Source organism: Thauera sp., from assembly GCF_047601425.1.
GTDB lineage: Bacteria > Pseudomonadota > Gammaproteobacteria > Burkholderiales > Rhodocyclaceae > Thauera.
Map to the genome: position 1 here is coordinate 1,407,784 of NZ_JASGJL010000001.1, position 114,924 is coordinate 1,522,707.

Here is a 114,924-nt window from a genome sequence, read left to right on the forward strand (position 1 = left end):
CGGGCGCACCAAGGCGATCTACTGCGAATCGGTCGGCAATCCGCTGGGCAACATCACCGACATCGGCCGCCTGGCCGAGATCGCGCACAAGGCCGGCGTGCCGCTGATCGTGGACAACACCGTGCCCTCGCCCTACCTGTGCCGCCCCTTCGAGCACGGCGCCGACATCGTCGTGCATGCGCTGACCAAGTACCTGGGCGGCCATGGCAACTCGCTCGGCGGCGTGATCGTCGATTCCGGCAAGTTCCCGTGGGCCGAGCACAAGGCCCGCTTCCGCCGCCTGAACGAGCCGGAAGTGTCCTACCACGGCGTGGTGTATACCGAGGCGCTCGGCCCGGCGGCCTTCATCGGCCGTGCGCGCACCGTGCCGCTGCGCAACACCGGCGCGGCGCTGTCGCCGTTCAACACCTTCCTGATCCTGCAGGGCATCGAGACCCTGGCGCTGCGCATGGACCGCATCTGCGACAACGCCGTGAAGGTGGCGCAGTACCTGAAAGGCCACGCCAAGGTGGAATGGGTGAACTACGCCGGCCTGCCCGACCACCCCGACCACGCCCTGGTGCAGAAGTACATGGGCGGCCGCGCCTCGGGCATCCTGTCCTTCGGCGTCAAGGGCGGCATCGAAGGCGGCACCCGCTTCCAGGATGCGCTGAAGCTGTTCACCCGCCTGGTCAACATCGGCGACGCCAAGTCGCTCGCCTGCCACCCGGCCTCGACCACCCACCGCCAGCTGTCGCCGGAAGAACTGGCCAAGGCCGGCGTGACGACCGACATGGTGCGGCTGTCGATCGGCATCGAGCACATCGACGACCTGATCGCCGACCTGGAACAGGCGCTCGCCGCCGTGTGACCATCGTGCCGCCGTCCAACGGGATGGCGGCGCATTCGCCCCCGGCGCTCTGCGGAGCGCCGGCCTGAAGGATTCTCCCCGCGATGCTCGCAGTCGTTCAACGCGTCTCCGAAGCGCGCGTCGTCGTCGATGGCGACACCGTCGGCGAAATCGGCCCCGGCCTGCTCGCGCTGGTCTGCGCCGAACGCGGCGACACGCCGGCCGAAGCCGACAAGCTGCTGACCAAGCTCCTGAAGCTGCGCATCTTTGCCGACGACGCAGGAAAAATGAACCGTTCGCTGCAGGACGTCGGCGGCGGCCTGCTGGTGGTCAGCCAGTTCACGCTGGCGGCCGACACCAGCGGCGGCAATCGCCCCAGTTTCACCAATGCCGCCGATCCCCGGACCGGCGAGGCGCTTTACGAACATTTCGTCGCCAGGGCACGCGCCAGCCATGCCGGGGTGCAGACCGGCCGTTTCGGCGCCGACATGAAGGTCCGGCTGATCAATGACGGGCCGGTGACGATTCCATTGCGGATTGCGCCCCCCGCCTGAGCATCCGGTCAAAGCGCGACGTGTGAACTCACCCACAGGATCTTGGCGTCATCCGGGCCAGCGGACACGATGACATGGCCCATGGTGCTGTCGAAGTAGCAGGAATCGCCTTCCACCAGTTGCAGCGGCGCATAACAGTCCGTATGCACCATCACCGTGCCGCTCAGCACGTAGATGAACTCCTCGCCGTCATGGCGCAGCAGTTCCGGGAAATCGGCCGTGTCGTGCGCCTTGATCGTGGTCACCAGCGGGATGAAGCGCTTGTCCACGAGATCGCTGTGCAGGACCTCGTACTCGTACTGCCGGGTCCGGTGGAACACCCCCTGGTCACGCAGCGTGACGCTGCGCCGCGCATGCACCGCCGGCCGCTCCGGCCCGCGAAACAGCTCGCCGACCTCCACCTGCAAGCCCGAAGCCAGCGCGGCGATCTTCTCGTAGGTGGGCGACAACTGCCCGTTCTCGATCTTCGACAGCGTCGATACCGAAATCCCGGTGCGCTTGCTGAGCTGCTGCAAGGTCAGCCTTGCCGTTCCCCGCAGAACCCGTAATTTGTTGCCCAGCACGCTGACTTCGGTGCCGGGGGAAAGCGCCTTTGTGTTCACGTTTGTTGATCCGCTTGGGGGGCGCCCTGAAGACTAGGGTTATCCCTAATGTAAAGCCCTCAAGAACGCGAATAAATTCTCGTATAAGAAAATTATTTAAGAATACGAAGTTTTTTGATGATCCATCAAAACGCCCCCGAAGGGTACATGGTTATCCTCGATCAAGCCCAGACCCTCGAGCATCTTCCTTTCGATCGGCTCATTCCCGCGCTGGAACAGATGTTCGTCGAAGGCTGCAGCGTTCCGCTGCGCCACAACCATCCGATCGCCAATACCGCGGGCGAGCAGATCGGCACCCTGCTGCTGATGCCAGCATGGCAGCCGGGCAAGCGGCTGGGCGTCAAGACGGTATCGATTTTCCCCACCAACCAGGAACAGGGCCTGCCCGGCCTGCATTCGGTCTTCATCCTGTACGACGCCGGCACCGGCAAGCCGCTGGCCCTGCTGGACGGCGATGTCATCACCTCGCGCCGTACCGCCGCAGCCTCGGCGCTGGCCGCGCGCCGGCTCAGCCGGCCGGAATCGAGCACCCTGCTGGTGGTCGGCGCCGGCCGCGTCGCCAGCCTGCTGGCGGAAGCCTATCGTGCGGTGCGGCCGATCACGACGGTGCATGTCTGGGACATCCACCCTGCAAACAGCACAAGGCTGGTGCAAACGCTGCGCGAAGCCGGCTTCGACGCGCATTGCGCCGACGGTCTGGAACAGGCCGCACGCCAGGCCGACATCATCAGTTGCGCGACGCTGGCCACCGAACCGCTGATCCGCGGGCAATGGCTGCGGCCCGGCACACACCTCGACCTGATCGGCAGCTTCACCCCGGCGATGCGCGAGAGCGATGCCGAGTGCTTTCGCATCGGCACGGTCTTCGTCGATACCGAAGAGGCGCAGATGAAGTCCGGCGACATCCTCGAAGCCCTCAAGGAAGGCGGCTTTGCCACCGACCGCATCGCCGCCACGCTGCAGGATCTGTGCCGCGGCCAGCATCCGGGCAGGACGGCTGCCGATGAGATCACCGTTTATAAGGCGGTCGGCACGGCGCTGGAAGATATCGCGGCCGCCTCGCTGGCCTACGACAGCCATTGCATGGCGGCGTCCGCATGATTCCGCCCGTCCCGAAGATCCTCACCTGGCGAGTGCTTTACGAGGCCCACGCGCAGGCGCAGACTTGGATCGACGGGGCATATGCGGCCAGAAACCCTATTTATGCTGCATCGCGGCGCGCAAATGTCATGGCCTGACTCTTGCTTTCATCCCCCTTCTGTCCGAACCGCAGCGCTTCTTGCGCTGGCATGCCAGCGGGTTCGGGCAGACAAGACTTCCGTCGGCCGGACATGCCTGCAGACCGACGCGGAGCGCTTCCACAGCCCCCCACTCCAGCCCAGACACTCCAGGAGGATCACCACGATGTCCGGCAATCTCTATACATACACCGCATTGGCGCTGTACTTCGGCGCCATGCTGCTGATCGGCTACCTGGCCTATCTCAAGACCAGCGATCACGAGAGCTACATGCTGGCCGGTCGCGGCCTGCCGCCCTGGGTGGCGGCGCTCAGCGCCGGCGCTTCGGACATGTCGGGCTGGCTGATCATGGGCCTGCCGGGCGCGATCTACACCACCGGCCTGATCGAAGGCTGGATCGCGGTGGGCCTGTTCATCGGCTCCTACCTGAACTGGCGCCTGGTTGCCCCCCGGCTGCGCGCCTACACCGAGATCTCGCGCAACTCGATCACGCTGCCGAGCTTTTTCGAGAACCGCCTGCGTGACAACTCGCGCCTGCTGCGCAGCATCTCCAGCATCGTCATCCTGGTGTTCTTCACGCTGTATGCCTCGTCGGGCATGGTTGCCGGCGGCAAGTTCTTCGAGAGCGCCTTCGGCGGCAGCTACATGACCGGCATGATCCTGGTGACGGCCGTGACGCTGGCCTACACCCTGTTCGGCGGCTTCCTCGGCGCCTCGATGACCGACGTGGTGCAGGGCCTGATGATGGTGGTGGCACTGATCGTGGTGCCGGCGGTGGCGATCATGGCCGTCGGCGGCATGGGCGAAACCGCCGACCTGGTGACGACCGTCGGCGCCGGCAACCTGTCGCTGATCGGCGCGGGCCAGCATACGGCCGGTGCAGCCACGCTGATCATCATCTCAGGCCTGGCCTGGGGGCTGGGCTATTTCGGCCAGCCGCACATCGTCGTGCGCTTCATGGCGCTGCGCACGCCGCAGGAAGCCCGCAGCGCGCGGATCATCGGCACGAGCTGGCAGTTCCTGTCGCTCGCCGGCGCAGTCTGCAGCGGCCTGATCGGCATCGCCTATTTCAGCAAGTTCGGCAATGCCCCGGCCGACGCCGAAACCGTGGTGCTGCTGCTGTCGCAGGTGCTGCTGCACCCGCTGATCGCCGGCTTCGTGCTGGCCGCGGTGCTGGCGGCGATCATGAGCACGCTGTCGAGCCAGCTCATCGTCTGCTCGTCGGCGCTGGTCGAGGACATCTACCGCGCCGTCAAGAAGCCCGCTCCCAGCCAGCAGACCCTGATCATGCTCGGCCGTGCCGGCGTGCTGGCGGTGTCGATCATCGCCGCAGTGCTGGCGGTCAACCCCAGCGACAACATCCTTGGCCTGGTGGGTTTCGCCTGGGCCGGCTTCGGTGCCGCCTTCGGCCCGCTGGTGCTGCTGAGCCTGTACTGGCGCAAGCTCACCAACATCGGCGCCATCGCCGGCATGGTGTCCGGCTCGATCATGGTGTTCGTGTGGAAATCGCTGGGCACCGGCCTCTACGAACTGCTGCCGGCCTTCGTCACCAGCATGGTGGTGACGGCGCTCGTCAGCCTCGCCACCTACAAGCGCAACGAGGAAATCGAGCAGGAATTCACCCAGAGCTGCCAGGCGGTCGCCGCCCCCGCCGGCAACCGCGCCTGACCCCGCATCGGCGCCTGCGATCTTCGCAGGCGCCACAATGCCGGTGATGGAAGTGCCGGGGCCATCCGCCCCCGCTTCCAGCTCCGGCCAGAAGTCAAAGCCCCCCGAACATCAAGCCTTGAACCGAGGTTTCGCCATGCAAGCCAACCCATCGCTCACCTGCGCCGCCCCCTTTGCCGACATCACCCCGCATCTCGAACCCTCCCCCTTGCGCGCGGCCATCACCGCCGCCTGGCGCAAGCCCGAGACGAGCGCCCTTCCCTGGCTGCTCGACCAGGCCCGCCTGCCGCCGGCATTGGCCAAGCGCAGCCACGACCTCGCGCTGCGCATCGCCGGCGCCTTGCGCAACCGCAAGTCCAGCGGCGGCAAGTCCGGCCTGGTGCAGGGGCTGCTGCAGGAGTTCTCGCTGTCCTCGCAGGAAGGCATCGCGCTGATGTGCCTGGCCGAAGCGCTGCTGCGCATCCCCGACGTCGGCACCCGCGATGCGCTGATCCGCGACAAGATCAGCCACGGCAACTGGAAGGGCCACGTCGGCCAGAGCCCGTCGATGTTCGTCAATGCCGCCGCCTGGGGCCTGATGCTGACCGGCAAGCTGGTCGCCACCCATAGCGAAAGCGGCATGTCCAACGCGCTGGGCAAGCTGATCGCGCGCGGCGGCGAGCCGCTGATCCGCAAGGGCGTGGACATGGCGATGCGGATGATGGGCGAGCAGTTCGTCACCGGCGAGACCATGGCCGAAGCGCTGGCCCATGCCCAGGCGCTCGAAGCCAAGGGCTTCCGCTACTCCTACGACATGCTGGGCGAAGCCGCGCTGACGGCTGAAGACGCCAGGCGCTACCTGAACGACTACGAGCAGGCCATCCACGCCATCGGCAAGGCCTCGAACGGCCGCGGCGTCTACGAAGGTCCTGGCATCTCGATCAAGCTGTCGGCACTGCATCCCCGCTACGCCCGCGCCCAGGTGGAACGGGTGATGGCCGAGCTGTATCCGGTGGTGCTGAAGCTGGCTCTGCTGGCAAAACAGTACGACATCGGCCTGAACATCGACGCCGAGGAAACCGACCGCCTGGAACTGTCGCTCGACATGCTCGAAAAGCTCTGCCACGAACCCGGTCTGCAGGGCTGGAAGGGCATCGGCTTCGTCATCCAGGCCTACCAGAAGCGCTGCCCCCACGTCATCGACTGGCTGATCGACCTCGCCCGCCGCAGCGGCCACCGGCTGATGATCCGCCTGGTCAAGGGCGCGTACTGGGACAGCGAGATCAAGCGCGCCCAGGAAGCGGGCATGGAAGATTTCCCGGTCTATACCCGCAAGCCCTACACCGACGTGTCCTACATCGCCTGCGCACGCAAGCTGCTGGCCGCACCCGATGCGATCTACCCGCAGTTCGCCACCCACAACGCGCAGACGCTGGCCACCGTCTATGAACTGGCCGAACCGACCACCTGGCAGCCCGGCCAGTACGAATTCCAGTGCCTGCACGGCATGGGCGAACCGCTCTACGAACAGGTCGTCGGCCCGGTGGCCGAGGGCAAGCTCGGCCGCCCCTGCCGCATCTATGCACCGGTCGGCACGCACGAGACGCTGCTCGCCTACCTGGTGCGCCGCCTGCTGGAAAACGGCGCCAACACTTCCTTCGTCAACCAGATTTCCGATGACGGCATCCCGCTCGAGGACCTGGTGAAGAACCCGATCGAACAGGTCGAGGCGATGGCCGTCAAGGAAGGTGCGCTCGGCCTGCCCCACCCTGGCATCGCCGCGCCGCGCAAACTCTACGGCCCGGCACGCACCAACTCCGCCGGCCTGGATCTCGCCAACGACCAGGTGTTGCTGAAACTGTCCGAAACCCTGCAGGCCACGGCTGCCGGCAGTCTGCGCGCCGAACCGCTGATTGCCGCTGACCTGGCTGCATCCGCAGCAGCCACTGTCGAACCGGTGCTCAACCCATCCTGCCACGCCGACCAGGTCGGCACGGTGCGCGAAGCCAGCTCGGCAGAAGTCGAAGCCGCCTTGCAGGGCGCACTCGAAGAGGCGCCGCGCTGGGCTGCGGTGCCCGCAACCGACCGTGCCGCCGCCCTGCAGCGTGCCGCCGACCTGATGGAAGCGCAACTGCAGCCGCTGATGGGCGTGCTGGTGCGCGAAGCGGGCAAAACTTACGCCAACGCCATCGCCGAAGTCCGCGAGGCGGTGGACTTCCTGCGCTACTACTCGGCCCAGGTGCAGGCCCAGTTCGACAATACCACCCACCGCCCGCTCGGCCCGGTGGTATGCATCAGCCCGTGGAACTTCCCGCTGGCGATCTTCACCGGCCAGGTCGCCGCCGCGCTGGCCGCGGGCAACACCGTGCTGGCCAAGCCGGCTGAACAGACGCCGCTGGTGGCGGCGCGCGCGGTGCAGCTGCTGCACGAAGCCGGCATTCCGCGCGCCGCGCTGCAGCTGCTGCCCGGCCGCGGCGAGACGGTGGGCGCCCAACTGACCGGCGATACCCGCGTGCAAGGCGTGATGTTCACCGGTTCGACCGAAGTCGCGCGCCTGCTGCAGCGCACGCTGTCCCAGCGCCTGTCGCCCGGCGGCCAGCCGATTCCGCTGATCGCCGAAACCGGCGGCCAGAACGCGATGATCGTGGACTCCTCGGCACTGACCGAGCAGGTCGTCATCGATGTGCTCTCCTCCGCCTTCGACAGCGCCGGCCAGCGCTGCTCGGCCCTGCGCGTGCTGTGCGTGCAGGAAGAAGCGGCCGAGCGCTTGCTGACCATGCTCAAGGGTGCGATGGCCGAGCTGCGCCTGGGCAACCCGGAACAGCTGTTCAATGACATCGGCCCCGTCATCGACGCCGAAGCGCAGCAAGGCATCCAGCGCCACATCGACGGCTTGCGGAGCAAGGGACGCCCAGTCCACCAGCTCTGCCAGCGCGATGCCAGCGCCGACGAAGGCACCTTCATCCCGCCGACGCTGATCGAGCTGCCCGACCTCGCCGATCTCACCCGCGAGGTGTTCGGGCCGGTGCTGCACGTGGTGCGCTACCGCCGCGAGGACCTGCCGAAGCTGCTGGACCGGCTCAATGGCCTGGGCTACGGCCTGACCATGGGCCTGCACACCCGCATCGACGAAACCATCGCCCAGGTCACGGCGACGGCCCACGTCGGCAACCTCTACGTCAATCGCAACATCGTCGGCGCCGTGGTCGGGGTCCAGCCTTTCGGCGGCGAAGGCCTGTCGGGCACCGGTCCCAAGGCGGGCGGCCCGCTTTATCTGTACCGGCTGCTGTCGGCACGCCCCGACCCGGCCCTGGCCGCGCCCTTCGGCACGGTGTCGGCCATCCAGGCTGCCGCGGCCACGCCGGCGCTGCAGGAACTGTCGGCATGGTGCCGCAGCCAGAACCTGCCCTTCACCGCGCCGATGCCCTTCTTCAGTGGCGCGCAGTACGAACTGCCCGGTCCCACCGGCGAGCGCAACGTTTACCGCGTGCTGCCGCGCGAAGCCGTGCTGTGCCTGGCCGACGACGAGGGCGAACTGCTGGCGCAACTTGCCGCGGTGCTGGCCGTCGGCAGCCGCGCGGTCTGGCTCAAGGGCAATGCCCGGGCCGCGGCCCTGCATCGCCGCCTGCCGGCCGCCGTGCAGCAGCAGGTCGTGCTGGCGGAATCGTCCGCCGCCGCCGAATTCGACGCGGTGCTGCATCACGGCGGCGAAGCGGACCTGCGCCGTGTGCTGGCCGAACTGGCGGTGCGTCCGGGTGCGATCATCAGCGTTACCGTCCGCCAGGCCGGCGACGACACGATAGCGCTGGAACGGCTCGTCATCGAGCGCGTGACCAGCGTCAACACCGCCGCAGCCGGCGGTAACGCATCGTTGATGACGATGCAGTGATTTTGCAGCACCCGAGGTCACCCATCCAAAGGAGGAGGAAGACATGACTGATTCAGCCACGCCCGACCATTCGCCCCACGCCGGCAAGCGCATCGCGCCCAAGCACGCCACCCATGCCCTGCCGTCCTACCTGGACCCCGAACATCTCGGCCCCTGGGGCATCTACCTGCAGCAGGTTGACCGCGTCACGCCCTACCTCGGCCATCTGGCCAAGTGGGTGGAAACGCTGAAGCGGCCCAAGCGCGCGCTGATCGTCGACATCCCGATCGAACTCGACGACGGCACCATCGCCCACTTCGAGGGCTACCGCGTCCAGCACAACCTCTCGCGCGGCCCCGGCAAGGGCGGCGTGCGCTTCCACCAGGACGTGACCCTGTCCGAGGTGATGGCGCTGTCGGCATGGATGTCGATCAAGAACGCCGCGGTCAACGTCCCCTATGGCGGCGCCAAGGGCGGCATCCGCATCGACCCGCGCCAGTACTCGCAGAACGAGCTGGAAAAGGTCGCGCGCCGCTACACCAGCGAGATCGGCCTGATCATCGGCCCGACCAAGGACATCCCGGCCCCGGACGTGAACACCAACGAGAAGGTCATGGCCTGGATGATGGATACCTACTCGATGAACACCGGCGCCACCGCCACCGGCGTGGTTACCGGCAAGCCGATCGAGCTGGGCGGCTCGCTGGGCCGGCGCGAGGCCACCGGGCGCGGCGTGTTCACCGTGGGCGTGGAAGCGGCCAGGCTGACCGGCCTGTCCATCGAAGGCGCGCGCGTGGCGGTGCAGGGCTTCGGCAACGTCGGCGGCATCGCCGGCAAGCTGTTCGCCGACGCGGGCGCCAAGGTGGTCGCGGTGCAGGATCACACCGGCACGGTGTACCGCGACAGCGGCCTGAACGTGGATGCGCTGCTCGCCCACGTGCGCCAGAGCGGCGGCGTCAAGGGCTTCGCCGAGGCCGACTCGATGGCCGACGACGAATTCTGGGGCGTCGATTGCGACATCCTGATCCCAGCCGCGCTCGAAGGCCAGATCAACAAGGACACCGCCCCGCGCATCCGCGCCAAGCTGGTGATCGAAGGCGCCAACGGCCCGACCACGCCGACCGCCGACGACATCCTGCGCGAGCGCGGCGTGCTGGTGCTGCCCGACGTGCTCGCCAACGCCGGCGGCGTGACGGTGAGCTACTTCGAATGGGTGCAGGACTTCTCCAGCTTCTTCTGGACCGAGGAGGAGATCAACCAGCGCCTGGTCAAGATCATGCAGGACGCCTTCCACAGCATCTGGGAAGTGGCCCAGCACCACAAGGTCACGCTGCGCACCGCGACCTTCATCGTCGCATGCTCGCGCATCCTGCAGGCGCGCGAACTGCGCGGGCTGTATCCGTGATGTCTTCCTGCGAGGCAGCCCGCGTGACATCGCTGGGCTGAGCAGGATTCGGGCGTGCTGCCGGTTTCCGGCATCACGCCCGATCTTATTTCCCCACTCAATGATTCGCCCGGCACCGCAGAAGATGCTCTTTGGGTTTACAGTAGCCGCCCTCAGCTTCTCCGCTTCAACCAGCTCATGCACCCCGCCCTCCCACGCTTCCCCCTCTTCGCCGGTGCCCTGCTCGCTGCGCTCGGCGTCGCGTTCGGTGCCTTCGGCGCACACGGCCTGCGCAGCCTGCTCGACGCCAATGCGCTGACCTGGTGGCAGACGGCGGTGCAATACCAGATGTGGCATGCGGTCGGCCTGATCGCGCTGGGGGCGGCCCGGCTGCCGCGCAGCCTGCTGCCTGCGGCATTGCTGACGGCGGGCACCGTGATCTTCGCCGGCACGCTGTACCTGATGGCGCTGGGCGGACCGCGCTGGCTGGGAGCGGTGACGCCGATCGGCGGCAGCCTGATGATCGTGGGCTGGATCGTGCTCGCCTGGCAGGCGCTGCGAGGAGCCGGCCGCCGCTCCTGAGCGCCCCGGCCCCCTGGATCAAGTGTCCTGCTTCGGCGGCGGACAGGTTCCGAAGCAGCGGTCCCAGAAATCAGTCAGCGTGCCGAAAGCCAGGCTTTCGTCCTTGAAGTGATGCCAGGCGTGATGCTCGCGCAGATACGGCAGCCAATGGCCGCTCAACTCATGTCCATGCAAGCGCTGGTGCACGCTCTCCTGCATGATGTCGCCGAGCAGCAGGCCAGCCGAGAAAGGGGCCGCCAGGCTGTCCGGCCCCAGGACGAGCAAGGGCAGGCCGAGCAAGGCCAGCACCAGCCCCAGGCTGAATGCGACAGGAACCCGCAGCGGCTCCAGCGGCTTGTGATGATGCTGCAGATGCCACGCGGTAAATGGTTCGACGCCGTGCATGAAGAAGCGGTGCAGCAGGTATTCGACCAGCGTCCAGGCCGCCAGCCCGGCAAGCACCGCCAGCACCAGCACCCCCGTGCCGGCCGCCTGCGGCCACGTCAGCCAGACGGCGCCCAGACCAAGCGCCGGCAGGACCAGCGAAGCAGGAAACGGCAGCGCGACACGAATCCACCACGGCTCAGCCATCGTTCTCTCCCTCCGGCAGCAATTCCCAGGCGTAGAGCACGCCCGACTCGTTGAAGCCGGTGCCGGTCTCGGTGTCGTGCCACCAGGCAACGCCGCGGCCATCCCGGCCGTCGAAGCGCCAGGCGCGGATTTCGCCACTGCACAGCCGCACCGGATAGACCCGGCCCACTTCCAATTCCATGAGTCTTCCTCCTGCCCATTCTTTTGCATCATAGGCCTGCCGACGCATCCATGCGCCATCCAGGCGGCAGTTCCCGTGCATTCTTCGACCGCTGGCCCGGCCTGTGGTGCCGTCTTGCAAATACAGGACTAATTTAGTACAGTTTAAGCACGCCAGACAGCAAGGCCACCCCGGAGGCCCTTCATCATGCTACGGATCAGCAAACTCACCGACTACGGAACCTTGATCGCCACCCACATGGCGGCGACGCCGGCGCAGGTCGTCAGCGCCACCGAACTGGCCGACGCCCTCGGCCTCGGCCTGGCCACCGTCAGCAAGGTCCTGAAGGCGCTGGGGCGGCACGGGCTGGTGGTCAGCCAGCGCGGCACGCGCGGCGGCTACCTGCTGTCGCGGCCGCCCGATCAGATCAGCATCGCCGACATCGTCGATGCGCTGGAGGACCAGCCTTTCGGGCTGACCGAATGCAGTGCCGGCAGCGGCACCTGCATGCTGGAAACGGGCTGTCGCATCCGCGACAGCTGGCTGCGCATCAACACCGTGGTGCGCGAGGCCCTGCAGGGCGTGAGCATCGCCGAGATGACGCCGCCGCCCAGGTTTACCGACACCTCTTCCCCCGCCGGCCAGCGTGTGCTCGGCCCCGGCCGCCTGGTACGCCACCCGGGCTGAACGACAGGAGAAACCGAGATGAACGCCCCAAGCTCTGCCACCCCCTCCCCAGTCACCGCCCCTCCGGCGACCGCCTCTGCCACCACGCGCGGCGACGCCCTCGGCGCCTTCCTCGAACAGGACTACACGGCTGGCTTCGAGACCCGGCTCGAAACCGACACCATTCCCAAGGGCTTGTCCGAGGACATCGTGCGCACGATCTCGGCGCGCAAGGGCGAGCCGGACTGGCTGCTCGACTGGCGCCTGGAAGCCTATCGCCGCTGGCTGACGATGAGACCGCCGACCTGGGCCGCGGTGAGCTTCCCGCCGGTCGATTTCCAGGACATCGTCTATTACTCGGCACCGAAGTCGAAGAAGGACGGGCCGAAGAGCCTGGACGAAGTCGATCCCGAACTGCTGCGCACTTTCGAGAAGCTCGGCGTGCCGCTGCACGAGCGCGCCCGGCTGGCGGGCGTGGCGGTGGATGCAGTGTTCGACTCGGTATCGGTCGCGACCACCTTCCAGAAGGAACTGGGCGAGCACGGCATCGTCTTCTGCTCCTTCTCCGAGGCGGTGAAGACACACCCCGAGCTGGTGCGCCAATACCTCGGCAGCGTGGTGCCGCCGGGCGACAACTTCTATGCCGCGCTCAATTCGGCGGTGTTCTCGGACGGCTCCTTCGTCTTCATCCCCAAGGGCGTCAAGTGCCCGATGGAGCTGTCCACCTACTTCCGCATCAATGCGCGCGACACCGGCCAGTTCGAGCGCACGCTGATCATCGCCGAGGAAGGCGCTTCGGTCAGCTATCTCGAAGGCTGTACCGCGCCGATGCGCGACGAGAACCAGCTCCATGCCGCGGTGGTGGAACTGATCGCGCTCGACGACGCCAAGATCAAGTATTCCACCGTGCAGAACTGGTACCCCGGCGACAAGGACGGCAAGGGCGGCATCTACAACTTCGTCACCAAGCGCGGCGACTGCCGCGGTGCGCGCTCGCACATTTCCTGGACGCAGGTAGAGACCGGCTCGGCGATCACCTGGAAGTACCCGAGCGTGATCCTGCGCGGCGACGACTCGGTGGGCGACTTCCATTCGGTGGCGCTGACCAACAACCTGCAGCAGGCCGACACCGGCACCAAGATGATCCACATGGGCCGCAACACCCGCAGCACCATCCTCTCGAAGGGGATCTCGGCCGGCCGCGGCAGCAACACTTTCCGCGGCCTGGTGCGGGTCACGCCGAGGGCCGAAGGCGCGCGCAACTACACCCAGTGCGATTCGCTGCTGATCGGCGACCGCTGCGCGGCGCACACCTTCCCGACCATCGAAGCGCGCAACCCGACCGCCCGCATCGAGCACGAGGCCACCACCTCGCGCATCGGCGAAGACCAGCTGTTCTACGCGATGCAGCGCGGCATCAGCGCCGAGGATGCGGTATCGATGATCGTCAATGGCTTCTGCCGCGAGGTGTTCAAGGAACTGCCGATGGAGTTCGCGGTGGAAGCGCAGAAATTGCTGGGCGTGAGCCTCGAAGGCAGCGTCGGCTGAGTGAAACAGGGAGAAATGACATGCTGAAGATCGACAAGCTGCACGCCGCAGTGGACGGCAAGGCCATCCTGAACGGCCTGGAGCTCGAAGTGAAGGACGGCGAGGTGCACGCCATCATGGGCCCCAACGGTTCGGGCAAGAGCACGCTGGCCCAGGTGCTGGCCGGGCGCGACACTTTCGAGGTCACCGCCGGCAGCGTCGATTGGGACGGTATCGACCTGCTCGCGCTGCCCGCCGAGGAGCGCGCCCGCGCCGGGCTGTTCCTCGCCTTCCAGTACCCGGTCGAGATTCCCGGCGTCTCCAACGCCTATTTCCTGAAGGCGGCGGTCAACGCCGTGCGCCGCCATCGCGGCCTGTCCGAATACGATGCGATGGACTTCCTCTCAAGGGTCAAGGCCGAGATGAAGGCCGTCGGCATGCGCGAGGAATTCCTCTACCGCTCGGTGAACGAAGGTTTTTCCGGCGGTGAGAAGAAGCGCAACGAAGTGCTGCAGATGGCGCTGCTGGAACCCAAGCTGGCAGTGCTGGACGAAACCGACTCGGGCCTGGACATCGACGCGCTGAAAGTGGTCGCCGAAGGCGTCAACCGCCTGCGCTCGCCTGAGCGCTCGATGATCGTCATCACCCACTACCAGCGCCTGCTCGACTACATCGTGCCCGACCGGGTGCATGTGCTGTCGAAAGGCCGCATCGTGCGCTCCGGCGGACGCGAGCTGGCGCTGGAGCTGGAACAGCACGGCTACGGCTGGATCGAAAGCGGTGCCGGCGCCGCGCAGGCCGCGGGCGCGGCGGGAGACTGAGCCATGAATACCATCGATACCTGGGTCGCACGCCAGCGCGAGCGCGCCGCCACGCTGCCGGGCGCCGCGCTGCCCTGGCTGACCGGCCGCCGCCGCGACGCGATCGACAGCTTCGCCGCCGCCGGCTGGCCGACGAGCCGGCTCGAAGCCTGGCGCCACACTTCGCTCGCCTTCCTCGACCAGCAGCCGCTGGCGGCGCCGGAGGACGCGCCGCATCCGGCCACCACACTGGCGGCACTGCGCGCCGATTTCGACGACGGCGGCCACTGGCTGGTGTTCGTCGACGGGCATTTCGAGCCGGCGCTGTCGGTGAGGCCGCCGCTGCCGGCGGGCATCACGGTCAGCGCCCTGTCCGAGGCCCTGGCCCGCCGGCCCGAGGCGGTCGAAGCCGCCTTCGGCAGCGCCGCAGGGGATGACGCCGCCGTCGCCAGTCCGTACGCGCTCAACCTGGCGCTGTGCAGCGACGGTGCCTTCGTCCATCTGGCACCCGGCACGGCGCTGGAGCAGCCGCTGCACCTGGTCTTCATCGGCGCCACCGGCGCGGCCGACAGCCACCTGCGCAACCTGATCGTGGCCGAAGCCAATGCCGAGGCCAGCATCGTCGAACATCACCTCGGCGGCGGCAGCACGCTGGCCACCGTGGTCACCCGCGTGCAGGCGGCGCAGGATGCGCGCATCAGCCACGTCAAGCTGCAGCAGCAGGACGAACAGAGCATCCACCTCGCCGGCATCGAGGCCGAGCAGGCGCGCGGTTCGCATTTCGCCACGCATTCGCTGTCCTTCGGCGCCAGGCTGGCGCGCAACGACATCCGCACCCGCTTCGACGGCGAAGGCTGCGAGACGCTGTTCAACGGCCTGTACCACGTCGATGGCCGGCGCCATGTCGACCACCACACGCTGATCGACCATGCCCGGCCGCTCGGCACCAGCCGCGAGCACTATCGCGGCCTGGTGGACGGCAACGCCCGCGGCGTGTTCGCCGGCCGCATCATCGTCGCCCAGGACGCCCAGCGCACCGACGCGGTGCAGCGCTGCGACAACCTGCTGCTGTCGAAGATGGCCGAAGCCGACGCCCGCCCCGAGCTGGAGATCTACGCCGACGACGTCAAATGCGCGCACGGCGCCACCGTGGGCCAGATCGACGACAGCGCGCTGTTCTATCTGCGCACCCGCGGCGTGGACGAAACCCATGCGCGCCAGTTGCTGACCTACGCCTTCGCCGCCGAAGTGATCGAGCGCATCGCCCAGGACGCCTTGCGCCGCCACGCCCGCGCCGCCCTGCTGACCCGCCTGCCGGGCGGCGCCCTGCTGGAGGAACTGCTGTGAATTCCCCTGCCGACATCCACCCGGCGCAGCTCGACGTCGCTGCCGATTTCCCGATCCTCGCCCGCAAGGTGCATGGCCGCCGGCTCGCCTATCTGGACAACGGCGCGACGACGCAGAAGCCGCTGGCCGTGATCGAGGCCGAACGGCGCTTCTATCTGGAATCCAACGCCAACATCCATCGCGGCGTGCATTGGCTGTCGCAGCATGCGACCGAGCTGTACGACGACGCGCGGATCACGGTGCAGCGTTTCATCAATGCCGCGAGCGCCGACGAGATCGTGTTCACCCGCGGCACCACCGAGGCCATCAACCTGGTCGCACAGAGCTGGGGCCGCGCCGAACTGCGCGCCGGCGACCAGATCCTGATCACGGCGATGGAGCACCACTCCAACATCGTGCCCTGGCAGCTGCTGTGCGAGCAGACCGGCGCGGTGCTCAAGGTCGCACCGGTCAGCGATGCCGGCGAGCTCGACCTCGACGCCTTCGACGCCCTGCTGGGCTCGGACACCCAGCTCGTCGCCATCACCCACGTGTCGAACGCGCTCGGCAGCATCAACCCGGTGGCCGAGCTCACCGCGCGTGCCCATGCCGCCGGTGCGCTGGTGCTGGTCGATGGCGCCCAGGCCGTGGCCCACCAGGCGGTGGATGTGCAGGCCATCGGCTGCGATTTCTACGCCTTCTCCGGCCACAAGCTGTACGGCCCGACCGGCATCGGCGTGCTCTACGCACGCAAGCCCATCCTGCAGGCGATGCCGCCCTGGCAAGGCGGCGGCGACATGATCCGCACCGTGTCCTTCGAGCGCAGCACCTGGGCCGACGCCCCGCAGCGCTTCGAGGCTGGCACGCCGAACATTGCCGGCGCCATCGGCCTGGCCACCGCGATCGACTACGTGCAGGGCATCGGCCTGGCACGCATCGCCGCGCACGAGCACGCCCTGCTCGACTACGCCACGGCGACGATCGGCACGCTGCCCGGCATCCGGCTGGTGGGTACGGCCAGGGAGAAGGCAGGCATCCTGTCCTTCCTGGTCGATGGCATCCACCCGCACGACCTCGGCACCATCCTGGATGCCGAAGGTGTCGCGATCCGCGCCGGCCACCATTGCGCGATGCCGCTGATGAACCGCTTCGGCATTCCCGGCACCGCGCGCGCCTCGCTGGCGATGTACAACACACAAGTCGATGTCGACGCCCTGGCGGCCGCCATCGGCAAGGCCCAGAAACTGTTCGGAACCTGAAGGACGCCCCATGAACGACAGCGCCCCCGACCTGCGCGAGCTGTACCAGGAGGTCATCTTCGACCACAACCGCCAGCCGCGTAACTTCCACGCCATGGCCGACGCCGACCACCAGGCCGACGGCCACAACCCGCTGTGCGGCGACCAGCTCACGGTCTATCTGCGCATCGAGGATGGTCTGGTCAAGGACGTCAGCTTCGTCGGCCACGGCTGCGCGATTTCCACCGCCTCGGCCTCGCTGATGACGGAGGCCGTCAAAGGCAAGCCGGTGGCCGAAGTCGAAGCCCTGTTCCACGACTTCCACGCCCTGCTCACCGACGTGCCGCCCGACCGCGACTTCGGCAAGCTGGCGGTACTGTCCGGCGTGCGCGAGTTTCCGGCGCGGGTGAAGTGCGCCACGCTGGCCTGGCACACCCTGCACAACGCGATCGTCGGCGCCCAGGAGCCGGCCCGCACCGAATGACGGAGACGACCATGGGTGAACGCTATGCCGAAACCGAATCCCGCGTGCTGGCGCGCGACTGCGACGCCGTCAGCGTGCCCTGGGGCCAGCCCGAGACGCTGCCCGAAGGCGCTTATGCGCTGGTGACGCAGCGCCTGGGCGGTTCGATCACGGTGATGTGCGGCGGCAATCTGTACCGCATCGCCGAACGCGACGCCGCTGCGCTGGGGCTGGAACCCCAGCTGCCGCCACCGATGCCCGCACACGCCGAAGGCGAAGCCGATGCCGCCTCGGTCGAGCAGAACGCCTGGAAAGTGCTGGGCACCTGCTACGACCCCGAGATTCCGATCGACATCGTCAATCTCGGCCTGGTCTATGGCTGCACCGCCGAGCCGCTGCCCGACGGCGGCTTCCGCCTGGAAGTGCGCATGACGCTGACCGCGCCCGGCTGCGGCATGGGCACGCTGATCGCCGACGAGGCGCGCGAAAAGCTGCTCGAGATCCCCGGCGTCAGGGAAGCAACGGTCGAACTCGCATGGGATCCGCCGTGGAGCCGCGAAATGATGAGCGAGGCAGCGCGGCTGGAGATGGGTTTGTTTTGAGGCTGGACGGCGTCTTGACCGCCAAGCGATGCACACGTCGCCGCAGGAGCGGCTTCAGCCGGGGGGCGCCTAGCCGTGAACAGGGGCCTGATACCGCTTTCGCAGCTGGGCGCCCCCGACCTAAACCGCTCCTACCGGGAAATCTTCTTCATGGATCGGGCCAAAGGCGAAACCCATCCCCCTCGCATCAGCGCAGCGAAAACTGCACCTGTCCGCTGTCGCCGGCCGCCTCGACCTTGGGCTCGAGCACGAAGATGCGCTCGCCCGGCACGCCGCCTTCGCCAGCCAGCCAGTCGCGTACGGCCTGGGCGCGCCGCTGCGCCAGGGCACGCAGTTCGTTGTCGCCGACCGTGGCGTTGGCCAGGATCAGCGCCTCCATGTCGGCCACCGGCACATCCTTGGTCATGCCGATGAAGTTCTTCGGCTTCTTGAAATCGCCTTCGCGATAGGCTTTTTTCAGCAGCTCGCCATACTCTTCCGCGCCCACTTCGATGTCGTCGAGCGATGGTGCCTCCTGCCCCTTCGCCACCATCGTCTTGAGCTTCTCCGCCTTGACCATGTTCTGCAGCGATGCCTGCTTCAGGCCGTCGGTATCGACTGCCGGATCGGCACGGCCGGTGACGTCGAGCCTGAGCGCAGGCCTGTCGAGCAGCGCCTTGGCCAGGGTCGCAAGCTTCTCGTGCTCGGCGTCGGCGGGTGCGGCCGCCCCGGGCGCCAGATCCAGGTGCGACAGTTCCTCTCCTCCGCCCAGCACCGAACCGAGCAGCGCGAACGGCGAGGTGACCGCCTTGCCGATCAGGTTGAACAGCATCTTCATCGCCAGCCCGAACACGCTGAACTCGGGGTCGTCCAGCGTACCGCTGACCGGCAGGTGCAGGTCGATTTCGCCACGGCTGTTCTTCAGCAGCGATACCGCGAGCTGCACCGGCAGGTTCAGCGCGTCCGGGCTGTCGACCTTGTCGCCGAAGGTGAGCTGATCGAGGAAGATCTGGTTGGTGGCGGTGAGCTTGCGATCCTCGATCTTGTAGTTGAGATCGGCCGACAGCTTGCCCTTGGCGATGCCGTAGCCGACGTATTTGCCGGCGTAGCTCGACAGTCCGGTCAGTTCGAAATCCTTGACCGAGGCGAGGATGTCGAGATGCGCATCATGGCGGAAGGGATTCAGCTCTCCAGCGACCTTGACCGGCGCCGCCTTGTTGACCTTGCCGGTCAAGTCCAGCCTGGCAAGCGTGCTCGGATCGGTCGACAAACCGGCCAGTTCCCCTGCCATGTCGGTCAGATTGACGTCGTAGTTCGGACGGACGAAACGGTCGCTGAAGGCAATGTTGCCGCGCTTGATCTCGATGCAGTCGATACGGATCGGCGGCGGCGGCGCACTGGGCTCCGGCAGCTCCGCACTGCGCTGCCCTTCGGTCTCGCGCCGGCCGGTGTTGGCGAGCGACGGATCGGCGAACGGGTCAAGCGCCGAGGGCGCCGACGAGGGCGGCTGCGTCGCCGCCGCCGCTCCGCCGCCCCCCGCTTGATCACCGCCCTGTATTTCCCGCAGGTTCAGGCGCCCCTGTTCATCGAGAATGAGCCTAGTGTAGAAATCATCCAGGGTGATGCGCTGCACCGCCAGCGAGAAGGGCTCGACGTCGACATTGATGCCGCCTACGCGCAAGCTGCGCCAGCGCAGGAAGTCGGTCGCGTTGAGCTTGTCCACCGAGGCGAAATTGCCGACGCTGACGTCGCCGCGAAAGTTCGTCCGCATCACGCCGCCGCGCCCGGTGTCGAGCTTGAGCCGTCCCTGGGTCGTGACATTGCCGCGCGAAATCGCGATCTTGGTCTGTTCCAGCACGTAGGGCTGGACAGGCAGCAGGTCGATGCTGCGCGCATCGATGCGCAGATCGGCCTTCAGCGGCTCCAGTCCGAGACTGCCGCTCACGCCGAGCCGGCCATTGCGGTTGATGCGCGAGTCGAGCTTGAGCTGGCTGAGCGCGTCCTTGGCCGTCGAAAAACCATCCACTTGCAGGCCGATGTTGTCGACGGCCAGCACCACCGGCTTGTTCACCGTGCGGTCCTCGAGCCGTACCGACGCAGCCTGCAATGCGAACCTGTCGACGGCGACGACCCACGGCGCTTCCGCGGCCGGCTTGCCGCCCCTGGACTTGCCGGCTTTCTGGGCGGCGGTTTTGTCGCCGGGTTTCGCGGCCGGGCCGGTGATGCCGAGCAGGTCGATGTCGCCGTTCTTGAGCCGCACCACCGCCACGCTCGCGCCCTTGATGTCGAGCGCGGCGAGCTTGACGCTTTGTCCATCGAGATCGAGCACCGCCTCGCGCGCATCCAGTTCGGGCACCTTGAGCGCAGCGTCCTTTGCTCCCTTCAGCGCCAGGGCGAAATCGCGCACTGCCAGCGTATCCGCCTTGAGATCGATACGTGGCTCGCCCTTGCCGTCCAGTACGACGTGGTAGCGCACTGCACCGCTGAGCGTGCCGCCGCGCAATTCGCCGCCCGGCAAGGCTTCGGCCAGATAGGGAGCGTAGCGCGACGCCTGGATGGCCTCGAAGTTCAGCAGGCCGTCGAACTCGAAGGGCTCGAGGCGCAGGCGGTCTTCATGCACCAGCTTCTCGCCGGCATCGGTGACGTAGTCGAGCCGGATCTCGGCCGGCATCTCGGCATCGGTGGCGAGGTCGCGCAGGTCGAGGTTGATCGCCTCGATGCGGGTCTTGAAGGCTTGCTTCAGGCTGCGATCCTCGAAGCGCACGATGCCGTCACGGATCCGCGCGTGCGCAAGCAGGAAGTCGGGCTTTCCGGCCGCATCGGCCGTGCCCGAAGCCTCCGCCGCAGGCGTCTCGGCCTCGCCCTTCTGCTGCCTTGCCTTCGGCTTCGCCTCGGGTGCCGGCTCTGCGGTCGCCGGCAGCAGCTTGAGCAGGTTGATGCCGCCGTCCTCCAGCCGCACCAGGTCGATCTCGGGCTGCGCCAGCCGCAGGCGGGTGAAGTGCCAGCGGTTGATCAGCGGCTGCACGTCGGCGAACTCGAGTTCGAACTCGGGAATGTTCGCGACCGCCGTGCCGTCCTTGTCCAGCAACTGGAAAGCCTCGAGCTTCAGCGGTCCGCTCAGCGCGAGTTCGGGCTTGCCGTCCTCGGCCTGCCTGAAAGTCAGCTCGATGTTGCTGCTGAGCTGGGCCGACGGCAGGCTGAACGCTGGATCGAAAGGCGCATAGACCAGCCAGGGCGTGAGGTCGAACTTGTCGAGCACCACGTCGAGAATGGTGTCCTGCGAATCCGCAAAGGGCTTCAGCCGCGCCTTCATGTGCAGCGGGTTGCCGTCGAGCGAGGCCGACAGGCTGGGTTCGACGAAGACATCGACCTTCACCGGCAGGTTCGAGATGAAGGGCAGGCCGACCTCCAGGTCCGCCACTTCGTGCACCAGCCCTCGCGGCTTGTCGTCCACCCGGACATGGCCGCCGCTGATGCGGATGTTGCCGATCGAGAACAAGGCGCCGGATTCGTCGGCCGGCTCTTCCTTGTCGGCGAGCATCGCTTCGATCCGCTCGGCGACGTCGCTCCAGCTGTGGCGCCCGCCCTCATCGATGCCGACCTCGAGCCGCGGCCCGCTCAGCGCCACTTCATGCAGCACCACGCCGCGCTGTATCAGCGACTGGATCGGTTCGGCATTGACCCGCAGCGCCTCGAAGGCGAATGCCTCGCTGCCGGCATCGGCTGTGAGGATCTTCAGTCCGCGCACTTCGACCGTGGCGCTGAAGGGATTGAGGGCGACGCCGTCGATAGACACCGGCCGGCCGAGCGTCTCGCCCAGAATTTTCACGGCGTAGTGCTTGGCAACCGGCGGTACGGCAAGGAAGCCGACCGCACCGATCACGATCACCACACCCGCGGTCCACAACGCCGGGCGAAGCAGGCTCCGTTTGCGGAGCGGTGCGTTCGGACCGGTGGTGGTATCAGTCATAAATCACCCCAGCAAGCTGACATTCTCGATCTGTTCGTTGCGCCATCCGGCCGGCGCGTTTGCCGCCCGATGGCGCAGCGCGTATTCTGCGCCGCTTTCGACATTGCAGGTACCCACGTGGCGCACCCAGCCTCCTCCGGCCGCCAGCCGGCCGACCGCAGCTACGACGTGATCGTCATCGGCGCCGGTGCGGCCGGCATGATGTGCGCAGCCACCGCCGGCCAGCGCGGCCGCCGCGTGCTGCTCGTCGATCACGCCGAGAAGCTGGCCGAGAAGATCCGCATTTCCGGCGGCGGGCGCTGCAACTTCACCAACCGCCGCGTCAGCGCCGACAACTACCTCAGCCGCAATCCGCATTTCGTGCGTTCCGCACTTTCGCGCTACACGGCGGCGGATTTTATCGGGCTTGTGCAGCGCCACGGCATCGATTTCCACGAAAGGGATTGGGGCCAACTTTTTTGTGACGATTCCGCTCAGCAGATCATCGACATGCTGCGCAGTGAATGCGAGGACGGCCGCGTCGATTGGGCCATGCCGGCAAAGGTGCTGGAAGTGGCCCGCGGCGGCAGCGGTGCCGAAGGCTATCTCATCGACACCAGCATCGGCCGCTTTGCCGCCCCAAGCCTGGTCGTCGCCACCGGCGGGCTGTCGATTCCGAAGATCGGCGCCAGCCCGCTGGGCTACAGGCTGGCCGAGCAGTTCGGTCTGCCGGTGATCGCGCCACTGCCGGCGCTGGTGCCGCTGACGCTGCCGCCCGAGGCCTTGTCGCGGCTCGCGCCGCTGGCCGGCATCTCGCTCGAGGTCGAGGCCCGCTGCCGCGGCCCGGTGTTCCGCGAAGCCGCACTGATCACGCACCGCGGCCTGTCCGGGCCGGCCATCCTGCAAGTGTCGAACTACTGGCAGACGCAGGCTTACGGCGACGACGAGCGCGAGCCGATCGCGCTCGACCTGTTGCCGGACCTCGATACCGAACCCTGGCTGCTCGAACACGCCGGCGAGCGTACCCTGCTCGCCAACCTGCTGTCGGAGCGCCTGCCGCGCCGCTTCGCCCATGCCTGGTGCGAGCTGCACGGCTGGACGAAGCCGCTGAACGCCTTCCGCCATGCCGAGCTGCGCACCATCGCCGCCACGCTGTCGGGCTGGAAGCTGGCGCCATCGGGCACGCAGGGCTACGCCAAGGCCGAAGTCACGCTCGGCGGCGTGGATACGCACGCGCTGTCGTCACGAACGATGGAGGCGCGCGCCTGCCCCGGCCTGTATTTCATCGGCGAGGTGATGGACGTCACCGGCCACCTGGGCGGCTACAACTTCCAGTGGGCCTGGTCCTCGGGCGTGGCCTGCGGGCTGGCAGCCTGACCCGGCCGCGCCAAGCTGTCATCATCCACGCATGACTTCCACCGCACACCCCCTTCCGCTACGGCAGGATGCCCGCACCATCGGCCTGATCGGCCTGGCGCACGGTTCGTCGCACTTCTTCCACATGCTGCTGCCGCCGCTGTTTCCGTTCCTGATCGCGGAATTCGGCTTCAGCTATTCCCAACTGGGACTGCTGGTCTCGGTGTTCTTCGTGATCTCGGGCGTCGGCCAGGCACTGTCGGGCTTCCTCGTGGACCGAGTGGGCGCACGACCGGTGCTGTTCTGCGCGCTGTCCTGCTTCGTGCTGGCAGGGCTGGTTGCGGGCTCATCCGCCAGCTACGCCGGCCTGCTGGTGGCGTCGGTGCTGGCGGGCCTGGGCAATGCGCCCTTCCATCCGGTGGATTTCACCATCCTCAACAAGCGCGTGTCGCCGCAGCGGCTGGGGCACGGTTTCTCGGTGCACGGCATCTCGGGCAACCTGGGCTGGGCGACGGCGCCGGTGTTCATGGCCGGCATTGCCACGGCCACCGGCTCATGGCGCATCGCCTGCCTGTCCGGCTCCATGATGGCGCTGGTGGTGCTGATCATCATGATCTGGAACCGCGACGCACTCGACGATCGCCAGGGAACATCGGCAGGCCCGGCCGCGAAAAACACCACCGCTGCGGCCGAAGAACATCCGCTCGCCTTCCTGAAGCTGCCTTCGGTGTGGCTGTGTTTTTCCTTCTTCTTCTGGAGCACCTGCTCGCTGACGGCCATCCAGAGCTTCGCCAGCCCCACGCTGCAGCAGCTCTACGGCCTGCCGCTGTCGCTGACGGCGATGGTGGTGACCGGCTACATGCTGTGCGGCGCCGCCGGCATGGTGGTCGGCGGCTTCCTCGCCGCGCGCGTGGAACGGCTGGAGAAGAGCATCAGCGTATGCCTGCTCGCCACGGCCATGCTGCTGGCGCTGGTGGGCTCGGGCCTGCTGTCCGGCACGGCGGCGCTGGCGACGACGGCCCTGGCAGGCATGGGGATCGGACTGGCGGGCCCTTCGCGCGACATGCTGATCAAGCGTGCCGCACCGCCCGGCGCGACCGGGCGCGTATACGGCACGGTGTATTCCGGGCTGGATCTGGGTTTCTGCATCGCAGCACCGGTATTCGGGGCCATGCTCGACGCCGGCATGAGCTCGGCCATCTTCTACGGTTCGGCGATGGCGCTGGTGCTCGGTGTCTGCTCGGCGGGACTGGCGGGCCTCGGCGTCGCCGCGCGCGCCGCCCGGCAGCAGCGTGCTGCAGCCCGAGAGGGCTGATCGAAAAGGCCGCCGGCCTGTGGCGGCTCAGGCCCTGCTCCCGCCTTTTCCCGCACGTTTGCCCAGCAGCGGCAGGTAGCCGAAAGCCTGCAACAGCAGCAGCACGGCAAAGGCGAACTGCAGCGCTTCGGGCATCGCCCAGCCCCAGTTGCGCAGCAGATCGAGCACCAGGCCGATACCCCACTGCACTAGGAAAGCGCCGAGGAAGACCATCAGATTGATCGAGGTGCTGACCCGGCCGAACATCTCGCGCGGGAAATTGTTCGCTGCCGCCAGGTAGGACTGTGAATTCACGGCGGACAGCACGCCGAACAGGAACCACACCACCACGACCGGACCGACCCTGAACAGGATCGCCGCCAATACCAGCAGCAGGCCCGCATAACCGACCTGCAGCATGCGCAGAGGCTGCACGCCGCGGCGCGCCAGACGCACGCCGAACATGCCGATGGACAGCTGCCCGGTCAGCATGCCGAGATTCAGCACCAGCAGCATGCGGGCCGTTTCCGCTAGGCTCAGCCCTTCGACGTGCATCAGCCAGGGCACCGCCCACAGGCTCTGCAGCGCCATGAAGCCGCCGACGAAGAACAGCGAGGAGCCGGCGAAACGCAGGAAGGCAGGCGCGGCGAAAATATCCGCCACGCCCCGGACGATGTTTGCCAGGCTGAGCTGGCCGCCAGGCGACTCCTCGCGCGGCAGGTTGTAGAAGAGGCTGGCCGACGCCGCCAACGCAACGGCCGCGATGCCCCAGAACACGCCCCGCCAGCCAAGCAGCGGAAGCAAGGCCTCGAGCGGCGCGCTGGCAGTCAGCGCCCCCAGCGCGCCGCTGGCCATCACGTAGCCCGTCATCGAACTCTGCCGATCGGGCGGATACCACAGCGCAAAACCCTTCAAGGCGCCCATCAGGCAGGCCGACACGCCCAGCCCGATCAATGCCCGGCCCAGAGCGAGGCTGCCGATCGAATCGCCCTGTGCGAACAGCATCGCCCCCAGCGCGGTCAGCAGCAGCAAGGCGCTCTCGACACGGCGCGGGCCATAGCGGTCGAGCGCGATCCCGACCGGAATCTGCGCCAGCCCGAAGGCGAAGAAGTACATGCTGGTCAGCAGTCCCAACTGAGCGGCCGACAGCTCGAGCTCGCCAGTCAGCGCCGGCGAAATCACCGCATTGACCGTACGCAGCAGGTAGGACAGGTAGTAGCCCAGCGCAAAGGGCAGGAAGATCCGGCTCCAGGCGCCCGGCACAGCAGCATTCGACATGCCGCCTCCGGCGGAACGAAAAGCGCGATTGTGCCTGCGTGGCGCACGATTCCTCAAACGAATCGCAAGCGATCGCCTCGCCAACCATCGGCGGCGCCTTACCCGACTTGACTCGCATCAATGCCGGCCGACGGTCACGGCGGAGAATGGCCTCCATCCCATCGGAGCAGACCATGAGCACGATAGCCGAACTGATGACCCACGATCACCGCGCCTGCGACCACGATTTCGCCCGCGCGGAAACACTCGCCGCCCGCCATGACTGGCAAGGCGCAGGCGAAGCCCTGGAAGCCTTCGCCCACGGCCTGAGCGCCCATTTCGAAGCCGAGGAGCAGCAGCTTTTTCCCGCCTTCGAAGCCGCCACCGGCATGACCCAGGGCCCGACCCAGGTCATGCGCGGCGAACACGCCGACATGCGCGCCGCACTCGCGCGCCTGCGGGAAGCGCTGCAGGCACGCGACGCCGACGATTTCGCCGGCGAGGCGGAAACCTTGCTGATCATGATGCAGCAGCACAACATGAAGGAAGAGAACATCCTCTATCCGATGTGCGACGCCCGCCTCGCTCACGCAAGGGACGAACTCTGTAGCCATCTTTCCCAGGCACTCGCCGTGGAGCACGCATCATGAACACGAGCATCGTTGACGCCCGCGGTCTGGAACCTCCGGAGCCTTTCGAACGCGCCATGGAAGCGCTGGCCGACCTGCAGCCCGGCCAGCAATTCACCCTGCTGCTCGATCGCATGCCGCATCCGCTGCTGCGCATGCTCGACCGCGATGGCTACCGCAACGAGGTGAACATCCGCGACGATGGCGCCGTGGAGATCCTGATCGGCCGTCCATGAGCACTGCCGCGAGCAAGCCATGAGCAGCGCCAATCCGGGACTCGCCTATGAAGACACGCCGCCGCTGTCGGCGCCGTTGCGCTTCTTTCTGACCGCACCGCTGTTCGGCATCTGCGCAGGGCTGGTGCTGCTGTTCGGCGACGGTGTGCTCGATTCGCGGTGGACGCCCGGCGCACTCGCCGCCGTCCACCTGTTCGCAGCCGGCTTCATGCTGCAGGTGATGGTCGGCGCACTGCAGCAGATCCTCCCCGTTGTCGCCGGCATTTCCATCCCTGCAGCACTTGGCGTCGCAAGCAGCAGCCATGCGCTGCTCACGCTCGGCGCCGCCGGCCTTGCCGGCGGCCTCGCCTTCGGCATCCCGGACGCCATCATCGGTGGCGCCTTGCTGCTGCTCACCGGCATCGGCATCTTCCTCTTTGCCGCGCTGGCAGGCCTGATCCGCTCGCCGTCGGTCAAGGTCACCAGCCACGCCCCTCGCGACCTGCGCCTGGCCATGATCGGCCTGGCAGTCACCGCAGTGCTCGGACTGGCACTCGCCTTCACCATCGGCCGTGGCAAGCCCCTGCCGATACCGCTGCCCGATGCCGTCGATCTGCATGCCGCATGGGGCTGGCTGGGCTGGGGCGGCATCCTGCTGGCTGCAACCAGCTGGGTCGTGGTACCGATGTTCCAGATCACGCCCGGCTACCCCATCCGGTTTACCCGCTGGTGGGCTCCTGCAGTGCTGGCCGGCCTGATCTTGTGGTTGACGGCCCGCTCGCTCGGTGCGGATGGCACGAGCATGATCCTCGGCATCACCCTGATGTTCGCCTTCTGTGCCTTCTCGCTGCTGACCCTGAGGCTGCAGTCGCGCACCCGCCGCAGCATGCCGGACACCTCCTTCCACGCCTTCCGCATGGCGATGATCGCGATGCTCGCCGGCATCGCCGCGCTGAGCCTCAACCTCGTCGACGATGCCGGCCACTGGTCGGTGCTCGCCGGCGTGCTCATCCTGCACGGCGGCTTCGCCGGCGCCATCAGCGCCATGCTGTACAAGATCGTCCCTTTCCTCGCCTGGCTGCACCTCACCCAGGCCGGCATCCGGGCCCCGAACATGAAAAAGCTGCTGCCCGACGCTCCTGTCAAACGACAGCTGAAACTCCATCTCGCGGTACTCGCCACTCTTTCCACCGGCGTGTTCGCGGCTGGTGCCGCGCGCCTTGCCGGGCTGTTGATGCTTATTGAATTCGGGTGGCTGATGCTCAACATGTTACGCGTTGTGCGTAACTGGCAGCACGCACGGGAAACATGAAAAATCCCGCAAAAGATGTTTGACGGCATGCCGGGACCTCTGTATAGTTCGCGGCTCTCGGGGTGTAGCGCAGTCCGGTAGCGCGCTTGCTTTGGGAGCAAGATGTCGGGGGTTCGAATCCCTCCACCCCGACCAGCTCACACCTCGATGCCCGCGGGAATCTGCCCGTAGCTCAACTGGATAGAGCACCAGCCTTCTAAGCTGGGGGTTGCAGGTTCGATCCCTGCCGGGCAGGCCAGGACAGGTTTTAGTGGCGGCATTAGCTCAGTTGGTAGAGCACTGGATTGTGGCTCCAGGTGTCACCGGTTCGATTCCGGTATGTCGCCCCATATACAGCAAGGGCTGTGGATACTGATCCACAGCCCTTTTTGTTTTGCATGTACATGGCTCTGCCGAGCCGGCCTGCGCTCGATTCACGAACATCCGGCGCATCCAACGATGACCTGCCTCGCCGGATGCGCCGATGGCCTTGATCAGCCCTCAGCCGGCCACACCTGACCGGCCATGCCTCAGCCGGCCGTACCTAACCGGCCGTACCCACCTTCATCTGGCTCTGCAGGTAGTTCGGCATGCCGACCATGTCGATCAGGCGCAGCTGCTGTTCGAGCCAGTGGATGTGGTCTTCCTCGGTATCGAGCAGCAGGAGCATCAGCTTCTCGCGCGTGACGAAATCCCTCTCCTGCTCGCACAGCGCGACGATCTCGCGCAGTTGCCGGATCACGGTGATCTCCATGTCCAGATCGTGCTTCAGCATCTGGGGCACGTCGCGGCTGGTGCTGGCCGGCAGGCGCTGGCCGAGATCGGGCGTGCCTTCGAGGAACAGGATCCGCTCGATCAGCACCTTCGCATGCGTGAGCTCTTCCTGATGCTCGTGGTAGATGCGATCGTAGAGATGCAGCAGGCCCATGTCGTGGTAGACGTGGGCATGGACGAAATACTGGTCCGAAGCCGTCATCTCGTAGGCGAGCATCTTGTTCAGTGCGTCGATGATCTTGGCGTTGCCTTTCATGGATTCTCCGTTTGGTCGTGTTACCAGGCAGTTCATCCCTGCCTTTCAGGAGGCCCCGCCTTAGAGGCCTGCCTCAAGGGGGCGGAGTCTGACTCAAGACAGGAGTTGGGTCAAAGAAAATTTTCCTTATCTGGCAATGCCTTAGAGAACGAGACGGCATCTCATTCACGGACTGCCCGGGAGGAACGCCTCTCATTGGCCATCCTCGCCGGCACCTGGCTCCTCATCGGCTGCTTTCGTTCTCCCACGAGGTGATTCACTGCATTGCAGGCAACAGACATCGACGGAACATTGGATTCTTCCCGGTGTCTGCCCGGTTCAGCATCGGTCACTGAGCACACCGGCCCCTCTGCATGGCATCTTTCATTCACGTCATTACCTGCCCCCGATGACAAACTCGCCCAAGCAGGCAAGCCTGACCGCGTTTTTCAATCTTCGGCGCGACGAAATCGTACCCGTGCTGCTGGCCGGCCTGTTCTTCTTCTGCGTACTGACGGCGCTGATGGTGCTGCGCCCGGCGCGCGACGCGCTGGGCATGCAGCGCGGCATCGAGACGGTGCGCTGGCTGTTCATGGGCACTGCGCTGGTGACCTTGCTTGCCAATCCGGTGTTCGGCTGGCTGGTCAGCCGCCTGCCGCGGCTGAAGTTCATCGCCGCGACCTATGTCTTCTTCGCGCTGAGCCTAGTCGGCTTCCATCTGTTGCTGGTGCTGGCGCCGGAAGCGGTCGGCATCACCAGCGGGCAGGTGTTCTACGTCTGGTTCAGCGTCTTCAACCTGTTCGCGACGATGCTGTTCTGGGCGCTGATGGCGGACCGCTTCACGCTGGAGCAGAGCAAGCGCTTTTTCGCGCTGATTTCGGTGGGCGGCACGCTGGGCGCGATCTTCGGCCCCTGGCTGGCTTCGGTGCTGGCGCGCCCGCTGGGCACGCCGGCGCTGCTGCTGGTGTCGGCCGGCTTCCTGATGCTGGCGCTGGGCGCGGCGTGGGCGGTGGCGCACAGCCAGCGAGCTGCCGGCGCAGGCGGCGCCGGGCAGGCGGAACGGCCGGAACATGCGGTCATCGGCGGCAGCGCATGGCAGGGCCTGAAAGCGGTGTTCGCCTCGCGCTACCTGCTCGGCATCGCGGTCTACGTGATCATCATGGCGGTGGTCGCCACCCTGCTCTACTTCACCCGCCTGCAGATGGTGGCCGCGCTCGGCGGCGACATGGACCAGCGCACGGCGCTGTTCGCCCGCATCGACCTGATCACCCAGGTCACGACCCTGGTGCTGCAGGCGCTGATCGCCGGCCGCATCATGGAACGCTTCGGCGTCCACCTGACGCTGATGCTGCTGCCGCTGACAGTGGTGCTGGGCTTCGTCGGCCTGGCCATCGTCGGCACGCTGGCGGCGCTGATCGTGTTCGAGGCCGCCTTCCGTGCCGTGCAGCGGGCGCTGACGCGGCCGGCGCGCGAGACGCTGTACACGGTCGTCAGCCGCGAGGACAAGTACAAGTCGAAAGCCTTCATCGACACTTTCGGCTACCGCGGCGGCGACGTGGCTGGCGCCCAGGTCGAGGGCCTGCTCGGGCGGCTGGGCATGGGCCTCGCCGGCCTGGCCAGCGTGGCGATTCCGCTGGCGCTGGCCTGGGCCGCGCTGGGGCTGTGGCTGGGGCGCGCCCAGCTGCGCCTGGCTGCGGAACGCGGAGCAAGCCTTCCTCCAGCCCCGGCCGCCGCGCCGGAAGAACCTTCCACGACAAGGAGTCCAACACCATGATCACACGACGAGACTGCCTCAAGCTTTCCGCCGCTGCGGGCCTGGCCCTGGCAGCCCATCCCCGGCTGCTGATGGCCGCCGAGGACAGCCGCAACCTGATCACGCGGACGATTCCCGGCACCAGCGAGCAGTTGCCGGCCGTCGGCCTGGGCAGCTCGGCATCCTTCTCCCGGATCGCCGGCGAAGGCAATGTCGAACGCGTGCGTGAAGTGCTGGAAGCCTTCGCGCGCGGGGGCGGCACGGTGTTCGATACCGCACCCGGCTACGGCGCAGCCGAGGAAGTGGCAGCCAGGATCGCGCAGGAAACCGGCCTCAATCGCAAGCTGTTCTGGGCCACCAAGGTGAACGTGGCCGGACGCGGCGGCGGCAAGGCGGATCCGGCCGCGGCCCGCGCCCAGATCGAGCAGTCGCTGGCACGGCTAGGCAATGATCGGATGGATCTGATCAACGTGCACAATCTGGGCGACGTGCCCACCCAGCTCGGCCTGCTCAAGGAATACCGCGATGCCGGGCGCGTGCGCTACATCGGTGTGACGACAACCTTCCCCGGCCAGTACGAAGAACTGGAACGCATCATGCGCAGCGAGCCGCTGAACTTCGTCGGCGTGGACTACGCGATCGACAACCGGGTGATGGAGGAGCGCATCTTCCCGCTGGCGCAGGAGCGCGGCACCGGCGTGCTGGCCTACCAGCCTTTCGGCCGCTCGCGGCTGTGGCAGAAGGTGGATGGCCATGCGCTGCCGGACTGGGCGGCCGAATACGACATCGCTTCATGGGGCCAGTTCTTCCTGAAGTACGTGATCTCCCACCCCGCGGTCACGGTGGCCACGCCGGCAACCAGCCAGGCGCGCAACGTCATCGATAACCTCGGTGCTGCACGCGGTCGCCTGCCCGATGAACCCGGCCGCCGCCGGATGTTCGAGCACATCCGGTCGCTATAGGAGAGATACCGCCCATGCCGCGCACGAAAACAATGCTTCTATACCCATAAAAATTTTTGTATTTGGAATTATTGCATTGCACAATACATCCCGCTAGTATTTGAACCGTCTCCTCCACCCTCCTCCTTTGGTGTGGATTTAAGCCCGGACTGCCAAACGTCCGGGCTTTTTCTTTTTGGCCCCCTCCCTCGCTGCCGGGCCTTTCTCAACGGGTGCCGGATGGCCCCGGGTGATTGCGATGTCACGCCCAGCAGCTTTCCAGCCCCGGCCGATCGGCTTGCTGCTACCCCCTGATTCTGCTATTAAGTCGCCTCTACCATTCACCAACCTACGGAAGTTGAGATTCATGGCTGACGATACCCTGCACAAGCAATTCCCGCCCTACGTTCCCGCCGCTGGCGAGGAATACATGAGCGAGAAGCAGATCGCCCACTTCCGCGAAATCCTGGGTTCGCTGAAGGGCGAATTGATGGAGGACATCGAACGCACCGTACACACGATGCAGGACGAAGCCACCGTTTTCGCCGACCCCAACGACCGCGCCAGCCAGGAGTCCGACATTGCGCTCGAACTGCGCAACCGCGATCGCGAGCGTAAGCTGATCAAGAAGATCGACGAGGCGCTCGGCCGGCTCAATGACGGCGAATACGGCTACTGCGACAGCTGCGGCGTCGAGATCGGCCTGAAACGGCTGGAAGCCCGCCCGACGGCCACCCTGTGCATCGACTGCAAGACGTTGGAAGAAATGCGCGAGCGCCAGGTCGCCAGGTAATCTCCAGGCAAGGACGGCTTGCTGCAGACGATAAAAAAGGACGCCACGGCGTCCTTTTTTGATGCTTGCTGCACCGCCGCAGCGGGCCAAAGCCCGCTGCCACGGTTCATCAGCCAGCGTTTTCGTTCAGCAGCGCCTTCATGCTCAGGCGGATCTTGCCGCGCTCGTCGGTCTCGAGCACCTTCACGCGCACGACCTGGCCTTCCTTGACGTAGTCGGACACATTGTTCACGCGCTCGTTGGCGATCTGCGACACGTGCAGCAGGCCGTCGCGGCCCGGCATGATGTTCACGATGGCGCCGAAGTCGAGCAGGCGCACGACCGGACCTTCATAGACCTTGCCGACTTCGACTTCGGCGGTGATCGCCTCGATCTTGGCCTTCGCCGCCTGGGCGCCTTCGGCGCTGACCGACGAGATCGTGATCTGGCCGTCGTCCTCGATCTCGATCACGGTGCCGGTTTCTTCCTGCAGGCCGCGGATCACCGCACCGCCCTTGCCGATCACGTCGCGGATCTTCTCGGGGTTGATCTTCATGTTGATCATGCGCGGCGCGTACTCGGAGACTTCGCCGCGCGAGCTGCCCAGCGATTCCTTCATGATGCCGAGGATGTGCAGACGGCCGGCCTTGGCCTGGTCCAGCGCGACCTGCATGATGTCCTTGGTGATGCCCTGGATCTTGATGTCCATCTGCAGGCCGGTGATGCCGTTCTCGGTGCCCGCGACCTTGAAGTCCATGTCGCCGAGGTGATCCTCGTCGCCCAGGATGTCGGTCAGCACGGCGAAGCGGTTGCCGTCCTTGATCAGGCCCATGGCGATGCCGGCGACGTGATCCTTCAGCGGCACGCCGGCATCCATCATCGCCAGCGAACCGCCGCAGACCGAGGCCATCGACGAAGAGCCGTTGGATTCAGTGATCTCGGACACCACGCGCACGGTGTAGGAGAAGTCCTCGGGCTTCGGCAGCATCGCCACCAGCGAGCGCTTGGCCAGGCGGCCGTGGCCCACTTCGCGGCGCTTGGTCACGCCGAAGCGGCCGGTTTCGCCGGTGCAGAAGGGCGGGAAGTTGTAGTGGAGCAGGAAGCGCTCCTTGTACTCGCCGGCGATGGCATCGATGATCTGCTCGTCGCGGCCGGTGCCCAGCGTGGCGACGACCAGCGCCTGGGTCTCGCCACGCGTGAACAGCGCCGAACCATGGGTGCGCGGCAGCACGCCGGTGCGGATCGTGATCGGGCGCACGGTGCGGGTGTCGCGGCCGTCGATGCGCGGCTCGCCGTTCAGGATGCGGCTGCGGACGATGCCCGATTCGATGTTGAAGAAGATGTCCTTCACTTCGGTGGCCGACGGCGGCGTGTCGACGCCTTCGCTCAGCGCCGCCATCACGCGCTTGCGGATCTCGCCCAGGCGGGTCGAGCGCTCCTGCTTGCTGGTGATGCGGAAGGCTTCTTCCATGTCGGCCTTGGCCAGTTCGGTGACGCGGGCGATCAGCGCATCGTTGCCCGCCGGCGCCTGCCAGTCCCATTCGGGTTTGCCGGCGATTTCGACCAGTTCGTTGATGGCCTTGATCGCGTTCTGCATCTGCTCGTGGCCGAACACGACTGCGCCCAGCATGACCTGCTCGGGCAGTTCCTGCGCTTCGGACTCGACCATCAGCACGGCAGCCTGGGTGCCGGCGACCACCAGGTTCATCTGACTGGTCTGCAGCTCGGTCGCGGTCGGATTCAGGATGTACCGGCCGTCGGCATAACCGACGCGGGCGGCGCCGATCGGACCGTCGAAGGGAATGCCCGAGATCGCCAGCGCCGCGGAGGCGCCGATCATCGCCGGGATGTCGGCATCGATTTCGGGGTTCAGCGACAGCACGGTCACGATCACCTGGACTTCATTCATGAAGCCTTCGGGGAAGAGCGGGCGGATCGGGCGGTCGATCAGGCGCGAGGTGAGGATTTCCTTCTCGCTCGGACGGCCTTCACGTTTGAAGAAGCCGCCGGGGATGCGGCCCGCGGCATAGAACTTCTCGACGTAATCGACGGTGAGCGGGAAGAAGTCCTGGCCCGGACGCGCTTCCTTGGCCGCCACCACGGTGGCCAGCACCACGGTCTCGTCCATGTTCACGATGACGGCGCCGCCGGCCTGGCGAGCGATCTCGCCGGTTTCCAGAGTGACGGTATGCGCGCCGTAGGCAAAAGTTTTCTTGATAGCGTTGAGCAAGGGAATTCCTTTAACGATGAATGCAGCGAACCACAACTGCGGGCGGCGGATGGAAGCATCCTGCCGCGGGAGAACCAGCCAGTGCTTGCGGGGGTGCAAACGGCACAAAGCCGGCGGTGCCGCGGAGGCACGCACCGGCTTTGTCGCTTACCTCGCCCTGACGGGCGCTGTCGGGCTGGTCATGGACGCAATTACTTGCGCAGGCCCAGACGCTCGATCAGGTTGCGATAGCTTTCGGCGTTGCGGCCCTTCAGGTAGTCCAGCAGCTTGCGACGCTGGCTGACCATCTTCAGCAGGCCACGGCGGGAGTGGTGATCCTTGCCGTGAGCCTTGAAGTGGGGGGCGAGCCCGTTGATGCGGGCGGTCAGGAGCGCAACCTGGACTTCCGGCGAACCGGTGTCGCCCTGGGCGCGCTGGAAGTCGGAGACGATCTGCGACTTGGATGCGGTATCAAGAGCCATGTGTGTCTTTACTCGTGTTTTTTCTGCCAATCAGAAGCGGGGGATTATACCCAAACCCGCGCCAGAAACTCAATCGATAATCATGCAGATGCGGCTGGCGCATCCGCCCCGGTGGCAATCAGGCGGCGCGCCGCCAGCTTGCCATCCTGCTGCCACTGGCCCAGGCCGAGGAAGCCCTGCGGCCCATAGACACGCACCAAACCTTCGGCACCCGTCTCGCCCAGCGCCAGCACCCTGCCCTGCAGCAGCCCACGCGCCTGTTCGGCGTCGAGCCGGCAGGCCGGAAACGAAGCCACCAGCGCATCGGCAGGTGCCAGCAGGCCGGTACGGGCCTCGGCCGGCTGTGCTTCCAGGGTTTCGAGCGTCACCGCATCGGCGACGTCGAAAGCGCCGATGCGGGTACGGCGCAGCGCGCACAGATGCGCGCCGCAGCCCAGCGCCGAACCGATGTCCATCGCCAGGCTGCGGATGTAGGTACCTTTGCTGCAGGCCACGCGGATGCTGAAGCGGGTATCGGCGAAATCGAGCAGTTCGAGCGCATGGATTCGCACCTTGCGCGCCTCGCGCTCGATCTCGATCCCTGCCCGCGCATATTCGTACAAGGCCTTGCCGTCGCGCTTCAGTGCCGAATACATCGGCGGCACCTGTTCGATGTCGCCGCGGAAGTGCTCGAGCACCGCCTCGAGCCGAGTCCGTTCGACCGCCACCGGCCGGGTCGCCAGCACGGCCCCTTCTGCGTCGCCACTGTCGGTCTCGATGCCCAGCTGGACGACGGCCTCGTAGGTCTTGTCGGCGTCGAGCAGCATCTGCGAGAACTTGGTCGCCTCGCCGAAAGTCAGCGGCAGCAGGCCGCTTGCCATCGGGTCGAGCGTGCCGGTGTGGCCGGCCTTGGCGGCATTGAGCAGGCGGCGCGCCGTCTGCAGCGCCCCGTTCGAGCTCATGCCCCGCGGCTTGTCGAGCAGCAGCACGCCATCGACGATGGTCCGGACGATCTTGCGTTGCACCTGCTTCGGGCGGCGCGGACGCTGCGCGGCCTGCTCCATCTCCGGCTCAGGACTTGCCGTCATCGTCCTTGCCGCTGTCGTCCCTGCTTTCGTCGAGATTGCGCGCTTCGTCCTCGCGCACCACTTCGTCGATCAGCCGGGACAGGCGCGAGCCTTCCTCCACCGAACGGTCGTAGTGGAAATGCAGCTCGGGAATGGTGTGGATACGGATGCGGCGGCCGAGCTCGCGGCGCAGGAAGCCGCCGGCCCGGCGCAGGCCCTTGAGGATTTCAGGCACGTCCGCCTCGCCCGTCATCGAGGTGAAGAACACCTTGGCGTGGGCGTAGTCGGGCGTGATCTCGACGTCGGTCAGGGTGATGAAGCCGACGCGCGGATCCTTGACTTCGAGCCGGATCAGCTCGGCCAGCTCGCGGCGGATCTGCTCCACCACGCGCTGGCTGCGGGAATACTCCTTGGGCATCGCTTACAGCGTCCTCGCCACTTCCTTGATCTCGAACACCTCGAGCTGGTCGCCTTCCTGGATGTCGTTGTAGTTCTTGAGCTGCAGGCCGCACTCGTAGCCGAACTTGACTTCCTTGACGTCGTCCTTGAAGCGCTTGAGCGATTCGAGCTCGCCGGTCCACAACACCGTGTGATTGCGCAGCAGGCGGACGTGCGAACCACGCTTGACCATGCCTTCGAGCACGTAGCAGCCTGCGATCGAGCCCACGCGGGAAATGGTGAAGACCTGGCGGATCTCGACCATGCCGATGACTTCCTCGCGCTTCTCGGGCGCCAGCATGCCGGACAGCGCCGCCTTCACCTCATCCACGGCGTCGTAGATGATGTTGTAGTAGCGGATATCGACACCGAAGGTCTCGGCCAGCTTGCGCGCGCCGGCATCGGCGCGGGTGTTGAAGCCGATGATGACCGCGCCCGAAGCCTGCGCCAGGTTGACGTCGGATTCGGAGATCGCGCCCACCGCGCCGTGGATGACGTTGACCCGCACCTCGTCGGTGGAGAGCTTCTGCAGCGACTGCACCAGCGCTTCCTGCGAACCCTGCACGTCGGCCTTGATGATCAGCGGCAGGCTCTTGACCTCGCCTTCCGCCATCTGCTCCATCAGGGTCTCGAGCTTGGCCGCCTGCTGCTTGGCCAGCTTGACGTCGCGGAACTTGCCCTGGCGGAACAGCGCGATTTCGCGCGCCTTGCGTTCGTCGGCCAGCGCGATCGCCTCGTCGCCGGCAGCCGGTACGTCCGACAGGCCGAGAATCTCGACCGGGATCGACGGTCCTGCTTCGTCGATCTGCTTGCCGTTCTCGTCCAGCATCGCGCGGATACGGCCGTAAGTGGCACCAGCCAGCAGGGCGTCGCCCTTGCGCAGGGTGCCGGACTGCACCAGCAGCGAAGCCACCGGGCCGCGGCCCTTGTCGAGGCGGGCTTCGATGATCAGGCCCTTGGCCGGCGCATCGACCGGCGCGGTCAGCTCCAACACTTCGGCCTGCAGCAGGATGGCTTCGAGCAGCTCATCGACGCCGGTCCCCTTCTTGGCTGACACCGGCACGAAGATCACGTCGCCGCCGTACTCTTCCGGCACCACGCTTTCGGCGATCAGTTCCTGCTTGACGCGCTCGGGGTTGGCTTCGGGCTTGTCGATCTTGTTGATCGCTACCACCAGCGGCACGCCGGCGGCCTGGGCGTGGTGGATGGCTTCGCGCGTCTGCGGCATGACGCCGTCGTCAGCCGCCACCACCAGGATGACGATGTCGGTCGCCTTGGCACCACGCGCACGCATCGCCGTGAAGGCCTCGTGGCCCGGCGTGTCGAGGAAGGTGACGACGCCACGAGAAGTCTCGACGTGGTAGGCACCGATGTGCTGGGTGATGCCGCCGAATTCACCCGACGCGACCTTGGCGCGGCGGATGTAGTCGAGCAGCGAGGTCTTGCCGTGGTCGACGTGGCCCATGACCGTGACCACCGGCGCACGCGGCAGCACTTCGACATCCTTGTGCTCGTCGTGCTCGTCGAGGAAGGCATCCGGATCGTCCAGCTTGGCCGCCAGCGCGGTGTGGCCCATTTCCTCGACGATGATCATCGCCGTGTCCTGGTCGAGCACCTGGTTGATGGTGACCATCGTGCCCATCTTCATCAGCACCTTGATCACTTCGGTGGCCTTCACCGCCATCTTGTGGGCAAGATCGGCCACGGTGATGGTCTCGGGCACGTGCACTTCACGCACGATCGGCTCGCTCGGCGCCTGGAAGTTGCTGCGTTCGTCGCTCTGGTGGCGGCCATGGCGACCGCCGCCCTTGCCGGCGCCGCGCCAGTTGTTGCCGCCCGTGCCCACTTCGCCACGGGTCTTCAGGCCGCCACGGCGCTTGCCGCCGTCCGCGTCGCGTGCAGGCGCACCGCGCTTGACATCCTTGGCGCCCGCCTTGTCGTCGGCCTTGGCCGGACGGTGCAGGGTGCCGCTGCCCGGCTTGGCCGCAGCGGGCTTGGCCGGCTCTTCCTGCTTCTTCAAGGCTGCAGCGACACGTGCTTCTTCCTCGGCACGGCGCGCGTCGGCAGCGGCACGCGCAGCGGCCTCGCGCTCCTGGCGGGCACGAAGATCGGCAGCCTGACGCTCCCGCAGCGCACGCAGACGTTCCTCATCGCGCCGGCGCGCAGCGATTTCCTCATCGCTGAGAATCTCGTTGATCGGCAGCGGCTTGGAACGCACCAGCGTGGTGGTGGTTTTCGTCTGTGCCGGTGCCGCGGCAGGCTCGGCAGCCGCAACAGGTTCAGGCTCGACTTCGGGCTGGGCGGCGACCGGTTCGGACTGGGCGGCCTGGGGCGGCTCGACCGCTGCAGGCTGCTCCGCCACCGGCGCTTCGGCCTCGGCCTGTACGGGCTCGGGCGAAGCCGGCTCCGCCGGTGCGGCGGTCTCGGCCACCGGCGCGGGGGTCGGCACTTCGATCTGCACGGGCGGCAGATCGGCCATCGGCGCCTCTTCCACGGCTTCGGGCATAGGCGTTTCGGCAGGAGGAGCTTCGGCGGCGACTTCGTCACGCTTGACGAAGGTCCGCTTCTTGCGGACTTCGACCTGCACGGTACGTGCACGGCCGGTCGAATCGGTGGCACGAATCTCGGTCGTCTGCTTGCGGGTCAGGGTGATCTTGCCCTTCGGCTCGGTATCGCCATGCGCACGGCGCAGGTACTCGAGCAGACGCGCCTTGTCCTGTTCGGTGAGCAGGTCGGCCGGGCCGGTTTTTTCCACGCCGGCACGCTTCAACTGCTCGAGCAGCACCGCGGCCGGCATTTTCAGTTCGCCGGCAAACTGGGTCACGCTCATGTTTTCCATTACTGCCCTCCCATCATTCCTGGAACCAATGGGCGCGCGCAACGGAAATCAGCGCCTTGGCTCTTTCTTCGTCGATCCCGGCCATTTCGACCAGTTCGTCGACCGCGAGGTCGGCGAGGTCGTCACGGGTGCACACACCCTGCTGGGCCAGTTTGGCGGCAAGGGACTTCTCCATGCCGTCGAGATTGAGCAGATCGTCGGAGACGTTCTCCAGCTGCTCTTCGGTCACGATCGCCTCGGTCAGCAACACGTTGCGTGCGCGGTTGCGCAGCTCGTTGACCGTCTCTTCGTCGAAGGCTTCGATCTCGAGCATCTCGGCCAGCGGCACGTAGGCGATTTCTTCCAGGGAGGAGAACCCCTCCTCGATCAGGATGTCGGCGATCTCCTCGTTGACGTCCAGCTTTTCCATGAACAGCGAACGCAGTCCCTGCTGTTCCTGAGCGGTCTTCTCGGCCGATTCCTGCTCGCTCATCAGGTTGATCGTCCAGGCGGTCAGCTCGGAGGCGAGCTTGACGTTCTGGCCGTTGCGGCCGATGGCGATGGCGAGATTGTTCTCGTCCACCACCACGTCCATCGCATGGGCTTCCTCGTCGACGACGATGGACACCACTTCGGCCGGCTGCAGCGCGGCGACGACGAACTGGGCCGGATCCGGCGCCCAGACGATGATGTCGATCTGCTCGCCGCCGATCTCGTTGCGCACCGCGGTGACGCGCGAGCCGCGCAGGCCGACGCAGGTGCCGATCGGGTCGATGCGCGGATCGTTCGACTTCACCGCGATCTTGGCGCGCAGGCCGGGGTCGCGGGCGCAGGCCTTGATCTCGAGCAGGCCGTCCTCGATCTCGGGGACTTCGAGCTCGAACAGCTTCATCAGGAACTCGGGCGCGGTGCGCGACAGGATCAGCTGCGGGCCGCGGGCGCCGCGGTCGATGCGCAGCAGGAAGGCCTTGACGCGGTCGCCGACGCGCAGATTCTCGCGCGGAATCTGCTGGTCGCGCGGCAGCACGGCTTCCATGCGGCCGACTTCGATGATGGCATTGCCGCGCTCCATGCGCTTGATCGCGCCGGAGACGAGGAATTCCTTGCGCTCGAGGAAGTCGTTCAGCACCTGCTCGCGCTCGGCATCGCGGATCTTCTGCAGGATGACCTGCTTGGCGGCCTGGGCGCCGATGCGGCCGAAATCGATCGGCTCGAGCTCTTCCTCGATGTATTCGCCGAGCTGCACGTCGGCGCGGACGTCGCGCGCATCGATGACGCCCATCTCGGCTTCGTCGTTGGTGACTTCCTCGTCGGGCATGACGACCCAGCGGCGGCACGAGGTGTAGTCGCCCGTTTCGCGGTCGATCGACACCACCACGTCGGCGTCGTCGTGGATGCGCTTCTTGGTTGCGGAGGCCAGCGCGGACTCCAGCGCGGCGAAAACGATGTCCTTGGCGACGTTCTTCTCACGTGCCAATGCATCAACAAGCAGCAGGATCTCGCGGCTCATCTCAGGAAAACCTCCACATCCACAGTCTCAGAATTTGGGTACAAGGCGTGCTTTCTCGATGTCCTCGAACGGCAGCAGCTGCTCGCCCTTCTCGGTCGTGAGCACCACGGCGCCATCGCGCACACCGCCGAGCACGCCGGCAAAATTACGTTGGTTGTCGATCGGCAGCGACAGCCGGATCTGCGCGTCCTCGCCGGCAAAGCGTTCGAAGTCGGCCAGCTTCTTCAGCGGACGGTCCAGGCCGGGCGAGGACACTTCGAGGCGGTCGTAGTCGATGTTCTCGACTTCGAACACGCGCTGGAGCTGGTTGCTCACCGTGGCGCAGTCGTCGACGGTGATGCCGCGCTCGATGTCGAGGAAGACACGCAGCAGACGCCCGCGCGGCGAGAACTCGATATCCACGAGTTCATAGCCGAGGCCGGTCACCACCTGTTCGATCAGATTCTCGATTCCTGCTCGCATACCTGTCTTCCGCTGCGCTGCCTTCGGATTGCCGCGCACAAATAAAAAATGGGCCTAACGCCCATCAACCCATCGCCCCTGTCCGGAACACGCCGCTGATAACAACATCAGGATGCTTCCGCCACGCGCCGCAAACCACCTGCAGACGCGAACGAACGGAGGTCATCCATCAAAGCCTTGAGAGTATAGCCCCAAAACCGATAGCCGGGCAAATTGCCGCAACGCAGCAACCTGTCCGGCTCCCGCGCGCCCACCCCATCCCCAGGGCGAAGCGTGCAGCAGGAAATCAGCGCGACACGGGCGTGGTCCGGTGCATCTTGGGCGGCCGCTTGTCGCGATCGCTCTTCTGCACCTGGCGCTGCGGCTCAGGCAGGCCGGCGAGCCGGCAAGCGTCGGCTTCGGGCATCTCCATCCACATGCCGCGCTTCAGGCGAGTGGGCAGCTCCACGCTGCCGTAGCGCACCCGCATCAGGCGGCTGACGGTCAACCCGACGGCCTCGAACATGCGCCGCACTTCGCGGTTGCGGCCTTCGGAAATCGCCACCCGGTACCAGTGGTTGGCGCCCTCGCCGCCTTCATCGCGCAAGGAATTGAACTTCGCGGGGCCGTCGGTGAGCTGGATGCCTTCGGTCAGCGACTCGACCTGCTCCTCGGTCAGCTCGCCCAGCAGCCGCACCGCGTATTCGCGCTCCAGCTCGTAGCGCGGATGCATCAGGCGGTTGGCGAGATCGCCGTCGTTGGTGAACAGCAGCAGGCCCGAGGTATTGAAGTCCAGCCGGCCGACCGCGAGCCAGCGCCCCTTGCGCAGCAGCGGCAGGCGTTCGAACACGGTCGGGCGGCCTTCGGGGTCGTCGCGTGAAACGATCTCGCCTTCAGGCTTGTGGTAGATCAGCACCCGCGGCGAACGCTGGGTGAAGCGCAGCGGCACCAGCTTGCCATTGACCTTGACACGGTCGCCCGGACCGATCTTCTGGCCGAGCGAAGCCGGCAGGCCATTGACCGAGATGCGGCCGGCGACCACCCAGTCCTCGATCTCGCGCCGCGAGGCGACGCCGGCCTGGGCCAGCACTTTCTGCAGGCGCTCCGGCTCGGTCAGCGTCATCGGCGCATTGCGGCCGCCGCCCTGCCCCTGCGGCCGGGGGCGAGCCCCCCGTTCACCGCGGTCCGGCACGCCGAGCGCAGACTTGTGCGCATCCGGCCTGCGGGCGGGATCGCCATCCCCGCCCTGCCGGCCGCCACGGTTTCCTCCGCGCGGCGCACGGGGGCCGCGCGGATCGGCATTGAGATGGGCGTTGGGGTCGCGCGGCTGGGCGTCCTCGTCGCGATCATCCTTGCGTGGAGCGCGACGGGGACGATCGAGAATCTCGATCGCGTCAGACTTCTTCTGCGGGGGGCGGAGCGGGCTGTTCGGTTTGCGAGGCATCGACAAGGTCCATGATTTTTTCGATCTCGGTCAGCGCAGGCAGCTCGGTGAGGCTGCGCAGACCCATGTCATCGAGAAAGCGCCGGGTGGTGGCGAATAGCGCCGGGCGGCCCGGCGTGTCGCGGTGGCCGACGACGTCGATCCAGCCGCGCGATTCCAGAGTCTTCAATATGTTGGGCGATACCGCCACGCCGCGCACGTCCTCGATGTCGCCGCGCGTGACGGGCTGCCGGTAGGCGATGATCGCCAATGTTTCCATCACCGCGCGCGAGTAGCGCGGCGCTTTTTCTTCCTTCAGCCGATCCAGATAGGGCTGGCAGTCGGCGCGTGTCTGAAAACGCCAGCCGCTGGCCAGTTGCACCAGTTCGATGCCGCGACCGGCTGCCGCCCATTCGGCGCGCAGCTCTTCCAGCAGCTTGCGCACCAGTTCCGGCCCGGGGTCGTCATCGAACAGCTTGCGCAGTTCGGATACCGGCAGCGGCGCCGGCGCGGCGAACAGCGCGGCCTCGATGACGCGCGACCAGGCTTCAGGCGTCGCGGGCTGCATCGGCCAATTTCACGTAGATCGGCGCAAAGGCCTCGTTCTGGCTCACTTCCACCAGTTTTTCCTTCACCAGTTCGAGCACGGCGAGAAAACTCACGACCAGGCCCGCCGTGCCGAGCTTGGCATCGAACAAGGCATCGAAGACGACGAAACCGCCGCCGCCGAGCCTGCGCAGGATGCCGGTCATATGCTCCCGCACTGAAAGCTGCTCGCGCCCGACACGGTGATGCTGGGTCAGGCGCGCGTTCTTCATGATCCGCAGCCAGGCAAGCTGCAGGTCGTGCAGGCTGACTTCGGGCTGGCGCTCGACCACCTTCTCGGCGACGAAGACGCCGACCCACTCGAAATCGCGCTCGGCCCGCGGCAGCGTGTCGAGCCGTGCCGCGGCGAGCTTCATGCGTTCGTACTCCAGCAGGCGGCGTACCAATTCGGCGCGCGGATCTTCCTCTTCCGCATGCTCGCGCGGCGGCCGCGGCAGCAGCATGCGCGATTTGATCTCGAGCAGCATCGCCGCCATCAGCAGATATTCGGCAGCCAACTCGAGATTGCTCGCCCGCATCGCATCGACGTATTCGAGGTACTGCGCCGTCAGCGGCGCCATCGGAATGTCGAGGACATCGAGATTGGCCTTGCGGATCAGGTACAGCAGCAGATCCAGCGGCCCCTCGAAGGCGTCGAGGAATACTTCCAGCGCGTCGGGCGGAATATACAGGTCTTTCGGCAGTTCGAGCAGCGGTTCGCCATAGATGCGCGCCACGTGCTCCAGCATCCCGGGCACCTCGACCGGCGCCAGTTCCAGCGGCAGGTTCATGTCTACATGCGCATCAGGAACTGATGATCGCGCCAAGCAGGTAACGGAAACCCGCGATCAGTGGCGACAACATCGCGGCAAACTCTTCCCGGAAGAACACTATGACCACGAGCAGGAAAGGAAGCCCATAGGGTTCGAGCCGGGCGAAACGCCGTGCTAGATGCATCGGCAGCAGGCTGAAGGCGATTCGGCCGCCATCCAGCGGCAGAATCGGCAACAGGTTCAGCACCATCAACATCGCGTTGATCTGCATGCCGGCATCGGCCATCTTCATCATCGGCAAGTCGTAGACACCCAGCTCGCCAGCCATCGCGAAACGGAACAGGATCGCCCAGCCCAGCGCCATGAGCAGATTCATGAACGGCCCGGCCGCAGCCACCCACAGCATGTCCGCCTTCGGCTTGCGCAGCCGGCCGAAATTGACCGGCACCGGCTTGGCCCAGCCGAACAGGACGGCACCGACGCCAAACAGGTAGCTCAGCACAAGGATGCCCCCCGGCACCAGGATCGTGCCCACCGGGTCGATGTGGCGCAAGGGGTTGAGCGTGATGCGGCCGGCCAGATCGGCAGTGGGATCGCCAAAATGGCGAGCGACATAGCCGTGCGCCGCCTCGTGCAGGGTGATGGCCAGGACCACGGGCAGCGCCCAGATCGCCAGCGTCGAAATCAGAGAATCCATGGAAGCGTCGGCAGCAAAGCGCGCATTCTAGCAGAGCGCACCTGCGCCCTCTTCAGTCCGCCAGGCCGAAGGGCTCCAGTGCGCCGCAGCCGGCACGCACCAGCTCCGGCGTACCGGAAGTCAGATCGATCACGGTCGTGGCTTCAGGGCCGCAGTAGCCGGCCTCGATCACCAGATCGACCTGTTTGCCCAAACGATCGCGGATTTCCTCGGCATCGGTCAGCGGCAGATCCTCATCGGGCAACAGCAGGGTCGAGGTCAGCATCGGACCATCGAGTTCGGCCAGCAGGGCCGAAACGACGACATGCTCGGGAATGCGCAGGCCGATGGTCTTGCGCTTGGGGTGCAGCACCCGGCGCGGCAGTTCCTTGGTGCCTTCGAGGATGAAGGTATAGGCGCCCGGCGTCGTCGCCTTGAGCAGCCGGTACTGGCTGTTGTCGACCCGGGCATAGGTGGCGATCTCGGACAGGTCGCGGCACATCAGGGTGAAGTGGTGGCGCTCATCGACGCCGCGAATCTTGCGGATGCGGTCGAGCAGGCTCGCATCCCCGACCGTACATGCCAGCGCATAGGCCGAATCGGTCGGCAGCACGACCAGCCCGCCGCCGCGGATGATTTCGGCCGCCTGGCGGATCAGGCGCGGCTGGGGCTGCTCGGGATGGAGGGAAAAGAACTGGGCCATGATTGTCGTGTTCTCAGATGAAGCGCGACCACACCGGCGTGAGGTCGGACGGAAGGGGATTGCAGCGGCCGAGATCGACCGGGCTTTCGTTCTCGCCGTGGAAGTCGGAAGCGCGCGAGGCGAGCAGGCCGCGGCGGCGGGCGACGGTGGCGAAGCGGCGCATCTCGTCTTCGCTATGGGCGCCGGAAACGACCTCGATCGCCTCGCCACCGGCAGCGATGAAACGGTCGAGCAGGCGCTCCATGTCGGCATTGGACAAGCGGTAACGCGCGGGATGGGCGATCACGGCGACGCCGCCGGCGCCACGAATCCAGCCCACCGCATCCTCCAGCGACGCCCATTCGTGGTCGACGAAACCAGGTTTGCCACGCACCAGGTAATGCTCGAACACCGTCCTGACGTCCGGCATCACGCCGCTGGCGACCAGATGCCGGGCGAAATGGGCACGGCTGACCAGCGCCGGATTGCGCGCGAAGCGGCGCGCACCTTCGAGCGCACCAGGAATGCCTGCATCGGCCAGCGCCTGGCCGATGCGTGCGGCACGCGCATCGCGCCCCATGCGGATCTGCTGCAGACCGGCGACGATACCCGGATCCTGCGGATCGATACCGAGGCCGACGACATGGATCGTCTCGTCGGCGAAGGACACCGAAACTTCCACGCCGGGAACGAAGCGCAGCCCCAGTTCGGCTGCAGCGGCCGCAGCGATGCCGAGGCCGCCGAGTTCGTCATGATCGGTCAGCGCAAGCAGTTCGACGCCGTTCGCCTTCGCCCGCGCGACAACGCCGGCGGGCTCGAGCCAGCCGTCGGACACGGTGGAATGGCAATGCAGATCGGCATTGAGTGCATGCAGTTCGGCAAGTTTCATCTGAATACTCCGGAAGGAGGCGTCATTGTCCATCGGACAGAAAAAACGCTTCGACGATCTCCGCGATCCGCCGAGGCTGGTCGTGATGCAGATTGTGGCCGGCATCCTCCACCCTGCGCACTTCGATCGATGAGAAACAGGCAAAGGCCGCTGCATGATCCTCGTCGCTGACGCCAATGCGTTCGCGCAGGTCGGCGCTCGCCGGCTCGATCGCCAGCACCGGCGCCGTCACCCGCCTCCAGCAGGCTTCGGCCTCGGCGCGGCGGTAGAGCACCGGATTCACCCGGCGATGCAAGGGGTCGCCTGCAATCCGCCAGCCCTTGCCCTCGTCCCGCTCATCGGCCTGGGCCAGTGCTTCGGCGAGCCACGCGGCGCGCCACGCGTCGAGGCGAGGGTTGTCCTGCCGCAGGCGCTCGGCGAGCGCTTCCCGGCTGGGATAGGCCCGCGGCCGCGGTACTTCGCTCAGCTCCCGCAGCCACTTCTGGTAGCGCCCGGGCGCCTCGGCGGCCGCGCGATCCGGCAGACCGAAGGCATCGAGCACGACGATGCGGCCAACCCGCGCCGGACGGATGCCCGCGTACATCAGCGCGATATTGCCGCCCATGCTGTGGCCGACGAGGCGTACCGGTGCCGTGTCTTCACCTTCGACCGCATGCAGGATCGCATCGAGGTCGGCAAAATAATCCGGATACCAGTAACCGTCGGCATGACTCCAGGCGCTGAGGCCGAAACCCCGCCAGTCGGGCGCGATCACATGCCAGTCGCCGGCCAGCTCATCGACCATGAACTGGAACGATGCCGACGCATCCATCCAGCCGTGCAGCAGGTAAAGCCGGGGGGCGCCCGCCCTGCCCCACTCGCGCAAATGCAGGCGCAGGCCACGTATATCGAGGAAACGGGAACGGGAATCTTTCATGGCGGAATGATAGCAAAGCCCCCGGCACGCCCCAGCAGCGACGATGCGAGCCTGCTCGCGTATCATCACCCGCTGGCCCGCCCAAGCCCCGACCGCAAGACCGATGAGCATTTCTCCGATCGCCGAGCTTCGTCGCTGCCCCACCTGCAACCGCTGGGGCGGCAAGCGCACGCTGGCAGAAGACGGCAGCACCGTCCATATCGACCCCGACAACAGTCGCGGCACCTGCAACGAAGGGCCATGGCACGGCAGCCTGCGCGGACCGCGCAATGCCTGTGGGCAGTGGCTGCGCTGGATCGAGATCGCAACCGGCAGCTGAGCGCAGCAGCCAGCCCTGGCATCAAATCCGCAGGTATCCGGAAGCCTACGACTCCGCTTCGCCCGCCGCCTCCTCGTCCGCGGCAGTTGCTGCGGCACGCTCGGCGTCGATCCGCGCGATCATCGCCGACCGCGATTCAGGCGTCTCCAGGCTGATGCGGCCGAGCACGCCATCGCGATAATCCTGCAGCAGGATCAGCGAAGCCTTTTCCAGGTCCAGGCCGCCGCCCTTGACCAGACAGCCTCGCCTGCGCCCGATCGCCTCCACCAGCGCCTGGGCGTCCAGCGACGACGGCTCGATGCGGTAGCGGGCCGCCAGCAATGCCGGATAGCGCTCAAGCAGGATGCCGCCGAGGAAGACTGCGACCTCTTCGTCGATGACAGCATTGCGACCGATCGCATGGCTGGCCGCCAGCATGTAGCCGTCAGGGTCGTAGTCGATCTTGGGCCACATCATTCCGGGCGTGTCGGTCAGCGTCATGCCCGGCCCCAGATCCAGGGTTTGCTGGTGCTTGGTCACGGCCGGCTCATCGCCGACCTTGGCCACCTTGCGCTTGAGCAGCGCATTCATCAGCGTCGATTTGCCCACATTGGGGATGCCCATGATCATCATCCGCAGCGGCTTGGTGCCGTCATCGCGATGCGGCGCGAGCTGGCGGCACAAGGCCGGCACGCGCGCAGCATCGGATGCGCTCTTGGCCGAGATCGCGACGGCCTTGACGCCCGGCTGGCGATTGTAGAAATCCATCCAGGCCCGGGTCGCCGCCGGATCGGCCAGATCGGCCTTGTTCAGCAGCTTCAGGCAGGGGCGGTTACGGAAGCGCCGCAGTTCGGAGATCATCGGATTGCTGCTGGCCTCGGGCAGGCGCGCATCGGTCACTTCGATAACGACGTCGATGGCCGCCATCGCCTCGGCCGCCTTCTTTCGCGCCGACGCCATGTGACCGGGAAACCACTGGATTGACATGCTTTAGCCCATCGCCTTTTTTTCTGGTGCGCGCATTATCCCATCGTGCCGGCTCTTTACGGCCTCTTTCCAAATCGGCGCATCATGCCGCGATTGATGCAATGCACAACAAATTCAAGCATCCTGCGCCAATTCCTCGCCTGCCCTCTTGAGCCAAGAATTTTTTCGCCCGGCACGCAAAATAAATTCCCCATGCTCCGGAAACGGTGTATCGTGCGGCTCGCAGTCGATTCAAGCAGTGGTTGTTCTGGTGGTTGTCCAGCGTGTTCTACAAGAACGCGTGCCGGTCTGATTCCTCTGGATTACGTTTCTTGATCGTTCCTGCATTTTGGGGCGCAAGCCCAGTCATTTTTTATATGGAACGCAAATGAGCACTCAAACCGGTACCGTCAAGTGGTTCAACGACGCCAAGGGCTTCGGCTTCATCACCCCGGAAAACGGCGGCGACGACCTGTTCGCCCACTTCTCGGAAATCCAAAGCAAGGGTTTCAAGAGCCTGGCTGAAAACCAGCGCGTCGAATTCGAAGTCAAGACCGGCCCGAAGGGCCTGCAGGCGGCCAACATCCGCCCGCTGTAATCGACACGGCGTCGCCGACGCCGAGCGATTCTGAAGAACGCGGCCTTGCGCCGCGTTTTTTGCTTTTCTGCCGCCAGACTGCGGCAGAGCCTCAACGCCCTCCAGGCGCGGTACAGCGGCATCGCGGCAAGCACGGCCACTGTCGATTCCCATCCCCGCCACACCCCTTTACTCCGCTTCACTCGTTTGCTGCGCCGGATTCGCCGATAATCGCGACTTCGCAGCATCGCTGCCCATTGCCGCCCGCGCGGCTCGACTGCCATGACCGACTCCGTTCCCAACGAATCTCCCAGCCCCGAGACGAGCGCCCAGGAGACGCTGCGCTTCACCGACCTCGACCTTCCTGCGCCCCTTCTGTCCGCGCTGGCCGAAGTCGGCTACGAAACGCCCTCGCCGATCCAGGCCGCCTGCATTCCGCAGCTGCTGGCCGGACGCGACATTCTCGGCGAGGCCCAGACCGGCACCGGCAAGACCGCCGCCTTCGCGCTGCCGATGCTGGCCCGTCTCGACCTGTCCGACAGCCGGCCGCAGGTGCTGGTGCTGACGCCGACGCGCGAACTGGCCATCCAGGTCGCCGAAGCCTTCGCCAAATATGCGCATCACCTGAAGAATTTCCACGTGCTGCCGATCTACGGCGGCCAGAGCATGGTGGTGCAGCTGCGCCAACTGTCGCGCGGCGCCCAGGTCATCGTCGGCACGCCCGGCCGCGTCATGGACCACCTCGAGCGCGAGAGCCTGAAGCTCGACGCGCTGAAGGCGATCGTGCTCGACGAAGCCGACGAAATGCTGCGCATGGGCTTCATCGACGACGTCGAATGGATTCTCGAGCACACTCCGGAAGAGCGCCAGACCGCGCTGTTCTCGGCGACGATGCCGAACGTGATCCGCGACGTCGCCCGCCGCCACCTGCGCGAGCCGGAGGAAATCAGGATTCGCGCCGCCACCGCCACGGTGTCGAAGATCAGCCAGCGCTACTGGCTGGTGCGCGGCGTCGACAAGCTCGACGCGCTGACCCGCATCCTCGACGCCGAGGAAAGCTTCGACGCCGCGATCGTCTTCGTCCGCACCAAGATCGCCACTGAGGAACTCGCCGACAAGCTCGCCGCACGCGGTTACGCCGCGGCAGCGCTCAACGGCGACATGACCCAGGGCCTGCGCGAGCGCGTGATCGAGCAGCTCAAGAATGGTGCGCTCGACATCGTCATCGCCACCGACGTCGCCGCCCGCGGCATCGACGTGCCGCGCGTCAGCCACGTCATCAACTACGACATCCCCTACGACACCGAAGCCTACGTCCACCGCATCGGCCGCACCGGCCGTGCCGGCCGCGAAGGCGTCGCGATCCTGTTCGTCGCGCCGCGCGAGACGCGCATGCTGAAGATGATCGAACGCGCCACCCGCCAGCCGATCACGCCGATCGCGTTGCCGAGCAGCGAGGAGGTGACCAACCTGCGTGTCGCCCAGTTCAAGCGCCTGGTAGTCGAAACCGCCGCCGAGCAGCAGTTGGGCTTTTACATGGATGTGGTCAACAACCTCGCCGACGAGAACGAGCTCGAGGTGCATGAGATCGCCGCCGCGCTCGCCTATCTCGCCCAGCGCGAACGCCCGCTGCAGATCGAGCAGAGCGGCCGCGGCTGGGATCTGGCCACTGCCCAGCCGGGCAGCGGCGGCCGGCCGCCGCGCGACGAGCATTTCACCACCGGTGCGCCGCGCGAGCGTGCGCCCCGCCCCAACCGCGACGAAATCCTCTCCCGCCGCCGCGCCTTCGCCGACGGCACGCTGGTGCGCTACCGCATCGAAGTCGGCCGCAACCAGGGTGCCAGCCCGAAGGAGATCGTCGGCGCGATCGCCAACGAGGGCGGCATCGAAGGCCGCTTCATCGGCCAGATCCATCTGTTCGACGATTTCTCCACCGTCGAACTGCCGGCCAACCTGCCCGCCGACCTGATGGACACCCTGAAGCGCACCCGGGTGCGGCAGATGCAGCTGAACATCCGTGCGCTGTCGGCCGCCGAAGCTGCCGCGACGCCGGAACGCCGCCGCCCGCCGCGCGAGGACCGCGACTGGCGCGACAACAGGCAGGAGCGCAAGCCAGGCGGTTTCGAGCGCCGCGAATCCAGGCCGGCAGGTGGCCATCCGAAAGGCGACTGGAAGACCCGGGAGCGTTCGTCCGACACCCAGCGCCCACCGCGCCCCGACGCCGGCGGCCAGCACCGCAACTTCAGCCGCCCCGCCGACACGCCGCGCCCGGCCTCCCATGGCGCGGGCAAACCCCGCAAGCGCAGGGAAGACTGAAGCACGGGCTGCACCCGGCCCGGGCGCCCCGCTTCGGCATCGGCACCCGGGCCGCCGAGGCGTTCAGTGCGCCCGCCGTCTACCCGACATGAAGGCCTGACCGAGCATGAGGCTGCAGCCCTGGCATCACATCACCACGGCCGGATTCACCCTGCGCGGGCAACACAGCCCGCCCTCCGGCCGCCCGGTGATCCACTTCCTGCACGGCAACGGCTATTGCGGGCTGAGCTATGCACCGATGCTGGAAATTCTGGCGGAGGATTTCGACCTCTTCCTGTCCGACGTCCAGGGCCATGGCGACAGCGACCAGGGCGGCCGTTTCCACGGCTGGAACCGGACCGCCGAATTCGCTGCCGAGGCCTGGCGTGCGCAGCGGACGCACTTCGGCGACGTGCCGGCCCATGCCGTCGGCCACAGCTTTGGCAGCGTCATCAGCTGCCTGATGATGGCCCACGAGCCACACCTGTTTTCACGCGCGGTATTGCTCGATCCGGTGCTGTTCCCTCCGGCGATGATCGGCCTGATGGCGATGTCCGACGTCGTCGGCCTGCTGTCGCGCAACACGCTGGCCAGCCGCGCGCGCAGGCGCCGCCACCACTGGCCGGACCGCACGGCCGCCTATCTCGGACTGCAGGAGCGCGGCATGTTCCGCGGCTGGCACAACGACGCGCTGCAAGCCTATGTCGACCACGCCCTGCGCGACAGTCCGGCAGGCGGCGTCGAACTCAAGTGCCGGCCCAGCCGCGAAGCCGAAATCTTCGGCTCCTATCCGCGCCGCCTGTGGTCCGCGCTGGCCCGGGTCGGCACCCCCACCATGGTGCTGCGCGGTGATCGCAGCTATCCCTTTGCCGCCAGGGGCATAACACGCTGGCGTGCCGGCAACCCTGCAATACAAGAACAATTGGTGGCGGGCGGACATTGCTTCATGCAGGAAGCGCCGGACGCGGCTGCAGCCGATATCAAGCGCTTTCTCTCGGCCGCTGGCTGAAACCGGTTGCTGGAAGCCAAGCCCTGCCCCGCATTCTTCAGTCACGCATACGGCCGCAGATACGGACAAGGAATCATCTGCCGCCCAGCAGAAAACGGGGTTCGATGGACACGGTATCGCGGCCATTGGTCACCCAGACATGGCCGTCCTGGATACTGAACTGCAGGCGCATCGTGCGCTCGGCGAGCTTCGCCAGTTCGCTGCTCGCCTCACGTGCCAGCTCAATGACCCTCAGCGAAGCTTGGCGTGCCAGTTTTTCACGCACGCCGTTCCACCACACCTCCAGCGCGCGGCCGTAAGCCAGCACGATCACCTCGCCTGCCCGCCCGCAGGCCTTGCGCACCCACTTCTCGTCCGGCTGGCCGACATCGATCCAGCACTCGATCGCACCGGTCAGATCCTTTCGCCACAGGTCCGGCTCGTCATCCACGCACAGACCCTTGCCGAAACCCAGCGCCGGATCGGCGAACAGGGCAAAGGCCAGCAGGCGCACCATCATCCGCTCATCGGTCTCGGACGGATGACGGGCCAGCGTCAGGCTGTAGTCGGCATAGTGGCCGCGATCCATGTCTGCGATCTGGATGTCGGCCTTGAAGATCGTCGCCTTCAGCGCCATCAGTGCACCTGCTCCGGCGGACGGCTGGCCTGCTGCCAGGCGATGACGGCACGCGCGGCATGTGCCATGACCCTGTCGCGCTGCTCCTGCGGCAGTTCGCGCGCCAGCGCGCCGAACAAGGCCTGGGTGGCTTCCTGGCCGACGCCTTCGGCCGCGAGGCCGTCGGCCAGGCAGCGGATCTGGATGAAGGCCAGCGCATCGGCCACCAGCCGCCAGCCGGCCAGCGGCATCTCGCGCGTCATCAGGCCGAGCAGGCGGCCGCCGAGCTGCGAGGCGAGGCGAAGGGCCTCGTCGCGGTTGTCGGTAGCAATGGACGAATGCCATAGCGCGAGATGGATGGCCCGCCGAAGTTCGACCTTGAAGTCGATGACGTTTTCCTCGGCCTGCCCAATGGCTTCGAACTGGCGCAGGAAACGCGCCTCGTCCTCGACCTGGAGTCCAGTCCGCAAGGCACCGATGAGTTCGGTCAGGCCGGGAATGGATACCAGGCCGAAGGCCTGGCTCCAGGCCACACCCCATTGATCCATGCCGGACAACAGCATGGCTCGCCGCAAGGCACAGGCTTCGCCTGCATCGCCTGCACAGGCCCAGTCATCCAGCTCCCGTTGCAGTTGGGCGACGCCTTTCAGGCGTATTTCGTCGCTTTCACCGACGCTGAGGCGGAACACACGGGCAAAGGCTTCCTGCGCCATCTGCGCGGCCTGGCGCTGAATCCCGCTGTCTGCATGGACAGCAAGAGGATCGGGAGGAATCGCGGCATCGTTCGCGCTCATGGGGCCACCGTCGTCAGAATTGGGCGCCCATTGTGCACAGCGATGCCACTCGAATCAAATCGGATCGCCTGCGTGCCGGCCATGCCAGCCCGCGGCAGCACTCAGGCGATGCTGCGCGCCGCCCACAACGACACCGGCGCGGTGCTGCCGGTGCGGTAACCGTTTCCCTCGACAGCCCCTTCGCGGAAACCCTGCAGCATGCGTTGCAGCGCCACTGCATCCTCTTCGGTGAAACCGCGCTTGAAATCGGTCAATAGCAGACGCGAACGGGTCATCCAGTTGCCCGGTGCATCGTCCAGCGCACACCATGCGGCGCTGCGGTGATCCGCCTCGTGCTGGGCGAGCCACAGCATCGCCTCCCGCTCGCGCAGGCCATGCAGTTCGGCACCGTTCTTGGGCAGCATGTGCGGCGTGGCGCCAACGATGCGGGGACGGATGTCCTCGGCGAAGCGGGCCACCAGTTTCTGCATCGAAAAAAGCATGCGCCAGTCCGACGCGATGATCACGCGCGCTTCTTCAAACTCCCGCAGCACCGCCTCGATCAGCGGCAGGCAGCGAAAATCCTCGACTTCGCCCCACGGGTGGGTCACGCCATCGAAGTCCATGAAGATGTATGTATTGCGTGTCATGTTGCACTCTCTCTGCCATTTGGGCGCACGGCTGCGGTTCTTAATTGCTGCAATGCAGAATATACTCCAATCCAAGGCGCCAACACCTGCCGCTTTCGTCACGAATCATTGAAAGAAAATCGTCGCATCGCTGCGGCACAATTGTTTTTGCAACGCACAAAAAAACTTTACTGCGAGGACTACAGCATGACGCCCATCATCAATCTGGAAGGTAAGGTCGGCCTGATCACCGGTATCGCCAACGAGAAATCCATCTCCACCGGTGTCGCCGAAGCCTGCGCCCAGGCCGGCGCCAAACTGATCATCACCTATCAGAACGAAAAGACCCGTGCCTTCATCGAACCGGTGATCCACCGCCTGGGCGTCGAAGACGCGTTCCTGCTCGACGTCACCAACCCCGAGACCATGGATGCGGCCTTCGCAGAAATCGAAGCGCGCCATGGCAAGCTCGATTTCGCCGTGCACAGCATGGCCTTTGCCAAGCGCGACGACCTGCACGGCCGCGTGGTCGATACCTCGGCCGACGGCTTCGCGCTGGCAATGGATGTATCGACCCACTCCTTCGTCCGCCTGGCCAAGAAGGCCGAACCGCTGCTCGAGAAGGCCGGCGGCGGCGCGCTGGTGACGATGACCTACCTCGGCTCGGAGAAGGTCATCCCCAACTACGGCGTGATGGGCCTGTGCAAGGCCGCGCTCGAGGCCGCCACCCGCTACATGGCCGCAGAGCTCGGCGCCAAGAACATCCGCGTGAATGCCGTATCGCCCGGCCCGCTGATGACGCGTGCCGCCTCCGGCATCGCCGGCTTCGATGGCCTGATGGCCGCAGCGGTCGAGCGCTCGCCGATGCACGCCCTGGTCACGCCCGAGGACATCGGTGCGCTGACCGCCTTCCTGGTATCCGACGCCGGCCGGCTGATCAGCGGCGGAGTGCATTTCGTCGATGCCGGATACAACATCATGGCGTAAGCACGGAGCATCACGATGCGCACCACGATCGACATCACCGCGGCCCGTACTCAACTCGGCCGAAGCAGCATCGTGCTGCCGGATCCCGTTCCGGCGCACCCGCTGCTCGATGGCAAGGAGGAGATCGGCCGCGGCGAATACTCGATCGTGCTCGACAAAGGCGACGGCGAACGGGTTTACAAGATCGTCAGTTCGCCTGCCGACTACTTTCTCTACACCGCGGACGACCGCCCGCGCGGCGAGCATTTCCCCGTCATCCACGCCGACCACGGCATCATCGGCCGCGCCCTGTCCGGCTATCCGCTGCATCTGATCGAGATGGAGAAGCTCTATCCGCTGGCCGAAGGCTCCCACGCAGCGGCACTTGCGCTCCGCCTGATCGACACCTACTGGTCGGCCTGCCAGCAATGGAACAAGCTCGGCGCCAACATGGGCCGGATCGCGCTTTACGACATGACGCTGAACCCCTTTGCCGCAAGCGACAACCTGAACAAGGCGGTCAAGGCCTTGTCGGATTTCGTCGAGGAATACCAGGTCCTGCCCGACATCCTGAACGCCAACAACCTGATGATGCGCAAGGACGGCACCCTGGTGTTCTCGGATCCGGTTTTCATCGCCTGAGCTGCCCAAACCCCTGCGCCGGGACGCTGGCCGACGATCCGCGTATCATGTAATGCCCCGCCAGCAGCGGCGCACATGGAACACAGCATGTCCCGACACGACCACGACGAGCACGAGGCAGCAGCCCCCGCGCTGCCCGACACGATCGGAATCGCACGCACGGGCGCCTTCGACGCCCCCGCCTTCGAGCGCGCGATCGACGACCTGCTGCGCGCCTGCGGCATCGATCCGCACTCCTCCCATACCGGCCGCACCGCGCAGCGCGTGCGCGAACTGTGGCAGCGGCGCCTGCTCGGCGGCTACGAGCTCGATCCGGCCGAGGTGCTGGGCGAAGGCTTCGCCGACGAGCGCCGCGACATGGTGGTGGTGCGCGGCATCGCGGTGCACGGCGTCTGCCCTCACCATCTCGTGCCCTTTCGCGGCGTCGCCCACGTTGCCTACATCCCTGACGGGCGCCTGCACGGCTTCGGCCGCATCGCCCGCCTGGTGGATGCGATCGGCCACCGCTTCACCTACCAGGAGTGGATGACACGCGACATCGCCGACGCGCTGCTGCGGCACGGCAAGGCGGCCGGTGCCGCCTGCGTGATCGAGGCAGAACAGCTCTGCCTGCTGCTGGGCGAGGACCGGCGCGGCGACGAGCGCGTCGTCACCCAGGCCTTCAGCGGGGAATTCGAGCGCTCGCCCCAGGCCCGCAGCGAATTCCTGAGGGCGATCTCGGGCTGAACCGCATCTCAGTGCGGATGCAGCACACGGATGCGATGCTGGGCGGTGTTGACAAGCACGACCTCGCGCCCTTCGATGACCACCGCTCCACGATAGCGGTCATCGCCTGACAGCGAATACTCGAAATCGAAACCTCGGCGCAGCACCACATGCCCTTCGTCGTTGCGTGCGAACCTGATGCCGTGGCCGACGACGGTCTCGTCCAGGAACTGCAGACCCTCGCGCAGGCAGGCGCGCCGCGCAGCTTCCAGTCCGGCCTCGCGCGCCTTCAGACTGTCGAACCAGAACCAGACGATGCCGCCGAGCCCCAGCACCGTCATCAGTTCGGCAAAGCTCATCTGCAGCGGCTGCCCGTGATCAGGGCAGCATCATGCCGCGGATCATGAAGAACAGCATCGCCGCCATCAGCGCCGACGCCGGCACCGTGATGACCCAGGCTGCTGCAATCCGCATCAGCTGCGAGCGTTTCACCAGCTCGCGACGGTAAACCTTGCGCAGGCCCTTGCGCTCGACCTTGGAGAAATGCGCCGGGTCTTCGGCCTTCTTCGAGCGCTGCTTGAGGTCGCGCAGCATCTCGCCCTTCTCCTCGATCGAAGCTTTCTCGAAGCGGGCGACAAAAGCCTCGATCGCAGCCAGATCGCCTTCCGGATGGTGGGCCTTGATCTCTTCCAGCATGCGGTCGTAGTTGCTCTTGAGATACTCACGCAGGAAGCCGACGCCAAGCACGCCGCCGACGGCGATATGCGTCGAACTGACCGGCAGGCCGAACTGGCTGGCAACGATCACCGTCAACGTCGCCGCCATCGCGATACAGTAGGCACGCATCTGGTCGAGCTCGGTGATCTCGCTACCTACGGTGCGGATCAGTTTCGGTCCGAACAGCGCCAGGCCGAGCGAAATGCCCAGTGCCCCGACCATCATCACCCAGGTCGGGATCGGCGCCGATTTGTGCATCGCCCCGCCGCTGGTGATGACATCGACGATCGCGGCAAGCGGCCCGATGGCATTCGACACGTCGTTGGAACCATGAGCGAAGCTGAGCAGCGCCGCGGCAGCGATCAAGGGCACGGTGAACAGGCGGTTCACGCTCTGCTTGGTATTGGCGAGCTGCATGCCGCGTCCGTTCATCGAGCGCCTGGTCAGCAGGAAGATCGGCACAGCGATCACCAGACCGTAGACCGCCGCCTCGCCGAAACCGACCGACCACACGCGGTTCAGCCCTTTCAGGATCAGGTAGGCGCCGAAAGTCCAGGCCATCAGGCCCACCAGCATCGGCACCATCCTGCGCGCTGCTGCTGCCATGTCGGACTGATAGGTGATGCTGCGCTTGACCAGGTACAGGAAGGCAGCCGCAAACACGCCGCCGAGCACCGGGGAAACGACCCAGCTGGCAACGATGTTGCCCATCGTCGACCAGGCCACGATACCCGTGCCTTCGGCCGCGATGCCGGCACCCAGCACGGCACCGACGATCGAATGCGTCGTCGACACCGGGGCGCCGACCGCCGTGGCGATGTTCAGCCACAGCGCGCCAGCCAGCAACGCTGCCAGCATGATCCAGACGAAGGTGTCGGAATCCGTGATGAGTTCGGGATCGATGATGCCGCTACGGATGGTGCCAACGACTTCGCCGCCGGCAATCAGCGCACCGGCGGCCTCGAAGATGGCAGCGATGACCAGCGCGCCGGCCAGGCTCATCGCCTTGGAGCCGACGGCCGGGCCGACGTTGTCGGCAACGTCGTTGGCGCCGATGTTCATCGCCATGTAACCGCCGACCATGGCCGCCATGACGAGGACCAGGCTGCCCTCGCCGCCGCCGCCGCGCATCGCGGCATAGAACATGACGCCGACGATGAAGAGCAGGCCGATGCCCAGGCGAAGCACTTCTCCCCGTCCGCGATGTGTTGCTCGTTCGATCTCGCTGATGTGTTTCAGGTCCACGCAGTGTGATCCGAAATGGAAAGGCGCCATTGTTTCAGAAAATCGACAAGCCCCCAAACACCTCGTGGGTCCCGTCCCCCTGGATCACGCTGCAGCGCAGCATCGGTGCAACACTGCCGGGACCGGCTTCACAGCCGGTCGTACTTGTCGGCCCGCCCTCGCGCCTTGTCGGCGGGATAGCGCTCGGCATTGATCGCCATCTTGCGTGCCGCGGCCTCCGCCAGGTCGATGTCCAGCACGTCGGCCAGGCGAACGAGATAGAGCAGTACGTCGGCCAGCTCTTCCGCCACCGCGCCACGCGCTGCGGCGTCCAGGCTGGCGGACTGCTCGGCTGTCAGCCACTGAAAATGCTCGATCACCTCGCCCGCCTCTCCAGCCAGCGCCATTGCAAGGTTCTTGGGCGTATGGAACTGGTTCCAGTCGCGGTCGGCGGCGAAACGGCGCAGTTCGTCGCGCAGGCCGTCGAGCCGGTCCCTGCTCGCCTGATCCGGTTTCATTCGATGCGGTGCTCCAGATCGAAACCGGCGCCATCGTCGACACCCAGGGCCTCCACCAGCCAGGGCATCATTGCTTCGAGCCGCTCGGGCAGCACCCACGGCGGATTGACGATGAACATGCCGCTGCCGAACATGCCGAAACCTTCGCGCGGCGGCCGGCGAACCGCCAGACGGACGTCGAGCCAGCTGCCTGCCCCCAGTTCCGCCAGCCGTTCCGGCAGCCTGCGCGCCTCCGGGCGCGCGAGCATCGGATACCACACTGCGTAGGTACCGGTCGGGAAGCGCCGCATTGCGTCCCTGAGGCAATCGACCACATGCCGATAGTCGTCCTTGACCTCATAAGGCGGATCGATCAACACCAGAGCGCGCCGTGAAGGCGGCGGCAACAGGCTCTTGAGCGCACCGAAGCCGTCCGCCTTGCGGCATTGCACACGCTCGGCCTCAGTCGCGAAAGTGCGGATCAGGGATTCGAAATCAGCCGGATGCAGCTCGAACAGGCGCAGGCGGTCCTGCGCCCGCGCGAGCGTCATCGCCAGCGCAGGCGATCCCGGATAGAAGGTCAGATGTCCATGAGGATTGAACTGCGCCAGCGCTGCACGATAGGCCGCGAGCGGTTCTGGCAGCTTCGTCCGGTTCCAGATTCGGCCGACGCCATCGACGTACTCGACGGTCTTGCCTGCCTGCTCGCTGTCGAGCGCATAGCAGCCACCACCCGCATGGGTGTCGATGTAGTACCAGGGCTTGTCCTTGCGGTTGAAATAGGACAACAACTCGAGCAGCAGGGTATGTTTCAGTACGTCGGCATGGTTGCCGGCATGGAAGGCGTGGCGATAACTGAGCATGAGGGGTATCCGTTTGCGACCCGCATGCTAGCACCACGCCGGGGGAAAGGGCCAAGGCCCGGCGGGTCGCACGGGAAATTCCCCGCCGGATCAGTGACATTGCAGAGCTTCGCGGTGTTTGCAGCACATGATGCGCTTGCTATGATGCGCCCCCCGAGCGCCGGCATCCGCCGGCAGGCAGAGAGAGCGAGAAAACGGATATGAGCATCTACGCGCTGGGCGACCGCACGCCCCGTTTCGGTGAAGGATCCTGGGTCGCCCACAATGCGACCGTGATCGGCGCGGTGGAGGCCGGCCGCGACGTCAGCATCTGGTACAACGTGGTGATCCGCGGCGACAATGATCCGATCCGGATCGGCGACGGCAGCAACATCCAGGACGGTTCGGTACTCCATACCGACGACGGTGTGCCGCTGACCATCGGCGCCGACGTCACCGTCGGCCACATGGCGATGCTGCATGGCTGCTCCATCGGCGATGGCAGCCTCATCGGCATCAACGCCGTGGTGCTCAACAAGGCGGTCATCGGCAGGAACTGCATCATCGGCGCCAACACGCTGATCCCCGAAGGCAAGGCCATCCCCGACCGCTCGCTGGTAGTCGGCTCGCCCGGCCGGGTGATCCGCCAGCTGTCGGATGCCGAGATCGAGCATCTTAAGTGGAACGCCCGCCACTATGTCGACAATGCAGCCCGCTACAAGACCGAGTTGCGCGCCATCGACCCGGCGACGGTACTCGGACAGCCACAAGCCTGAACGCGGAGCCTAAGCCGGCGCCTGGCCGCCGGCCCGGGCCAGCCAGACCACAGCAGCCAGCACGATCGCCCCGCCCAGCATCTGCAGCGGGGTGAACGCCTCACCGAGGAAGATCGCCGCCAGCGCGATCGTCACCACGGGCTCCAGCGTCAACAGCGTTGCCGCATCGGCAGGCCCCAGATGGCGGATGCCGATGAAGAGGCCGAGCATCGCCACCACGGTGCACACGATAGCGATCGCGAACACCGCCCCCCAGGCCGGCATCGTCGCCGGAAATGCCGGCTGCTGCCATCCGGCCAGCAGCGCGAACACGATCGCCGCGCCGATCATCACCACCGTGACGGCCGCCAGCGGATCCTCCTCGGCCAGGGCCCGGGCACCGACCAGGATGTAGATCGAGTAGATCACCGCTGCCGTCAGCCCCAGCGCGATTCCGAGCGGCTCGCCCGACATGCCGCCGCCCAGCGTCAGCGCGGTACCGAGCAAGGCAGCAAGCACCGCGAGCATTCGTCTGGCACCGAGCGGCCGGCGCAGGATTAGGGAGCCGGACACGGTGACGAGAAAGGGGTGGAGGTAGAGCAGCAAGGCGACCAGCCCGGCCGAGGCGTGATTGAGCGCCGAGAAGAAGCTCATCGACTGGCCGACGTAGCACAACCCGCCCATCGCCAGCAGCAGCGCCAGATTGCGCCCTTTCGGCCAGCGCCGCCCGGTCGCCAGCATGAGGCAGGTCAACAGCGCTGCCGCAATCACGAAACGCAGCAGCAGGACGGCGGTCACGTCCGCCCCGCCGGCGTAGGCCTGGCGCGCGAAAATCGCCATCGCGCCGAACGATGCTGCCGAAAGCGCGACACACAGGGTACCGACGAGCCGTGGGGTCATGATGCAGGCAAAAAAAGTGGGAAAGCATGCTCCCGTGCCATGCGGGGGTCAATCAGGACTCGCGCCGGCAAGCAGAACGCCGGAAACCGCCGGGCAATGGACACTTACACCCGCCCACCCCATCGGAGGGCGAATTGCGGTATACCGGAGCCCACGCCTACATCCTGTGTACCAATACGGAAACACATCGCACGGATACGCATCACCCCCATTCATCAAGCATCATTCCCGGGAGTTCGCCCATGTCTCTTCGCCTCTGGCCCAGCATCCTTCTTGGCAGCGCCCTCATCTCGCCGCTTGCCGCACCTGTCGCGCTTGCCGCGCCCGAGCAGGACGCCAGCCGACGGCAGACAATCGAGTTCTCCGCGAACGCGAGCCAGGCGGCGCCGAACGATCTCGGCATCGCCACGCTCTACGTCGAAAGCAATGGCAAGGACGCGGCCGCGCTGGCAAAGGAAATCAACCAGCGCATCGCCAAGGCGCTCGATCTGGCGCGCGGCTTTGCCAGCGTGAAAGCCCAGTCGGGCGGCGTGTCGACCTGGCCGGTATATGCGAAGAATGGCCAGGGAAAAATCGAATCGTGGCGCATGCGCTCGGAAATCCGTATCGAGAGCCGTGACCTCGGCGCGCTGTCGGAGCTGATCGGCAGGCTGCAGTCGGATCTGGCACTGTCGGGTGTCGCCATACAGCCCGCGCCGGAAACACGGCGCAAGGCCGAAGAGGAAGCCACCGTCAGCGCGATTCAGGCTTTCGAGCAGCGCGCAGCACTGATCGCCAGGACGCTCGGCAAGCAGTACCGCATCGTGCACATGTCGATCGGCGACAGCGGCGGCCTGCCGCCGATCAGATATCGCATGCAGGCGTCGGCGATGATGGCCGATGCGGCGCACGCACCGGCGCCACTCGAAGGCGGCGAGAGCGAGCTGGCAGTCAGCATCAACGGCCGTATCGAGTTGCTCGACTGAGTCGGGGCAGGTTTCCCCCCTTGCCCGCAATTGCCGGCTGTCGCGCTGGACGCGGCACGCCGGCTGCATTATGTTTGCGCGCATGAAACGCGCATCGACACCCGCTTCGCATCCGATGATTCTGCCAGGCATCCGTCTTGCCGGCATCGTCACACTCGCTGCAGCCATTCTTGCCGGCTGCAGTTCGACGCCCGCTCCCGGTCCGCCTTCGACGAGGGACGCCCCCATCACCCAGCCTCGCGACCAGGGCCGGTACTTCACGCTCGAGGATGAAGCCCATGCGCAGGAGATGGTGCTGTTCGCGCTAGGCCTGCTCGACACCGGCTACCGCTTCGGTGGACGCAACCCCGAAGCGGGCCTGGACTGCAGCGGCATGGTGGCCTGGATCGTCGAGAACATCAGCGGCAAGCGCCTTCCGCACAACGCTGCCCAGATCGCCGACCGCACGCGGCCGATCAAGGTCGATCAGCTCCAGCCCGGCGACCTGGTGTTCTTCAACACTCTGAAACGCCGCCATTCGCACATGGGCATCTACATCGGCGACGGCCGCTTCATCCATGCGCCGTCCAGCCGCGGCAGCGTCCGCGTGGAAAGGCTGGACAATCGCTACTTCGCGCCACGCATCGACGGCGCACGCACGCTGATCGCCTCGAACTGAGGCAGCACTCAGGCTTATTTCTGCGGGACCTGCACGTAGATTTCCTGCGGCCGGGTCAGGCCGAGTTCGAAGCGCGCCCGCTCCTCGATCGCCTCGTTGCCGGACTTGAGATCGCGCACCTCGGCATCGAGGCCGGCGTTGCGCTGCTCCAGCCTCAGGTTCTCGGCGCGCTGCGCCTGCAGCAGGCGGTTGACTTCCCATACCCGCAGCCAGCCGCCCTTCCCCAGCCAGAGCGGGTACTGCAGCAGGACGACGAGGGCGAGCAGGATCAGAATGGGCCAGCGCATGGAGAAGAAACGGTCAGTACAGGTGCGACAAAGGCCGGCGGACGAGCCGCCGGCCTCGGGCGTGCCTCAGGGCACGGGGTTCAGCGCAGGTTGTAGAACGCGCGCTTGCCCGGGTAGAAAGCGGTGTCGCCCAGATCTTCCTCGATGCGCAGCAGCTGGTTGTACTTCGAGATGCGGTCCGAACGCGACAGCGAGCCGGTCTTGATCTGCATCGCGCGCAGGCCGACGGCGATGTCGGCGATGGTCGAATCGTCGGTCTCGCCCGAACGGTGCGAGATCACCGCGGTGTAACCGGCCAGTTTGGCCATCTCGACGGCGGCGAAGGTCTCGGTCAGGGTGCCGATCTGGTTGATCTTGATCAGGATCGAGTTGGCGATGCCCTTTTCGATGCCTTCCTGCAGGATGCGGGTGTTGGTGACGAACAGGTCGTCGCCGACCAGCTGCACCTTGTTGCCCAGGCGCTCGGTCAGCACTTTCCAGCCTTCCCAGTCGCCTTCGGCCATCGCATCCTCGATCGACACGATCGGGAACTTGTCGCACAGCGTCGCCAGGTAGTCGGTGAAGCCTTCGGCGGTCAGCGACAGGCCTTCGCCCTTCAGCTCGTACTTGCCGTCCTTGTAGAACTCGGAGGCGGCGCAGTCCAGCGCCAGCAGCACGTCCTGGCCGGGCACGTAGCCGGCGGCGATGATGGCCTCCTGGATCAGGTTCAGCGCTTCCTCGGTGCCGGACACGTTGGGGGCGAAGCCGCCTTCGTCGCCGACCGTGGTCGGATAGCCCTTGCCGTCGACGATCTTCTTCAGGTGCTGGAAGATTTCGGCGCCGCAGCGCAGGGCTTCGCGGAAGCTGCCCATGCTCACCGGCATGATCATGCATTCCTGGATGTCGAGGCTGTTGTTGGCATGCTCGCCGCCGTTGATGACGTTCATCATCGGCACCGGCATCACCATCGGGCTGGAGCCGCCGAAATAGCGGTACAGCGGCAGGCCGGCTTCCTCGGCGGCGGCCTTGGCCACGGCCATCGACACCGCCAGCATGGCGTTGGCGCCCAGGCGCGACTTGTTGTCGGTGCCGTCGAGCTCGATCAGGGTGCGGTCGATGAAGGACTGGTCTTCGGCGTCGAGGCCGATGATGGCTTCGGCGATCTCGGTGTTCACGTTCTCGACCGCGCGCAGCACGCCCTTGCCGAGGAAGCGCGACTTGTCGCCGTCGCGCAGTTCGATCGCTTCGCGCGAGCCGGTGGACGCGCCCGAGGGCACGGCGGCGCGGCCCATCACGCCGGATTCCAGCAGCACGTCGGCTTCGACGGTCGGGTTGCCGCGGGAGTCGAGAATTTCGCGGGCGATCACATCAACGATTGCACTCATGTATTTGTCCTGTTGCAGTTACGGGATGATTCGAATCGATCACGCGGGGGCGTGAGCCGGCAGAAAGAATGCTCGCGCCCGCGAGCCGCCTTGTGGGCAGCGCTGCGCTATAGCGCTCATCAGTCCGTGCGGATACCGCAGCCCCCGAGCCATTTTCAGAGCGTCGTTTCGAGGAGGCCTTCGCGCTTGACCAGCGCGTCGATCTCCTTCAGCGTCGCCAGCAAGGCCTTCATCTTCGGTAGCGGCCAGGCATTGGGACCGTCGGACAGCGCCTTGGCCGGGTCGGGGTGGGTTTCCATGAACAGCCCCGCCACGCCGACCGCGACCGCCGCACGCGCCAGCACCGGCACGAACTCGCGCTGGCCGCCCGATGCCGTGCCCTGCCCGCCCGGCAGCTGCACCGAATGGGTGGCATCGAACACCACCGGACAGCCGGTGTCGCGCATGATCGCCAGCGAACGCATGTCGGAGACGAGGTTGTTGTAGCCGAAGGAGGCGCCGCGCTCGCAGACCATGATGGTGTCGGCGCCGCCATTGGCCTCGCGTGCCTTGTCGGCGACGTTCTTCATGTCGCCCGGGGCGAGGAACTGGCCCTTCTTGATGTTGACCGGCTTGCCGCTGGCCGCCACCGCATGGATGAAATCGGTCTGGCGGCACAGGAAGGCGGGCGTCTGCAGCACATCGACGACCGAGGCCACCACCGGGATTTCCTCGATGGTATGGACGTCGGTCAGCACCGGCAGAGCAAGCTGTTTCTTCACTGCTTCGAGCATCTTCAGCCCGGCATCCATGCCGTGGCCGCGGAAGCTCCTGCCCGAGCTGCGGTTGGCCTTGTCGTAGGAAGCCTTGAAGATGTACGGAATGCCCAGTTCGCCGCAGATCTCCTTCATCTGGCCGGCGATGTCCAGGCACATCTGCTCCGACTCGGCCACGCAGGGACCGGCGATGAGGAAGAAGGGCTTGTCGAGCCCGACTTCGAAGCCACACAGATTCATGCTTCGCTCCTTCAGGCGCTGGCCTGCTTGCGCGCGATCGCCGCCTTCACATAGGCGGTGAACAGCGGATGCCCCTTGCGCGGGTTGGAAGTGAATTCGGGGTGGAACTGGCAGCCGACGAACCACGGATGCACCTCGGCGGGCAGTTCGACCATCTCGCACAGGTCGGTGACCGGCGCACGGCCCGACACCACCAGACCCTTGCCTTCCAGGGCGGCAAGCAAGGTGTTGTTCACTTCGTAGCGATGGCGATGCCGCTCCATGACCTCGGCAGCGCCGTAGATCTCGCGCGCCAGCGTGCCTTCCTTCAGTTGGCAGAGCTGGCCGCCCAGGCGCATCGTGCCGCCGAGATCGGAGTCCTCGCTGCGCTTCTCGATCCTGCCGCTGCGGTCCTTCCACTCGGTGATCAGGCCGATGACCGGGAAGCGGGTGTCGGCTTCGAACTCGGTCGAATGCGCCCCTTCCATGCCGGCGACGTCGCGGGCGAATTCGACCACGGCAAGCTGCATGCCGAGGCAGATGCCCAGATAAGGCACCTTGTTCTCGCGCGCGTGGCGGATGGCCGCGATCTTGCCTTCGGTGCCGCGTTTGCCGAAGCCGCCCGGTACCAGAATGGCATCCATCGGCTTGAGCACGCCGCAACCTTCGCGTTCGATGTCCTCGGAGTCGATGTAGTGGATCTTCACCTTCGACTCGGTATGCATGCCGGCGTGGTTCAATGCCTCGATCAGCGACTTGTACGACTCGGTGAGATCGACGTACTTGCCGACGAAGCCGATATTGACCGTCTGCCTGGGATTCTCTAGCGCATGGATCAGCTTCTCCCACACCGACAGATCGGCCGCGCGGGCCAGGATGTCGAGCTTGTGGCAGACGATCTGGTCGAGCATCTGGTCATGCAGCATGCCCGGAATCTTGTAGATCGAGTCGGCGTCCAGGCACTCGATGACCGCTTCCGGCATCACGTTGCAGAACAGCGCGATCTTGCGCCGCTCGTCCACAGGAATCGAGCGGTCGGCGCGGCACAGCAGGATGTCGGGCTGGATGCCGATCTCGCGCAGTTCCTTGACCGAATGCTGGGTCGGCTTGGTCTTCAGCTCACCCGCGGTCGGGATGTAGGGCAGCAGCGTCAGATGGATGAAGCAGGTGCCGTTGCGGCCTTCCTCGAAGCCCATCTGGCGGATGGCCTCGAGGAAAGGCAGGGATTCGATGTCACCGACCGTGCCGCCCACTTCGACGATCGCGACGTCGGCGCCCTCGGCGCCACGCTTTACGTAGGCCTTGATCTCGTCGGTGATGTGCGGAATGACCTGCACGGTCTTGCCCAGATACTCGCCACGGCGCTCCTTCTTCAGCACCGACTCATAGATCTGGCCGGTGGTGAAGTTGTTGCGCTTGCTCATCTTGGCGCTGGTGAAGCGCTCGTAGTGGCCGAGGTCGAGATCGGTCTCGGCGCCGTCCTCGGTGACGAAGACTTCACCGTGCTGGAACGGGCTCATGGTGCCCGGATCGACGTTGATGTAGGGATCGAGCTTGAGGTGCGTGACCTTGATGCCACGGGACTCGAGGATGGCCCCCAAAGAGGCCGCCGCGATGCCTTTGCCCAGGGAGGACACGACACCGCCGGTAACGAAGACGTATTTGGTCATGGGAACAGCGCTGCGGGAAAGCGCGATGATAACCGATCCGTCCGATCTAAGTCAGCACGCCGGAACCCGCGGGCCACAGTCAACTGCGACAACCGCATTCATGCGCCTGTCAACGCAGACGGCAGACGGCCCATCTCCCCAGCCGGCATGGCCTGGAGTGGATGGGCAGGAGCCGTCATGCCTGCGGAGTACGCTCAAGCCTTCTTTTCGCAACCGATGCAGCGATAGATCACGGCGCCGAGCACCGCACCGACGATCGGCGCGACCCAGAACAGCCACAGCTGAGCCGTCGCCCAGTCGCCGACGAAGACCGCCACGCCGGTGCTGCGCGCCGGATTGACCGAGGTGTTGGTCACCGGAATGCTGATCAGGTGGATCAGCGTCAGGCACAGGCCGATGGCGATCGGCGCGAAGCCTTGCGGCGCGCGCTTGTCGGTGGCGCCGAGAATGACGATCAGGAACATCATGGTCATGACCACTTCGGTGATCAGCGCCGCCTGTAGGCTGTAGCCGCCGGGCGAATGCTCGCCGTAGCCGTTCGAGGCGAAACCGCCGGAAACATCGAAACCGGCCTTGCCGGTGGCGATCAGGTAGAGCACGCCGCCCGCGGCGATGCCGCCCAGGACCTGGGCGACGATGTAGGGGACCAGTTCCTTCGCCGGGAAGCGGCCGCCGGCCCACAGGCCGATCGAGACCGCCGGGTTGAGGTGGCAGCCCGAGATGTGGCCGATGGCGAAAGCCATCGTCAGCACCGTCAGGCCGAAGGCCAGCGACACGCCCAGCAGGCCGATGCCGACGTCCGGGAAGGCAGCGGCCAGTACCGCGCTGCCGCAGCCGCCCAGCACCAGCCAGAAGGTACCAAAGAACTCCGCACCATATTTATTCATGCCTTGATCTACTCCGTTGTTTTTGTTGGCGACACTGCCAGACAAGCGTGAAGGGGAAGGGGTTTCCCGCCTCCGCCGGAATGGACGTGCCAGCCCCCAGGCTGGTCCATCCCGCGCGAAAAAGGGAAAACCAGCCGAATCCTAGACGATTGGAAGGGCTCTGGCAAAGTGCGCACGCCCTGCCTGGGCAAGGCGTCCGCACCGCAACAAACAAGATCGATAGAAACTGGCCTTGCTCAGTATTCGAAAGATCGGCATCACATGCTGTATCGCAACATCCCAATCCTGAAGAATGATGTCATCAAATGACATTGACAACTTCGATCGAGCAATGCTCCTGCGGGCTCAGCGGATGAAATCCCGATTCACCTCACGGAAGAGTTCAGTGCCGCCACGCTGCAGCCACTCGAAAGCGACCATCTCGCGCGACACGATCTCGATGCCGTGGCTGCGCATGCGCGCAAAGGCCAGATCGCGGTTGGCCGGATCGCGCGAGCCGGCAGCTTCGGCGACGATAAACACCTCCTTGCCCGCCCAGCGCAGGTCGAGCGCAGTCTGCTGCACGCAGACGTGGGCTTCGGTGCCGCACATGACAACCTGGCGGCAGTCCGCCACTGCCGTGCTGGCCAGGCAGCCATCGGCCTGCGCCGAAAAGCACTGCTTGCCGACGTATTGCGCGCCGCCAGTAACAGCGCGCACCGAATCCAGCGTAGCGCCGATCTTGTCGGGGAAATGCTCGGTGACGACGATGGGCACGCCCAGGCGTTCGGCGACCTGCGCCAGCCAGACGCAGTTGGCCTCGACTGCATCCTTGTCGTGAATGAAAGGAGCAAGTTTCGCCTGCACGTCGATGATCAGCAGGACGGATTTCTCACGGTTCATCAACATGTCGCTCTCCAGGTCTCAGTCGGCCAATTCGCGGCGATCGCGGAAGTCGGCCAGCACTTCGGGATTGGAGAGCGCTTCCTGATTCTTGACTGGCCGGCCATGAACCACGTTGCGTACCGCCAGTTCGACGATCTTGCCGCTCTTGGTGCGCGGGATGTCCCCGACCTGCAGCACCTTTGCCGGCACGTGGCGCGGCGTGGTGTTGTCCGCGGATCGTCTTCTTGATGCGCTGCACCAGCTCATCGTCGAGCACCCGCCCCTCGCGCAACCTGACGAACAGCACCACGCGCACGTCGTTCGGGTTCTGCGGCGGCCAGTCCTGGCCGATCACCAGACTCTCGACCACTTCGTCGAGCTTCTCGACCTGGCGATAGATTTCCGCCGTGCCGATGCGCACCCCACCCGGGTTGAGCGTGGCATCCGAGCGGCCATAGATCACCACCCCGCCATGGGCAGTGATCTCGCAGAAATCGCCGTGGCACCAGACATTGGGGAAACGGTCGAAGTACGCGGCGTGATACTTGCTGCCGTCGGCGTCGTTCCAGAAACCCAGCGGCATTACCGGGAAAGGCCTGGTGCAGACGAGTTCGCCCTTCTCGCCCCTCACCGGCTGTCCGTCGTCGTCCCAGACGTCCACTGCCATGCCCAGGCCGCGGCACTGGATTTCGCCGCGCCACACCGGCAGTACCGGGCTGCCGAGCACAAAGCAGGAGATGATGTCGGTACCGCCCGAAATGGACGAAAGCTGCAGGTCGGCCTTGATCTCGCGGTAGACGTAGTCGAAGCCTTCGGGCACCAGCGGACTGCCGGTGCTCATCACCGCGCGCACGCTGTCGAGCCGGTGCGTCTCGCGCGGCTTGAGGCCGAACTTGGCGCAGGCATCGATGAACTTGGCCGAGGTGCCGAAATGGGTCATGCCTTCGGCGTCGGCATAGTCGAAGATGACGTGGTTGTCGCCGGCGAAGGGGGAGCCGTCATAGAGCAGCAGCGTGGCGCCGGCGGCCAGGCCCGACACCAGCCAGTTCCACATCATCCAGCCGCAGGTGGTGAAGTAGTAGACGCGGTCGCCCGGCTTGACGTCGCTATGCAGGCGGTGCTCCTTCAGGTGCTGCAGCAGCGCGCCACCGGCGCAATGCACGATGCACTTGGGCACGCCGGTGGTACCCGAGGAGTACATGATGTACAGCGGATGATCGAAGGGCAGCTGCGCGAATTCGATGTCATCGACGAAATGGAAAGGCGCGATGAAGTCGGCATGCATGCGCGCGTGCGGCACCTTCGACAGGTCGTGTTCGTGATGGACGTAGGGCACGACCACGACCCGCTCGACCGAGGGCAGCTGGCCGACGATCTCGCCGAGCTTGCCGAGCACATCGACAGTCTTGCCGCCATAGTAGTAGCCGTCGCAGGCCACCAGCACCTTGGGCTCGGTCTGGCCAAAGCGGTCGAGCACGCCCTGCACGCCGAAATCGGGCGAGGCAGAGGTGAAGATGGCGCCGATGCTCGTCGCTGCCAGCATCGCCACGACCGTCTCGGGCATGTTGGGCATGTAGGCGGCGACGCGATCGCCTGCGACCACGCCCTGCTCGCGCAGCGCAGCGGCGAAATGGGCCACGGCACGATACAGTTCGCCATGGCTCATGCGGTTCTTGACGCGATCCTCGCCCCAGAACACCAGCGCATCATGGGCATCGCGCGAGCGCAGCAGGTTCTGCGCGAAGTTGAGCCGCGCTTCCGGGAACCATTTCGCCCCGGGCATCCGATCGCCATCGACGAGCACGCGCCCGCCGCGCGTACCGATGACGCCATTGCCCTCCGATCCGTCACCGTCCCAGACACTGAGCCAGAACTGCTCGGGCTGTGCGACCGACCAGGCATGCAAAGCCTCATGGTCAGGCAGTGAAACGCCCCAGCGCTTTTCCGCCGCGAGGCGGAAAGCCGTGACGTTGGCCGCAGCGATCCGCTCCGGCGAAGGTGACCACAAGGGTTTGTCGTGTCCGGAATTCATGATGTCTCCTCACTATCCAATTTTTGTTCGGGGTCGCGTTGCTTGTTTGTTGTTCTGCCGCCCCGGCACTCAGCCAGCAATACTGTCGAACAGCGCCCGGATGGCTTCAGGCAGAGGTACGGACTTGCCGGTGGCGTTGTCCATCCACACCGTCTTCGCCGCACCTTCGGCATAGAGCTTGTCCTGCCCTTCGACGAAGAGTTCATACCACGTCATCACGCTGGAACGGCCCGGCTCTCCCGCATACATCTTGATGACGAGATCGGCAGGATAATTGACCGGCGCAAAAAAGGTGCAGCTGGCGTTGATGATCACCGGCCCTGCCGTCTCTTTCGGGCTGACCGGAAACCCCATCTGCTCGATCCATTCACAGCGCGTCTGTTCGAAATAGCGGAAGTAAACCGTATTATTGACGTGGCCGTATGCATCCATGTCACCCCAGCGCACCGGCATGCGGGTGGTGTAGATAAGCTTCGCCCCTTCCTTCATGCTGTCGTCCCCTGTTGTTTGTTCGACTTGACCGGGTAATGTAACATACGCACCCGTATGTTTCGGCACGGCGGCGCCCTGCCTTTCACAAAGGTTAAACTGAACCGTTTCGTAGCTCGAACAAGAACCATACCTTCGGGAACAGGAGAACAGGATGGAACGCGAATCGATGGAGTTCGACGTGCTGATTGTCGGCGGCGGCCCTGCGGGGCTGTCAGCGGCGATCAGGCTCAAGCAGCTGGCGTCGGCCAAGGGCCAGGAACTGTCGGTGTGCCTGATCGAGAAGGCCGCCGAGATCGGCGCCCACATCCTGTCGGGCGCGGTGATGGACCCGCGGGCGCTGAGCGAGCTGCTGCCGGACTGGAAGGAACAGGGCGCGCCGCTCAAGACCGCGGTGACCGAGGACAAGGTGCTGTTCCTCGACGAGACCGGCGCGCGCCAGATCCCCAACGGGCTGCTGCCAGACTGTTTCGTCAACCACGGCAACTACATCGTGCGCCTGGGCAACGTGGTCAAGTGGCTCGGCGAGCAGGCCGAGGCGCTGGGGGTGGAAGTCTATCCGGGCTTCGCCGGCGCCGAGATCCTGTATGACGAAGCCGGTGCGGTGAAGGGCGTGGCCACCGGCGACATGGGCCTGAACCGCGACGGCACGCCCGGCCCGCACCACCAGCCGGGCATGGAACTGCACGCCAAGTACACCCTGTTCGCCGAAGGCTGTCGCGGCCACCTGGGCAAGCAACTCGAGGCGAAATACAAGTTGCGCGACGGCGCCGACCCGCAGACCTACGGCATCGGCATCAAGGAGCTGTGGGAGGTCAAGCCTGAGAATCACCGTCCCGGCCTGGTGGTGCACACCGCCGGCTGGCCGATGGACAGCGCCACCTACGGCGGCGGCTTCGTCTATCACCTCGAGGACAACCTGGTCGCGGTCGGCTACGTCGTCGGGCTGAACTACAGCAACCCGCACCTGTCGCCCTTCGAGGAGATGCAGCGCTACAAGACCCACCCCGAGATCCGCAAATATCTCGAAGGTGGCAAGCGGCTGCAGTACGGCGCCCGCGCCATCGCCGCGGGCGGGCTGCAGAGCCTGCCGCGGCTGATCTTCCCGGGCGGCGCGCTGATCGGCGACGATGCCGGCTTCCTCAACGCCGCGCGCATCAAGGGCAGCCACGCGGCGATCAAGTCGGGCATGCTCGCGGCCGAAGCGGCCTTCGAAGCGCTCGAGCAGCAGCGCCAGCGCGATGCGCTGACCGCCTACCCGTCGGCCTTCCAGGATTCCTGGCTGCACGCCGAGCTGCACAAGACGCGCAACTTCAAGCCCTACATGAAAAAGGGCCTGTACCTGGGCTCGCTGCTGTTCGGCATCGATCAGGTGCTGTTCAAGGGCAAGGTGCCGTGGACGCTGCACAACACGGCGGATCACACGGCGCTCAAGCCCGCAGCCGACTGCGCGAAGATCGACTACCCGAAGCCGGACGGCGTGCTGAGCTTCGATCGGCTCTCTTCGGTGTTCCTGTCGAACACCAACCACGAGGAAGAGCAGCCCTGCCACCTGCAGTTGAAGGACGCCACGGTGCCGATCACGATCAATCTCGCCAGGTACGATGCGCCCGAGCAGCGCTACTGCCCGGCCGGGGTGTATGAGATCGTGCGGGAAGAGGCCGGCCCGCGGCTGCAGATCAACGCGCAGAACTGCGTGCACTGCAAGACCTGCGACATCAAGGACCCGACCCAGAACATCAACTGGGTCGTGCCCCAGGGCGGAGAGGGGCCGATCTACCAAGGGATGTGACCAACGCCGACCGCGCGGAGCGTCATAGCCCCACGGCCATGGCCGTGGGGCTTTTTGCTGTCACCCCGAGTCCGCTGCTTGCCGTGGCGCATCGGTCTTCTTCATGATTCGAATCCTTGAACGACAAGGCGCAAATCAGACCATATCCGCCCGCCCCAGACCGGCTTTGTCCTACTCGGGTGCGCCGTCTTCAAGACGGCTCTGAACTGCACGGGACGCATCGTAGCTCCTGTGCCAAGCGACGAAATCATCCAGCGCCAGCGCCGGTGAAAAATGGAAACCCTGCAGGTGGTTGCAACCGAGCGAGGTGAGCACAGCCGCCGTCTCCGCATCCTCGACTCCTTCGGCCGTCACCATGACGCCCAGGCGATGGGAGAGATCGATGATCGACGAGGCAATTTCCCGGTCCCGCTCCGAATGCAGCAGATCGACGACGAAACTCCGGTCGATCTTCACTTCCTGCACCGACAGATGCTTGAGCCGGCTCATGCCCGAAAAGCCAGTGCCGAAATCGTCGATCGAGAGCTTGACGCCGAGCAGACGCAGCCGGCAAAGCACATCGGCAACGCCCTCCCGGGCATCATCGACCATGTCGGTTTCGGTGATTTCGAGACACAGCCTGTGGGGAGGCATGCCCCATGTGGACAAGGCCTGCCCGATGAGGTCGGGAACCTCGGCATCGTAGAGGTCAGTGGCAGACAGGTTGATCGACAGCGTGATGTCGAAACCCTCCGCATCGAGCCGCGCAAGCGCCTGGGCTGCATGCTGGAACAACCAGCGATTGAAGCGGTGGCGCATACCGAGTCTGTTGACCAGGCTGATCACCACGGGTGGCGCCACCCATTCGCCGGGCATCCGCTCCCAGCGCAGCAGGCCTTCGGCCGCATCGCATTCGCCGTCGCAGGCGCGAACCTTCGGCTGAAGGAAAAGCTGCAAGGGCCGGTCGCCGGCAAAGGCGCCATGCAGGTCGCGCTCGAGGATGGCGAGCCGCGGCGACGTCCGCTCCATCGCCTTGTCATATACCGCGCCCGCCTCTCCCCTTTGCCGTGCATCGAGCGCGGCGATTCGCGCCGACTGCACCAGATATAGCGGATCCTCGCCGTGATCCGGAGACACTGCTGCACCACAGGTAAACTGCACCGACAGCTCCAGGCCATCGAAATGGAACGGGAATTCGCTGAATATCTGCTCGATTTTCAGCATCGCCAGGGTCAGCACAGCCCTGCTCGACAGCGCCGGCAGCACGATCAGCCATTCTCCCTGGCCGAGGCTGAACAGGCTGTCGCCGCCCCTCAGCAACCGTTTGAGGATCGTGCCCACCTCGCTCTCCAGCTTGCGTCCCTGCTCGAATGACAGCCGGCAGATGGAGGCGTTGGGCTGCATGCCAACCGAAATCACCCCGAGTGCGGCACTTGACGGCGTGCCGTCCAGCGGATGGCACGATATTTCATTCAGGGCCGGCAACAAGCCGGGAGAGGTCAAAAGCGCCATCGGTCAGGCCAGGTAAAAATCGTTTGGGTCGATGCCGTAAGCAGTGGGCGGCAAGGCGCGGAGAATCCGGTAAGGCTCTCCGGCGGCCGTTTGCGGCTGCATGAGCAGATCCAGTATTCGCGGGAAACGCTCGACCGCCTTGTCCGGCCCGAGGATGACGATCACGCGCGGCTGCAGCCGCCGCACCTGGTTCTGCTGGATGACCACGGCCACCTCACCGGAATTGAGCTCCACCAGCGTCCCGATGGGATACAGCCCGATGCATTGCAGGAATTGATCGACCAGGGCGTCACGGAACAAGGTGTTGCGAAGCCTGTTGATCTCTTCCATGGCATGCTGGCTCGACACCGCTGGCAGATAGACCCGGTCCCGGGTCATCGCACAGTACGTGTCTATGAGACCGGCCATCTCTGCAGCCAGCGGAATGTTCATGCCCTTCAGCCCACGCGGGTAGCCACTGCCGTCGAAACGCTCGTGATGCGCCGCAATGATGCCGAAGACTTCAGGATCGACGTCCCTGCTGGCCTTGAGCAGTGCCAGCGTATGCAGTACATGGGTGCGGACATGCTTGAACTCACGCTCGTCGAGTGGCCCCGCCTTGGCCAGGATGTCGGGATCGATCCTGAGCTTGCCGATGTCCTGCAGCAGGCCCGCAAGCCCGAGTTGCCGCACGCCCTGAGTATCCAGCCCGATGAAGCGGGCAAACACCATGGCGTGGACCGACACGTTGAGCGCATGGTCATAGCTATAACGATCCGTACGCTTCAGGCGGGTCAGCCACATCAAGGCATCGGAGTTGCGCTCCACTCCTTGCGCCATTTCGCTCACAAGCCCTTGGAGGCGGTCTATGTCGATGTTGCCGCCAGCATCGATCGCCGCCTGGGTTTCCCGCAAGGCGCGATACACGTCATCCACGATCGGTGCGGAGTAAAACAGCTCGGCCTCGAGAAGGCTGCGGCCATCCACAGCCCGGACGCGCGGAATGCTGGGCCTGCGCTGGGTGTGTATCCTGCCTCTGAAGCTGCGCGCAACCGCCAGGAAGCGGGAAGCCTCCTCACGGCTGTCCCGCGCCTCCTCGACCACACCCGGACGGAGGCCCGGCCCCCTGAGAGGCTCGTCCTTCTCGGTCGCACGGGCGCGCTGGTGCTCACCAACCGAGCGGCTGCGGTCGATGACAAGCTGTTTGCAAAGGCGCTGCAAGGCTTCGACTTCGTCGGACGTCGTGACCAGAAAACCCTGCAGCATGAAAGGTGTCTCCACCCAGGGCCGGTCGATGTCAGCGACGTACATCCCGATCTGAACCTCGCTTGCCGGAATCGTGCTATTCAATCAAAGGCTCCATGAGCACTCTTTCGACGAAAGAGTGACTTCTCGATCGGAAACGCTTTAACGACAGTACGACAACGGACCTGAGTCCGGTTCAGACCCTGTATTCCCAGTTTGGGCAATGCAGGGCCGGCAGGATCACCGCTGGAAAATCAGCCCAGCCACATCCTCGCGTTGCGGAACATGCGCAGCCAGGGCGAAGCATCCGGGCTCTCCTCCACCATCCAGCGCGGCGCCCAGGACATCTGCAAGGTACGCGCCGTACGTTCGGGGTGGGGCATCATGATGGTGAACCGTCCGTCCGCCGTCGTAAATCCGGTCGCACCGCCTGCCGAGCCGTTCGGATTCGAGGGGTAGCGCTCGGTGGGCGAGCCATGACAATCAATATATCGCAATGCCATCAAAGCGCCCGTGCGATCCTGCTCGGTTGCGAACACTGCCCGGCCTTCGCCATGGCTGACGACGATCGGCATGCGGCTGCCCGCCATGCCCTTGAACAGGATCGACGGGCTGTCGGCGATCTCCACCATCACGAAGCGGGCTTCGAACTGTTCACTGCGGTTGCGGTGGAAGGTCGGCCAGGCCTGCGCACCCGGGATGATCGGCGCCAGGTGGGCCATCATCTGGCAGCCGTTGCAGACGCCGAGGGCGAAGGTATCGTTGCGGCTGAAGAAGGCTTCGAACTCGTCGCGCAGCTGGTTGTTGAAGAGGATCGATTTCGCCCAGCCCTGCCCCGCGCCCAGCACGTCGCCATACGAGAAGCCGCCGCAGGCCGCCAGCCCGTGGAAATCAGCCAGGTCGATGCGGCCGGCCTGCAGGTCGGACATATGCACATCGACCGGCGTAAAACCCGCGCGCTCGAAGGCAGCCGCCATCTCCAGCTGCGAATTCACGCCCTGCTCGCGCAGCACCGCGAGCTTCGGCCGAATGCCGCTGGCGATGAAGGGCGCGGCAACGTCCTCCTTGACATCGAAACTCAGCGACACCGAGAGGCCGGGATCGGTGGCATCGGCCAGGGCTTCGAATTCCTCGCGGACCGACTCGGGATCGTCACGCAGCATCGCGATGCGGTGGCTGGTCTCCGACCAGGCCTGCAGCAGCTCGACGCGGCTGGCTGCGAACACCAGCTTGGCGCTGCGGCGCAGGCGGATTTCGTCCATGGTGTTCGGCTCGCCGATGAAATGGTAGGCGAGCCCCGCCGAGCGCAGCAGTTCGGTGATACGCGAGCGGTCGTCGCGACGGATCTGCACCACCGCGCCGAGTTCCTCGGCGAACAGGCCTGCGAACAGGCGATCTTCGAAACGGCCCTTGAGCGTGTCGGGCTTCTTCTCCAGGCCATCGACGTCGTTCATGTAGGGGTCGTAGCAGACGGTGTCGAGCACCAGCGACAGGCCGCACTTGGCCGCGAAAGCCATTTCGCAGACGGCAGCGAACAGCCCGCCATCGGAGCGGTCGTGGTAGGCCAGCAGCAGATCGTCCGCGCGCAGGCGCTGGATGGCATCGAAGAAGGCCTTGAGCTGCACCGGATCGACGTCCGGCGCATGCTCGCCCACCGAGCCGTAGGCCTGGGCGAAAACCGAGCCGCCGAGGCGGTTCAGGCCGTTGCCGAGGTCGATCAGTAGCAGTTCGGTATCGACGCCTTCGGGCAGTTGCAGCTGCGGCGTGAGCGTGTTGCGGATGTCACGCACCGGCGCGAAGGCGGTGGTGATCAGCGACAGCGGCGCAACCACCTGCTTGTCCTGACCCTCGTCCTGCCAGGCGGTGCGCATCGACAGCGAATCCTTCCCGACCGGAATCGACAGCCCTGCCGTGATGCAGAAATCGGACACGGCCTTCACCGTGTCATAGAGCCTGGCATCCTCGCCGCGATGACCGGCCGCCGCCATCCAGTTGGCCGACAGCTTGACGTCGCCAAGCTTGTCGATGTCGGCGGCGGCGATGTTGGTGATCGCCTCGCCGATCGCCATGCGGCCCGAAGCCGGCGCATCGATGCAGGCCAGCGGCGTGCGCTCGCCCATGGCGAAGGCTTCGCCGCGATAGCCCTGGAAGCTCATCGCGGTGACCGCCACGTCGGCCACCGGCACCTGCCAGGGACCGACGAACTGGTCGCGCGCGGTCAGGCCGCCGACCGAGCGGTCGCCGATGGTGATCAGGAAGCTCTTGCTGGCGACAGCCGGCATCCGCAGCACGCGCAGGCCGGCTTCCTTCAGGTCGAAGCCGGTGGTGTCGAAGGGCGGCAGATGGACGGCGCGGCGCGACACGTTGCGCGTCATCTTCGGCGGCTTGCCGAGCAGCACCTTCATGTCCATGTCGACCGGCTTGTTGCCGAAATGGCGGTCGGAGACGGTGAGACGGCCGTCGGCCGTCGCCGTGCCGAGCACCGCGAAGGGGCAGCGCTCGCGTTCGCAGAAGGCCTGGAACATCGGCAGGCTCTCGGGCGCGATCGCCAGCACGTAGCGCTCCTGGGATTCGTTCGACCAGATCTCGCGCGGGCTCATGCCCGGCTCCTCGATATGCACCTCGCGCAGTTCGAAACGAGCACCGAGGCCGGCGTGGTCGGCCAGCTCCGGCATCGCGTTCGACAGGCCGCCGGCGCCAACGTCATGGATGGCGATGATCGGGTTATCGTCGCCCTGCTGCCAGCAGGCATCGATCACTTCCTGGCAGCGGCGCTGGATCTCCGGGTTGCCGCGCTGCACCGAGGCAAAGTCGAGATCGGCGGTATTGGTGCCGGTCGCCATCGACGAGGCCGCACCGCCGCCAAGGCCGATCAGCATGCCCGGGCCGCCGAGCTGGATCAGCAGGGTGCCGGGCGGGAATGTCGGCTTCTCCGACTGCTGGGCCTGGATGCTGCCCAGGCCGCCGGCGATCATGATCGGCTTGTGGTAGCCGCGCACCTCGCCTGCCACTTCCTGCTCGAAGCTGCGGAAATAACCCGCCAGGTTTGGCCGGCCGAATTCGTTGTTGAAGGCCGCCGCGCCGATCGGCCCTTCGATCATGATGTCGAGCGCCGAGGCGATGCGGTCCGGCTTGCCGTAGGCCTTCTCCCAGGGCTGGCCAAAATCGGGAATGTTCAGGTTGGAGACAGTGAAGCCCGCCAGCCCGGCCTTGGGCCGCGAACCGCGGCCGGTCGCGCCCTCGTCGCGGATCTCGCCGCCGGCACCGGTCGCAGCGCCGGGAAAGGGAGAAATCGCAGTCGGGTGGTTGTGGGTCTCGACCTTGGCAAGGATGTGGGTTTCCTCGTCGTGGTAGCGGAAGGCGCCGTCCGCATCGGGGTACAGGCGCGCGATGCGGGCACCCTCGATGATCGAGGCATTGTCCGAATAGGCGACGACCGTGCCTTCGGGATGGGCCTTGTGCGTGTCCTTGATCATGCCGAACAGGGATTTCTCCATCGGCCGCGCGTCGATCACCCAGTCGGCATTGAAGATCTTGTGCCTGCAGTGTTCCGAATTGGCCTGCGCGAACATCATCAGTTCGACGTCGGTCGGATTGCGTCCCATGCGGCCGAAGTTGTCGACCAGGTAATCGATCTCGTCCTCGGACAGCGCCAGCCCGAGTTCCCCGTTCGCCTGCTCCAGCGCAGCGCGCCCGCCCGCCAGAATGTCGACCGAGGTCAGCGGCTGCGGCTCGTAATGGTGGAACAGCGCTTCGGCCTCATCGACGGACCTCAACACCGACTCGGTCATGCGGTCGTGCAGCAAGGGCAGCAGCGCAGGATTGTCTTCCGCGCCGCGGGCATCGATCGTGTAGGCAATGCCGCGTTCGATCCGCACGATCTGGCTGAAGCCGCACTGGTGGGCGATATCGGTCGCTTTGGAAGACCAGGGCGAGATCGTGCCCAGGCGCGGCACGACCAGCTTCAGGACGCCCACAGGCTGCGCCGCCGTTGCAGGCCGCGCATCGAGCAGATCGGCCAGCCGCTCCAGTTCCTCGTTCGACAGCGGCGCCGATATCTCGACGAAATACCAGTGTTCGGCGGCAACAGCCCTGAGCCTGGGCTGAACCTCGGCGACAGCCCTGGAAAGACGTTCCAGACGGGAGGAAGAGAGCGCAAGGGCACCGCGTAGCTTGAGGATCGAAGTCATGTTCTTCATGAAGAGGAAGCGTGGACGAGCGGCCGGCAGCCACTCGATATCGAACCCCGGATTATACCCGAGGCACCGAAGCTCTCCGGACTGCAAACACCCCCGGTGCGCCGGCTCGCCGACAAGATGCTTCATTCATGTCCTGAGCTGTCAGATCGGATATATTGATGCCTCCCCGCGCCCCTTCCGAGACGCCGGGATCATTTGAACAGGAACTGAAACATGAGCGACAACACCCGGAATTTCGACGAACTGTACGGCCATAACTTCGAGGATCTCAGCGTTGGCCAGTCCGCGTCGATGTCCCGTACCGTCACCGAAGCGGACATCCTGCTGTTTGCCGGCGTGTCGGGCGACACCAACCCCGTCCATCTGGACGAAGAATTCGCTTCGAGCACCATGTTCGGCGGCCGTATCGCGCACGGCATGCTCTCCGCCGGCCTGATCTCCGCCGTTTTCGGCACCCGCCTGCCCGGCCCCGGCTGCATCTACCTGTCGCAAAATCTCAAGTTCAAGGCGCCGGTCAAGATCGGCCAGACCGTCGTCGCCCGCGTGACGGTGAAGGAACTCAAGACGGAAAAGCGCCGGGCCGTGTTTTCGACGGTCTGCACCTGCGGCGACACCGTCGTCATCGACGGCGAAGCGGAACTGCTGATCCCCGCCCGCAAGTAAAAAAACGGGGACGCCGAATACCCGGCGTCCCCCGTTTCAGTCAGCGCATGGCAGGCCCTGCCGCCAGTTTCAATCGGTGCCCTGCCCCAGCAGCACGCCGTTCACCTTCACTCCGTACAGATTCACGCCGTCGTTGGCGTGATAGCGCAGGCGGGTTTCCTCGATGGAGCCGTTCACCAGGCGCGGATCCTGCGGACGCTCGTGGCTGTTCATGAACGCAGCGACGTGCCAGGCTTCATCATCGGTCAGCGAACGCCCCTGCCCCAGCGGCATGTTCTCCTTGATGAAGGTCGCCGCGGTGTTGATGCGGTGCATGCCGGCCCCCCAGTTGAAGGAGTCCTTGCCCCACAGCGGCGGAAACACGTAGTCGTCCCCTGACTTCTGGCCCTCCCCATTGTCGCCGTGGCAGATCGCGCATTGCGTGGCATAGATCTCCTTGCCCCTTGCTATGTCGTAGCCTCCCTTCGGCTGCGGCACGTTCGGATAGGCCCGGCCCGGCAGTTCTTTGCCGGTCGGTGCGCCGGTGGACAGCCAGTAGGAATAAGCGGTCAGTGCATTCAACACATGGCTGTCCGCAGGCGGCGCCTCGCCGTTCATGCTGAACTGGAAGCAGCCCTGCATACGCTCTACGTAGCTGTTCACCTTGTCGTTCTTCGAACGGTAGGCCGGATACATCGGATAGGCCCCCCACAGCGGCGCGGAATCGGCCTTGCGCCCTTGCTCCAGGTGGCAGTTGGTGCAGTTCATGCCGTTGCCGACATATTCCGCCGCCAGGTTTCGCGTATCGACAAAGATCGCGCGGCCTTCTTTCACCAGTTTTCCGAAGGCGTTGTCCGGCAGTTCGCGCTCGGCGGGCGGAGTAAAGACAGCCTGAGCGGCGTGGCCATCGGCTGCGGGTTTGGGCACGAGTTGCGACTGATCGTCCATCGCGATGCCGGCGGCAAACACCGGCGTCGCGATACCCAATGCAATCAGGGAGGGGGCGAGCATGTTCTTCATGGCAGCGCTCTCCTCATTCGCTCAGGCTGGAAAAATAGGCCGCGACCGCGCTCACCTCTTCGTCGGTCAGGCTACGGGCGATATGCCCCATCAGTTCATTCGGGTCGTTCTTGCGCGAACCGTCACGCCAGGCATTGAGCTGCACGCTCAGATATTCGGCAGACTGTCCGGCCAGAGGCGGGAAGTGATCGCCCACGCCGACGCCACCCGGCCCGTGGCAGACGACACATTCAGGAATGTTGCGTTCCCAAGCTCCGCGCAACGCCAGCACTGCACCCGGAGAACCGGGAAAATCGACCCGGGTGACATGCTTGGTCTTCGGAGCCGGCATCGCCGACAGCATGGTTGTCACAGCCTTGATCTCCTCATCTCCCAGCGCACTGGCGATGGGGAGCATCACGGGATTGTTGCGGGCACCATTTTTGAAGTCGGTCAGTTGCTTGGCCAGCTAAGCAGCCGGCAATCCGGCCAGACGCGGAAAACCCGCAGGCCCCAGGCCCATGCCGTCTGCGCTGTGACAGGTGATGCAGGCGACCGCAGCCGGATCGCTCCCACCTTCGCTGTAGATCTTCTCCCCGTCGGCAGCATGGGAGGCGGCCGCCACGAACATTGCGCCCAATGCGGCAACAAGCGTTCGGCAGGTTTGCGGAGCGTACATGACGCATCCTCCTCTGTTCATGGACATTCATGCAGGTCAAACCATGTCTTTTTGCCGGACATGTCTGGATGTGCATGATTGAGGAGAAGCGCGCAGGGAACCATAAGAAATCGAGTCTATTCACAGACGATGCAAACTGTGATAGCCCGTATCCATTTTCCTTTTCCCATTAATGACGATGAACTAAATATTGCCACCCATCATGCAGCCACCTGACGGCCGCTTTTCCGTCACGCCCTGGTCAGTGTTCTTGGTGCGGAATGCGCCTGGGCGGTGCGTGCAGCCTTGGGTGGTTTGGACAATAGCCACACCTGCGGCCTTGGGTGATCTGGAGGTTGTTCTGTCCTGGTGCTGTAGACGCAAAAACGCCCGAACGTTGTACATGTTCGGGCGTTTTTTTGTGTGAGTTAGTCTGACGATGACCTACTTTCACGAGGGCGGACCTCACTATCATCGGCGCGTTTGTGTTTCACGGTCCTGTTCGGGATGGGAAGGGGTGGTACCACAAAGCTATGGTCGTCAGACTGTGACTTGTTCCCTGCGTGGGTTGCAGGGCAAAGGAGGAAGAAGTGTGTGTTGTGTGATTGGTGCGCGCGCTGCGCACGTTACGAGTTCTAGTGTGCATTCAAGGTTATAGGATCAAGCCACACGGGCAATTAGTATCGGTTAGCTCAACGTGTTGCCACGCTTCCACACCCGACCTATCAACGTTGTGGTCTTCAACGACCCTTCAGGGGGCTCGAGGCCCCGGGGAAGTCTCATCTTGAGGCGAGTTTCCCGCTTAGATGCTTTCAGCGGTTATCTCTTCCGCACATAGCTACCCGGCGATGCGACTGGCGTCACAACCGGTACACCAGGGGTGCGTCCACTCCGGTCCTCTCGTACTAGGAGCAGGCCCTCTCAAACTTCCAGCGCCCACGGCAGATAGGGACCAAACTGTCTCACGACGTTTTAAACCCAGCTCACGTACCACTTTAAATGGCGAACAGCCATACCCTTGGGACCGACTACAGCCCCAGGATGTGATGAGCCGACATCGAGGTGCCAAACTCCGCCGTCGATGTGAACTCTTGGGCGGAATCAGCCTGTTATCCCCAGAGTACCTTTTATCCGTTGAGCGATGGCCCTTCCATACAGAACCACCGGATCACTATGACCTGCTTTCGCACCTGCTCGACTTGTGGGTCTCGCAGTCAAGCCACCTTTTGCCATTGCACTATCAGTACGATGTCCGACCGTACCTAGGTGACCTTCGTACTCCTCCGTTACCTTTTGGGAGGAGACCGCCCCAGTCAAACTGCCCACCATGCACGGTCCCCGACCTGGATTCACAGGCCTGGGTTAGAACCTCGACGACACCAGGGTGGTATTTCAAGGATGGCTCCACCGGAACTGGCGTCCCGGTTTCATAGCCTCCCACCTATCCTACACAAGTCCCGTCAAAGTCCAATGCAAAGCTACAGTAAAGGTTCATGGGGTCTTTCCGTCTAGCCGCGGGGAGATTGCATCTTCACAAACATTTCAACTTCGCTGAGTCTCAGGAGGAGACAGTGTGGCCATCGTTACGCCATTCGTGCAGGTCGGAACTTACCCGACAAGGAATTTCGCTACCTTAGGACCGTTATAGTTACGGCCGCCGTTTACCGGGGCTTCGATCAAGAGCTTGCACCCCATCACTTAACCTTCCGGCACCGGGCAGGCGTCACACCGTATACGTTCACTTTCGTGTTTGCACAGTGCTGTGTTTTTAATAAACAGTCGCAGCCACCGATTCTCTGCGGCCCCTTCGCCCTTCGGATGTTCTCCTACAAGCTAACGGGGCATACCTTCTCCCGAAGTTACGGTATCAATTTGCCGAGTTCCTTCTCCTGAGTTCTCTCAAGCGCCTGGGTATTCTCTACCAGCCCACCTGTGTCGGTTTGCGGTACGGTCAGTTCTAGACTGAAGCTTAGAGGCTTTTCCTGGAAGCTGGGTATCAGTTGCTTCAGACCCGAAGGTCCTCGTTATCACGCCTCAGCTCAGCCCGGCGGATTTGCCTACCGGGCACGCCTACACGCTTGAACCACCTATTCCAACAGATGGCCAACCTAACCTTCTCCGTCCCCCCATCGCATCTAAAACCGGTACAGGAATATTGACCTGTTTCCCATCGACTACGCATTTCTGCCTCGCCTTAGGGGCCGACTCACCCTGCGCCGATGAACGTTGCGCAGGAAACCTTGGGCTTACGGCGAGGGTGCTTTTCACACCCTTTATCGCTACTCATGTCAGCATTCGCACTTCCGATACCTCCAGCATCCCTTACGAGACACCTTCGCAGGCCTACGGAACGCTCCCCTACCACGTGTCAAAGACACATCCGCAGCTTCGGTTCATGGCTTGAGCCCCGTTACATCTTCCGCGCAGGACGACTCGACTAGTGAGCTATTACGCTTTCTTTAAAGGGTGGCTGCTTCTAAGCCAACCTCCTAGCTGTCTGTGCCTTCCCACCTCGTTTGCCACTTAGCCATGCATTTGGGACCTTAGCTGGCGGTCTGGGTTGTTTCCCTCTTGACACCGGACGTTAGCACCCGATGTCTGTCTGCCGTATATCACTTTGCGGTATTCGGAGTTTGCTATCGCGGGGTAGATCGCAGTGACCCCCCCAACGATTACAGTGCTCTACCCCCGCAAGTGTCCGTACGACGCACTACCTAAATAGTTTTCGGGGAGAACCAGCTATTTCCGGATTTGTTTAGCCTTTCACCCCTATCCACAGCTCATCCCCTAACTTTTCAACGTTAGTGGGTTCGGACCTCCAGTACCTGTTACGGCACCTTCATCCTGGCCATGGATAGATCATCCGGTTTCGGGTCTACGCCCAGCAACTACGACGCCCTTATCAGACTCGCTTTCGCTACGCCTCCCCTATTCGGTTAAGCTCGCTACTGAACGTAAGTCGCTGACCCATTATACAAAAGGTACGCAGTCACCCCTTTCGAGGCTCCCACTGTTTGTATGCATGCGGTTTCAGGATCTATTTCACTCCCCTCCCGGGGTTCTTTTCGCCTTTCCCTCACGGTACTGGTTCACTATCGGTCGATCACGAGTATTTAGCCTTGGAGGATGGTCCCCCCATCTTCAGACAGGATTACACGTGTCCCGCCCTACTTGTCGCACGCTCAGACCCGCCACCGGCTTTTCGCATACGGGACTATCACCCTGTATCGTCGGACTTTCCAGACCGTTTTGCTAAGCTGATGGTTTAGTCGTGCAGGCTACTCCGCGTTCGCTCGCCACTACTTGCGGAATCTCGGTTGATTTCTGTTCCTGCGGCTACTTAGATGTTTCAGTTCGCCGCGTTCGCCTCCTCTGGCCTATGTATTGAGCCAGGGATGACCCTTGCGGGCCGGGTTTCCCCATTCGGACATCGTGGGATCAAAGCTCTATTGCCAGCTCCCCCACGCTTTTCGCAGGCTTACACGTCCTTCATCGCCTGTGATCGCCAAGGCATCCACCACATGCACTTAGTCGCTTGATCCTATAACCTTGGTGCCTCAATGAAGCACCCCTGTCACAGGTCGAACTCGTTTGTGCGGCCCAAACTGTGCTGACAACGCAGTCTGAGCCAATGCAATCACACAACTGCAGTACGCACCGGCTCGATGCGTACTACACTTCTTCCACTTTGTTAAAGAGCAAACCTCAAACCGGCTTCTCGCCGATCAAGAAGTCAGAGATGGTGTCTATCCAAACACCATCTCTGACTTCCCGAAACACACATGACCTGGTGGAGCTGGTCGGGATCGAACCGACGACCTACGGCTTGCAAAGCCGCCGCTCTCCCAGCTGAGCTACAGCCCCCTTGTCTCAAGCAAACTTGATTCGGAGCAACCTAAAACTCTGGTGGGTCTGGTTGGGTTCGAACCAACGACCCCCGCCTTATCAAGACGGTGCTCTAACCAGCTGAGCTACAGACCCTCTCATGCACTTCGAGGCTCTTCGCCTGAACAACCGATAAGTTGTGGATACTTGGCAACCATGACCTCTTTTCTCTTGAAAGGAGGTGATCCAGCCGCACCTTCCGATACGGCTACCTTGTTACGACTTCACCCCAGTCATGAATCTCACCGTGGTAAGCGCCCCCCCGAAGGTTAAGCTACCTACTTCTGGTGAAACCCACTCCCATGGTGTGACGGGCGGTGTGTACAAGACCCGGGAACGTATTCACCGCAGCATGCTGATCTGCGATTACTAGCGATTCCGACTTCACGTAGTCGAGTTGCAGACTACGATCCGGACTACGATCGGCTTTAAGGGATTGGCTCCACCTCGCGGCTTGGCAACCCTCTGTACCGACCATTGTATGACGTGTGAAGCCCTACCCATAAGGGCCATGAGGACTTGACGTCATCCCCACCTTCCTCCGGTTTGTCACCGGCAGTCTCACTAGAGTGCCCAACCAAATGATGGCAACTAGTGACAAGGGTTGCGCTCGTTGCGGGACTTAACCCAACATCTCACGACACGAGCTGACGACAGCCATGCAGCACCTGTGTTCTGGCTCCCGAAGGCACTCTCGCCTCTCAGCAAGATTCCAGACATGTCAAGGGTAGGTAAGGTTTTTCGCGTTGCATCGAATTAATCCACATCATCCACCGCTTGTGCGGGTCCCCGTCAATTCCTTTGAGTTTTAACCTTGCGGCCGTACTCCCCAGGCGGTTGACTTCACGCGTTAGCTGCGTCACTCAGTGCATTGCTGCTCCGAACGACTAGTCGACATCGTTTAGGGCGTGGACTACCAGGGTATCTAATCCTGTTTGCTCCCCACGCTTTCGTGCATGAGCGTCAGTACAGGCCCAGGGGGCTGCCTTCGCCATCGGTGTTCCTCCACATCTCTACGCATTTCACTGCTACACGTGGAATTCCACCCCCCTCTGCCGTACTCTAGCCTGCCAGTCACAAGCGCAGTTCCCAGGTTAAGCCCGGGGATTTCACGCCTGTCTTGGCAAACCGCCTGCGCACGCTTTACGCCCAGTAATTCCGATTAACGCTCGCACCCTACGTATTACCGCGGCTGCTGGCACGTAGTTAGCCGGTGCTTCTTAGTCCGGTACCGTCATCCACACCCTCTATTAAAAGATGCGATTTCTTCCCGGCCGAAAGAGCTTTACAACCCGAAGGCCTTCTTCACTCACGCGGCATGGCTGGATCAGGGTTGCCCCCATTGTCCAAAATTCCCCACTGCTGCCTCCCGTAGGAGTCTGGGCCGTGTCTCAGTCCCAGTGTGGCGGATCATCCTCTCAGACCCGCTACAGATCGTCGCCTAGGTGGGCCTTTACCCCACCTACTAGCTAATCTGACATCGGCCGCTCCAATCGCGCGAGGCCCGAAGGTCCCCCGCTTTCTCCCTCAGGACGTATGCGGTATTAGCACATCTTTCGATGTGTTATCCCCCACGACTGGGTACGTTCCGATGCATTACTCACCCGTTCGCCACTCGCCGCCAGGCCGAAGCCCGCGCTGCCGTTCGACTTGCATGTGTAAAGCATGCCGCCAGCGTTCAATCTGAGCCAGGATCAAACTCTTAAGTTCAATCCTACAAAGTACTCAAAATACTGACTTGCAGTATGAGCACCTAATCATTGTGAAACCGTGGCCGAAGCCACCGAGACCACAACCACCAAGCACCCACACTTATCGGTTGTTCAAGTTTTTAAAGATCCGTGCCGGTCAGCACAGAAGCGAGATTATGATCAACATCCAACAACCTGTCGAACCACCCGGGAAACTTTCTTCAACACAACAAAAAAAGAAAACCCGAAAAAAACCGCTTCCAAAACCAACCGCAACCCCCGCAACACCCGCCAAAATCACCCGGGCACCGCGAGAAAGATCGGCATTATAGACACTGAAACGGAAAGCACAAGCACAAAATGAAGCTCGCCCGAATTTTCCCGGCACACCGCCGTCGCAACGCACGCCTCCGGGCGGAGGCAGTACCCACAAGCACCGAGGAAAGGCGCTCACGATCGCGCCATCAACGTGAGTCATGCTGTTCACGCCATGCCGCGATGTGCTATCTTGCGCGCGACACGCGGGAGAGAACTCCCGACTCGGAGTCGCCGAAGGCGCAACCCCCCGGAACCGCTCAGGCAAAAGGACCGCGTGCGAAGTACAAGTCTGGAGAGCGGTGCGGGCGCCCGACGGCGTGACGCACCCACCGAAGGGGCACCGCCCGGATCTTTGCCGCACTCAACGTCCAGGAACATCTATCTATATATATAGATGCGCTTGACGCAGCGGCTCAGGGCGAAATCTCTCAGGTACAAGGGACAGATGGGGCGAATCCGGCACACTGGCCGCGTTCGCCCTTTTTCGTTCACGACTACCGGAGCCGCAACCATGAGCACCCCTTCCAGGCATACCCCGCTCCACGCAACCCATGTCGCCGCCGGAGCACGCATGGTCGACTTCGCCGGCTGGGACATGCCGGTCAACTATGGCTCGCAGATCGAGGAGCATCACGCGGTGCGCCGCGATGCCGGAATGTTCGACGTATCGCACATGCTCGCGCTCGACCTGAGCGGCCCAGACGCAACGCCCTTCCTGCGCGGCCTGCTTGCCAACGATGTCGCCAAGCTGAACGACACTGGCAAGGCCTTGTACTCCTGCATGCTCAATGAACGAGGCGGTGTCATCGACGACCTGATCGTCTATCGCTTCGGCGCCGACGACTACCGCATCGTTGTCAATGCCGGCACGGCCGACAAGGACGTCGCCTGGATGCGCACACGCATCGCCGGCACCGGCGCCAACGTGACGCTGACCAGCAGGCGCGACCTGGCGATGATCGCAATCCAGGGCCCGCAGGCAATCGAACGCGCCCGCACTGCGATTCCCGAGCTGTCCATACAGGACCTTCCCTCGGCGTTCAGCGCCGTTCGCGCCGGCGAGCTGCTGATCGCACGCACCGGCTACACCGGCGAAGACGGCCTCGAAATCACCCTGCCGGCAAGCCGTGCGGAAAGCATGTGGCAAACCCTCGCCGCCGCCGGCGTGAAGCCCTGCGGCCTGGGCGCGCGGGACACACTGCGCCTGGAAGCCGGCATGAATCTGTATGGGCAGGACATGGACGAGAGCGTTTCGCCGCTGGATTCCGGCCTGTCCTGGACCGTCGATCTGAAGGACGAAAACCGCGATTTCGTCGGCCGCGCCGCGCTGGAAGCCGTGCCTGCCAGCCGCCGTCTGCTCGGTCTGATCCTCGAGGACAAGGGCGTGCTGCGCGCCCACATGAAGGTCTTCACGGCTGCCGGCGAAGGCGAAACCACCAGCGGCAGCTTTTCGCCGACACTCGAACGCTCCATCGGCTTCGTCCGCGTCCCGCTTGCGACACAGGCAGGCGAAGACGTCGAAGTCGAGATCCGCGGCAAGCGGCTGAAGGCCCGTACGGTCAAGCTTCCCTTCGTTCGCAACGGCAAGCCGCTCGTCTGAGCATACACGCACCATTCCACGGGACCGGTCGCCAAACATCCGGTCCCTTCATTCGATCCAGTCCGGAGAACCTCTCATGAGCAACATCCCCAACGAACTGAAGTACACCAAGTCCCACGAATGGATCCGCGTCGAAGACGACGGCAACCTGACCATCGGCGTCACCGACCACGCCCAGGAGGCGCTGGGTGACGTCGTCTTCCTCGAACTGCCCGAAGCCGGCCGCAGCGTCAGCGCCGGCGAAGCATGTGCCGTGATCGAATCCGTCAAGGCCGCATCCGACATCTACGCGCCCGTCGCCGGCGAAATCATCGCCGCCAACCAGGACGTGGCCGACGCCCCCGAAAGCGTCAATGCCGACGCTTACGTCAACTGGCTGTTCAAGCTCAAGCCGGCCAATGCTGCCGATGTCGATGCCCTGATGGACGCCGCCGGCTACGCCGCCGAAATCGCCCAGGCCTGAACACCCACGCCCGAGTTTTCCGACCGACCATGACCGACTCCCTGCTTTCTGCTCCGCTCGCCCGGCTGGAGCAGCGCGATGCCTTCATCCATCGCCATCTCGGACCGAACGCCGACGAGGTCGCACGCATGTGCGCGACACTCGGCGTCGACAATCTCGACACCCTGATCGAGCAGACCGTACCCGCGGGCATCCGCCTCGAAGCGCCGCTGCCGCTCGCCGCGGCGACGCCGGAACACGAGGCGCTCGCCAGGCTGAAGGCCATCGCCGACCGCAACGTCGTCAACAAGTCCATGATCGGCATGGGCTATTACGGCACGCACACGCCGGCGGTGATCCTGCGCAACGTCATGGAAAACCCGGGCTGGTACACCGCCTACACGCCCTACCAGGCCGAAATCTCGCAAGGCCGCCTCGAAGCGCTGCTGACCTACCAGCAGATGGTGATCGACCTCACCGGTCTGGAACTCGCCAACGCCTCGCTGCTGGACGAGGCCACCGCTGCCGCCGAGGCGATGACGATGGCGCGCCGGGTGTCGAAGTCCAAATCGAACGCCTTCTTCATCGACGAAGCCTGCTTCCCGCAGACGATCGACGTGGTCCGCACCCGCGCCCACTATTTCGGCTATGAACTGGTGTTCGGCAAGGCGGAGGATGCCGCCCTGCACGAGGTCTTCGGCGCGCTGCTGCAATACCCGAACGCCCGCGGCGAAGTCACGGACCTGAGCGAAACCATCGCTGCGGCCAAGGCCAAGGGCACCGTCGTCGCCGTCGCCTCCGACCTGATGGCGCTGGTGCTGCTCAAGAGCCCGGGCGCCATGGGGGCGGACATCGCGCTCGGCTCGGCGCAGCGCTTCGGCGTGCCGATGGGCTTCGGCGGCCCGCACGCCGCCTTCTTCGCCACCCGCGAAGCCCATGTGCGCTCGATGCCGGGCCGCATCATCGGCGTCTCGAAGGACGCCCGCGGCAAGACCGCGCTGCGCATGGCGCTGCAGACGCGCGAACAGCACATCCGCCGCGAGAAGGCGAACTCCAACATCTGCACCTCCCAGGTGCTGCTCGCCAACATGGCCGGCTTCTACGCCGTCTATCACGGCCCGCAGGGGCTGCGCACCATCGCCGCGCGCATCCACCGCTTCGCCGCGATGCTCGCCGCCGGGCTGCGCGACGCCGGCTTCGACGCCGGCAGCAATGCCTTCTTCGACACTATCGAAGTCGACACCGGCCCGCGCACCACTGCCATTGCCGACGCAGCCCTCGCCGCCGGCTACAACCTGCGCCGGGTGTCGGACAGCCGCCTCGGCCTGTCGGTCGATGAAACCACCACCCGCGAGGACATCGCTGTCGTGCTGGGCTGCTTCGGCGCCACTACCGATGTCGATGCGCTCGATGCGCGCGTGGCCCAGGCCGGCGGCCGACTCCCGTCGGCGCTGCTGCGCGGCGACGCGATCCTGGCGCATCCGGTGTTCAACACCCACCACACCGAGCACGAGATGCTGCGCTATCTGAAGAAGCTGCAGAACCGCGACCTCGCGCTCGACCATTCGATGATCTCGCTCGGCTCATGCACCATGAAGCTCAACGCCACCAGCGAGATGATCCCGGTGACCTGGCCCGAGTTCGCCAACCTGCACCCCTTCGCTCCTCGCGAGCAGGCTGCGGGCTATCTCGAGATGATCGAAGGCTTGGCCGACTACCTGCGCGCCATCACCGGCCTCCCGGCGGTCTGCATGCAGCCCAACTCCGGCGCCCAGGGCGAATACGCCGGCCTGGTGGCGATCGCGCGCTACCACGCCAGCCGCGGCGATACCCAGCGCACGGTCTGCCTGATCCCGCGCTCGGCCCACGGCACCAACCCCGCCACCGCACAGATGTGCGGCATGCAGGTGGTCGTCGTCGATTGCGACGACAACGGCAACGTCGATGTCGCCGACCTGAAGGCGAAAGCCGAGCAGCACGCCGGCAGGCTCGCCGCGCTGATGATCACCTACCCCTCGACCCACGGCGTGTTCGAGGAGTCGATCCGCGAGATCTGCGCGATCGTCCATGCCCACGGAGGCCAGGTCTACATGGACGGCGCCAACCTCAACGCCCAGGTCGGGCTGACCTCGCCCGCCACGATCGGCGCCGACGTCACCCACATGAACCTGCACAAGACCTTCTGCATCCCGCACGGCGGCGGCGGGCCGGGCATGGGGCCGATCGCACTGGCGGCGCACCTCGCGCCCTTCATGGCCGACCACGTCGTGCAGCCGACCGGCGGCGCCGGACGGGCCAACCTCGGCCAGGGCGCCGTTTCCGCCGCGCCCTTCGGCTCGGCCAGCATCCTGCCGATCTCGTGGATGTACATCACGATGATGGGCGGCGAAGGGCTGAAGCGTGCCACCGAAGTGGCGATCCTCAACGCCAACTATCTCGCCACGCGGCTGCAGCAGCACTACCCGGTGCTCTACACCGGCAGCCAGGGCCGCGTCGCCCACGAGTGCATCCTCGACATCCGCCCGATCAAGGCGGCGACCGGCATCAGCGAGGTCGACATCGCCAAGCGCCTGATGGACTACGGCTTCCACGCGCCGACGATGTCCTTCCCGGTGGCCGGCACCATCATGGTCGAGCCGACCGAGTCGGAAGACCTGCACGAACTGGAGCGCTTCGCCGACGCGATGATCGCGATCCGCGAGGAAATCCGCCAGATCGAGAACGGCAGCTGGCCGGCGGACGACAATCCGCTGAAGAACGCGCCCCACACCCAGGCCGACTTCATCGGCGAATGGTCTCGCCCGTACTCGCGCGAGCAGGCGGTGTTCCCGCTGCCCTGGGTGGCGGAAAACAAGTTCTGGCCGAGCGTCAATCGCATCGACGACGTCTATGGCGACCGCAACCTGTTCTGCGCCTGCGTGCCGATGAGCGACTACGAAAGCGAAAGCTGAGTCAGGTAGAATCCGCGCCAGCCGTACCGAAGCCACGCCTCACCCGGGGCGTGGCTTCTTTTTTCAATGCCAAGCCGTGTCATTCCCCATCGCCCGCCCTGCCATGCCGAAGCTCCACGATGACCGCAAGCCTCTATGGCTCACCTTGCTGCTTTGCCACCTCACCCTGCTTGCCGGCCTGCTCGCATGGGTCGGCTGGCAGATCCGTCCGGTGCAGATGCACGACCTTCAACTGGCCGGCGGCGAGAAGCTGAAGTGCGTCTCCTACGCCCCCTACCACCGTCCGGGGCAGACGCCCTTCGATCCGGAACTACGCATTTCCCGCGAGCAGATCCATGCCGATCTCAGCGCCCTGGCCAGCATCACCGATTGCGTCCGCCTCTATTCGGTGAACCAAGGCCTGGAGCAGGTGCCGGAAATCGCACGGCAAGCGGGCGTCCAGGTTCTGCTCGGCGCCTGGATCGGCTATGACCGCGACAAGAACGCCGCCGAGCTCGATCGCGCCATCGAGCTTGCCAATGCCAATTCCGACGTCGTTCGCGCCCTGATCGTCGGCAATGAGGTTCTGCTGCGCCGCGAACGCAGCGAAGACGAGATGCGCGCCCTGATCCGCGAGGCCAAGTCGCGCGCCCGAGTGCCGGTCACCTATGCCGACGTGTGGGAGTTCTGGACACGGCACGACAGCCTGGCGCAGGAGGTCAACTTCGTCACCGTGCATATCCTGCCTTTCTGGGAAGACGAACCGGTCAACATCGAAGATGCGCTCGAACACGTTGCTGCAACCCGCAGGCACGTCGGCGAACACTTCGCCGGCAAGCACATCCTGATCGGAGAAACCGGCTGGCCCAGCCAGGGACGCCAGCGCGAGGAGTCACGCCCATCACAGGTGAACCAAGCGCGATATGTAAGGGAATTCGTCCACCAGGCCCATGCACAGGGCTGGGACTACAACCTGATCGAAGCCATCGACCAGCCCTGGAAACGCCGGCTGGAAGGCACGGTGGGCGGCTACTGGGGCATGCTGGACGCCTCGACGCTGGAGCCGAAATTTCCGTTCGCCGGCCCGGTGGCGGAGCGTTCCGGTCTGGGCAGTGTCATTGCAGGCCTCGCCGCCGGTGCGGCAGCAGGCCTGCTGCTGAGCCTTGGCACCGCCTGGGGCGGCTCCTTGAGGCGCGCAGCCCTGATCGTCCTCGGCGCCACGACTGGTCTCATCGCCGTGCTTCATGCCGAACACGCACACCTCGCCTACCGCGACGTGCTCGAATGGACGGTGCTTGGTGGCGTAGCACTGCTCGCCATCCTGTTCGCGGCATCCTTCGCCGCATGGCGTGGTAATGAAATACCCAGTGCCGAGCAGGCATGGCGGACGCTGCGCCAGCCCTCCACCAGCTTCTGGCCGGACGGAGCGCTTGGCTTGCTGCGCGGTCTGCTGCTGTTCGCAGCCGCCATCGCCGCCTTGCTGCTGTTCGTCAACGCCCGCTACCGCGACTTCCCCACCCTGCTCTATCTCGGCCCCGCTGCACTGCTCGGCGCGCTCGGCCGGGCACAGGCTGCGCATGGCCGTGCCGAGCGCATCTGCGCCGCCATCATCGCGGTCTCGGTGATCGGGCGCTGGTTAACCGAGCCGGCCAACCCCCAGGCCATCGCCTGGCTGGCCACCGGCCTCCTCCTCGCCCTGCCGCCGATCGCCCGTTCCCTGCCTGGGGCGGGCAAGCACCAGCAGTGACAGCAGGGCACCGACGGAGGCCGGGTCGTAACTGTAGAACACCAGTCCAGCCAGGCCGCTCAGCCAGCCGGCCCAGGCCAGCGGCCTCCAGCCCAGCACGAAAGCCAGCCCGCCGCAGGCAAGGCTGAACCAGCCCATGCGCTGGTCCATAAAACTTTCCACCAGAACAGTCTTGAACAGGCATAGGCCGCGATGCGCATCCGGCAGGGTGCAGTCGCGCGGCAACACCCCGTTTTCCAGCAGGCCATGACGCACTCCCCAGGCGAAAGCCAATACCAGCACAGCCGAAAGCAGGATTGCTGCAACACCATATTTGCCCAAATTATTCTGCCTCATCCCACCTTTTCCTTGTAAAACAGCCCTTCAGCCACAATCTCGCACGATGTTGCAAATTGGCACCGAATGCAGCTCGTAAGCAGCTGAAAACGTGCATAAAATGCCGGCACCCGGCATCTGCGGAAAGGTTTTCGACCATACCCCATGGCCCAGCCGAAAACATTTGTGCAACGCAACAGCCGTACTGGCAGACCACCACGCTTGGTGCAAACGCACGGGCTTTCCGTTTTTCAGCGTTTTACCCGTTTTTCGGCATCATCTCCACGCCGCTCAGGATTCGAACATGAAACAGGCCGCCTCACTCCTCTATCGCATCGCGATCGCCATCGCCATCGCTGCGGGAGTCGCGTTCCTCCAATACTGGATCTGGCAGCAATTCAACCGCGGCGCCGAATTCATCAGCACCAACCAAAGCATCAAGGGCTTCGCCTACAACGGCTACCAACGCGACCAGAGTCCGCTGAAAGGCGACTCTCCCACGCGCGATGAACTGGCCGCCGACCTCGACCTGCTCGCCCGCAAGTCGGATGGCCTGCGCACCTACGGCGTCACCGACATGCCCGAGCTGCTGGTGCTCGCCGGCGAGCGCGACATGAACGTCACTGCCGGTGCCTGGCTGGACCCCGATCTGGAAAAGAACGAGCGTGAAATCGAGGCCCTGATCGAAGCCGCGCGCAAGATGCGCCACGTCGAGCGGCTGATGGTCGGCAACGAATCCATCCTGCGCGGCGACCTGAAACCCGAGGACATCATCGGCTACCTCGACCGCGTCCGAAAGGCCGTGCGCAAGCCGGTGTCAACTGCGGAGCCCTGGCACGTCTGGCTGCGCTATCCGGAACTGGTCGAGCACGTCAACTACATCACCGTCCACCTGCTGCCCTACCACGAAGGCGTGCCGGCCGAAGCCGCTGTCGAATACGCCTTCCAGCGCTACGACGAACTGGCCAGGACCTTTCCGCGCAAGAAGATCGTGGTCGGCGAAATCGGCTGGCCGAGCAAGGGGCCGACCCTGGGTGCAGCAATACCCTCGCTCGACAACCAGGCCCGCGTCATCCGCGAGTTCCTTGCCCACCCCCGCACCCCGCGCGTCAACTACTTCCTGATGGAAGCGATCGACCAGCCCTGGAAAGTCGATGTCGAAGGCTGGGCCGGTCCCTACTGGGGTATGTACAACGCCGACCGCGAGCAGAAATTCGCCCTCGAAGGCGTCATCGAACGCGACCCGCACTGGTCGAAGAAGGCCATGAACGCGGCGGCACTCGCCATTCTGCCGATGTTCCTGGTGGCCTTCTTCCTGTCCGACTGGAACATCGCCGGCCGCATCTTCCTGGCCGGCCTGATCCAGGCCTGTGTGTCGACGCTGATCGTCGGCCTCAACGTGCCGGTCAACTACTACCTCACACAACGCGACCTCATCGGCCTCGGCCTGCTGATCAGCGCCACCATCCTGACCGCCGCGGTGCTGCTGTCACATGGTTTCGAATTCGGCGAGATGCTGTTCAAGAAGAAATGGCAGCGCCGCTTCATGCCGCTGCCGCCGCATGCCCCGGACGAACAGCCTTTCGTCTCGGTGCACCTGGCCTGTTACAACGAACCGCCGGAGATGGTGATCGCCACCATCGACAGCCTGGCCAAGATGAACTACCAGAATTTCGAAGTGCTGATTCTGGACGACAACACCCGCGACAAAGCACTGTGGAAGCCGCTGGAAAAACGCTGTGCCGAACTCGGCCCGCGCTTCCGCTTCTTCCATCTCGCCAACTGGCCCGGTTTCAAGGCCGGCGCGCTGAACTACGGCCTCAAGGTCACCGACCCGCGCGCCGAAGTGGTCGGCGTGGTCGATGCCGACTACGTCGTCGATCCCGACTGGCTGGCCAGCCTGATCCCGCACTTCGACAAGCCCGACGTCGCCGTCGTGCAGGCTCCCCAGGCCCACCGCGACTGGGAAGGCCAGCCTTTCAAGCGCATGTGCAACTGGGAGTTCGACGGCTTCTTCCGCATCGGCATGCACCACCGCAACGAACGCAACGCGCTGATCCAGCACGGCACCATGACGCTGGTGCGCCGCCTGGCGCTGGAAGAAGTCGGCGGCTGGTCGGAATGGTGCATCTGCGAGGACACCGAGCTCGGCCTGCGCCTGATCGAGAAGGGCTACGACACCCGCTACGTCGATCACATCCTCGGCCGCGGCCTGACACCGTCCGGCTTTGCCGCGATCAAGAGCCAGCGCTTCCGCTGGGCCTTCGGCGCGATGCAGATCCTCAAGGCCCACCTGCCGCACATGATCGGCCGCAGCAATCTCAATCTGGCGCAGCGCTACCACTTCCTGACCGGCTGGTTCGCCTGGCTGGGCGACGCCCTGCAACTGGTATTCGCCTTCGGCAGCCTGGCATGGACGCTCGGCATCCTGCTGTTCCCGAAGGCCTTCGGCCTGCCGGTGACTGCGCTGGCGTTGCCCATCCTCGGCTTCATGGCCTTCAAGGCCGCGCTCGGCCCGATCCTGTACCGCCGCACCATGGACTGCCCGTGGAAGGACATCCTCGGCGCCTCGATCCTGTCGGTGGGCCTCGCCCATGCCATCGCCCGCGGCGTGTTCGCCGGGCTGGTGAAGAAGAAGGGTGTGTTCGTCGTCACGCCCAAGGGCTGGCAGAGCGGCGGCGCACTTGCCTTCTTCAACCCGATCCGCGAGGAGATCGGCATGCTGGTGGCGCTGCTGCTCGGCGCCGCCACGCTGGTCGCCCAGCGCGGCATCGACAACCTGGAAACGCAATTGTGGGTCGGCATCCTGTGCCTGCAGTGCATCCCCTACGTCGCCGCGATCCTGTGCCAGATCGCCGCCTACATGCCGGAACGCCCGATCGAAGGCAGCACCGACGCCCTGCCTGCCAGCGCCTGAACGTCCGTGTCAGCCGGCTCAAGCGCGGACCTGCGCCGGCGGCGCGTGATTTCTACCCCTGCCACGGCGGCAGCCGGCAACCCACGGGCGGCAAGCTGAGCTCCCCGTAGGCAGGCAGGCCGCCCGCGGCGGGCTGCAATACCTCGCCTTCGATCAACGGCCGGATGTAGTCGCAGGCCGCTGCCGTGACGTGCAGGCCGTCGGCGCGCACGAAGGCCGCTGGCAGCGCACGCTCCAGGTTGGCGATGGCGGCGGCATCCTCGACACCGATTTCCCAGCGATAAGGTGCATCGCTGATTCGCCGGATCGTCGGAAAGCAGCCATTGCGCCCGTCGATCGCCATCTCGACCGCTGCCCGCCCGACCGCCAGCGCCTGCTCCCGGTCAACTGCCGACAACCAATGGCCGCCGGCGCGCTGCAGATAGTCGGGAATCGCCCAGTGGAACTTGTAGCCCAGGCGCTCATGGATCATGCGCGCAACGGCCGAGCCCGCACCGCCGAGCTGGACGTAGCCGCGCGAGTCGCGCGATTTCTCCATGATCAGGCTGCCGTCGGCGTTGCGGATGCCTTCGGCGACCGTGATCGCGCAATAGCCCAGGCGCTCGGTGACGCGCCGGACCTCGGCCAGGAACGCCTCCTCGTCGAAACCCGCCTCCGGCACCAGCACGATGTGCGGCGGCGCATCGGCGTCGCCGCCGGCGGCCAGCGCGGTCGCCGCCGCAAGCCAGCCGGTATTGCGCCCCATCACCTCCATCACGAACACGCTGCCACGGCTGCCGACCATCGAGCGGATGTCCAGGCCGGCCTCCAGCATCGAGGTCGCGAGGTATTTCGCCGCCGAGCCGAAACCCGGGCAGCAGTCGGTGCCGACGATGTCGTTATCCACCGTCTTCGGCGCACCGATGCAGGCCAGCGGATAAGCGCGCTCCTGCGCCGCGTCGCGCAGGCGCCCGACGACGTCCATCGAACCGTTGCCGCCGTTGTAGATGAAATGGCCGATATCGTGCGCGGCGAAGACTTCGAACAATCTGTCCATCACCCGCTTGCCGTCCGGAGTGTCGCCGGGCGGCAGATCGAAACGGCAGGAGCCGAATGCGCCGCCCGGGCGCAGCGACAGGCGCTGCAATGCCGCGTCGTCCAGCGCCGAGGTATCGATCAGGTCTTCCGCCAGCACGCCGAGAATGCCGCGATGGGCGGCCAGGACCTTGCCGATGCGTTCGGGATGGGCGCGTGCGGCGCCGATCACCGCACTCGCCGTGGCATTGATGACGGCGGTGACGCCGCCGGAATGAGCGTAGAGAAGATTCGATCGCGCCATGATGGAAGCAGCCAGATCTTGAAAGGCAAACAAAACGGCCGGTCCCACCGCGGGAGCCGGCCGTCAGGAATGTGGACTGCGCGTTTACTTCAGCGCTTCGAACGCACGCGCGGTGATGTCCTCGACCGCGCCCAGGCCTTCGATCTTGCGCACCTTCGGTGCCTTGGCGTCGCCCGCAGCCGCCCACTTGCTGTAGTACTCGACCAGCGGCTTGGTCTGGGCGTGGTAGACGTCGAGGCGCTTCTTGACCGTCTCTTCCTTGTCGTCGTCACGCTGTACAAGGTCTTCGCCGGTGACGTCGTCCTTGCCTTCGACCTTGGGCGGGTTGTACTTGACGTGGTAGGTGCGGCCCGAGGCCAGGTGAGCGCGGCGGCCGCTCATGCGTTCGACGATCTCGCTGTCGGGCACGTCGATCTCGAGCACGAAATCGATCGGCACGCCGGCCTCCTTCATCGCGTCGGCCTGCGGAATGGTACGCGGGAAGCCGTCGAACATGTAGCCAGCCTGACAGTCGGGCTGCTGCAGGCGGTCCTTGACCAGGCCGATGATGATGTCGTCGGACACCAGGCCGCCAGCGTCCATCACCTTCTTGGCCTCGATGCCGAGCGGCGTGCCGGCCTTGACCGCGGCGCGCAGCATGTCACCGGTCGAAATCTGCGGAATGCCGAACTTCTCCTTGATGAAGTTGGCCTGCGTGCCCTTGCCCGCTCCCGGCGGTCCCAACAGAATCAGTCGCATACACCCTCCCGAAGAAAAGAATATCGGCCGTGTGGCACGGCCACTTTGTTTATACGTTTATGCGAAACCCTGCGAAGTTATCCGACACGTGGCCGTCGGTCAAACCCCTTCGATGCGAAACGACTGCCTGACGCGCGCCAGATCCTCCGGCGTATCGACGCCAGCCGCCGGAGCGGCCGCCAGTTCGAGCACGCGGATGCGGTAGCCGTGCCATAGCGCGCGCAATTGCTCCAGCGCCTCCCAGTGCTCGATCGGCGACGGCGCCAATCCGGCATAACGGCGCAGGAAACCCACCCGGTAGGCATACAGGCCGACATGGCGCAGCATCGGCAGGCCCTTCGGCAAGCCAGCAGGCAAGGAATCGAATCCGGCGGCAAAGGCATCGCGTGCCCAGGGAATCGGCGCACGCGAAAAATACAGCGCCCGGCCGGCGGCGTCGCACACCACCTTGACCACGTTCGGGTTGAAAGCCTCGTCCGCCCCGGCCAGCGCATGCGCTGCAGTGGCGATCGCGGCTTCCGCATCCGCGCCCAGCACGGCAGCCACCGCCGACACGATGTCCGGGTCGATCAGCGGCTCGTCACCCTGCACGTTGACGACGATGTCCTCGTCGCTCCAGCCGCGCAGCATCGCCACTTCCGCAAGACGGTCGGTTCCGCTGGGGTGATCTGCGCGCGTCATCACCACTTCGCCGCCCGCAGCCAGCACCGCGTCACGGACACCTTCATGGTCGGTCGCCACCAGGACTTCCTGTGCGCCAGCCGCGGCCACACGTTCGAGCACGCGCACGATCATCGGCTTGCCGCAGATGTCCGCCAGCGGCTTGCCCGGCAGGCGGGTCGACGCATGGCGGGCCGGAATGACGATACGGAAGGAAGTGCTCACCTCGGGCGCTCCCGTCATGCGCGCAGGGCGTCAACTTCCTCGGCGCTCATCGCGCGCGCTTCCTCGTCGAGCATCACCGGAATGTCGTCGCGGATCGGGAAGGCAAGGCGGTCGCCCTTGCACACCAGCTCCTGCTTGCCCTTCAGGTAGTCCAGCGGCCCCTTGCACAGCGGGCAGACGAGGATTTCAAGCAGACGTGCGTCCATGCTCCAGTATCTCCAGAATGCGTTCGGCAGCGCCCGAACCGATTTGCGCCTCGACCGGGAACTCCCAGCAGTCTTCGGGCGCGAAAGTCCGGCATTTTACCGCATCCTTGGCCGTCATCAGGGTCGGCAAAACCTCGGCGAAAACCAGATCCGGCGGCGTGAAAACATGGTGGTCAGGAAAGGGATGTCGCAATACCACCAGGCCAGCAGCTTCGAGTTGCTCGAAAAAACGCTGCGGCCGGCCGATGCCCGCCACCGCATGCACGCGACGGCCACGCAGTGCCTCCAGCTCGAGGCTTCGGCGCGGTTCCCCGAGCGAGCGCAAGGCAGCCCCCCGCAACTGCATGGGGAACACCGGCACGTCACCAAGCACCGCAACCAGTGCCGGTGGCAGCACGCCATGGGCGATTACGACATCGACTTCAGCCAGGCGCCCGACCGGCTCGCGCAAGGGTCCGGCAGGCAGCAGCAGCCCATTGCCCAGAATGGCGGGATCGACCACGGCGATCTCGACGTCGCGCCCGAGGCGGTAATGCTGCATTCCGTCGTCGGCCACGATCACGTCGCATTCGGGATGCAGGCGCAGCAGTTCGCGTGCCGCCGCCGGCCGATCACGGCCAACGACGAGGGGACAGGCGCAGGTCGCGGCCAGCAGCACCGGCTCGTCGCCATAGACGGCTGGGTCGCCATCGGCCGGAACTTCGGCCACGCCCTCGATCCGGCCGCCATGCCCGCGGCTGACGATGCCGGGGCAATGGCCTGCTGCGCTCAATTGCGCGACCAGCCACTGCACCACCGGCGTCTTGCCGCTGCCGCCGACGGCGATGTTGCCGACGACGATCACCGGCACAGATAACTTCTCTGGCCGAGTCGTCTGGCGACGGTGCTGCGCCAACGCCCCGAACAGCCAGGACAAGGGCTGCAGCAGCCGGGCCGGAAAGCCGCGCCTGTGCCAGAAGGCCGGAGCCTGGGCCGCCATTGACCGTGCCCCCTCAGCGGCTCACTGTGCCGGAGCCTGGGTGGCGAAGGTCACGTGGCTGAAACCAGCGCGCTGGGCAGCCTGCATCACATCGATGACGCTCTGGTGCGCCGCCTTGGCATCGGCATTGATCACGATCACCGGCTCGGCGCCACCTCCCGGCGCAGCCTTGCCCAACGCCGCCGCCAGTGATTCGACGCTCGGTTCGGCGACCGGCTGGCGGTTCGACCAGCACTTCGCCGGCCGCAGTCACCGCGACGAGTATCTCGTTGGGCACGGCATCGACACCGTCCCCCTCGGCCGACGGCAGGTTGATCTCGAGCCCGGACACTTTTGAAAAGGTCGTCGTCAGCATCAGGAAGATGATGATGACGAGCACGACGTCGATCAGCGGGATCAGGTTGATCTCCGGCTCTTCACTGCGGCTGCCGCGGCGGAAGTTCATGCCTGGAGCCTCAGCCGCGCCGTTCGCCGTGCGCCACTTCGACCAGCTTCACCGCCTGCTGCTCCATGTCGATGACGAAGCTGTCGACGAGGGCGCGGAAGTGGCGCCAGAAGATCATCGCCGGAATCGCGATGATCAGGCCGAGGCCGGTGGTATACAGCGCGATCGAGATGCCCTGGGCAAGCTGGGCAGGGTTGGCGCCATTGACGCCCTGCGAAGCGAAGATGTCGATCATGCCGATGATGGTGCCGAACAAGCCCAGCAGCGGGCTGATCGCCGCGACTGTGCCGAGCGTGGTCAGATAGCGTTCGAGCTCGTGCGCGACCGCGCGCCCGGTTTCCTCGATCGACTCCTTCATGACCTCGCGAGAGCTGCTGACGTTGCGCAGCCCCGCCGCCAGCACGCGGCCAAGCGGAGAATGCGCATTGACGCGCTCGACCATCGCATCCGAGACGCCTTGCTTGCGCAGGTCGTCGAGCACGTTCTGAAGCAGCCCCGGCGGCACCACGCGAGAGCGCCGCAGGGAGACCGAACGCTCGATGATCAGCGCCAGCGCCACGACCGAAGCAAGAATCAACGGCCAGATCGGCCAGCCCACTTCCTGGATGATCGCGAACACGCTGGCAACTCCCCTTTTCCGCAAAGGCGGAACTTTAGCGCCCGCAAGCCGGCGGCGACAAGCAAGACACGCGTCGGAACGTGGAATATGTTCCGGTTCGTGCCTTGCCCGGGCTTTCATACGGAATATGCCAAACCGGCCTCCGCTCCGTTTATTCCGCTTTCGGACCGCCCGCCAAGCAATCCACAAAACCTGTGGATAAGTTTGTGGGTTTTTTCTGGATGTGGGCCTCAAAGCCCGTCGCAGCAAGCATCCAGACACTCCGATGAAAATTTGTGCAATATTTATTTTTCAATAAAAACAAATAGTTATTTAAACACCCCTTGTAGATCAAGGACTTGCTGCGCGGCACTTGACAGTCCGGCCACGCTGTGGATTCCGCTACAATCCGCGCTTCTCCGATCCTCCCTCACGCCCCTGGCGATGCTATTCGCATGACTGGAATGCTGTCCGCTCCGATACTTACGGTGTCCGCGCTCAACCGTCTCGCCCGCCAGGCGCTGGAGGCGGCCCTGCCGCTGATGTGGATCGGCGGCGAGATATCCAATCTCACCCGGGCGGCATCGGGCCACCTCTATTTCACCCTCAAGGACAGCGATGCACAGGTGCGTTGCGCGATGTGGCGCAACAAGGCCCAACTGCTTCCTTTCCGCCCCGAAAACGGCATGCGGATCGAAGTGCGCGCCCTGGCGACGCTGTACGAGGCACGCGGCGACTACCAGCTCAATATAGAGAGCGTCCGCCAGGCCGGCATCGGCAACCTGTTCGAGGCTTTCAACCAGCTCAAGGACAGGCTTGCAGCCGAAGGCCTGTTCGATGCCGGCATCAAGCGCCCCCTTCCCCGCTTTCCGCGCGGTATCGGCCTCGTCACCTCGCCCGCCGCCGCCGCGTTGCGCGACGTGCTGGTGACGCTGGCCAGGCGCGCGCCACATTTGCCGCTGGTGCTGTATCCCGCGCCCGTTCAAGGCGCGGACGCCGCGCCACGCCTTGTGCAGGCCGTCGCCGCCGCAGGCAGGCGCGCAGCCCGGGACGGCATCGACGTGCTGCTGCTGGTGCGCGGCGGCGGCAGCCTGGAAGATCTGTGGTCCTTCAACGACGAAGCACTCGCCCGCGCGCTGCGTGCTTGTCCGCTGCCCGTCGTCAGCGGCATCGGCCACGAGACCGATTTCACCATCGCCGACTTCGCCGCCGATCTCCGCGCACCGACTCCGACCGGCGCAGCCGAACTGGTCAGTGCGGGCTGGCACGCGGCGGATCAGGAGCTCGCCACACTCGGCCCACGGCTCGAGCGCGGCATCCAACGCCAGCTCGAAACCCTGGCCCAGCGCCTGGACAGGGCCTCGCTGCGGCTGGTACATCCGCGCGAGCGCCTCCGCCAGACCAGCACCGACCTCGATGCCAGTGCCGTCAGGCTGCAGCGGGCCATGAAGCATCGCCTCGAACAGGCCTGCTTCCGCCAGAGCACGCTGGCCCTGCGCCTGTCGCGGCAACAACCCGACCTGGCAGTGGCCTGGCGTCTCGGCGAGCAACTCGGCCAGCGCCTGCAGCACGCAGCGCAGGCAAACCTGCAGCAGCGCCGGACACGGCTCGAGACACTTGCCTCCCATCTGCAGCACCTCTGCCCGGAGTCCGTGCTCGCACGCGGCTATGCCATCGCCCGCGACAGCGAGGGCCGCGTTCTGCGCTCGGTCGGCGAGACCAGTGCCGGCATGGCAGTCGATGTCCAGTTGGCCGATGGCACGCTACATGCGCGCGTGACCGGAACCAGCCAGAAAGGCTGAAGCCACCGCGTGCCATCCTGACGAGCCCCGCCCTGAACGAGCCGCCTGGAGCCACCCGCGATGGGGCCCCAAGCGCCGGGACCGCTGGCGAAAGCTGACAGGTGTCCGCTCGTGCGCCTATGATGTCGGCCGCGAGCGTTTTCGCCGGACGCAGGCCCGGCATGATTTGTCGGGGTCTGCACGAGTTCTCAGAACACCTTAACAAGGAGAGATAAGCATGGAACACACCCTGCCCGCCCTGCCCTATGCCAAGGACGCCCTGGCCCCGCACATCTCGGCCGAGACCCTGGAGTTCCACTACGGCAAGCACCATCAGGCCTATGTCACCAACCTGAACAACCTGATCAAGGGCACCGAGTACGAAAACCTCGAGCTCGAAGCCATCATCAAGAAGGCGCCGGCCGGCGGCATCTACAACAACTCCGCCCAGGTCTGGAACCACACCTTCTTCTGGAACAGCATGAAGCCCAACGGCGGCGGCGAACCGAGCGGCGCGCTGGCCGATGCGATCAAGGCCAAGTGGGGCTCCTTCGACGACTTCAAGAAGGCCTTCCAGGCTTCCGCGGTCGGCAACTTCGGCTCGGGCTGGACCTGGCTGGTCAAGAAGGCCGACGGCTCGGTCGACATCGTCAACATGGGCGCCGCCGGCACTCCGCTGACCACCGCCGACAAGGCCATCCTCTGTATTGACGTGTGGGAACACGCCTATTACATAGACTACCGCAACCGCCGTCCGGACTTCGTCGCCACCTTCCTCGACAAGCTGGCAAACTGGGACTTCGCTGCGCAGAACTTCGCCTGATGCACCCCGGCCCGGCTTCGGCCGGGCAAGGCAGATACACGGAAGCGGCCTTTGCGGCCGCTTTCTGTTTTTGGGCCATCCCTCATGCAGGACACCGCGAATTCGACGGCCTCCCCATGCTCGACATCCTGTACCGCGACGAGTGGCTCGTCGCCATCGACAAACCTTCCGGGCTGCTCGTCCATCGCAGCCCGATCGCCGCCCACGAGGAACGCTTCGCCGTACAGCTGCTGCGCGACCAGCTCGGCCAGCGTGTCCATCCCGCCCACCGGCTCGACCGCGGCACCTCCGGTGTGCTGCTGTTCGCGCTCGACCGTGACGCCGCTGCCGCGCTCGGCAAGCAGTTCGAGGCCCATGCGGTCGACAAGCGCTACGTCGCCATCGTGCGCGGCCATCCGCCTGACGAGGGCCTCATCGACCATCCGCTGGTGAGACGCCTGGACCCCGTCGAGCGCAGGCCCGGCCATGGCGCCGGCCGGCGGGACGGCCTGCCGGAAGACGAGGAAGCCGATCCTGACAGTGCCGGCGGACCGGCAGGCAGCGAAATGGCCCTGCCTTCGCTGACGCGCTTCCGCCGCCTGGCGACAGCCGAGCTTCCGCATGCGGTCGATCGCTACCCCACCAGCCGCTACGCCCTGCTCGAACTGTCTCCCGAAACCGGCCGGCGTCACCAGTTGCGCCGCCACCTGAAGCACATCTCGCATCCGATCATCGGCGATGCCACTTACGGCAAGGGCAGGCACAACCGCCTGTTCCAGACCCTGTTCGGCAGCCGGCGCCTGCTGCTGGCCTGCGCCGGGCTGGGCCTGCGGCATCCCGTGAGCGGCGCCAGGCTGGACCTGCGATGCCGACCGGGCGGCGATTTCAGCGCCGTCTGCCGGGCGCTGGGCTGGGACGACGCGCTGCTGGACTGAGCCGTTGCCGCGCCGCCAGCCTCCCCCGCGCCGCGATTTCAGGGCACAATCGATCCTTTGCCGGCAACGCTGCGCTGCACAGGATGCCGGCATCTCCGCTCACTCACGCATATTCCAGGCACATCGATGAACCCGCTGCTCCAGGTACGCCAGCACGGCCAGCAGATCTGGCTCGACAATCTTTCCCGCACCCTGCTCAACGACGGCCTCCTCGCACGCTTCATTGCCGACGACGGCATTGCCGGGGTCACCACCAATCCGGCGATCTTCCACAAGGCGATCGCGGACGGGCGCTATTACGAAGACGACCTGGCCTTCCTGAAAGCACGGCCGATCAGCGCCGAGGCTCGCTACGAAGCGCTGGTGATTCCGGACGTGCAACGCGCCTGCGATCTGCTGGCGGCGCTGCACCGTGACAGCGGTGGCGACGCCGGCTACGTCAGCCTCGAAGTATCACCCGCACTGGCCCACGACGCCGCCGCAACGCTTGCTGCCGGCCTACGCCTGAAAGCCGCGGTGGACCGCCCCAATCTGCTGATCAAGGTCCCGGCCACGCCCGCCGGCATCGAAGCCATCGAGCAATTGATCGGCGCCGGCGTCAGCGTCAACGTCACGCTGATGTTCTCGCTCGCCCACGTCGAGGCCGTCGCCCAGGCCTACCTGCGCGGACTCGAACGCCTGCGCGCTGCCGGCGGCGACGTGACGCGCATCATGTCGGTGGCGAGCCTGTTCCTGTCGCGGGTCGACACCCTTGTCGACAAGCAGCTCGAGGAACTGGGCGGCTCGGCGCCGGGCTTGCGCGGCAAGAGCGCGGTCGCCACCGCCAAGCTCGCCTACCTGCGCTACCGCGAACGCTTCAACGGCCCCGATTTTGCCGTACTGCGCGAAGCCGGGGCGAAGCCGCAGCGGATGCTGTGGGCGAGCACCGGCACCAAGAATCCGGCCTACAGCGACCTGCTCTACGTCGAGCCGCTGATCGGCGCCGAAACCGTCGAACACCCTGCCCGACGCAACGCTGGATGCGCTGCGCGACCATGGCAAGGTCGCCGCCAACACGCTGGGCCAGGACATCGAGGATGCAGCGGCGCAGTACGCAGCGCTGGAACAGCACGGTATCGATCTGAATCAGGCAGGCGAGCGCCTGCAGCAGGAAGGCCTGCGGCAGTTCGAGCAGGCGTTTGCCGCCCTGCTGGAACTGACTGCCTGAAGACTGCCGACAGGATGAAGCCGGGCCTTTCGCGTGCTCAACGCGAAAGGCCCGGCTGAGTTTACCGGCTAGTCAGGAAGCCAGCGCCGGCACTTCCTTGCCGCGCATCAGCGTGGCTCGCGGCACGCCTCGATGGTCACCGGCAGCGCCGAGCAGTTCCTTCATGTCGAGGATCAGCACGATCTGGCCATTCGAGAGGGTTGTCACGCCGGCGACTCCCTTCGGCCGGAAATCGTCGAGCGACTTGATCACCGCGTCTTCGCGGCCGGCAAAGCTGTCGATGGCGAGGATGAAGGACAGTTCGGCAGCCTGCATCAGCACCCCGTACTGCGGCGCCCGCTCCTGCGGCCAGCCGAGCAGCGAGGACAGCGGCAGGATCTGCAGCACTTCACCGCGCACCACCATGGTCGCCTTGCCGCCGACGTCCTGGATCATCGCCGGGTCGATCGGCAGGATTTCGCGCACCATCGCCAGCGGCACGGCGAAAGGCTGCTCGCCCAGGCGCACCAGCAGCACCGGCAGGATCGCGAGCGTCAGCGGCAGGCTGATGATCAGCGTCGTGCCCTTGCCCTGCTGCGAACGGATCTCGATGCTGCCATTGAGCTTCTGGATGTTGGTCCGCACCACGTCCATGCCCACGCCGCGGCCCGACACGTCCGACACCTGCTCCGCCATCGAGAAGCCCGGCAGGAAGATCAGGTTGTAGCTCTGGCGCTCGTCCATGGTGCTGGCTTCCTCATCGGTGATGAGGCCCTTGGCCAGCGCCTTGCTGCGCAGGCGCTCGGCATCCATGCCGCGGCCATCATCGGCAACCAGAATGACGATGTGGTCGCCTTCCTGGCGCGCCTCGAGGCGGACGATCGATTTTTCCGGCTTGCCGGCGGCGATACGGCCGGCGCGGTCTTCGACGCCATGATCGACCGCATTGCGGACCAGGTGGATGATGGGGTCGGACAGATCCTCGATCATCGTCTTGTCGATCTCGGTCTCCTCGCCGACAAGCACCAGTTCGACATCCTTGCCGAGATTGCGGGCCAGGTCGCGGGCGATGCGCGGATATTTCTGGAACAGCCGGCCGATTGGCTGCATGCGGGTCTTCATCACTGCGTTCTGCAGGTCGGAAACCAGCAGATCGAGCTGGCTGACCGCGAGATCGAGCGCGTGCAGGGTCTCGGAATCGTTGCGGCCGCTGAGGATGTCGCTGCGCAGCGCATTGAGCCGGTTCTTGGTCAGGCCGATCTCGCCGGAGAGGTTCAGCACCTGATCGAGGCGCGCGGTGTCGACACGGATCGAGTTATCGCGCTGGCGCTCGTTGTCGCGCCGGCCGACCGGCCCGGAAACCCCCGGCTTGTCAGTGGCGCGCCGCCCGATCGCCGCCTTGATGACCTCTTCGGCAGGAGCCGGATTGACCGGCGCGACGACCGCCGGCGGCGCCGCAGTGCCAGGCTCGCCCGCAGGCTTGCCGGTCACGGCCGCATACAGCAGATCCCAGGCCGGCTCACCCGGCAACGGCAGGCCGACGCCTTCCGCCGGCCTGGCAGCGGGCTGCGCGATTTCGACCGCCTCTCCCGCCAGCGTGGCCTTAAGGCGCGCAATGAGATCGGGGTCCGCCGGAGGCGGCTGGGTGGCGCTTTCGAGAAAACCGAACATTTCACGCACTGCGGAGGTCGCTGCCAGGATCACGTCCATCGCTTCGGGCGTGATCGACAGCTCGCCATTGCGCAGCTTGTCGAACAGGTTTTCGGTCAGATGGCACAGGGTCACGAGTTCCGCTGCATTCAGAAAGCCGGCGCCGCCCTTGATCGTGTGAAAACCGCGGAAAATGTCGTTGAGCAGACTGCGATCCTCGGGCGAGCGCTCCAGATCGACCAGCTTGTTATCGACCCCGGACAGCAGATCCCCCGCTTCGATGAGGAAGTCCTGCAACAGATCTTCCATTCCCGCAAAATCACTCATGGTCTTCTTGCTCCACTCTTTCCATTGCGGACATGCGGTCTTCCCGGTCCGTCCTTGTGCAAGGCCCGCTCGTTGACAGGCAGGTCCGGCTCAGAAACCCAGGCTTTCGAGCAGGTCGTCGACCTGCTCCTGGTTCGTCACGATGCCGTCGCCCGCCTTGCCGTCGATGACCGGCCCGTTCATCAGGCTTCCTGCGCACTCGACCTTCACCGCCGGCGGAGCGGATTCGATCAGCACCTCCAGCAACTGGGCCTCGAGCGCCTGCGCGGTCTGCAGCACACGCTTGATGACCTGGCCGGTCAGGTCCTGGAAATCCTGCGCCATCATGATGTCCATCAACTGCGCACCGGTTGCAGCACTGTCCGTTTCGGCCTGGCCGAGAAAATCGCGCGTCTCGATGCTCAGCAGGCGAAAATCCTCGGGAGACATCCTGCCGGCGAAGACTTCGTCCCAGCGCGTGCGCAAGGCCGCCGACTTCTGCTGAATCCTGTCCTGCAGCGGCCGGGCGATGTCCGTGGCGTTGAGAACTCGGCTCGCCGCCTGCTCGGTCATCTGCGCGATGTAGTCCAGCCGCTGGCGGGTATCGGGAATCGCCTGTGCCGCCTGCTGCAGGCCGGCATCCAGCCCGAGTTCGCGCAGCGCATCATGGAGCTGGCGGGTCATATGGCCCAGGCGGTTGAAAACGACGTGGTCGCCGCCGGCTTCCTGCTGCTCCCCGGCTGCATCTGCCACGGGTGGCGCCGTCTCGGCCGACACTGCATCGAACAAGGCCTGAAGTTCGTCACTGTCGCCGGCTTCATCGGCTGCAGCCGCCAGTGATGCGGCCTTCGGCGCAGCGGCCGGACAAGCCTCGGCAGGCTGCGCGGCGATGCTGTCGAACAATGCCTGAAGATCGTCCGAGTCACCCGACTCGTCGAATTTAGGCTGTTTACTCATGTCCAGACTCCATGCTCGGGATACGCAAGCGTTCAGGTGATGTGCCCTTCGGCTGGGCGTTCCTGCTCTCAGGCGCCCTGGGCCGGGCGCCTCTATGGCGGGCATCCCTAAGCCGGGCGCCCCATCTTCTCGAAAATCTTCTGCAGCTTTTCCGCCAGAGTGGCGGCGGTGAAAGGCTTCACGACGTAGCCGCTCGCACCGGCCTGGGCCGCGGCGATGATGTTCTCCTTCTTCGCCTCGGCGGTGATCATCAGCACCGGCAGGTGCTTGAGCTGCGGCGTACGCCGGATCGTCTGCAGCAGCGTCAGGCCGTCCATGTTCGGCATGTTCCAGTCGGTGACGACGAAATCGAACTGCGCCGAAGTCAGCTTCTGCAGCGCGATCGCGCCATCCTCGGCTTCATCGACGTTGGTGTAGCCCAGTTCCTTGAGCAGGTTGCGGACGATCCGCCGCATGGTCGAGAAATCATCGACGACGAGAAATTTGAGTTTGGGGTCGGACATTCCAGGTTCTCCATTCATTCCGGCTCGGCTCAGGCTGCGCGGCGTGCACGCGCAAGCATCGGCCTCAGGGTTTCGGCAAGTATGTCAGCGTCGAATTTTGCCACGTACGCGTCCACCCCCACCCGTTTGCCCATCGCCCGATTGGCCTCGGACGACAAGGAGGAATGCATCACCACCGGAATTCCCTCGAAGCGCGCATCGGCCTTGATGTTGCGCGTCAGCACATAACCATCCATCTCGGGCATCTCGGCATCGACCATGATGAGGTCGATTTCCTCGGCGATCGCTCGGCCCGTCTGCTCCGCGTGGTCGGCGATGCTGACCAGCCGCGTCCATGCCTCGAGGCCGTTCTGCGCATATTTGTGGCGCACACCGAGCTTGTCGAGCACTTCGGTGATCTTGCGCCGCGCCACCCCGGAGTCATCGACGAAGAAGACATTGACCTCATGGCCATTGCCGATCGGTGCGATGTTGCCGACCACCGCATCCCCGAAGGTGTTGGCCAGGATGCTCTCGACGTCGAGGATCGACACCAGGCGGCCGTCCGGCAGCTCGGTGATCGCCGTGATGTAGGCGTGGTTGCCCCCCGACACGTTCTCGGGCGTGCGTACCTTCTCCCAATCGACGCGGATGATGCGGTCAACTTCCTCGACCAGGAAACCGAGCGTGCGCTTGCTGTACTCGGTGACCATCATCGACCCTTCCTTCAGCGTTCCGGGCTGGGCAACGCCGAGGATGCCGGCCAGCGACAGGACGGGAATGACGTTGCCGCGCAGCGAAATCAGGCCTTCGACACCCGTGGGCATGTTGGGCGTGCGGGTGATGAAAGGCGTCTTCGAGACTTCGCGCACCTTGAACACGTTGATGCCGAAGTGCTCGGTGGTGCCGAGCGAGAACAGCAGGATCTCCATGCAATTGGAGCCTGCGAGCTGCGTCCGGCTGACGACCGAGTCGAGCAGCGGGGATTCTTCCTGGGCAAGTTTCAGCATGGCAGCTCCTCAATCCTGCGCCCGGGGCGCGACACCTTCCTGAAGCAGCCGGCCCAGGGTCTGCGCCAGGCGTTGCGGCTCGAACTTGGGCACGTATTCGTCCACACCGACCGACAGCCCCAGTTGCTGGTTGGAGCTGCCCGACAACGACGAATGCATGATCACCGGAATGCCCGTGAAGCGGCGGTCGGACTTGATCTGCTTGGTCAGGATGTAGCCATCCATCTCCGGCATCTCGACATCCGTCAGCACCAGGCTGACGAGATCCCCGACCTTGCGTCCGCTGCTCTCCGCATGGGCTGCGGCCCGATTCAGCTCTTCCCACAGCTTTCTGCCATTGACGGCCGAGACATGGCGTACGCCCATGGCGTCGAGCGTCTGCTGGATCTGACGCCGCGCCACCGAAGAGTCGTCGGCGAAGTACACGACATGGCCATCGCCATCCGGTACCTGGACGATGTCCTTGAAGATGAACTCGTTGTCGTAGCGGGTCGTTTCGGACAGCACTTTCTCGACGTCGAGCATCATCACCAGCCTGTCGCCCGGCAGCTCGGTGACGGCAGTGACGAGGCCGCCCATGTTGGCGGTCAGCATCTCGGGCGGCACCCGCATCTGCGACCAGTCGAGGCGCAGGATGGTATCGACGGCCTCCACCAGGAACCCCTGGGTGTGGCCGTTGTACTCAGTGACGATCATGATCTCGCGCGGCGTCTCGACCTTCATGCCGATGTAGCGCGCCAGATCGACCACCGGCACCAGCGTGCCGCGCAGGCTCACCATGCCTTCGACCGAGGCCGGCATTTCGGGTGCGGCGGTGATGCTCGGCGTCCGCATCACTTCGCGCACCTTGAACACGTTGATGCCGAAGGTTTCGCGCCGCCCGGTACGGCCGTCGGTGCCGAGGGTGAACAAGAGGATTTCGAGCTTGTTCGTCCCGGCCAGCCGGGTACGCGCATCGATGTTCTTCAGTAGGTCGGACATGTTTCCCCCGTCTGGGGCAAGAATCGGTTATCGCATTTGCGACGGTATGGAGTCGATATCGGCCGGATTCGCCGGGACTTGAGCCTGCCCGCTCAACTCGGCGGAGACGGCAAGCCCTGCATCAGCCTGACCCCTTGCCCGGTCAACGGCATTGGGGCGTCGCCATCGATCTGCTCGCCCACCGATTCGCGGCTGTCACCGGTGCCAACGGCGACACCGGCCGTGCCGGTCTGGTTGCGAATCGCGTCTTCGGTCGATTTGTTCAGCACGATGATGCTGATGCGGCGATTGGTCGGATCATAGGGATCATCGCGATTGAGCGGGATGGTGTCGGCCAGGCCCACGACACGGACCATCTTCCCCGCCTCGAGCCCGCCCGCGACCAGTTCGCGGCGCGATGCATTGGCGCGGTTCGACGACAGCTCCCAGTTCGAGAAGCCCCGCTCGCCGCCGGCATACTGGGACGAATCGGTATGCCCCGACAGGCTGATACGGTGATCGACGTCATTCAGCGCCCCCGCGATCATGCGCAGCAGCTCGCGCGTATAGGGCCTCAGCTCGGCACTCGAGGAGGTGAACATCGGCCGGTTCTGCTCATCGACCAGCTGGATTCGCAGGCCTTCGGTGGTGATGTCCATCAGGATCTGATTCTTGAACTGGCGCAGGGAAGCATTGGCCTCGATGATCGCATCGAGGCGTCCCTTGAGATCAATCAGGCGTGCGCGCTCCTTGCGTTCGGCCAGCTTCTCGGCGCTGATCTCGGCTTCGCTCTTGCGCTTGCCACCCGCCGCGTCCATGTTGATCGAACGGGTGCTCTCGACGTCGCCGCGCCTGACCTGACCCAC

The 114,924-nt window shown here is 65.1% G+C and carries 97 protein-coding genes, 5 tRNA genes, 3 rRNA genes, 3 pseudogenes and 1 riboswitch (2 of these 109 cut by a window edge); of the genes and pseudogenes, 47 read left to right on the forward strand and 61 right to left on the reverse strand.

All coding sequences use genetic code 11. The features are described 5' to 3' along the window. Positions 1-850 carry the 3' portion of an O-acetylhomoserine aminocarboxypropyltransferase/cysteine synthase family protein gene (locus QM748_RS06865; RefSeq protein ID WP_415246275.1) on the forward strand. Its footprint begins 422 nt before the window's first position, so the window shows 850 of its 1,272 coding nt (coding positions 423-1,272); the start codon falls outside the window, past its left edge; the stop codon is at positions 848-850. Positions 851-933: 83 nt separating this feature from the next. Then, entirely contained in the window at positions 934-1,383 is a 450-nt protein-coding gene (dtd, locus tag QM748_RS06870; RefSeq protein WP_415246276.1) for a D-aminoacyl-tRNA deacylase, read from the forward strand. 8 nt (positions 1,384-1,391) lie between these two features. Here the strand turns inward: dtd and QM748_RS06875 are convergent, their stop codons facing one another. Continuing rightward, on the reverse strand, positions 1,392-1,985 hold the full coding sequence (locus QM748_RS06875; protein ID WP_415246277.1) for a helix-turn-helix domain-containing protein: 594 nt from the start codon (positions 1,983-1,985) through the stop codon (positions 1,392-1,394). A 147-nt stretch (positions 1,986-2,132) separates the two neighbouring features. Between QM748_RS06875 and QM748_RS06880 the strand changes: the two genes are divergently transcribed. The 5 genes from QM748_RS06880 to QM748_RS06900 all read left to right on the forward strand — a co-directional run bounded on the left by QM748_RS06880 (position 2,133) and on the right by QM748_RS06900 (position 10,705). Beyond that, on the forward strand, positions 2,133-3,086 hold the full coding sequence (locus QM748_RS06880; protein ID WP_415246278.1) for an ornithine cyclodeaminase family protein: 954 nt from the start codon (positions 2,133-2,135) through the stop codon (positions 3,084-3,086). Between the two features lie 303 nt (positions 3,087-3,389). Continuing rightward, positions 3,390-4,892: a sodium/proline symporter PutP gene (gene putP, locus QM748_RS06885; protein ID WP_415246279.1), complete on the forward strand. Its 1,503-nt coding sequence runs from the start codon at positions 3,390-3,392 to the stop codon at positions 4,890-4,892. Positions 4,893-5,028: 136 nt separating this feature from the next. Next, positions 5,029-8,760, forward strand: coding sequence for a trifunctional transcriptional regulator/proline dehydrogenase/L-glutamate gamma-semialdehyde dehydrogenase (gene putA, locus QM748_RS06890; RefSeq protein ID WP_415246280.1), 3,732 nt, complete (start codon positions 5,029-5,031; stop codon positions 8,758-8,760). Between the two features lie 43 nt (positions 8,761-8,803). Continuing rightward, positions 8,804-10,144: a Glu/Leu/Phe/Val family dehydrogenase gene (locus tag QM748_RS06895; RefSeq protein ID WP_415246281.1), complete on the forward strand. Its 1,341-nt coding sequence runs from the start codon at positions 8,804-8,806 to the stop codon at positions 10,142-10,144. Positions 10,145-10,321: 177 nt separating this feature from the next. After that, the gene (locus QM748_RS06900; RefSeq protein WP_415246282.1) at positions 10,322-10,705 is read left to right on the forward strand and encodes a DUF423 domain-containing protein; all 384 of its coding nucleotides are present in this window, start codon (positions 10,322-10,324) and stop codon (positions 10,703-10,705) included. An 18-nt stretch (positions 10,706-10,723) separates the two neighbouring features. On the opposite strand, the gene QM748_RS06905 is transcribed toward QM748_RS06900, so the two are convergent. Both QM748_RS06905 and QM748_RS06910 read right to left on the reverse strand, forming a co-directional pair. After that, positions 10,724-11,275 (reverse strand): sterol desaturase family protein, encoded by a 552-nt coding sequence (locus tag QM748_RS06905; protein WP_415246283.1) that lies wholly within the window; start codon positions 11,273-11,275, stop codon positions 10,724-10,726. Beyond that, positions 11,268-11,456, reverse strand: a complete 189-nt coding sequence (locus tag QM748_RS06910; protein WP_415246284.1) for a hypothetical protein — start codon at positions 11,454-11,456, stop codon at positions 11,268-11,270. The genes QM748_RS06905 and QM748_RS06910 overlap by 8 nt, the downstream gene beginning before the upstream one ends. Before the next feature lie 186 nt (positions 11,457-11,642). On the opposite strand from QM748_RS06910, the gene QM748_RS06915 reads away from it, so the two are divergent. Genes QM748_RS06915 through sufT form a run of 7 tightly spaced genes read left to right on the forward strand, consistent with a single transcriptional unit; the run spans position 11,643 to position 18,057 of the window. Next, positions 11,643-12,122: an SUF system Fe-S cluster assembly regulator gene (locus tag QM748_RS06915; RefSeq protein WP_415246285.1), complete on the forward strand. Its 480-nt coding sequence runs from the start codon at positions 11,643-11,645 to the stop codon at positions 12,120-12,122. Between the two features lie 18 nt (positions 12,123-12,140). After that, positions 12,141-13,649, forward strand: a complete 1,509-nt coding sequence (gene sufB / locus QM748_RS06920) for a Fe-S cluster assembly protein SufB (RefSeq protein WP_415246286.1) — start codon at positions 12,141-12,143, stop codon at positions 13,647-13,649. 20 nt (positions 13,650-13,669) lie between these two features. Then, on the forward strand, positions 13,670-14,449 hold the full coding sequence (gene sufC, locus QM748_RS06925; RefSeq protein WP_415246287.1) for a Fe-S cluster assembly ATPase SufC: 780 nt from the start codon (positions 13,670-13,672) through the stop codon (positions 14,447-14,449). 3 nt (positions 14,450-14,452) lie between these two features. Then, positions 14,453-15,775 carry a Fe-S cluster assembly protein SufD gene (gene sufD, locus QM748_RS06930; RefSeq protein WP_415246288.1) on the forward strand — a complete coding sequence of 441 codons (1,323 nt, stop codon included), beginning with the start codon at positions 14,453-14,455 and terminating at the stop codon, positions 15,773-15,775. Further along, positions 15,772-17,013, forward strand: coding sequence for a cysteine desulfurase (locus QM748_RS06935; RefSeq protein WP_415246289.1), 1,242 nt, complete (start codon positions 15,772-15,774; stop codon positions 17,011-17,013). Before sufD ends, QM748_RS06935 begins: the two co-directional genes overlap by 4 nt. Positions 17,014-17,023: 10 nt before the next feature. Beyond that, positions 17,024-17,476: a Fe-S cluster assembly sulfur transfer protein SufU gene (gene sufU / locus QM748_RS06940; protein ID WP_263459302.1), complete on the forward strand. Its 453-nt coding sequence runs from the start codon at positions 17,024-17,026 to the stop codon at positions 17,474-17,476. 11 nt (positions 17,477-17,487) lie between these two features. Next, the gene (gene sufT / locus QM748_RS06945) at positions 17,488-18,057 is read left to right on the forward strand and encodes a putative Fe-S cluster assembly protein SufT (protein ID WP_415246290.1); all 570 of its coding nucleotides are present in this window, start codon (positions 17,488-17,490) and stop codon (positions 18,055-18,057) included. A 187-nt stretch (positions 18,058-18,244) separates the two neighbouring features. Here sufT and QM748_RS06950 read toward each other — a convergent pair whose 3' ends face one another. Further along, a complete protein-coding gene (locus tag QM748_RS06950; protein WP_415246291.1) occupies positions 18,245-22,006 on the reverse strand; it encodes a DUF748 domain-containing protein in 3,762 nt (1,253 codons plus the stop codon). A gap of 117 nt (positions 22,007-22,123) precedes the next feature. Here QM748_RS06950 and QM748_RS06955 point away from each other — a divergent pair, with 117 nt between their 5' ends. Beyond that, complete coding sequence (locus tag QM748_RS06955) at positions 22,124-23,362, forward strand: NAD(P)/FAD-dependent oxidoreductase (RefSeq protein ID WP_415246292.1); 1,239 nt, start codon at positions 22,124-22,126, stop codon at positions 23,360-23,362. Positions 23,363-23,393: 31 nt separating this feature from the next. Next, positions 23,394-24,656 carry an MFS transporter gene (locus QM748_RS06960; RefSeq protein WP_415246293.1) on the forward strand — a complete coding sequence of 421 codons (1,263 nt, stop codon included), beginning with the start codon at positions 23,394-23,396 and terminating at the stop codon, positions 24,654-24,656. Positions 24,657-24,683: 27 nt separating this feature from the next. On the opposite strand, the gene QM748_RS06965 is transcribed toward QM748_RS06960, so the two are convergent. After that, positions 24,684-25,913 (reverse strand): MFS transporter, encoded by a 1,230-nt coding sequence (locus tag QM748_RS06965; protein WP_415246294.1) that lies wholly within the window; start codon positions 25,911-25,913, stop codon positions 24,684-24,686. A 173-nt stretch (positions 25,914-26,086) separates the two neighbouring features. Between QM748_RS06965 and QM748_RS06970 the strand changes: the two genes are divergently transcribed. From QM748_RS06970 to QM748_RS06995, 6 genes are all read left to right on the forward strand, one after another. Next, the gene (locus QM748_RS06970; RefSeq protein WP_415246295.1) at positions 26,087-26,542 is read left to right on the forward strand and encodes a hemerythrin domain-containing protein; all 456 of its coding nucleotides are present in this window, start codon (positions 26,087-26,089) and stop codon (positions 26,540-26,542) included. Then, the gene (locus QM748_RS06975; RefSeq protein WP_415246296.1) at positions 26,539-26,757 is read left to right on the forward strand and encodes a DUF2249 domain-containing protein; all 219 of its coding nucleotides are present in this window, start codon (positions 26,539-26,541) and stop codon (positions 26,755-26,757) included. Before QM748_RS06970 ends, QM748_RS06975 begins: the two co-directional genes overlap by 4 nt. Positions 26,758-26,776: 19 nt before the next feature. Further along, a complete protein-coding gene (locus QM748_RS06980) occupies positions 26,777-28,048 on the forward strand; it encodes a hypothetical protein (protein WP_415246297.1) in 1,272 nt (423 codons plus the stop codon). A 58-nt stretch (positions 28,049-28,106) separates the two neighbouring features. Continuing rightward, positions 28,107-28,183 (forward strand) — tRNA-Pro (locus QM748_RS06985). A 26-nt stretch (positions 28,184-28,209) separates the two neighbouring features. Then, positions 28,210-28,286 (forward strand) — tRNA-Arg (locus tag QM748_RS06990). A gap of 15 nt (positions 28,287-28,301) precedes the next feature. Further along, positions 28,302-28,377 (forward strand) — tRNA-His (locus QM748_RS06995). A gap of 194 nt (positions 28,378-28,571) precedes the next feature. On the opposite strand, the gene bfr is transcribed toward QM748_RS06995, so the two are convergent. After that, positions 28,572-29,057 carry a bacterioferritin gene (bfr, locus tag QM748_RS07000; RefSeq protein WP_415246298.1) on the reverse strand — a complete coding sequence of 162 codons (486 nt, stop codon included), beginning with the start codon at positions 29,055-29,057 and terminating at the stop codon, positions 28,572-28,574. A 388-nt stretch (positions 29,058-29,445) separates the two neighbouring features. Here bfr and QM748_RS07005 point away from each other — a divergent pair, with 388 nt between their 5' ends. The 3 genes from QM748_RS07005 (at position 29,446) to dksA (ending at position 32,523) form a co-directional block, all read left to right on the forward strand. Next, the gene (locus QM748_RS07005; RefSeq protein WP_415246299.1) at positions 29,446-30,810 is read left to right on the forward strand and encodes an NTP/NDP exchange transporter; all 1,365 of its coding nucleotides are present in this window, start codon (positions 29,446-29,448) and stop codon (positions 30,808-30,810) included. After that, entirely contained in the window at positions 30,807-31,751 is a 945-nt protein-coding gene (locus QM748_RS07010) for an aldo/keto reductase (RefSeq protein ID WP_415246300.1), read from the forward strand. The genes QM748_RS07005 and QM748_RS07010 overlap by 4 nt, the downstream gene beginning before the upstream one ends. Before the next feature lie 346 nt (positions 31,752-32,097). Continuing rightward, on the forward strand, positions 32,098-32,523 hold the full coding sequence (gene dksA / locus QM748_RS07015) for an RNA polymerase-binding protein DksA (protein WP_068638146.1): 426 nt from the start codon (positions 32,098-32,100) through the stop codon (positions 32,521-32,523). 109 nt (positions 32,524-32,632) lie between these two features. Here dksA and pnp read toward each other — a convergent pair whose 3' ends face one another. The 14 genes from pnp to QM748_RS07085 form a co-directional block, all read right to left on the reverse strand. Continuing rightward, a complete protein-coding gene (gene pnp, locus QM748_RS07020) occupies positions 32,633-34,732 on the reverse strand; it encodes a polyribonucleotide nucleotidyltransferase (protein ID WP_415246301.1) in 2,100 nt (699 codons plus the stop codon). 191 nt (positions 34,733-34,923) lie between these two features. Then, the gene (rpsO, locus tag QM748_RS07025) at positions 34,924-35,193 is read right to left on the reverse strand and encodes a 30S ribosomal protein S15 (protein ID WP_004332752.1); all 270 of its coding nucleotides are present in this window, start codon (positions 35,191-35,193) and stop codon (positions 34,924-34,926) included. Between the two features lie 80 nt (positions 35,194-35,273). After that, positions 35,274-36,260, reverse strand: a complete 987-nt coding sequence (gene truB, locus QM748_RS07030) for a tRNA pseudouridine(55) synthase TruB (RefSeq protein WP_415246302.1) — start codon at positions 36,258-36,260, stop codon at positions 35,274-35,276. Beyond that, positions 36,244-36,657, reverse strand: coding sequence for a 30S ribosome-binding factor RbfA (gene rbfA / locus QM748_RS07035; protein WP_415246303.1), 414 nt, complete (start codon positions 36,655-36,657; stop codon positions 36,244-36,246). The genes truB and rbfA overlap by 17 nt, the downstream gene beginning before the upstream one ends. Positions 36,658-36,660: 3 nt before the next feature. Continuing rightward, positions 36,661-39,516, reverse strand: a complete 2,856-nt coding sequence (gene infB, locus QM748_RS07040) for a translation initiation factor IF-2 (protein WP_415246304.1) — start codon at positions 39,514-39,516, stop codon at positions 36,661-36,663. A 13-nt stretch (positions 39,517-39,529) separates the two neighbouring features. Then, complete coding sequence (gene nusA / locus QM748_RS07045) at positions 39,530-41,005, reverse strand: transcription termination factor NusA (protein WP_415246305.1); 1,476 nt, start codon at positions 41,003-41,005, stop codon at positions 39,530-39,532. Between the two features lie 27 nt (positions 41,006-41,032). Continuing rightward, on the reverse strand, positions 41,033-41,467 hold the full coding sequence (gene rimP, locus QM748_RS07050) for a ribosome maturation factor RimP (RefSeq protein ID WP_415246306.1): 435 nt from the start codon (positions 41,465-41,467) through the stop codon (positions 41,033-41,035). Positions 41,468-41,753: 286 nt separating this feature from the next. Continuing rightward, positions 41,754-42,890 (reverse strand): 23S rRNA pseudouridine(2605) synthase RluB, encoded by a 1,137-nt coding sequence (rluB, locus tag QM748_RS07055; RefSeq protein WP_415246307.1) that lies wholly within the window; start codon positions 42,888-42,890, stop codon positions 41,754-41,756. After that, positions 42,841-43,437, reverse strand: a complete 597-nt coding sequence (gene scpB / locus QM748_RS07060; RefSeq protein WP_415246308.1) for an SMC-Scp complex subunit ScpB — start codon at positions 43,435-43,437, stop codon at positions 42,841-42,843. The genes rluB and scpB overlap by 50 nt, the downstream gene beginning before the upstream one ends. After that, positions 43,418-44,245: a segregation and condensation protein A gene (locus tag QM748_RS07065; RefSeq protein WP_415246309.1), complete on the reverse strand. Its 828-nt coding sequence runs from the start codon at positions 44,243-44,245 to the stop codon at positions 43,418-43,420. Before QM748_RS07065 ends, scpB begins: the two co-directional genes overlap by 20 nt. A gap of 13 nt (positions 44,246-44,258) precedes the next feature. After that, positions 44,259-44,924 carry a site-2 protease family protein gene (locus QM748_RS07070; RefSeq protein ID WP_415246310.1) on the reverse strand — a complete coding sequence of 222 codons (666 nt, stop codon included), beginning with the start codon at positions 44,922-44,924 and terminating at the stop codon, positions 44,259-44,261. A gap of 52 nt (positions 44,925-44,976) precedes the next feature. Next, positions 44,977-45,606 carry an L-threonylcarbamoyladenylate synthase gene (locus QM748_RS07075; protein WP_415246311.1) on the reverse strand — a complete coding sequence of 210 codons (630 nt, stop codon included), beginning with the start codon at positions 45,604-45,606 and terminating at the stop codon, positions 44,977-44,979. Between the two features lie 13 nt (positions 45,607-45,619). Continuing rightward, positions 45,620-46,474 (reverse strand): 3',5'-nucleoside bisphosphate phosphatase, encoded by an 855-nt coding sequence (locus tag QM748_RS07080; RefSeq protein ID WP_415246312.1) that lies wholly within the window; start codon positions 46,472-46,474, stop codon positions 45,620-45,622. A 22-nt stretch (positions 46,475-46,496) separates the two neighbouring features. Continuing rightward, the gene (locus QM748_RS07085) at positions 46,497-47,501 is read right to left on the reverse strand and encodes an alpha/beta fold hydrolase (protein WP_415246313.1); all 1,005 of its coding nucleotides are present in this window, start codon (positions 47,499-47,501) and stop codon (positions 46,497-46,499) included. Here QM748_RS07085 and QM748_RS07090 point away from each other — a divergent pair. Next, positions 47,494-47,709, forward strand: coding sequence for a hypothetical protein (locus tag QM748_RS07090; protein WP_415246314.1), 216 nt, complete (start codon positions 47,494-47,496; stop codon positions 47,707-47,709). The two genes, QM748_RS07085 and QM748_RS07090, sit on opposite strands and share 8 nt — an antisense overlap. A 45-nt stretch (positions 47,710-47,754) precedes the next feature. On the opposite strand, the gene ylqF is transcribed toward QM748_RS07090, so the two are convergent. After that, positions 47,755-48,675 carry a ribosome biogenesis GTPase YlqF gene (gene ylqF / locus QM748_RS07095; RefSeq protein ID WP_415246315.1) on the reverse strand — a complete coding sequence of 307 codons (921 nt, stop codon included), beginning with the start codon at positions 48,673-48,675 and terminating at the stop codon, positions 47,755-47,757. A 367-nt stretch (positions 48,676-49,042) separates the two neighbouring features. On the opposite strand from ylqF, the gene QM748_RS07100 reads away from it, so the two are divergent. The 3 genes from QM748_RS07100 to QM748_RS07110 all read left to right on the forward strand — a co-directional run bounded on the left by QM748_RS07100 (position 49,043) and on the right by QM748_RS07110 (position 52,535). Next, a complete protein-coding gene (locus tag QM748_RS07100) occupies positions 49,043-49,252 on the forward strand; it encodes a cold-shock protein (RefSeq protein WP_004260632.1) in 210 nt (69 codons plus the stop codon). A gap of 261 nt (positions 49,253-49,513) precedes the next feature. Then, on the forward strand, positions 49,514-51,547 hold the full coding sequence (locus QM748_RS07105; protein WP_415246316.1) for a DEAD/DEAH box helicase: 2,034 nt from the start codon (positions 49,514-49,516) through the stop codon (positions 51,545-51,547). A 106-nt stretch (positions 51,548-51,653) separates the two neighbouring features. After that, a complete protein-coding gene (locus QM748_RS07110; protein ID WP_415246317.1) occupies positions 51,654-52,535 on the forward strand; it encodes an alpha/beta fold hydrolase in 882 nt (293 codons plus the stop codon). Between the two features lie 73 nt (positions 52,536-52,608). Here QM748_RS07110 and QM748_RS07115 read toward each other — a convergent pair whose 3' ends face one another. From QM748_RS07115 to QM748_RS07125, 3 genes are all read right to left on the reverse strand, one after another. After that, complete coding sequence (locus tag QM748_RS07115; RefSeq protein WP_415246318.1) at positions 52,609-53,151, reverse strand: YaeQ family protein; 543 nt, start codon at positions 53,149-53,151, stop codon at positions 52,609-52,611. Continuing rightward, positions 53,151-53,924, reverse strand: coding sequence for a hypothetical protein (locus tag QM748_RS07120; protein ID WP_415246319.1), 774 nt, complete (start codon positions 53,922-53,924; stop codon positions 53,151-53,153). The genes QM748_RS07115 and QM748_RS07120 overlap by 1 nt, the downstream gene beginning before the upstream one ends. Before the next feature lie 101 nt (positions 53,925-54,025). Next, the gene (locus QM748_RS07125) at positions 54,026-54,553 is read right to left on the reverse strand and encodes an HAD domain-containing protein (RefSeq protein WP_415246320.1); all 528 of its coding nucleotides are present in this window, start codon (positions 54,551-54,553) and stop codon (positions 54,026-54,028) included. 186 nt (positions 54,554-54,739) lie between these two features. Between QM748_RS07125 and fabI the strand changes: the two genes are divergently transcribed. The 3 genes from fabI (at position 54,740) to folE (ending at position 56,866) form a co-directional block, all read left to right on the forward strand. After that, entirely contained in the window at positions 54,740-55,519 is a 780-nt protein-coding gene (gene fabI / locus QM748_RS07130; protein WP_415246321.1) for an enoyl-ACP reductase FabI, read from the forward strand. A gap of 15 nt (positions 55,520-55,534) precedes the next feature. Then, positions 55,535-56,140: a hypothetical protein gene (locus QM748_RS07135; RefSeq protein WP_415246322.1), complete on the forward strand. Its 606-nt coding sequence runs from the start codon at positions 55,535-55,537 to the stop codon at positions 56,138-56,140. Positions 56,141-56,227: 87 nt separating this feature from the next. Continuing rightward, on the forward strand, positions 56,228-56,866 hold the full coding sequence (gene folE / locus QM748_RS07140; protein ID WP_415246323.1) for a GTP cyclohydrolase I FolE: 639 nt from the start codon (positions 56,228-56,230) through the stop codon (positions 56,864-56,866). Positions 56,867-56,874: 8 nt separating this feature from the next. On the opposite strand, the gene QM748_RS07145 is transcribed toward folE, so the two are convergent. The 4 genes from QM748_RS07145 to QM748_RS07160 form a co-directional block, all read right to left on the reverse strand. Beyond that, complete coding sequence (locus tag QM748_RS07145) at positions 56,875-57,204, reverse strand: DUF3301 domain-containing protein (protein ID WP_415246324.1); 330 nt, start codon at positions 57,202-57,204, stop codon at positions 56,875-56,877. A gap of 19 nt (positions 57,205-57,223) precedes the next feature. Beyond that, positions 57,224-58,807, reverse strand: coding sequence for an inorganic phosphate transporter (locus QM748_RS07150; protein WP_415246325.1), 1,584 nt, complete (start codon positions 58,805-58,807; stop codon positions 57,224-57,226). Positions 58,808-58,935: 128 nt separating this feature from the next. Further along, positions 58,936-59,304, reverse strand: coding sequence for a nucleotide pyrophosphohydrolase (locus QM748_RS07155; protein WP_415246326.1), 369 nt, complete (start codon positions 59,302-59,304; stop codon positions 58,936-58,938). Beyond that, entirely contained in the window at positions 59,301-60,146 is an 846-nt protein-coding gene (locus tag QM748_RS07160; protein ID WP_415246327.1) for a 23S rRNA (adenine(2030)-N(6))-methyltransferase RlmJ, read from the reverse strand. Before QM748_RS07160 ends, QM748_RS07155 begins: the two co-directional genes overlap by 4 nt. Before the next feature lie 200 nt (positions 60,147-60,346). Between QM748_RS07160 and QM748_RS07165 the strand changes: the two genes are divergently transcribed. Next, positions 60,347-60,901: a gamma carbonic anhydrase family protein gene (locus tag QM748_RS07165; RefSeq protein ID WP_415246328.1), complete on the forward strand. Its 555-nt coding sequence runs from the start codon at positions 60,347-60,349 to the stop codon at positions 60,899-60,901. A 9-nt stretch (positions 60,902-60,910) separates the two neighbouring features. Here the strand turns inward: QM748_RS07165 and QM748_RS07170 are convergent, their stop codons facing one another. Then, positions 60,911-61,780 (reverse strand): DMT family transporter, encoded by an 870-nt coding sequence (locus QM748_RS07170; RefSeq protein WP_415246329.1) that lies wholly within the window; start codon positions 61,778-61,780, stop codon positions 60,911-60,913. A gap of 242 nt (positions 61,781-62,022) precedes the next feature. Here QM748_RS07170 and QM748_RS07175 point away from each other — a divergent pair, with 242 nt between their 5' ends. Together QM748_RS07175 and QM748_RS07180 are read left to right on the forward strand one after the other, a co-directional pair. Continuing rightward, positions 62,023-62,745 carry an SIMPL domain-containing protein gene (locus QM748_RS07175; protein ID WP_415246330.1) on the forward strand — a complete coding sequence of 241 codons (723 nt, stop codon included), beginning with the start codon at positions 62,023-62,025 and terminating at the stop codon, positions 62,743-62,745. Positions 62,746-62,860: 115 nt separating this feature from the next. Beyond that, complete coding sequence (locus QM748_RS07180) at positions 62,861-63,403, forward strand: C40 family peptidase (protein ID WP_415248032.1); 543 nt, start codon at positions 62,861-62,863, stop codon at positions 63,401-63,403. A 14-nt stretch (positions 63,404-63,417) separates the two neighbouring features. On the opposite strand, the gene ftsB is transcribed toward QM748_RS07180, so the two are convergent. The 8 genes and pseudogenes from ftsB to QM748_RS07220 form a co-directional block, all read right to left on the reverse strand. Continuing rightward, positions 63,418-63,690 (reverse strand): cell division protein FtsB, encoded by a 273-nt coding sequence (gene ftsB / locus QM748_RS07185; RefSeq protein WP_415246331.1) that lies wholly within the window; start codon positions 63,688-63,690, stop codon positions 63,418-63,420. An 80-nt stretch (positions 63,691-63,770) separates the two neighbouring features. Further along, positions 63,771-65,054 (reverse strand): phosphopyruvate hydratase, encoded by a 1,284-nt coding sequence (gene eno, locus QM748_RS07190; RefSeq protein WP_415246332.1) that lies wholly within the window; start codon positions 65,052-65,054, stop codon positions 63,771-63,773. Between the two features lie 155 nt (positions 65,055-65,209). After that, positions 65,210-66,049 carry a 3-deoxy-8-phosphooctulonate synthase gene (gene kdsA, locus QM748_RS07195; protein ID WP_415246333.1) on the reverse strand — a complete coding sequence of 280 codons (840 nt, stop codon included), beginning with the start codon at positions 66,047-66,049 and terminating at the stop codon, positions 65,210-65,212. Between the two features lie 11 nt (positions 66,050-66,060). Next, positions 66,061-67,698 carry a CTP synthase gene (locus tag QM748_RS07200; protein WP_415246334.1) on the reverse strand — a complete coding sequence of 546 codons (1,638 nt, stop codon included), beginning with the start codon at positions 67,696-67,698 and terminating at the stop codon, positions 66,061-66,063. 194 nt (positions 67,699-67,892) lie between these two features. Next, positions 67,893-68,585, reverse strand: a complete 693-nt coding sequence (gene aqpZ, locus QM748_RS07205) for an aquaporin Z (protein ID WP_415246335.1) — start codon at positions 68,583-68,585, stop codon at positions 67,893-67,895. A gap of 345 nt (positions 68,586-68,930) precedes the next feature. Further along, the gene (locus tag QM748_RS07210; RefSeq protein WP_415246336.1) at positions 68,931-69,473 is read right to left on the reverse strand and encodes an isochorismatase family protein; all 543 of its coding nucleotides are present in this window, start codon (positions 69,471-69,473) and stop codon (positions 68,931-68,933) included. Positions 69,474-69,488: 15 nt separating this feature from the next. After that, positions 69,489-71,481 (reverse strand): annotated as a pseudogene (locus QM748_RS07215) (acetoacetate--CoA ligase). A gap of 69 nt (positions 71,482-71,550) precedes the next feature. Then, complete coding sequence (locus QM748_RS07220) at positions 71,551-71,970, reverse strand: acyl-CoA thioesterase (protein WP_415246337.1); 420 nt, start codon at positions 71,968-71,970, stop codon at positions 71,551-71,553. Positions 71,971-72,124: 154 nt separating this feature from the next. Between QM748_RS07220 and QM748_RS07225 the strand changes: the two genes are divergently transcribed. After that, on the forward strand, positions 72,125-73,762 hold the full coding sequence (locus tag QM748_RS07225) for an electron transfer flavoprotein-ubiquinone oxidoreductase (protein ID WP_415246338.1): 1,638 nt from the start codon (positions 72,125-72,127) through the stop codon (positions 73,760-73,762). 171 nt (positions 73,763-73,933) lie between these two features. Here QM748_RS07225 and QM748_RS07230 read toward each other — a convergent pair whose 3' ends face one another. The 3 genes from QM748_RS07230 to purL all read right to left on the reverse strand — a co-directional run bounded on the left by QM748_RS07230 (position 73,934) and on the right by purL (position 80,667). After that, positions 73,934-75,253, reverse strand: a complete 1,320-nt coding sequence (locus QM748_RS07230) for an EAL domain-containing protein (protein WP_415246339.1) — start codon at positions 75,251-75,253, stop codon at positions 73,934-73,936. Positions 75,254-75,256: 3 nt separating this feature from the next. After that, positions 75,257-76,582 carry an HD-GYP domain-containing protein gene (locus tag QM748_RS07235; RefSeq protein ID WP_415246340.1) on the reverse strand — a complete coding sequence of 442 codons (1,326 nt, stop codon included), beginning with the start codon at positions 76,580-76,582 and terminating at the stop codon, positions 75,257-75,259. A 149-nt stretch (positions 76,583-76,731) separates the two neighbouring features. Continuing rightward, positions 76,732-80,667 carry a phosphoribosylformylglycinamidine synthase gene (gene purL / locus QM748_RS07240; RefSeq protein WP_415248033.1) on the reverse strand — a complete coding sequence of 1,312 codons (3,936 nt, stop codon included), beginning with the start codon at positions 80,665-80,667 and terminating at the stop codon, positions 76,732-76,734. Positions 80,668-80,889: 222 nt separating this feature from the next. Between purL and QM748_RS07245 the strand changes: the two genes are divergently transcribed. Further along, positions 80,890-81,339, forward strand: a complete 450-nt coding sequence (locus QM748_RS07245; protein ID WP_415246341.1) for a MaoC family dehydratase — start codon at positions 80,890-80,892, stop codon at positions 81,337-81,339. A 69-nt stretch (positions 81,340-81,408) separates the two neighbouring features. Here QM748_RS07245 and QM748_RS07250 read toward each other — a convergent pair whose 3' ends face one another. The 7 genes from QM748_RS07250 to QM748_RS07280 form a co-directional block, all read right to left on the reverse strand. Next, on the reverse strand, positions 81,409-82,338 hold the full coding sequence (locus QM748_RS07250; protein WP_415246342.1) for a c-type cytochrome: 930 nt from the start codon (positions 82,336-82,338) through the stop codon (positions 81,409-81,411). A gap of 13 nt (positions 82,339-82,351) precedes the next feature. After that, positions 82,352-82,735 (reverse strand): c-type cytochrome, encoded by a 384-nt coding sequence (locus QM748_RS07255; RefSeq protein WP_415248034.1) that lies wholly within the window; start codon positions 82,733-82,735, stop codon positions 82,352-82,354. Positions 82,736-83,406: 671 nt separating this feature from the next. Continuing rightward, positions 83,407-83,520, reverse strand: a 5S ribosomal RNA gene (gene rrf, locus QM748_RS07260). 111 nt (positions 83,521-83,631) lie between these two features. Continuing rightward, positions 83,632-86,516: ribosomal RNA gene (locus QM748_RS07265) — 23S ribosomal RNA — on the reverse strand. Positions 86,517-86,763: 247 nt separating this feature from the next. Further along, a tRNA-Ala gene (locus QM748_RS07270) sits at positions 86,764-86,839 on the reverse strand. Positions 86,840-86,879: 40 nt separating this feature from the next. Beyond that, positions 86,880-86,956, reverse strand: a tRNA-Ile gene (locus QM748_RS07275). A gap of 78 nt (positions 86,957-87,034) precedes the next feature. Beyond that, positions 87,035-88,570: ribosomal RNA gene (locus QM748_RS07280) — 16S ribosomal RNA — on the reverse strand. The 16S, 23S and 5S rRNA genes sit together here with 2 tRNA genes alongside, the layout of an rRNA operon. Positions 88,571-88,630: 60 nt before the next feature. Here QM748_RS07280 and QM748_RS07285 point away from each other — a divergent pair. The 5 genes from QM748_RS07285 to QM748_RS07305 all read left to right on the forward strand — a co-directional run bounded on the left by QM748_RS07285 (position 88,631) and on the right by QM748_RS07305 (position 95,588). Beyond that, complete coding sequence (locus tag QM748_RS07285) at positions 88,631-88,915, forward strand: hypothetical protein (protein ID WP_415246343.1); 285 nt, start codon at positions 88,631-88,633, stop codon at positions 88,913-88,915. A 148-nt stretch (positions 88,916-89,063) separates the two neighbouring features. Further along, a riboswitch (glycine riboswitch) is annotated at positions 89,064-89,152 on the forward strand. 228 nt (positions 89,153-89,380) lie between these two features. Beyond that, complete coding sequence (gcvT, locus tag QM748_RS07290; RefSeq protein ID WP_415246344.1) at positions 89,381-90,469, forward strand: glycine cleavage system aminomethyltransferase GcvT; 1,089 nt, start codon at positions 89,381-89,383, stop codon at positions 90,467-90,469. 76 nt (positions 90,470-90,545) lie between these two features. After that, positions 90,546-90,932: a glycine cleavage system protein GcvH gene (gene gcvH / locus QM748_RS07295; protein ID WP_415246345.1), complete on the forward strand. Its 387-nt coding sequence runs from the start codon at positions 90,546-90,548 to the stop codon at positions 90,930-90,932. 29 nt (positions 90,933-90,961) lie between these two features. Then, positions 90,962-93,862: an aminomethyl-transferring glycine dehydrogenase gene (gene gcvP / locus QM748_RS07300; RefSeq protein ID WP_415246346.1), complete on the forward strand. Its 2,901-nt coding sequence runs from the start codon at positions 90,962-90,964 to the stop codon at positions 93,860-93,862. Between the two features lie 103 nt (positions 93,863-93,965). Next, a complete protein-coding gene (locus tag QM748_RS07305) occupies positions 93,966-95,588 on the forward strand; it encodes a beta-1,6-glucan synthase (RefSeq protein WP_415246347.1) in 1,623 nt (540 codons plus the stop codon). Here QM748_RS07305 and QM748_RS07310 read toward each other — a convergent pair. After that, positions 95,478-95,924, reverse strand: coding sequence for a hypothetical protein (locus tag QM748_RS07310; RefSeq protein ID WP_415246348.1), 447 nt, complete (start codon positions 95,922-95,924; stop codon positions 95,478-95,480). The two genes, QM748_RS07305 and QM748_RS07310, sit on opposite strands and share 111 nt — an antisense overlap. A 283-nt stretch (positions 95,925-96,207) precedes the next feature. Here QM748_RS07310 and QM748_RS07315 point away from each other — a divergent pair, with 283 nt between their 5' ends. Beyond that, a complete protein-coding gene (locus QM748_RS07315; protein ID WP_415246349.1) occupies positions 96,208-98,820 on the forward strand; it encodes a glycosyltransferase in 2,613 nt (870 codons plus the stop codon). Between the two features lie 52 nt (positions 98,821-98,872). On the opposite strand, the gene QM748_RS07320 is transcribed toward QM748_RS07315, so the two are convergent. The 7 genes and pseudogenes from QM748_RS07320 to QM748_RS07350 form a co-directional block, all read right to left on the reverse strand. Further along, entirely contained in the window at positions 98,873-100,138 is a 1,266-nt protein-coding gene (locus tag QM748_RS07320) for a 6-phosphofructokinase (protein ID WP_415246350.1), read from the reverse strand. An 84-nt stretch (positions 100,139-100,222) separates the two neighbouring features. Then, positions 100,223-100,876: an adenylate kinase gene (gene adk / locus QM748_RS07325; RefSeq protein ID WP_415246351.1), complete on the reverse strand. Its 654-nt coding sequence runs from the start codon at positions 100,874-100,876 to the stop codon at positions 100,223-100,225. A 99-nt stretch (positions 100,877-100,975) separates the two neighbouring features. Beyond that, the gene (gene kdsB, locus QM748_RS07330; RefSeq protein WP_415246352.1) at positions 100,976-101,761 is read right to left on the reverse strand and encodes a 3-deoxy-manno-octulosonate cytidylyltransferase; all 786 of its coding nucleotides are present in this window, start codon (positions 101,759-101,761) and stop codon (positions 100,976-100,978) included. A gap of 14 nt (positions 101,762-101,775) precedes the next feature. Further along, complete coding sequence (locus QM748_RS07335; protein WP_415246353.1) at positions 101,776-101,967, reverse strand: Trm112 family protein; 192 nt, start codon at positions 101,965-101,967, stop codon at positions 101,776-101,778. After that, positions 101,948-102,946 carry a tetraacyldisaccharide 4'-kinase gene (gene lpxK / locus QM748_RS07340; RefSeq protein WP_415246354.1) on the reverse strand — a complete coding sequence of 333 codons (999 nt, stop codon included), beginning with the start codon at positions 102,944-102,946 and terminating at the stop codon, positions 101,948-101,950. The genes QM748_RS07335 and lpxK overlap by 20 nt, the downstream gene beginning before the upstream one ends. Before the next feature lie 21 nt (positions 102,947-102,967). Further along, positions 102,968-103,391, reverse strand: a pseudogene (locus QM748_RS07345) (ExbD/TolR family protein). Positions 103,392-103,401: 10 nt separating this feature from the next. Then, positions 103,402-104,010: a MotA/TolQ/ExbB proton channel family protein gene (locus QM748_RS07350; protein ID WP_415246355.1), complete on the reverse strand. Its 609-nt coding sequence runs from the start codon at positions 104,008-104,010 to the stop codon at positions 103,402-103,404. A gap of 443 nt (positions 104,011-104,453) precedes the next feature. Between QM748_RS07350 and xseA the strand changes: the two genes are divergently transcribed. The 4 genes and pseudogenes from xseA to tal all read left to right on the forward strand — a co-directional run bounded on the left by xseA (position 104,454) and on the right by tal (position 108,714). Beyond that, complete coding sequence (xseA, locus tag QM748_RS07355; protein WP_415248035.1) at positions 104,454-105,791, forward strand: exodeoxyribonuclease VII large subunit; 1,338 nt, start codon at positions 104,454-104,456, stop codon at positions 105,789-105,791. A gap of 217 nt (positions 105,792-106,008) precedes the next feature. Further along, on the forward strand, positions 106,009-106,593 hold the full coding sequence (locus QM748_RS07360; protein WP_415246356.1) for a superoxide dismutase: 585 nt from the start codon (positions 106,009-106,011) through the stop codon (positions 106,591-106,593). A gap of 116 nt (positions 106,594-106,709) precedes the next feature. Continuing rightward, positions 106,710-107,507, forward strand: coding sequence for a pseudouridine synthase (locus QM748_RS07365; protein ID WP_415246357.1), 798 nt, complete (start codon positions 106,710-106,712; stop codon positions 107,505-107,507). Positions 107,508-107,633: 126 nt separating this feature from the next. Further along, a pseudogene (gene tal / locus QM748_RS07370) lies at positions 107,634-108,714 on the forward strand (transaldolase). A gap of 72 nt (positions 108,715-108,786) precedes the next feature. On the opposite strand, the gene QM748_RS07375 reads toward tal, so the two are convergent. From QM748_RS07375 to motB, 6 genes are all read right to left on the reverse strand, one after another. Then, positions 108,787-110,670, reverse strand: a complete 1,884-nt coding sequence (locus QM748_RS07375; RefSeq protein WP_415246358.1) for a chemotaxis protein CheA — start codon at positions 110,668-110,670, stop codon at positions 108,787-108,789. A gap of 90 nt (positions 110,671-110,760) precedes the next feature. Beyond that, positions 110,761-111,606, reverse strand: a complete 846-nt coding sequence (gene cheZ / locus QM748_RS07380; RefSeq protein ID WP_415246359.1) for a protein phosphatase CheZ — start codon at positions 111,604-111,606, stop codon at positions 110,761-110,763. A 107-nt stretch (positions 111,607-111,713) separates the two neighbouring features. Further along, complete coding sequence (cheY, locus tag QM748_RS07385) at positions 111,714-112,109, reverse strand: chemotaxis response regulator CheY (protein WP_415246360.1); 396 nt, start codon at positions 112,107-112,109, stop codon at positions 111,714-111,716. A gap of 29 nt (positions 112,110-112,138) precedes the next feature. Beyond that, on the reverse strand, positions 112,139-113,098 hold the full coding sequence (locus QM748_RS07390) for a chemotaxis protein (protein WP_415246361.1): 960 nt from the start codon (positions 113,096-113,098) through the stop codon (positions 112,139-112,141). Between the two features lie 9 nt (positions 113,099-113,107). Continuing rightward, positions 113,108-114,079 carry a chemotaxis protein gene (locus tag QM748_RS07395; protein WP_415246362.1) on the reverse strand — a complete coding sequence of 324 codons (972 nt, stop codon included), beginning with the start codon at positions 114,077-114,079 and terminating at the stop codon, positions 113,108-113,110. A 92-nt stretch (positions 114,080-114,171) separates the two neighbouring features. Next, positions 114,172-114,924, reverse strand: the 3' portion of a protein-coding gene (motB, locus tag QM748_RS07400) for a flagellar motor protein MotB (RefSeq protein ID WP_415246363.1). 279 nt of this gene lie beyond the right edge of the window; 753 of the gene's 1,032 nt are visible here — the last part of the coding sequence; its start codon lies beyond the right edge, outside the window — the gene reads right to left on this strand; it ends in the stop codon at positions 114,172-114,174.

Coding starts and splice junctions, on each gene's coding strand:
- dtd (WP_415246276.1), top strand. CDS start 934: ATGCTCGCAGTCGTTCAACGCGTCTCCGAAGCGCGCGTCGTCGTCGAT.
- QM748_RS06880 (WP_415246278.1), top strand. CDS start 2,133: ATGGTTATCCTCGATCAAGCCCAGACCCTCGAGCATCTTCCTTTCGAT.
- putP (WP_415246279.1), top strand. CDS start 3,390: ATGTCCGGCAATCTCTATACATACACCGCATTGGCGCTGTACTTCGGC.
- putA (WP_415246280.1), top strand. CDS start 5,029: ATGCAAGCCAACCCATCGCTCACCTGCGCCGCCCCCTTTGCCGACATC.
- QM748_RS06895 (WP_415246281.1), top strand. CDS start 8,804: ATGACTGATTCAGCCACGCCCGACCATTCGCCCCACGCCGGCAAGCGC.
- QM748_RS06900 (WP_415246282.1), top strand. CDS start 10,322: ATGCACCCCGCCCTCCCACGCTTCCCCCTCTTCGCCGGTGCCCTGCTC.
- QM748_RS06905 (WP_415246283.1), bottom strand. CDS start 11,275: ATGGCTGAGCCGTGGTGGATTCGTGTCGCGCTGCCGTTTCCTGCTTCG.
- QM748_RS06910 (WP_415246284.1), bottom strand. CDS start 11,456: ATGGAATTGGAAGTGGGCCGGGTCTATCCGGTGCGGCTGTGCAGTGGC.
- QM748_RS06915 (WP_415246285.1), top strand. CDS start 11,643: ATGCTACGGATCAGCAAACTCACCGACTACGGAACCTTGATCGCCACC.
- sufB (WP_415246286.1), top strand. CDS start 12,141: ATGAACGCCCCAAGCTCTGCCACCCCCTCCCCAGTCACCGCCCCTCCG.
- sufC (WP_415246287.1), top strand. CDS start 13,670: ATGCTGAAGATCGACAAGCTGCACGCCGCAGTGGACGGCAAGGCCATC.
- sufD (WP_415246288.1), top strand. CDS start 14,453: ATGAATACCATCGATACCTGGGTCGCACGCCAGCGCGAGCGCGCCGCC.
- sufU (WP_263459302.1), top strand. CDS start 17,024: ATGAACGACAGCGCCCCCGACCTGCGCGAGCTGTACCAGGAGGTCATC.
- sufT (WP_415246290.1), top strand. CDS start 17,488: ATGGGTGAACGCTATGCCGAAACCGAATCCCGCGTGCTGGCGCGCGAC.
- QM748_RS06950 (WP_415246291.1), bottom strand. CDS start 22,006: ATGACTGATACCACCACCGGTCCGAACGCACCGCTCCGCAAACGGAGC.
- QM748_RS06960 (WP_415246293.1), top strand. CDS start 23,394: ATGACTTCCACCGCACACCCCCTTCCGCTACGGCAGGATGCCCGCACC.
- QM748_RS06965 (WP_415246294.1), bottom strand. CDS start 25,913: ATGTCGAATGCTGCTGTGCCGGGCGCCTGGAGCCGGATCTTCCTGCCC.
- QM748_RS06970 (WP_415246295.1), top strand. CDS start 26,087: ATGAGCACGATAGCCGAACTGATGACCCACGATCACCGCGCCTGCGAC.
- QM748_RS06975 (WP_415246296.1), top strand. CDS start 26,539: ATGAACACGAGCATCGTTGACGCCCGCGGTCTGGAACCTCCGGAGCCT.
- QM748_RS06980 (WP_415246297.1), top strand. CDS start 26,777: ATGAGCAGCGCCAATCCGGGACTCGCCTATGAAGACACGCCGCCGCTG.
- bfr (WP_415246298.1), bottom strand. CDS start 29,057: ATGAAAGGCAACGCCAAGATCATCGACGCACTGAACAAGATGCTCGCC.
- QM748_RS07005 (WP_415246299.1), top strand. CDS start 29,446: ATGACAAACTCGCCCAAGCAGGCAAGCCTGACCGCGTTTTTCAATCTT.
- QM748_RS07010 (WP_415246300.1), top strand. CDS start 30,807: ATGATCACACGACGAGACTGCCTCAAGCTTTCCGCCGCTGCGGGCCTG.
- dksA (WP_068638146.1), top strand. CDS start 32,098: ATGGCTGACGATACCCTGCACAAGCAATTCCCGCCCTACGTTCCCGCC.
- rpsO (WP_004332752.1), bottom strand. CDS start 35,193: ATGGCTCTTGATACCGCATCCAAGTCGCAGATCGTCTCCGACTTCCAG.
- truB (WP_415246302.1), bottom strand. CDS start 36,260: ATGACGGCAAGTCCTGAGCCGGAGATGGAGCAGGCCGCGCAGCGTCCG.
- rbfA (WP_415246303.1), bottom strand. CDS start 36,657: ATGCCCAAGGAGTATTCCCGCAGCCAGCGCGTGGTGGAGCAGATCCGC.
- infB (WP_415246304.1), bottom strand. CDS start 39,516: ATGGAAAACATGAGCGTGACCCAGTTTGCCGGCGAACTGAAAATGCCG.
- nusA (WP_415246305.1), bottom strand. CDS start 41,005: ATGAGCCGCGAGATCCTGCTGCTTGTTGATGCATTGGCACGTGAGAAG.
- rimP (WP_415246306.1), bottom strand. CDS start 41,467: ATGCGAGCAGGAATCGAGAATCTGATCGAACAGGTGGTGACCGGCCTC.
- rluB (WP_415246307.1), bottom strand. CDS start 42,890: ATGCCTCGCAAACCGAACAGCCCGCTCCGCCCCCCGCAGAAGAAGTCT.
- scpB (WP_415246308.1), bottom strand. CDS start 43,437: ATGCAGCCCGCGACGCCTGAAGCCTGGTCGCGCGTCATCGAGGCCGCG.
- QM748_RS07065 (WP_415246309.1), bottom strand. CDS start 44,245: ATGAACCTGCCGCTGGAACTGGCGCCGGTCGAGGTGCCCGGGATGCTG.
- QM748_RS07070 (WP_415246310.1), bottom strand. CDS start 44,924: ATGGATTCTCTGATTTCGACGCTGGCGATCTGGGCGCTGCCCGTGGTC.
- QM748_RS07075 (WP_415246311.1), bottom strand. CDS start 45,606: ATGGCCCAGTTCTTTTCCCTCCATCCCGAGCAGCCCCAGCCGCGCCTG.
- QM748_RS07080 (WP_415246312.1), bottom strand. CDS start 46,474: ATGAAACTTGCCGAACTGCATGCACTCAATGCCGATCTGCATTGCCAT.
- QM748_RS07090 (WP_415246314.1), top strand. CDS start 47,494: ATGAGCATTTCTCCGATCGCCGAGCTTCGTCGCTGCCCCACCTGCAAC.
- QM748_RS07085 (WP_415246313.1), bottom strand. CDS start 47,501: ATGCTCATCGGTCTTGCGGTCGGGGCTTGGGCGGGCCAGCGGGTGATG.
- ylqF (WP_415246315.1), bottom strand. CDS start 48,675: ATGTCAATCCAGTGGTTTCCCGGTCACATGGCGTCGGCGCGAAAGAAG.
- QM748_RS07100 (WP_004260632.1), top strand. CDS start 49,043: ATGAGCACTCAAACCGGTACCGTCAAGTGGTTCAACGACGCCAAGGGC.
- QM748_RS07105 (WP_415246316.1), top strand. CDS start 49,514: ATGACCGACTCCGTTCCCAACGAATCTCCCAGCCCCGAGACGAGCGCC.
- QM748_RS07110 (WP_415246317.1), top strand. CDS start 51,654: ATGAGGCTGCAGCCCTGGCATCACATCACCACGGCCGGATTCACCCTG.
- QM748_RS07115 (WP_415246318.1), bottom strand. CDS start 53,151: ATGGCGCTGAAGGCGACGATCTTCAAGGCCGACATCCAGATCGCAGAC.
- QM748_RS07120 (WP_415246319.1), bottom strand. CDS start 53,924: ATGAGCGCGAACGATGCCGCGATTCCTCCCGATCCTCTTGCTGTCCAT.
- QM748_RS07125 (WP_415246320.1), bottom strand. CDS start 54,553: ATGACACGCAATACATACATCTTCATGGACTTCGATGGCGTGACCCAC.
- fabI (WP_415246321.1), top strand. CDS start 54,740: ATGACGCCCATCATCAATCTGGAAGGTAAGGTCGGCCTGATCACCGGT.
- QM748_RS07135 (WP_415246322.1), top strand. CDS start 55,535: ATGCGCACCACGATCGACATCACCGCGGCCCGTACTCAACTCGGCCGA.
- folE (WP_415246323.1), top strand. CDS start 56,228: ATGTCCCGACACGACCACGACGAGCACGAGGCAGCAGCCCCCGCGCTG.
- QM748_RS07145 (WP_415246324.1), bottom strand. CDS start 57,204: ATGAGCTTTGCCGAACTGATGACGGTGCTGGGGCTCGGCGGCATCGTC.
- QM748_RS07155 (WP_415246326.1), bottom strand. CDS start 59,304: ATGAAACCGGATCAGGCGAGCAGGGACCGGCTCGACGGCCTGCGCGAC.
- QM748_RS07160 (WP_415246327.1), bottom strand. CDS start 60,146: ATGCTCAGTTATCGCCACGCCTTCCATGCCGGCAACCATGCCGACGTA.
- QM748_RS07165 (WP_415246328.1), top strand. CDS start 60,347: ATGAGCATCTACGCGCTGGGCGACCGCACGCCCCGTTTCGGTGAAGGA.
- QM748_RS07170 (WP_415246329.1), bottom strand. CDS start 61,780: ATGACCCCACGGCTCGTCGGTACCCTGTGTGTCGCGCTTTCGGCAGCA.
- QM748_RS07175 (WP_415246330.1), top strand. CDS start 62,023: ATGTCTCTTCGCCTCTGGCCCAGCATCCTTCTTGGCAGCGCCCTCATC.
- QM748_RS07180 (WP_415248032.1), top strand. CDS start 62,861: ATGATTCTGCCAGGCATCCGTCTTGCCGGCATCGTCACACTCGCTGCA.
- ftsB (WP_415246331.1), bottom strand. CDS start 63,690: ATGCGCTGGCCCATTCTGATCCTGCTCGCCCTCGTCGTCCTGCTGCAG.
- eno (WP_415246332.1), bottom strand. CDS start 65,054: ATGAGTGCAATCGTTGATGTGATCGCCCGCGAAATTCTCGACTCCCGC.
- kdsA (WP_415246333.1), bottom strand. CDS start 66,049: ATGAATCTGTGTGGCTTCGAAGTCGGGCTCGACAAGCCCTTCTTCCTC.
- QM748_RS07200 (WP_415246334.1), bottom strand. CDS start 67,698: ATGACCAAATACGTCTTCGTTACCGGCGGTGTCGTGTCCTCCCTGGGC.
- aqpZ (WP_415246335.1), bottom strand. CDS start 68,585: ATGAATAAATATGGTGCGGAGTTCTTTGGTACCTTCTGGCTGGTGCTG.
- QM748_RS07210 (WP_415246336.1), bottom strand. CDS start 69,473: ATGTTGATGAACCGTGAGAAATCCGTCCTGCTGATCATCGACGTGCAG.
- QM748_RS07220 (WP_415246337.1), bottom strand. CDS start 71,970: ATGAAGGAAGGGGCGAAGCTTATCTACACCACCCGCATGCCGGTGCGC.
- QM748_RS07225 (WP_415246338.1), top strand. CDS start 72,125: ATGGAACGCGAATCGATGGAGTTCGACGTGCTGATTGTCGGCGGCGGC.
- QM748_RS07230 (WP_415246339.1), bottom strand. CDS start 75,253: ATGGCGCTTTTGACCTCTCCCGGCTTGTTGCCGGCCCTGAATGAAATA.
- purL (WP_415248033.1), bottom strand. CDS start 80,667: ATGACTTCGATCCTCAAGCTACGCGGTGCCCTTGCGCTCTCTTCCTCC.
- QM748_RS07245 (WP_415246341.1), top strand. CDS start 80,890: ATGAGCGACAACACCCGGAATTTCGACGAACTGTACGGCCATAACTTC.
- QM748_RS07250 (WP_415246342.1), bottom strand. CDS start 82,338: ATGAAGAACATGCTCGCCCCCTCCCTGATTGCATTGGGTATCGCGACG.
- QM748_RS07255 (WP_415248034.1), bottom strand. CDS start 82,735: ATGCTCCCCATCGCCAGTGCGCTGGGAGATGAGGAGATCAAGGCTGTG.
- gcvT (WP_415246344.1), top strand. CDS start 89,381: ATGAGCACCCCTTCCAGGCATACCCCGCTCCACGCAACCCATGTCGCC.
- gcvH (WP_415246345.1), top strand. CDS start 90,546: ATGAGCAACATCCCCAACGAACTGAAGTACACCAAGTCCCACGAATGG.
- gcvP (WP_415246346.1), top strand. CDS start 90,962: ATGACCGACTCCCTGCTTTCTGCTCCGCTCGCCCGGCTGGAGCAGCGC.
- QM748_RS07305 (WP_415246347.1), top strand. CDS start 93,966: ATGCCGAAGCTCCACGATGACCGCAAGCCTCTATGGCTCACCTTGCTG.
- QM748_RS07310 (WP_415246348.1), bottom strand. CDS start 95,924: ATGAGGCAGAATAATTTGGGCAAATATGGTGTTGCAGCAATCCTGCTT.
- QM748_RS07315 (WP_415246349.1), top strand. CDS start 96,208: ATGAAACAGGCCGCCTCACTCCTCTATCGCATCGCGATCGCCATCGCC.
- QM748_RS07320 (WP_415246350.1), bottom strand. CDS start 100,138: ATGGCGCGATCGAATCTTCTCTACGCTCATTCCGGCGGCGTCACCGCC.
- adk (WP_415246351.1), bottom strand. CDS start 100,876: ATGCGACTGATTCTGTTGGGACCGCCGGGAGCGGGCAAGGGCACGCAG.
- QM748_RS07335 (WP_415246353.1), bottom strand. CDS start 101,967: ATGGACGCACGTCTGCTTGAAATCCTCGTCTGCCCGCTGTGCAAGGGG.
- lpxK (WP_415246354.1), bottom strand. CDS start 102,946: ATGGCGGCCCAGGCTCCGGCCTTCTGGCACAGGCGCGGCTTTCCGGCC.
- xseA (WP_415248035.1), top strand. CDS start 104,454: ATGCTGTCCGCTCCGATACTTACGGTGTCCGCGCTCAACCGTCTCGCC.
- QM748_RS07360 (WP_415246356.1), top strand. CDS start 106,009: ATGGAACACACCCTGCCCGCCCTGCCCTATGCCAAGGACGCCCTGGCC.
- QM748_RS07365 (WP_415246357.1), top strand. CDS start 106,710: ATGCTCGACATCCTGTACCGCGACGAGTGGCTCGTCGCCATCGACAAA.
- QM748_RS07375 (WP_415246358.1), bottom strand. CDS start 110,670: ATGAGTGATTTTGCGGGAATGGAAGATCTGTTGCAGGACTTCCTCATC.
- cheZ (WP_415246359.1), bottom strand. CDS start 111,606: ATGAGTAAACAGCCTAAATTCGACGAGTCGGGTGACTCGGACGATCTT.
- cheY (WP_415246360.1), bottom strand. CDS start 112,109: ATGTCCGACCCCAAACTCAAATTTCTCGTCGTCGATGATTTCTCGACC.
- QM748_RS07390 (WP_415246361.1), bottom strand. CDS start 113,098: ATGCTGAAACTTGCCCAGGAAGAATCCCCGCTGCTCGACTCGGTCGTC.
- QM748_RS07395 (WP_415246362.1), bottom strand. CDS start 114,079: ATGTCCGACCTACTGAAGAACATCGATGCGCGTACCCGGCTGGCCGGG.